The sequence below is a fragment of the Geodermatophilus sp. DSM 45219 genome, from assembly GCF_900104025.1.
Taxonomy (GTDB): Bacteria; Actinomycetota; Actinomycetes; order Mycobacteriales; family Geodermatophilaceae; genus Geodermatophilus.
On record NZ_FNIQ01000002.1, the window covers coordinates 57,672 to 168,861 of the forward strand.

General features: G+C 75.4%; 121 protein-coding genes (1 of these 121 running past the window's edge). 65 read left to right on the forward strand and 56 right to left on the reverse strand.

All coding sequences use genetic code 11. The annotated features are described in order from the left end of the window. From BLR12_RS05190 to BLR12_RS05200, 4 genes are all read right to left on the reverse strand, one after another. A protein-coding gene (locus BLR12_RS05190; RefSeq protein ID WP_091374518.1) for an enoyl-CoA hydratase/isomerase family protein crosses the window boundary here: on the reverse strand, window positions 1–345 show its beginning. 384 nt of this gene lie to the left of the window's left edge; the window shows 345 of its 729 coding nt (coding positions 1–345); its start codon is at window positions 343–345; the stop codon falls past the left edge of the window. A gap of 349 nt (window positions 346–694) precedes the next feature. After that, window positions 695–838, reverse strand: a complete 144-nt coding sequence (locus BLR12_RS24310; protein ID WP_176832365.1) for a hypothetical protein — start codon at window positions 836–838, stop codon at window positions 695–697. A 58-nt stretch (window positions 839–896) separates the two neighbouring features. Then, the gene (locus tag BLR12_RS05195) at window positions 897–1,529 is read right to left on the reverse strand and encodes an Asp23/Gls24 family envelope stress response protein (RefSeq protein ID WP_091374521.1); all 633 of its coding nucleotides are present in this window, start codon (window positions 1,527–1,529) and stop codon (window positions 897–899) included. Further along, window positions 1,526–2,101, reverse strand: a complete 576-nt coding sequence (locus BLR12_RS05200; RefSeq protein ID WP_176832366.1) for an RNA polymerase sigma factor — start codon at window positions 2,099–2,101, stop codon at window positions 1,526–1,528. The genes BLR12_RS05195 and BLR12_RS05200 overlap by 4 nt, the downstream gene beginning before the upstream one ends. Before the next feature lie 161 nt (window positions 2,102–2,262). On the opposite strand from BLR12_RS05200, the gene BLR12_RS05205 reads away from it, so the two are divergent. Genes BLR12_RS05205 through amaP form a run of 7 tightly spaced genes read left to right on the forward strand, consistent with a single transcriptional unit; the run spans window position 2,263 to window position 5,119 of the window. Continuing rightward, window positions 2,263–2,724, forward strand: coding sequence for an Asp23/Gls24 family envelope stress response protein (locus BLR12_RS05205; protein WP_091374528.1), 462 nt, complete (start codon window positions 2,263–2,265; stop codon window positions 2,722–2,724). Beyond that, entirely contained in the window at window positions 2,721–3,059 is a 339-nt protein-coding gene (locus BLR12_RS05210) for a hypothetical protein (protein WP_255363310.1), read from the forward strand. Before BLR12_RS05205 ends, BLR12_RS05210 begins: the two co-directional genes overlap by 4 nt. A gap of 19 nt (window positions 3,060–3,078) precedes the next feature. Further along, window positions 3,079–3,315, forward strand: coding sequence for a hypothetical protein (locus BLR12_RS05215; protein WP_091374531.1), 237 nt, complete (start codon window positions 3,079–3,081; stop codon window positions 3,313–3,315). A gap of 44 nt (window positions 3,316–3,359) precedes the next feature. Next, on the forward strand, window positions 3,360–3,545 hold the full coding sequence (locus tag BLR12_RS05220) for a hypothetical protein (RefSeq protein ID WP_091374534.1): 186 nt from the start codon (window positions 3,360–3,362) through the stop codon (window positions 3,543–3,545). Next, complete coding sequence (locus BLR12_RS05225; protein ID WP_091374537.1) at window positions 3,542–3,994, forward strand: Asp23/Gls24 family envelope stress response protein; 453 nt, start codon at window positions 3,542–3,544, stop codon at window positions 3,992–3,994. The genes BLR12_RS05220 and BLR12_RS05225 overlap by 4 nt, the downstream gene beginning before the upstream one ends. 25 nt (window positions 3,995–4,019) lie before the next feature. Then, window positions 4,020–4,550, forward strand: coding sequence for a DUF6286 domain-containing protein (locus tag BLR12_RS05230; protein ID WP_091374539.1), 531 nt, complete (start codon window positions 4,020–4,022; stop codon window positions 4,548–4,550). Further along, window positions 4,547–5,119 (forward strand): alkaline shock response membrane anchor protein AmaP, encoded by a 573-nt coding sequence (amaP, locus tag BLR12_RS05235; protein ID WP_091374541.1) that lies wholly within the window; start codon window positions 4,547–4,549, stop codon window positions 5,117–5,119. Before BLR12_RS05230 ends, amaP begins: the two co-directional genes overlap by 4 nt. Before the next feature lie 226 nt (window positions 5,120–5,345). Here amaP and BLR12_RS05240 read toward each other — a convergent pair whose 3' ends face one another. Beyond that, window positions 5,346–6,056, reverse strand: coding sequence for a hypothetical protein (locus tag BLR12_RS05240; protein WP_091374544.1), 711 nt, complete (start codon window positions 6,054–6,056; stop codon window positions 5,346–5,348). 107 nt (window positions 6,057–6,163) lie between these two features. Continuing rightward, window positions 6,164–6,742: a TetR/AcrR family transcriptional regulator gene (locus BLR12_RS05245; protein ID WP_091374547.1), complete on the reverse strand. Its 579-nt coding sequence runs from the start codon at window positions 6,740–6,742 to the stop codon at window positions 6,164–6,166. 101 nt (window positions 6,743–6,843) lie between these two features. Here BLR12_RS05245 and BLR12_RS05250 point away from each other — a divergent pair, with 101 nt between their 5' ends. From BLR12_RS05250 to BLR12_RS05265, 4 genes are all read left to right on the forward strand, one after another. Further along, a complete protein-coding gene (locus BLR12_RS05250) occupies window positions 6,844–7,032 on the forward strand; it encodes a hypothetical protein (protein ID WP_091374550.1) in 189 nt (62 codons plus the stop codon). A 41-nt stretch (window positions 7,033–7,073) separates the two neighbouring features. Next, window positions 7,074–7,553 carry a hypothetical protein gene (locus BLR12_RS05255; RefSeq protein WP_218120550.1) on the forward strand — a complete coding sequence of 160 codons (480 nt, stop codon included), beginning with the start codon at window positions 7,074–7,076 and terminating at the stop codon, window positions 7,551–7,553. A 4-nt stretch (window positions 7,554–7,557) separates the two neighbouring features. Continuing rightward, the gene (locus tag BLR12_RS05260; RefSeq protein ID WP_143018709.1) at window positions 7,558–7,983 is read left to right on the forward strand and encodes a DUF6153 family protein; all 426 of its coding nucleotides are present in this window, start codon (window positions 7,558–7,560) and stop codon (window positions 7,981–7,983) included. A gap of 85 nt (window positions 7,984–8,068) precedes the next feature. Beyond that, complete coding sequence (locus BLR12_RS05265) at window positions 8,069–8,701, forward strand: DUF305 domain-containing protein (RefSeq protein ID WP_091374557.1); 633 nt, start codon at window positions 8,069–8,071, stop codon at window positions 8,699–8,701. Between the two features lie 346 nt (window positions 8,702–9,047). Here BLR12_RS05265 and BLR12_RS05270 read toward each other — a convergent pair whose 3' ends face one another. Beyond that, window positions 9,048–9,956 (reverse strand): LysR substrate-binding domain-containing protein, encoded by a 909-nt coding sequence (locus BLR12_RS05270; RefSeq protein WP_091374560.1) that lies wholly within the window; start codon window positions 9,954–9,956, stop codon window positions 9,048–9,050. Window positions 9,957–10,134: 178 nt separating this feature from the next. Between BLR12_RS05270 and BLR12_RS05275 the strand changes: the two genes are divergently transcribed. The 7 genes from BLR12_RS05275 (at window position 10,135) to helR (ending at window position 19,127) form a co-directional block, all read left to right on the forward strand. Next, the gene (locus tag BLR12_RS05275) at window positions 10,135–11,343 is read left to right on the forward strand and encodes a PrpF domain-containing protein (protein ID WP_091374563.1); all 1,209 of its coding nucleotides are present in this window, start codon (window positions 10,135–10,137) and stop codon (window positions 11,341–11,343) included. After that, the gene (locus tag BLR12_RS24315) at window positions 11,340–12,506 is read left to right on the forward strand and encodes a Bug family tripartite tricarboxylate transporter substrate binding protein (RefSeq protein WP_091374567.1); all 1,167 of its coding nucleotides are present in this window, start codon (window positions 11,340–11,342) and stop codon (window positions 12,504–12,506) included. The genes BLR12_RS05275 and BLR12_RS24315 overlap by 4 nt, the downstream gene beginning before the upstream one ends. A 10-nt stretch (window positions 12,507–12,516) precedes the next feature. Continuing rightward, window positions 12,517–14,502 carry a tripartite tricarboxylate transporter permease gene (locus BLR12_RS05285; protein WP_091374570.1) on the forward strand — a complete coding sequence of 662 codons (1,986 nt, stop codon included), beginning with the start codon at window positions 12,517–12,519 and terminating at the stop codon, window positions 14,500–14,502. Then, window positions 14,499–14,873 carry a universal stress protein gene (locus BLR12_RS05290; protein WP_091374572.1) on the forward strand — a complete coding sequence of 125 codons (375 nt, stop codon included), beginning with the start codon at window positions 14,499–14,501 and terminating at the stop codon, window positions 14,871–14,873. Before BLR12_RS05285 ends, BLR12_RS05290 begins: the two co-directional genes overlap by 4 nt. Before the next feature lie 186 nt (window positions 14,874–15,059). Continuing rightward, entirely contained in the window at window positions 15,060–15,521 is a 462-nt protein-coding gene (locus BLR12_RS05295; protein ID WP_369803437.1) for an acyl-CoA thioesterase, read from the forward strand. Between the two features lie 91 nt (window positions 15,522–15,612). Further along, window positions 15,613–16,818, forward strand: a complete 1,206-nt coding sequence (gene serA, locus BLR12_RS05300) for a phosphoglycerate dehydrogenase (RefSeq protein WP_091374578.1) — start codon at window positions 15,613–15,615, stop codon at window positions 16,816–16,818. Window positions 16,819–16,988: 170 nt separating this feature from the next. Further along, window positions 16,989–19,127 carry an RNA polymerase recycling motor ATPase HelR gene (gene helR / locus BLR12_RS05305; RefSeq protein WP_255363311.1) on the forward strand — a complete coding sequence of 713 codons (2,139 nt, stop codon included), beginning with the start codon at window positions 16,989–16,991 and terminating at the stop codon, window positions 19,125–19,127. Between the two features lie 12 nt (window positions 19,128–19,139). On the opposite strand, the gene BLR12_RS05310 is transcribed toward helR, so the two are convergent. The 4 genes from BLR12_RS05310 to BLR12_RS05325 all read right to left on the reverse strand — a co-directional run bounded on the left by BLR12_RS05310 (window position 19,140) and on the right by BLR12_RS05325 (window position 23,277). Then, window positions 19,140–19,676, reverse strand: coding sequence for a hypothetical protein (locus BLR12_RS05310; protein WP_091374584.1), 537 nt, complete (start codon window positions 19,674–19,676; stop codon window positions 19,140–19,142). A gap of 105 nt (window positions 19,677–19,781) precedes the next feature. Continuing rightward, window positions 19,782–20,816 (reverse strand): uroporphyrinogen decarboxylase family protein, encoded by a 1,035-nt coding sequence (locus BLR12_RS05315; RefSeq protein WP_091374587.1) that lies wholly within the window; start codon window positions 20,814–20,816, stop codon window positions 19,782–19,784. 129 nt (window positions 20,817–20,945) lie between these two features. Continuing rightward, window positions 20,946–21,776 (reverse strand): IclR family transcriptional regulator domain-containing protein, encoded by an 831-nt coding sequence (locus tag BLR12_RS05320; RefSeq protein ID WP_091374591.1) that lies wholly within the window; start codon window positions 21,774–21,776, stop codon window positions 20,946–20,948. A 25-nt stretch (window positions 21,777–21,801) separates the two neighbouring features. Further along, complete coding sequence (locus BLR12_RS05325) at window positions 21,802–23,277, reverse strand: amidohydrolase family protein (RefSeq protein WP_255363312.1); 1,476 nt, start codon at window positions 23,275–23,277, stop codon at window positions 21,802–21,804. 224 nt (window positions 23,278–23,501) lie between these two features. Here BLR12_RS05325 and BLR12_RS05330 point away from each other — a divergent pair, with 224 nt between their 5' ends. Genes BLR12_RS05330 through BLR12_RS05355 form a run of 6 tightly spaced genes read left to right on the forward strand, consistent with a single transcriptional unit; the run spans window position 23,502 to window position 28,458 of the window. Continuing rightward, a complete protein-coding gene (locus tag BLR12_RS05330) occupies window positions 23,502–24,674 on the forward strand; it encodes a CaiB/BaiF CoA transferase family protein (RefSeq protein WP_091374593.1) in 1,173 nt (390 codons plus the stop codon). Further along, window positions 24,671–25,507, forward strand: a complete 837-nt coding sequence (locus BLR12_RS05335) for a citryl-CoA lyase (protein WP_091374596.1) — start codon at window positions 24,671–24,673, stop codon at window positions 25,505–25,507. The genes BLR12_RS05330 and BLR12_RS05335 overlap by 4 nt, the downstream gene beginning before the upstream one ends. Beyond that, complete coding sequence (locus BLR12_RS05340; RefSeq protein WP_091374599.1) at window positions 25,500–26,363, forward strand: DODA-type extradiol aromatic ring-opening family dioxygenase; 864 nt, start codon at window positions 25,500–25,502, stop codon at window positions 26,361–26,363. Before BLR12_RS05335 ends, BLR12_RS05340 begins: the two co-directional genes overlap by 8 nt. Next, window positions 26,360–26,719 (forward strand): hypothetical protein, encoded by a 360-nt coding sequence (locus BLR12_RS05345; protein WP_091374601.1) that lies wholly within the window; start codon window positions 26,360–26,362, stop codon window positions 26,717–26,719. The genes BLR12_RS05340 and BLR12_RS05345 overlap by 4 nt, the downstream gene beginning before the upstream one ends. 11 nt (window positions 26,720–26,730) lie before the next feature. After that, the gene (locus BLR12_RS05350; RefSeq protein ID WP_091374604.1) at window positions 26,731–27,702 is read left to right on the forward strand and encodes a quinone oxidoreductase family protein; all 972 of its coding nucleotides are present in this window, start codon (window positions 26,731–26,733) and stop codon (window positions 27,700–27,702) included. A gap of 39 nt (window positions 27,703–27,741) precedes the next feature. Then, window positions 27,742–28,458 carry a TVP38/TMEM64 family protein gene (locus BLR12_RS05355; protein ID WP_218120551.1) on the forward strand — a complete coding sequence of 239 codons (717 nt, stop codon included), beginning with the start codon at window positions 27,742–27,744 and terminating at the stop codon, window positions 28,456–28,458. Here BLR12_RS05355 and BLR12_RS05360 read toward each other — a convergent pair. Together BLR12_RS05360 and BLR12_RS05365 are read right to left on the reverse strand one after the other, a co-directional pair. Continuing rightward, window positions 28,418–29,305 (reverse strand): amidohydrolase family protein, encoded by an 888-nt coding sequence (locus BLR12_RS05360; protein WP_091374608.1) that lies wholly within the window; start codon window positions 29,303–29,305, stop codon window positions 28,418–28,420. The two genes, BLR12_RS05355 and BLR12_RS05360, sit on opposite strands and share 41 nt — an antisense overlap. Before the next feature lie 48 nt (window positions 29,306–29,353). Then, entirely contained in the window at window positions 29,354–30,841 is a 1,488-nt protein-coding gene (locus BLR12_RS05365) for an AAA-type ATPase lid domain-containing protein (protein ID WP_218120552.1), read from the reverse strand. Between the two features lie 221 nt (window positions 30,842–31,062). Between BLR12_RS05365 and BLR12_RS05370 the strand changes: the two genes are divergently transcribed. The 3 genes from BLR12_RS05370 to BLR12_RS05380 are packed head-to-tail and all read left to right on the forward strand — an operon-like array spanning window position 31,063 to window position 33,909. Continuing rightward, on the forward strand, window positions 31,063–32,106 hold the full coding sequence (locus BLR12_RS05370; RefSeq protein WP_091374611.1) for an amidohydrolase family protein: 1,044 nt from the start codon (window positions 31,063–31,065) through the stop codon (window positions 32,104–32,106). A 13-nt stretch (window positions 32,107–32,119) separates the two neighbouring features. Then, window positions 32,120–32,887, forward strand: a complete 768-nt coding sequence (locus BLR12_RS05375; RefSeq protein WP_091374614.1) for a metal-sulfur cluster assembly factor — start codon at window positions 32,120–32,122, stop codon at window positions 32,885–32,887. Continuing rightward, window positions 32,884–33,909: an NAD(P)-dependent alcohol dehydrogenase gene (locus BLR12_RS05380; RefSeq protein WP_091374615.1), complete on the forward strand. Its 1,026-nt coding sequence runs from the start codon at window positions 32,884–32,886 to the stop codon at window positions 33,907–33,909. The genes BLR12_RS05375 and BLR12_RS05380 overlap by 4 nt, the downstream gene beginning before the upstream one ends. Window positions 33,910–34,060: 151 nt before the next feature. On the opposite strand, the gene BLR12_RS05385 is transcribed toward BLR12_RS05380, so the two are convergent. Next, a complete protein-coding gene (locus BLR12_RS05385) occupies window positions 34,061–35,242 on the reverse strand; it encodes a hypothetical protein (protein ID WP_143018710.1) in 1,182 nt (393 codons plus the stop codon). Window positions 35,243–35,392: 150 nt separating this feature from the next. On the opposite strand from BLR12_RS05385, the gene BLR12_RS05395 reads away from it, so the two are divergent. Then, window positions 35,393–36,367, forward strand: a complete 975-nt coding sequence (locus BLR12_RS05395) for a site-specific integrase (protein WP_255363313.1) — start codon at window positions 35,393–35,395, stop codon at window positions 36,365–36,367. 28 nt (window positions 36,368–36,395) lie between these two features. Here the strand turns inward: BLR12_RS05395 and BLR12_RS05400 are convergent, their stop codons facing one another. Continuing rightward, entirely contained in the window at window positions 36,396–37,010 is a 615-nt protein-coding gene (locus BLR12_RS05400) for a maleylpyruvate isomerase N-terminal domain-containing protein (RefSeq protein ID WP_091374627.1), read from the reverse strand. Between the two features lie 160 nt (window positions 37,011–37,170). Here BLR12_RS05400 and BLR12_RS05405 point away from each other — a divergent pair, with 160 nt between their 5' ends. Genes BLR12_RS05405 through BLR12_RS05415 form a run of 3 tightly spaced genes read left to right on the forward strand, consistent with a single transcriptional unit; the run spans window position 37,171 to window position 38,977 of the window. Further along, window positions 37,171–37,650, forward strand: a complete 480-nt coding sequence (locus tag BLR12_RS05405) for a DUF2975 domain-containing protein (protein WP_091374630.1) — start codon at window positions 37,171–37,173, stop codon at window positions 37,648–37,650. Next, entirely contained in the window at window positions 37,650–37,856 is a 207-nt protein-coding gene (locus BLR12_RS05410) for a helix-turn-helix domain-containing protein (protein ID WP_091374634.1), read from the forward strand. The genes BLR12_RS05405 and BLR12_RS05410 overlap by 1 nt, the downstream gene beginning before the upstream one ends. Then, entirely contained in the window at window positions 37,853–38,977 is a 1,125-nt protein-coding gene (locus tag BLR12_RS05415) for an NAD(P)/FAD-dependent oxidoreductase (protein WP_218120553.1), read from the forward strand. The genes BLR12_RS05410 and BLR12_RS05415 overlap by 4 nt, the downstream gene beginning before the upstream one ends. A gap of 9 nt (window positions 38,978–38,986) precedes the next feature. Here BLR12_RS05415 and BLR12_RS05420 read toward each other — a convergent pair whose 3' ends face one another. The 6 genes from BLR12_RS05420 to BLR12_RS05445 form a co-directional block, all read right to left on the reverse strand. Next, window positions 38,987–39,475 carry a DUF5313 family protein gene (locus tag BLR12_RS05420; RefSeq protein WP_255363314.1) on the reverse strand — a complete coding sequence of 163 codons (489 nt, stop codon included), beginning with the start codon at window positions 39,473–39,475 and terminating at the stop codon, window positions 38,987–38,989. Between the two features lie 82 nt (window positions 39,476–39,557). Then, window positions 39,558–40,070: a MarR family winged helix-turn-helix transcriptional regulator gene (locus BLR12_RS05425; protein WP_091374640.1), complete on the reverse strand. Its 513-nt coding sequence runs from the start codon at window positions 40,068–40,070 to the stop codon at window positions 39,558–39,560. 74 nt (window positions 40,071–40,144) lie between these two features. Continuing rightward, on the reverse strand, window positions 40,145–41,134 hold the full coding sequence (locus BLR12_RS05430) for an NAD-dependent epimerase/dehydratase family protein (RefSeq protein ID WP_091374643.1): 990 nt from the start codon (window positions 41,132–41,134) through the stop codon (window positions 40,145–40,147). A 10-nt stretch (window positions 41,135–41,144) separates the two neighbouring features. Beyond that, the gene (locus tag BLR12_RS05435) at window positions 41,145–43,703 is read right to left on the reverse strand and encodes an alpha/beta fold hydrolase (protein ID WP_255363315.1); all 2,559 of its coding nucleotides are present in this window, start codon (window positions 43,701–43,703) and stop codon (window positions 41,145–41,147) included. Beyond that, on the reverse strand, window positions 43,700–44,725 hold the full coding sequence (locus tag BLR12_RS05440; RefSeq protein ID WP_091374646.1) for a 3-oxoacyl-ACP synthase III: 1,026 nt from the start codon (window positions 44,723–44,725) through the stop codon (window positions 43,700–43,702). The genes BLR12_RS05435 and BLR12_RS05440 overlap by 4 nt, the downstream gene beginning before the upstream one ends. 141 nt (window positions 44,726–44,866) lie before the next feature. Continuing rightward, a complete protein-coding gene (locus tag BLR12_RS05445; RefSeq protein WP_255363316.1) occupies window positions 44,867–45,328 on the reverse strand; it encodes an Lrp/AsnC family transcriptional regulator in 462 nt (153 codons plus the stop codon). A 153-nt stretch (window positions 45,329–45,481) separates the two neighbouring features. On the opposite strand from BLR12_RS05445, the gene rocD reads away from it, so the two are divergent. From rocD to BLR12_RS05465, 4 genes are all read left to right on the forward strand, one after another. Continuing rightward, window positions 45,482–46,720 carry an ornithine--oxo-acid transaminase gene (gene rocD, locus BLR12_RS05450; protein WP_255363317.1) on the forward strand — a complete coding sequence of 413 codons (1,239 nt, stop codon included), beginning with the start codon at window positions 45,482–45,484 and terminating at the stop codon, window positions 46,718–46,720. A gap of 155 nt (window positions 46,721–46,875) precedes the next feature. After that, window positions 46,876–48,405 (forward strand): aldehyde dehydrogenase family protein, encoded by a 1,530-nt coding sequence (locus BLR12_RS05455; RefSeq protein ID WP_091376431.1) that lies wholly within the window; start codon window positions 46,876–46,878, stop codon window positions 48,403–48,405. A gap of 291 nt (window positions 48,406–48,696) precedes the next feature. Further along, window positions 48,697–49,872, forward strand: a complete 1,176-nt coding sequence (locus tag BLR12_RS05460; RefSeq protein ID WP_091374652.1) for an NAD(P)/FAD-dependent oxidoreductase — start codon at window positions 48,697–48,699, stop codon at window positions 49,870–49,872. A gap of 28 nt (window positions 49,873–49,900) precedes the next feature. Further along, window positions 49,901–51,430 carry an L-piperidine-6-carboxylate dehydrogenase gene (locus BLR12_RS05465; RefSeq protein WP_091374655.1) on the forward strand — a complete coding sequence of 510 codons (1,530 nt, stop codon included), beginning with the start codon at window positions 49,901–49,903 and terminating at the stop codon, window positions 51,428–51,430. Between the two features lie 9 nt (window positions 51,431–51,439). Here the strand turns inward: BLR12_RS05465 and BLR12_RS05470 are convergent, their stop codons facing one another. The 3 genes from BLR12_RS05470 to BLR12_RS05480 form a co-directional block, all read right to left on the reverse strand. Next, complete coding sequence (locus BLR12_RS05470) at window positions 51,440–52,624, reverse strand: PP2C family protein-serine/threonine phosphatase (RefSeq protein WP_091374658.1); 1,185 nt, start codon at window positions 52,622–52,624, stop codon at window positions 51,440–51,442. A gap of 108 nt (window positions 52,625–52,732) precedes the next feature. Further along, complete coding sequence (locus BLR12_RS05475; protein WP_091374661.1) at window positions 52,733–53,890, reverse strand: acyl-CoA dehydrogenase family protein; 1,158 nt, start codon at window positions 53,888–53,890, stop codon at window positions 52,733–52,735. Beyond that, complete coding sequence (locus BLR12_RS05480) at window positions 53,890–54,630, reverse strand: VOC family protein (RefSeq protein ID WP_143018711.1); 741 nt, start codon at window positions 54,628–54,630, stop codon at window positions 53,890–53,892. Before BLR12_RS05480 ends, BLR12_RS05475 begins: the two co-directional genes overlap by 1 nt. 94 nt (window positions 54,631–54,724) lie before the next feature. On the opposite strand from BLR12_RS05480, the gene BLR12_RS05485 reads away from it, so the two are divergent. Then, window positions 54,725–56,047, forward strand: a complete 1,323-nt coding sequence (locus BLR12_RS05485; RefSeq protein WP_091374666.1) for an ATP-dependent 6-phosphofructokinase — start codon at window positions 54,725–54,727, stop codon at window positions 56,045–56,047. 142 nt (window positions 56,048–56,189) lie between these two features. After that, window positions 56,190–57,062: a GGDEF domain-containing protein gene (locus tag BLR12_RS05490; protein ID WP_091376434.1), complete on the forward strand. Its 873-nt coding sequence runs from the start codon at window positions 56,190–56,192 to the stop codon at window positions 57,060–57,062. A gap of 55 nt (window positions 57,063–57,117) precedes the next feature. On the opposite strand, the gene BLR12_RS25035 is transcribed toward BLR12_RS05490, so the two are convergent. The 11 genes from BLR12_RS25035 to BLR12_RS05530 form a co-directional block, all read right to left on the reverse strand. Then, window positions 57,118–57,240 (reverse strand): hypothetical protein, encoded by a 123-nt coding sequence (locus BLR12_RS25035; protein ID WP_255363318.1) that lies wholly within the window; start codon window positions 57,238–57,240, stop codon window positions 57,118–57,120. 186 nt (window positions 57,241–57,426) lie between these two features. Continuing rightward, on the reverse strand, window positions 57,427–58,164 hold the full coding sequence (locus BLR12_RS05495) for an ANTAR domain-containing protein (RefSeq protein ID WP_091374670.1): 738 nt from the start codon (window positions 58,162–58,164) through the stop codon (window positions 57,427–57,429). 122 nt (window positions 58,165–58,286) lie between these two features. Then, window positions 58,287–60,062 carry a SpoIIE family protein phosphatase gene (locus BLR12_RS05500; RefSeq protein WP_143018712.1) on the reverse strand — a complete coding sequence of 592 codons (1,776 nt, stop codon included), beginning with the start codon at window positions 60,060–60,062 and terminating at the stop codon, window positions 58,287–58,289. Between the two features lie 184 nt (window positions 60,063–60,246). Beyond that, on the reverse strand, window positions 60,247–60,423 hold the full coding sequence (locus BLR12_RS24320) for a hypothetical protein (RefSeq protein ID WP_176832367.1): 177 nt from the start codon (window positions 60,421–60,423) through the stop codon (window positions 60,247–60,249). A 43-nt stretch (window positions 60,424–60,466) separates the two neighbouring features. Further along, window positions 60,467–60,607 (reverse strand): hypothetical protein, encoded by a 141-nt coding sequence (locus BLR12_RS24325; protein WP_176832368.1) that lies wholly within the window; start codon window positions 60,605–60,607, stop codon window positions 60,467–60,469. Beyond that, window positions 60,604–61,797: a 3,4-dihydroxy-2-butanone-4-phosphate synthase gene (locus BLR12_RS05505; RefSeq protein ID WP_091374676.1), complete on the reverse strand. Its 1,194-nt coding sequence runs from the start codon at window positions 61,795–61,797 to the stop codon at window positions 60,604–60,606. Before BLR12_RS05505 ends, BLR12_RS24325 begins: the two co-directional genes overlap by 4 nt. Continuing rightward, on the reverse strand, window positions 61,794–63,257 hold the full coding sequence (locus BLR12_RS05510; protein ID WP_255363319.1) for an aldehyde dehydrogenase family protein: 1,464 nt from the start codon (window positions 63,255–63,257) through the stop codon (window positions 61,794–61,796). Before BLR12_RS05510 ends, BLR12_RS05505 begins: the two co-directional genes overlap by 4 nt. A gap of 78 nt (window positions 63,258–63,335) precedes the next feature. After that, window positions 63,336–64,010, reverse strand: coding sequence for a GntR family transcriptional regulator (locus tag BLR12_RS05515; RefSeq protein ID WP_091374680.1), 675 nt, complete (start codon window positions 64,008–64,010; stop codon window positions 63,336–63,338). A 30-nt stretch (window positions 64,011–64,040) separates the two neighbouring features. Beyond that, entirely contained in the window at window positions 64,041–64,544 is a 504-nt protein-coding gene (locus BLR12_RS05520; protein WP_091374684.1) for a flavin reductase family protein, read from the reverse strand. Window positions 64,545–64,572: 28 nt separating this feature from the next. Continuing rightward, window positions 64,573–65,004, reverse strand: coding sequence for an ester cyclase (locus BLR12_RS05525; RefSeq protein ID WP_091374687.1), 432 nt, complete (start codon window positions 65,002–65,004; stop codon window positions 64,573–64,575). A 32-nt stretch (window positions 65,005–65,036) separates the two neighbouring features. Next, on the reverse strand, window positions 65,037–66,749 hold the full coding sequence (locus tag BLR12_RS05530) for a BCCT family transporter (protein ID WP_091374690.1): 1,713 nt from the start codon (window positions 66,747–66,749) through the stop codon (window positions 65,037–65,039). Between the two features lie 329 nt (window positions 66,750–67,078). Here BLR12_RS05530 and BLR12_RS05535 point away from each other — a divergent pair, with 329 nt between their 5' ends. The 6 genes from BLR12_RS05535 to BLR12_RS05560 are packed head-to-tail and all read left to right on the forward strand — an operon-like array spanning window position 67,079 to window position 71,840. After that, window positions 67,079–67,765 carry an amino acid synthesis family protein gene (locus BLR12_RS05535; protein ID WP_218120554.1) on the forward strand — a complete coding sequence of 229 codons (687 nt, stop codon included), beginning with the start codon at window positions 67,079–67,081 and terminating at the stop codon, window positions 67,763–67,765. A gap of 1 nt (window position 67,766) precedes the next feature. Further along, a complete protein-coding gene (locus tag BLR12_RS05540) occupies window positions 67,767–68,318 on the forward strand; it encodes an amino acid synthesis family protein (protein ID WP_091374694.1) in 552 nt (183 codons plus the stop codon). 10 nt (window positions 68,319–68,328) lie between these two features. Then, window positions 68,329–69,060 (forward strand): alpha/beta fold hydrolase, encoded by a 732-nt coding sequence (locus BLR12_RS05545; protein ID WP_091374698.1) that lies wholly within the window; start codon window positions 68,329–68,331, stop codon window positions 69,058–69,060. Continuing rightward, window positions 69,053–70,540 carry an aldehyde dehydrogenase gene (locus BLR12_RS05550; RefSeq protein ID WP_091374702.1) on the forward strand — a complete coding sequence of 496 codons (1,488 nt, stop codon included), beginning with the start codon at window positions 69,053–69,055 and terminating at the stop codon, window positions 70,538–70,540. Before BLR12_RS05545 ends, BLR12_RS05550 begins: the two co-directional genes overlap by 8 nt. Before the next feature lie 2 nt (window positions 70,541–70,542). Continuing rightward, window positions 70,543–70,794, forward strand: a complete 252-nt coding sequence (locus tag BLR12_RS05555; RefSeq protein ID WP_091374705.1) for a 2-hydroxymuconate tautomerase — start codon at window positions 70,543–70,545, stop codon at window positions 70,792–70,794. Then, entirely contained in the window at window positions 70,791–71,840 is a 1,050-nt protein-coding gene (locus BLR12_RS05560; RefSeq protein ID WP_091374708.1) for an LLM class flavin-dependent oxidoreductase, read from the forward strand. Before BLR12_RS05555 ends, BLR12_RS05560 begins: the two co-directional genes overlap by 4 nt. Before the next feature lie 47 nt (window positions 71,841–71,887). Here BLR12_RS05560 and BLR12_RS05565 read toward each other — a convergent pair whose 3' ends face one another. The 7 genes from BLR12_RS05565 to BLR12_RS05595 form a co-directional block, all read right to left on the reverse strand. Next, window positions 71,888–72,577, reverse strand: a complete 690-nt coding sequence (locus tag BLR12_RS05565; protein WP_176832369.1) for an alpha/beta fold hydrolase — start codon at window positions 72,575–72,577, stop codon at window positions 71,888–71,890. Between the two features lie 8 nt (window positions 72,578–72,585). Further along, window positions 72,586–72,876: a putative quinol monooxygenase gene (locus BLR12_RS05570; RefSeq protein ID WP_091374712.1), complete on the reverse strand. Its 291-nt coding sequence runs from the start codon at window positions 72,874–72,876 to the stop codon at window positions 72,586–72,588. Between the two features lie 74 nt (window positions 72,877–72,950). Further along, on the reverse strand, window positions 72,951–74,405 hold the full coding sequence (locus tag BLR12_RS05575; RefSeq protein WP_091374715.1) for an amino acid permease: 1,455 nt from the start codon (window positions 74,403–74,405) through the stop codon (window positions 72,951–72,953). Window positions 74,406–74,507: 102 nt separating this feature from the next. Then, window positions 74,508–75,269 carry an MBL fold metallo-hydrolase gene (locus BLR12_RS05580; protein ID WP_091374718.1) on the reverse strand — a complete coding sequence of 254 codons (762 nt, stop codon included), beginning with the start codon at window positions 75,267–75,269 and terminating at the stop codon, window positions 74,508–74,510. Window positions 75,270–75,335: 66 nt separating this feature from the next. Continuing rightward, a complete protein-coding gene (locus BLR12_RS05585) occupies window positions 75,336–75,905 on the reverse strand; it encodes an Rv1733c family protein (RefSeq protein ID WP_091374721.1) in 570 nt (189 codons plus the stop codon). Window positions 75,906–75,972: 67 nt separating this feature from the next. Next, on the reverse strand, window positions 75,973–76,947 hold the full coding sequence (locus BLR12_RS05590; protein ID WP_091374725.1) for an NAD(P)-dependent alcohol dehydrogenase: 975 nt from the start codon (window positions 76,945–76,947) through the stop codon (window positions 75,973–75,975). Continuing rightward, window positions 76,944–77,561 (reverse strand): NAD(P)-dependent oxidoreductase, encoded by a 618-nt coding sequence (locus tag BLR12_RS05595; protein WP_176832370.1) that lies wholly within the window; start codon window positions 77,559–77,561, stop codon window positions 76,944–76,946. The genes BLR12_RS05590 and BLR12_RS05595 overlap by 4 nt, the downstream gene beginning before the upstream one ends. A gap of 59 nt (window positions 77,562–77,620) precedes the next feature. Between BLR12_RS05595 and BLR12_RS05600 the strand changes: the two genes are divergently transcribed. Further along, complete coding sequence (locus BLR12_RS05600) at window positions 77,621–78,106, forward strand: MarR family winged helix-turn-helix transcriptional regulator (protein ID WP_091374730.1); 486 nt, start codon at window positions 77,621–77,623, stop codon at window positions 78,104–78,106. Between the two features lie 252 nt (window positions 78,107–78,358). Here the strand turns inward: BLR12_RS05600 and BLR12_RS24330 are convergent, their stop codons facing one another. Then, a complete protein-coding gene (locus tag BLR12_RS24330) occupies window positions 78,359–78,526 on the reverse strand; it encodes a hypothetical protein (protein ID WP_176832371.1) in 168 nt (55 codons plus the stop codon). Between the two features lie 71 nt (window positions 78,527–78,597). Between BLR12_RS24330 and BLR12_RS05610 the strand changes: the two genes are divergently transcribed. Beyond that, window positions 78,598–78,993: a hypothetical protein gene (locus BLR12_RS05610; RefSeq protein ID WP_091374736.1), complete on the forward strand. Its 396-nt coding sequence runs from the start codon at window positions 78,598–78,600 to the stop codon at window positions 78,991–78,993. A gap of 200 nt (window positions 78,994–79,193) precedes the next feature. Here BLR12_RS05610 and BLR12_RS05615 read toward each other — a convergent pair whose 3' ends face one another. Continuing rightward, on the reverse strand, window positions 79,194–79,844 hold the full coding sequence (locus tag BLR12_RS05615) for an NADPH-dependent F420 reductase (RefSeq protein WP_091376442.1): 651 nt from the start codon (window positions 79,842–79,844) through the stop codon (window positions 79,194–79,196). 112 nt (window positions 79,845–79,956) lie between these two features. Between BLR12_RS05615 and BLR12_RS05620 the strand changes: the two genes are divergently transcribed. Together BLR12_RS05620 and BLR12_RS05625 are read left to right on the forward strand one after the other, a co-directional pair. Further along, window positions 79,957–80,469 carry a universal stress protein gene (locus BLR12_RS05620; RefSeq protein ID WP_091374739.1) on the forward strand — a complete coding sequence of 171 codons (513 nt, stop codon included), beginning with the start codon at window positions 79,957–79,959 and terminating at the stop codon, window positions 80,467–80,469. A gap of 99 nt (window positions 80,470–80,568) precedes the next feature. Then, on the forward strand, window positions 80,569–82,230 hold the full coding sequence (locus BLR12_RS05625) for a bifunctional 3'-5' exonuclease/DNA polymerase (RefSeq protein WP_091374742.1): 1,662 nt from the start codon (window positions 80,569–80,571) through the stop codon (window positions 82,228–82,230). 43 nt (window positions 82,231–82,273) lie between these two features. Here BLR12_RS05625 and BLR12_RS05630 read toward each other — a convergent pair whose 3' ends face one another. The 4 genes from BLR12_RS05630 to BLR12_RS05645 all read right to left on the reverse strand — a co-directional run bounded on the left by BLR12_RS05630 (window position 82,274) and on the right by BLR12_RS05645 (window position 86,461). Further along, window positions 82,274–84,379, reverse strand: coding sequence for a SpoIIE family protein phosphatase (locus BLR12_RS05630; RefSeq protein WP_091374746.1), 2,106 nt, complete (start codon window positions 84,377–84,379; stop codon window positions 82,274–82,276). Window positions 84,380–84,551: 172 nt separating this feature from the next. After that, window positions 84,552–84,917, reverse strand: coding sequence for a nuclear transport factor 2 family protein (locus BLR12_RS05635; protein ID WP_091374749.1), 366 nt, complete (start codon window positions 84,915–84,917; stop codon window positions 84,552–84,554). 101 nt (window positions 84,918–85,018) lie between these two features. Further along, on the reverse strand, window positions 85,019–85,960 hold the full coding sequence (locus BLR12_RS05640; protein ID WP_091374752.1) for a bifunctional helix-turn-helix transcriptional regulator/GNAT family N-acetyltransferase: 942 nt from the start codon (window positions 85,958–85,960) through the stop codon (window positions 85,019–85,021). A gap of 27 nt (window positions 85,961–85,987) precedes the next feature. Next, a complete protein-coding gene (locus BLR12_RS05645) occupies window positions 85,988–86,461 on the reverse strand; it encodes a DUF6194 family protein (protein ID WP_091374754.1) in 474 nt (157 codons plus the stop codon). Window positions 86,462–86,523: 62 nt separating this feature from the next. Here BLR12_RS05645 and BLR12_RS05650 point away from each other — a divergent pair, with 62 nt between their 5' ends. Further along, complete coding sequence (locus BLR12_RS05650) at window positions 86,524–87,249, forward strand: MerR family transcriptional regulator (RefSeq protein WP_091374758.1); 726 nt, start codon at window positions 86,524–86,526, stop codon at window positions 87,247–87,249. 77 nt (window positions 87,250–87,326) lie between these two features. On the opposite strand, the gene BLR12_RS05655 is transcribed toward BLR12_RS05650, so the two are convergent. Further along, window positions 87,327–87,716: a hypothetical protein gene (locus BLR12_RS05655; protein WP_091376445.1), complete on the reverse strand. Its 390-nt coding sequence runs from the start codon at window positions 87,714–87,716 to the stop codon at window positions 87,327–87,329. Between the two features lie 87 nt (window positions 87,717–87,803). Here BLR12_RS05655 and BLR12_RS05660 point away from each other — a divergent pair, with 87 nt between their 5' ends. Together BLR12_RS05660 and BLR12_RS05665 are read left to right on the forward strand one after the other, a co-directional pair. Beyond that, complete coding sequence (locus tag BLR12_RS05660) at window positions 87,804–88,577, forward strand: helix-turn-helix domain-containing protein (protein ID WP_218120555.1); 774 nt, start codon at window positions 87,804–87,806, stop codon at window positions 88,575–88,577. 47 nt (window positions 88,578–88,624) lie between these two features. Continuing rightward, window positions 88,625–89,425, forward strand: a complete 801-nt coding sequence (locus BLR12_RS05665) for a thioesterase family protein (RefSeq protein WP_091374761.1) — start codon at window positions 88,625–88,627, stop codon at window positions 89,423–89,425. Window positions 89,426–89,669: 244 nt separating this feature from the next. Here BLR12_RS05665 and BLR12_RS05670 read toward each other — a convergent pair whose 3' ends face one another. Further along, window positions 89,670–89,873 (reverse strand): hypothetical protein, encoded by a 204-nt coding sequence (locus BLR12_RS05670; protein ID WP_091376450.1) that lies wholly within the window; start codon window positions 89,871–89,873, stop codon window positions 89,670–89,672. A gap of 121 nt (window positions 89,874–89,994) precedes the next feature. On the opposite strand from BLR12_RS05670, the gene BLR12_RS05675 reads away from it, so the two are divergent. From BLR12_RS05675 to gcvP, 12 genes are all read left to right on the forward strand, one after another. Then, on the forward strand, window positions 89,995–90,195 hold the full coding sequence (locus BLR12_RS05675; RefSeq protein ID WP_091374765.1) for a DUF1918 domain-containing protein: 201 nt from the start codon (window positions 89,995–89,997) through the stop codon (window positions 90,193–90,195). A gap of 5 nt (window positions 90,196–90,200) precedes the next feature. Then, the gene (locus BLR12_RS05680) at window positions 90,201–92,276 is read left to right on the forward strand and encodes an elongation factor G-like protein EF-G2 (protein WP_091374768.1); all 2,076 of its coding nucleotides are present in this window, start codon (window positions 90,201–90,203) and stop codon (window positions 92,274–92,276) included. Between the two features lie 108 nt (window positions 92,277–92,384). Continuing rightward, window positions 92,385–93,035: a CDP-alcohol phosphatidyltransferase family protein gene (locus BLR12_RS05685; RefSeq protein ID WP_091374770.1), complete on the forward strand. Its 651-nt coding sequence runs from the start codon at window positions 92,385–92,387 to the stop codon at window positions 93,033–93,035. Further along, complete coding sequence (locus BLR12_RS05690; protein ID WP_091374773.1) at window positions 93,032–93,964, forward strand: DUF881 domain-containing protein; 933 nt, start codon at window positions 93,032–93,034, stop codon at window positions 93,962–93,964. Before BLR12_RS05685 ends, BLR12_RS05690 begins: the two co-directional genes overlap by 4 nt. A gap of 2 nt (window positions 93,965–93,966) precedes the next feature. Then, entirely contained in the window at window positions 93,967–94,299 is a 333-nt protein-coding gene (locus tag BLR12_RS05695) for a small basic family protein (protein WP_091374776.1), read from the forward strand. Next, a complete protein-coding gene (locus BLR12_RS05700; RefSeq protein WP_091374779.1) occupies window positions 94,296–95,198 on the forward strand; it encodes a DUF881 domain-containing protein in 903 nt (300 codons plus the stop codon). The genes BLR12_RS05695 and BLR12_RS05700 overlap by 4 nt, the downstream gene beginning before the upstream one ends. Before the next feature lie 42 nt (window positions 95,199–95,240). Then, complete coding sequence (gcvH, locus tag BLR12_RS05705) at window positions 95,241–95,669, forward strand: glycine cleavage system protein GcvH (protein WP_091374781.1); 429 nt, start codon at window positions 95,241–95,243, stop codon at window positions 95,667–95,669. Window positions 95,670–95,922: 253 nt separating this feature from the next. Then, the gene (locus BLR12_RS05710) at window positions 95,923–96,435 is read left to right on the forward strand and encodes an oxoglutarate dehydrogenase inhibitor Odhl (protein ID WP_012948792.1); all 513 of its coding nucleotides are present in this window, start codon (window positions 95,923–95,925) and stop codon (window positions 96,433–96,435) included. A gap of 31 nt (window positions 96,436–96,466) precedes the next feature. After that, window positions 96,467–97,183 carry a transcriptional regulator FtsR gene (locus BLR12_RS05715; RefSeq protein ID WP_091376453.1) on the forward strand — a complete coding sequence of 239 codons (717 nt, stop codon included), beginning with the start codon at window positions 96,467–96,469 and terminating at the stop codon, window positions 97,181–97,183. A gap of 121 nt (window positions 97,184–97,304) precedes the next feature. Next, entirely contained in the window at window positions 97,305–97,799 is a 495-nt protein-coding gene (locus tag BLR12_RS05720; RefSeq protein WP_091374785.1) for a bifunctional nuclease family protein, read from the forward strand. A 433-nt stretch (window positions 97,800–98,232) separates the two neighbouring features. After that, window positions 98,233–98,754 (forward strand): MerR family transcriptional regulator, encoded by a 522-nt coding sequence (locus BLR12_RS05725; RefSeq protein ID WP_255363385.1) that lies wholly within the window; start codon window positions 98,233–98,235, stop codon window positions 98,752–98,754. Window positions 98,755–98,889: 135 nt separating this feature from the next. Beyond that, entirely contained in the window at window positions 98,890–101,886 is a 2,997-nt protein-coding gene (gene gcvP, locus BLR12_RS05730; protein ID WP_091374791.1) for an aminomethyl-transferring glycine dehydrogenase, read from the forward strand. 192 nt (window positions 101,887–102,078) lie between these two features. Here the strand turns inward: gcvP and BLR12_RS05735 are convergent, their stop codons facing one another. Then, a complete protein-coding gene (locus BLR12_RS05735) occupies window positions 102,079–102,441 on the reverse strand; it encodes a cupin domain-containing protein (protein WP_091374794.1) in 363 nt (120 codons plus the stop codon). Window positions 102,442–102,885: 444 nt separating this feature from the next. Next, window positions 102,886–103,848, reverse strand: a complete 963-nt coding sequence (coaA, locus tag BLR12_RS05740; RefSeq protein WP_091374797.1) for a type I pantothenate kinase — start codon at window positions 103,846–103,848, stop codon at window positions 102,886–102,888. Between the two features lie 123 nt (window positions 103,849–103,971). On the opposite strand from coaA, the gene BLR12_RS05745 reads away from it, so the two are divergent. Beyond that, window positions 103,972–104,793, forward strand: a complete 822-nt coding sequence (locus BLR12_RS05745) for a GNAT family N-acetyltransferase (RefSeq protein WP_091374799.1) — start codon at window positions 103,972–103,974, stop codon at window positions 104,791–104,793. Here the strand turns inward: BLR12_RS05745 and BLR12_RS05750 are convergent. Continuing rightward, window positions 104,790–105,698, reverse strand: a complete 909-nt coding sequence (locus BLR12_RS05750) for a class A beta-lactamase-related serine hydrolase (protein WP_255363320.1) — start codon at window positions 105,696–105,698, stop codon at window positions 104,790–104,792. The two genes, BLR12_RS05745 and BLR12_RS05750, sit on opposite strands and share 4 nt — an antisense overlap. Window positions 105,699–105,827: 129 nt before the next feature. Next, the gene (locus BLR12_RS05755) at window positions 105,828–106,364 is read right to left on the reverse strand and encodes a YbhB/YbcL family Raf kinase inhibitor-like protein (RefSeq protein WP_091374801.1); all 537 of its coding nucleotides are present in this window, start codon (window positions 106,362–106,364) and stop codon (window positions 105,828–105,830) included. A gap of 170 nt (window positions 106,365–106,534) precedes the next feature. Here BLR12_RS05755 and BLR12_RS05760 point away from each other — a divergent pair, with 170 nt between their 5' ends. Then, window positions 106,535–107,269: an HAD family hydrolase gene (locus BLR12_RS05760; RefSeq protein WP_091374803.1), complete on the forward strand. Its 735-nt coding sequence runs from the start codon at window positions 106,535–106,537 to the stop codon at window positions 107,267–107,269. Further along, window positions 107,266–109,629: a glycoside hydrolase family 65 protein gene (locus tag BLR12_RS05765; protein WP_091374806.1), complete on the forward strand. Its 2,364-nt coding sequence runs from the start codon at window positions 107,266–107,268 to the stop codon at window positions 109,627–109,629. Before BLR12_RS05760 ends, BLR12_RS05765 begins: the two co-directional genes overlap by 4 nt. Window positions 109,630–109,701: 72 nt before the next feature. Here BLR12_RS05765 and BLR12_RS05770 read toward each other — a convergent pair whose 3' ends face one another. Both BLR12_RS05770 and BLR12_RS05775 read right to left on the reverse strand, forming a co-directional pair. Continuing rightward, entirely contained in the window at window positions 109,702–110,406 is a 705-nt protein-coding gene (locus BLR12_RS05770; RefSeq protein ID WP_091374808.1) for a M50 family metallopeptidase, read from the reverse strand. Window positions 110,407–110,586: 180 nt separating this feature from the next. Next, a complete protein-coding gene (locus tag BLR12_RS05775; RefSeq protein ID WP_255363321.1) occupies window positions 110,587–110,952 on the reverse strand; it encodes a VOC family protein in 366 nt (121 codons plus the stop codon). Between the last annotated feature and the right edge of the window lie 238 nt (window positions 110,953–111,190).

Sequence of the window (111,190 nt, forward strand, 5' to 3'; positions counted from 1 at the left end):
GCCCGACATCAGCCGGAGGTCGCAGGCGAGGGCCAGCACGCAGCCGCCGGCGATCGCGTGCCCGTTGACCGCCGCGACGGTCGGCCGCGGGTGGTCGAACACGACGCGGAACGTGCGGGACAGGGCCGCCAGGAGCTCCTCGGTGTACGGCCGGCCGCCGTCCAGGATCCGGCGCAGGTCCACCCCGGCGGAGAAGGACGAGCCGCTGCCGGTGATGACCACCGCCCGGTCGGATGCGGTCACGGCCTCGGTGAGGGCGTCCAGCAGCTCCACGTCGAGGGCGCCGACCCGGCCGTGCTCGATGCGCAGGACGGCAACGTCATCCCGGTCCTCGGTGGTCAGCACCGGGCCATCATGCACGCACCCGGGTGTGGCGCTGGACGACGGGAACTCGCGCGGGGACGGGCTGACGAGGGTCCGCCACCGCCGGCACCCGGGAGCTGCGACGCTGCGCTCGGTGCGGTCCTCCACGGTGTCCCACTCGACGAGCCGCCTGGGCGTCGATGTCGCGTCGCACAGCGGTGTGGCGCACGGCGGAGTCACCTCAACTTCGTCGCCGGGGTCACTGCCCGGTGTCCATCGGACCGGAGGCCCTCGGTGGCCCCACAGGAGGCCGACGATCCGCGGAAGCCGTCGAGGCGCTGGAGCACCTGGGCCAGTGGCCCGGGCCCGCCGACCGCTGCCGGACCAGCCGTCAGTCCTCCAGCACGGCGCCGGCCGCCCGCCACGGGCGCTCGGCGACCTCCTCGACGGCTTCGTGCGCCTCGTCGCTGGCGTGGTCCAGCGGCTTCGCCCACGGGGACCGCGTGGCCGGCACCGCCAGTTCGGCGGTCCTCACCGTCGGGTGGTGCCCGCCACGTCCCGTCCAGCCCCGGCCTCGTCGCCGCGTTCCGGTCTCATCCACCCCCGTGGGGCGTCCGGACGTCGACGACGGCGACGTTGACCTCGGTGGTGACCAGCCCGGTCTGCTGCGCGATGTGCGCGGCGATGCGCTCGCGCACCACCGCCGCGACGGCGTGGATCGGGACGCCGTGGTCGACGGCGATCTGGACGTCGACCACCACGCGGGAACCGGCCGTGCCCACCGCGGTGGCCGCCTCTCCGTCCGGCCCGGCGACTCGTGCGGGGTCGGCCGCGGTGTCCGGCGGGGTGGCCACCCGGCCCCCGCCGAGGGCGAGGGACACGTGCGGTACCGACTCGGCGGCCAGGCGGGCGACGGCTCCGACGACGCGCGCGGCGATGCGGGTCTGGCCGGCGGGGTCGTGGAGCACGGCGGACCAGTTGGCGCGGGACAGTTCGCGGACCTGCGCCATCACCGACTGGAGCAGGTCGGCCGGGGCGCGGACCCGCTCTGCTGCCAGCTCGCGGACGGGGGTCCAGAGCTCCTCGAACTCGGCCAGCGCCGCGCGGCAGTGGGGGCAGCTCCGCTGGTGGGCCGGGTCGCGCGGCGCGGTGCCCTCGGTGACCTGGGTGAGCAGGTCGGCCGGGACGGCGCCGCAGGGCAGGCGGTCGGCGGGCACGGCGGTCACCTCCACTCCTGCAGGACGTCGGCCAGTGCCCGCCGGGCGCGGTGGGCCCGGACCTTCGCGGCGCTCTCGCTGATCCCCAGGATGCGCCCGGTCTCGGCGTGTGTGTACCCACCGAACGTGGTGAGCACGAGCGGCGCCCGCTGGTCGAGGGGAAGCGCCCGCAGGGCGTGCCGGACGGCCTCGCGGCGGTGCGCGGCGACGGCGAGCGTCTCCGCAGCCGGCGTGCGGGGCATGTCTGCTGCCGTGTCGTCCTCCGGGAGGGGGCCGACGGGGCGGCGGGCGCGGTGGGCGTTGTGGCAGCGGTTGATCAGGATCCGGGTCGCCCAGGTGGAGAACCCGGCCTCGCCGCGGAAACCCGGCAGGTGGCGCCACGCCTGGATCAGGGTCTCCTGGAGGACGTCGCGGGCGTCGTCGCGATCGCCGGTCATGCGCAGGGCGACCGCGTACAGGCGGTCCTGGTGGCTGCGGACGAGAGCGGCGAACGCCTGCTCGTCACCTGCCCGGGCCAGGTCGACCCAGCGGGCCTCCAGCGGATCGGCCGGCCTGTCCGCGTCGACGGTCGACCCGCTCACCGCGGTGTTGTGCCGCGCACTACGAGATCTTTCCCCATCTGCTGTAACCCTTCCCGTCCCTGTGTGTCCAAGGAGGTGTGGCCCGTGAGGCGGACGAGCAACGGCCGCTCGCCTCGGAGCCACGGACGAGACTGCCCCTACCCACCGGAAGAGGTCCAACCATGACCCAGTCCACCAGCAGCAGCACCTCCACCTCGTCGAGCGCGATCGCGCAGGCGACCCCGTCGGCCCTGCAGAGCACGCAGGGGACGACGACCATCGCCAACGACGTCGTCCAGAAGATCGCCGGCCTGGCCGCGCGCGAGGTCGCCGGCGTCTACTCCCTCGGCGGCGGCGCGGCCCGCGCGCTCGGTGCACTGCGCGAGCGCATCCCCGGCGCCTCCCAGGCGGTCGGCCAGGGCGTGACGGTCGAGGTGGGCGAGCGGCAGGCCGCGGTGGACCTGGACCTGGTCACCGAGTACGGCGTCCCGATCGCCGACCTGTCGCGGTCGGTGCGGCGCAACGTCATCGCCTCGGTCGAGGGGATGACCGGCCTGCAGGTCACCGAGGTGAACATCTCGGTCAACGACATCCACCTGCCCACCGACGACGAGGGTCCGCAGGAGCCTGCGCGCGTCCGGTGAGCACTCCGCAGAGCGTCGCGGGAGCCGAGGTGCTCGTCGAGGCCGGGACGGCGGACGCGATCGTCGCGGCCGTCACGGCCTGCCCGGCCGTGGCGTCCCTGCACGGCGGCGGTCTGCGCCGCACCGCGACCTACCTCCCGGGCCGCCTGGTCGAGGGTGTGCACGTCGACGACGACCGGGTCCGGGTCTCCGTCGTCGCCGTGCAGGGGGTACCCGTGGCGCAGGTGGCGGAGCAGGTCCGCGCCGCCGTCGCGCCCCTCGTCCCCGGCCGGGCGGTCGACGTCCACGTGGCCGACGTGCAGGTGACCCACCCGCCGGCTCCGCCGCCGGCCTGACCGCTCCTCGGAGCCCGAGATGCCGTCGTCCCCCGATCCCGCCGAGCGCCGCCGGCGGCGTGCGCTCCTGCGGGCCACCCATCCCGACCTCGGTGGGGACCCCGAGGAGTTCATCCGCGTCCTCGCCGCGCTCGAGGCCGGGGGGACGGCGGCACCCGGTCCCGGACCCGAGGTGCGATTCGTGCGCCGGCCCCGGGGAGTCGCCCGGGTCACCGCGTGGTGGCGGCGCCGACGGCGCCCCCCGCGCGTCGTCTGAGGTCCGTCCCGCTCCCGCCCGTCCCATCCGTACGGAGGAACTCCATGCCCCCCACCGTCGTCGGTCTCTTCACCGGCCTCCTGCTCGGCCTGGCCTGGGTGATCGGCGGTCTCGACGCCTTCGTCGGCACCGCCGTGCTCGGTGTCATCGGCTTCGTCATCGGCAAGGTCGTCGCCGGCCAGCTCGACCTCACCCCGTACCTGGGCGGCGGCGGCCGCGGCTCCCGGTGAGCACCGTCGCCTCCGCGGTCGTCCCCGACGACGCGCCGGTCGGCACCCCGCTCGCCGCCGAGACCGGCAGCGCCCACCCCGAGCTGGGTGACCCGGCCGAGCGGGGCAGCCTCACCGTCGCCGACCGGGTCGTCGAACGCGTCGCCGGCCACGCCGTGACCCGGGTCGAGGGCGCCAGCGCCGCCCCGCGCCGCGTGCTGGGAGTCAGCGTCGGCGGCAGCCGGCCCGACCGTGAGGCTTCCGTCGACGCCCGCGTCGACGGCTCGACCGCCACCGTCGAGGCCACCGTGGCCGTCGCGTGGCCTGCATCGGTCCGCGAGGTGACGGCACGGCTGCGGGAGCAGGTGCGCGACGACGTCGGCCGCATCACCGGCGTGCGCGTGGCCCACGTCGACGTCGACGTCGTCAGCCTGACGGCGCCGGCGGCCCGTCCGCGCCGGGTCCAGTGACCGCATCCACGAGGAAGGAGCAGACGTGCACGTGGTGAACCGGGTCCTCGCGACCCTGCTGGCGCTCGCGCTGCTGCTCGGCGGGCTGCTGGCCGTCGTCGAGATCGTCCTGGCCCAGCTGGGCCGCCCGTCCTGGCTCGCGCCCCACGAGCGGTGGAGCAGCTGGCTGGCGGGCCAGACCTTCCTCAGCGGGGTGGTCCGCGCCGTCCTGATCGGCCTGGCGGTCCTCGGGCTCGTGCTGCTCGTGCTCGCGCTCCGGCGTGGGAGGCCCGGATCGGTGCAGCTGCCGTCCCGGACCGAGGGCGTCCGCGTGAGCGCTTCCCGCCGCGGCATCGAGCGCTCGCTGTCGACGGCCGCACGGCGGGCCGACGGCGTCCGGTCGGCCCGCGCCAGGGCCGGACGGCGTGCCGTGCGGGTGAAGGCCGTGTCGGCCCTGCGCTCGACCGGTGACCTGCAGCAGCCGGTCACGGCGGCCGTCACCGCCCGACTCGAGCAGCTCGGCCTCGGCGGGGTCCTGCGGCCCCGCGTCACCGTCACGAAGGAGTCCTCCCGGTGAGCGCACGCGTGAACGGCGTCAACCGCACGGTCCTGGCGCTCCTCGGCCTGGTGCTGCTCGCGGCCGGAGGGCTGGGCCTGGCGTACTCCTTCGGCGCCTTCGGTACCGGGCAGCGCCCGGTCCTGCCCCAGCCGGTGCGCGACTACGCCCGCGAGCAGGGCTGGTTCTGGTGGGCGGTGGCCGGCGTGTGCCTCCTGCTGGCGCTGGTGGGTCTGTGGTGGCTGCTGGCCCAGCTGCGGACCGACCGCGTCAGCCGCCTCGACCTCACCACCGACGACCGGGACGGCCTGACCACCGTGCACGCCGGGGCCGTGACCGACGCGGTCGAGACCGAGGTCGAGGGACTCCGCGGCGTGGCCGGCGCGTCGGCGTCCCTGATCGAGCGACGCGGGCGGCGCCTGACCCTGTCCGTCGACCTGGCGGAGTACGCCGACATCGCCGAGGTCCGGCAGGCCATCGAGGACCGCGTCGTCGCCCACGCGCGGCAGGCCCTCGACGACCCGGACCTGCTGGTGGACGTCGAGCTGCGCCCCGGACGCACCCGGTCGGCCGGGCACGGCGTGCGCTGACCGCCGCGCCCGGTCGAGCCGCTCCTGTGGAGGCGGCGCCGGTCACCGGCCCGGTCCCGGAGACCGACGCCGGGCCGTGGCCGGCGCTCGGTCGGCCCGACCCCGATCCGCCAGGACGCGCCCGCCCATGCCGGTCTGCGCGGTGAGCACGCCGGCCAAGCCGAGGACGGCGACGTCCCGGACGTCGAGGCGCGCGAGTGTCTCGCGGCCGGGATGACAGGACCCGTCAGCCGTGCCTTGAGCTGCCCGCGCCGCTGCGTGCCGCAGCGACGACGCCGGCGCCGAACACCAGCACGAGGACCTGGAAGGCCGGGGAGGCGACCTGCTGGAACCCGCTGTCCAGGCCGCTGTACCCGACGTCGACCCCCACGCTCAGCGACACGATCCCGGCCAGGACGGCGACCCACCCGGTCCAGCCGGCCAGCAGTCGCGCGACCAGGATCGTCACGCCGAACAGCAGCAGCGTCGCGCCCAGCAGCACGCGGAAGTAGCTCTGCGCACCCCACTCCGTCCACCGCACGGTCTCCGCGTCGGCGAAGCGGACCGCCTTCTCCGACCCCTCGGCGGCGACCCAGGCGTCGACGGCCTGCTTCAGGGTGATCCCGTCGACGGCCTGCAGCAGGGCCCACACGGCGGCCGTGGCCACGGCGAGCCCCGCGGCGGACGCCGACAGCACCGGCGCCCTGGACCGCAGTGCCAGGTGGAGGACGACCAGCCCGCCGAGGGCCAGCAGGACCCCGACGAACTGAGCGAGGTGGACCCACTCCCACGAGTCGCTCGCGGCGTACTCGGCGAAGATCGCCTCGTGGACGTCCTCGTCCCCGGACGGGTGGAACAGCATGGTCACCGCTGCGGTGAGGACGATCCCGGCGAGGAGCAGGATCCCGCTCCACCGCAGGAGGTGCCGCTCCGTCCGGAGCTCGGTTGCCGACGTCATGGCTGCCCCTTCCGCCGAACGGCGGCCTGTGGGTCAGGGTAGCGACGGGGCAGGTCGCACGGGGCCCGACCGCACCTGGGGTGCATGGGCCCGCCCGAACGCTCGGTTCAGGTCCCCGGGCGCAGCCCCGCGAGGGTCACGTCGACGAGTCGGTGCACCGCCGTCTCCGAGGGGAGGTCGCCGGCGGCGGCGAGAGCGTGCAGGCAGTAGGTCGCCAGCTCCCCGGCCGGGACGTCGCCGCGCAGCTCCCCGCTCCGCGCTCCGGCCTCGACGAGCTCCGCCACCATCCCGTGCACGTGCCCGGTCGCGCGGACGACGTCCTGACCGCCGTGCAGCCGGACGGCGAGCTCGCTCTCGCGGTGTCCCCGCGAGGCCCTCGAGAGCCGCGCGTAGCCGGCGAGCACGGCCCTCAGGCGCTCGCCGGCGCTGCCGGCGCCGGCCCGCAGGCTGGCCAGCTCGGCCAGGTGGGACGCGACCTGCCGTTCGTGCCAGGCGTGCAGCACCGACTCCAGGTCGGGGAAGTACCTGTACAGCGTCGCCCGGCCGATGCCCGCCTCCTCGGCGACGCGCGACATCGTCACCCCGCGGAGGCCGTGCCGGCCGACGAGCGCGGCGGCGGCGTCCAGGACGGCGTCCCGCACCTCTCGGCGGTGACCCTCGACGGTCGCGGTCCACAGCCTCGGCACGGAGCGATCGTACGAACACTGCCGCCGGGTGGACACCGTGTAGCGCGACGAGACACTGTGTCTCGTACGCTACGGGCGTCCCCATCTCGAGAGGAGAACCCATGTCCCCGCGTGCAGAGCCCGGACACCGCCGGCCCCGCTGGGTGACCGTGACCCTCGCAGCCGCGGTGTTCCTGGTGCTGCTGCTGGCCGTGCTCTGGGCGCTGGGCGTCGAGCACGGCCCCGGCCGGCACCTGTCGTCGTCCGCACCGCAGGCCGCGCCCGTCCTCCCGGTGCCGGTGGGCCGGTGACCCTGTCCCCACGCGTCCGGAGGATGGCCGTCACGGCGCACGTGACGGTGTCCGTGGGCTGGGTGGGCGCCGTCCTCACGTTCATCGCGATCGCGGCGGTCGGCCTGACCAGCGACGACGCGACCACGGTCCGCGGCAGCTACCTCGTCATGGACGCTGCCGCCCGCTTCGTCCTCGTGCCGCTGGCCCTGTTGTCCCTGGCGACCGGCGTGGTCCAGTCGCTCGGCACCCCGTGGGGTCTGCTGCGGCACCACTGGGTGGTGGTGAAGCTGCTCATCACCGTCCTGGCCACCGCGGTCCTGTTGCTCTACCTGCGGACCTTCGCCGCGATGGCCGGGACGGCGGCGGACCCGGCCGCCGGGCTCGACGCCGTCCGCAACCCCTCGCCGCTGGTGCACGCGGTGCTGGCGCTGGGGCTGCTGCTGGCCGCGACCGTGCTGGGGGTGGTCAAGCCGCGCGGGCTGACCCGGTTCGGTCGCCGGGCAGCCGAGAACTCCCGGAACGCCCACTACGGACCGTAGTACCGTGGCGGCGGACCGAGGGGGGATGGCCGTGCCGCTGGGACGGACCTGGATCCTCGTGCTGCTGGCCGCCGTGTTCCTCATGCACGGGATCCCGTCCACGGCGGTGGGGAACGGCGCCACCCCGGGCGCCCACGCCGAGACGGCGGCCGGTCCGGACATCGCCACGGCCTCGGCTGCGCACCCCGCGCCGGATTCCCGCGACGGGCGGACGGACCACGACTCCTCGTCGCACTCGACGGCCTCGCACGCGTGGAACGCCTGCCTCGCGGTCCTCCTCATGGGGATGGCCGTGCTGGTCCTGCTCGTGGTCCGGAGGTCATCTGCCCTCCCGGACCACCGTGCCCCACCGCGCCTGCCCGGCGCGGTCTCCTGGGTGAGTCCTCCCCGGCCGCCCGAACTGTCCGTCCTCTGCCTGCTCCGGACCTAGGCCGCCCGACCAGGCCCGCCCAGCACCTCGCTGAGCCGGGCCGCGTCCGCATGCCTCCCTCCCACCGAGCACCAGGAGACCCGCAGTGACCCGTTCCACCACCCGACTCGTCCGCCTGGCCGGCGGCCTCGTCGCCGGCGCCGTCGTCCTCGTCGGCTGCTCCGGTCCGAGCGACACCTCCGGCGCGCAGACCGGTGCTGCCGCCGAGACGTCCGCCGGGGAGTCGGCGGCCGTCGACGACGCCGACGTGACCTTCGTCCAGGGGATGATCCCGCACCACCGCGGCGCCCTCGAGATGGCGCAGCTCGCCGACGGCCGCGCCGAGGACCCGCGGGTGCTCGAGCTGGCGGACCGGATCGAGGCCGCCCAGCAGCCGGAGATCGAGACGATGACCGGCTGGCTCGAGCAGTGGGGCGAGCCGGTCCCCGAGCAGACCGACGCCGGCACGGACCACGGGTCCATGGGCCACGACAGCTCCGACATGGAGGGCATGTCCGCCGAGGACATGGCCGCCCTCGAGGCGGCGTCCGGGGCCGAGTTCGACCGCATGTGGCTCGAGATGATGATCGCGCACCACCGCGGTGCCGTGGAGATGGCGCAGACCGAGATCGCCGAGGGCAGCGACCCGGACGCCGTCGCGCTGGCCCGGGAGATCGCGGACTCGCAGGCCGCGGAGATCGAGGAGATGGAGACGCTGCTCGCCGGGCTCGGCGGCTGACGTCCTGCCGGAACGCCGCCGGCGTCAGCTCGCCGGCGGCGTTCCGGTGCGCGTCCCCCGGTCTGCCGGTGCTCACCAGATGTGCCCTCCCACGCCTGCGGAGTCGGCTCCGAAGGGGGCGGTGACCACGCCGCCTCGTTGTCCACCCGGACGACGGGAGCGGCCGGGCCGGGCCGGTCATGGCAGGAGGGATGCACCTCCGGCGCGCTCGCCGTCGGTCGCGCCGGGATCGTCGGCCGTGACGGTCCACCGCAGCGCGGTCCGGACGGCGAGGTCTGGACAGCTGCTGCAGATCCGGCTGTACGGTGCCGGACCGGTGTCGGTGCGAGGTGACGATCGATCGGCCTCAACCGCCTTGGTACTGGCGGGCCACGTCGGCGAAGACCCTGACCATGGCCGCCTCTGCGGGGGCCGGGACTCGCTCCTGCCGGCGGGCCAGCAGGATGCGGCGCGCCGGAGCCGTCGTCCCGAGCGAGACGACCCGGACGTCGGGGTGGGGGTTGGTCACCGCGGTGCGGGGTGCGAGTGCGATGCCGAGCCCGACGCTCACCATCGCCTGGGCCTCCTGGTAGTCGTTGGCGTGGAACGCGATCCGGGGCTGGAAGCCGGCGGCGCGGCAGCTGCGGTCGAGCACCTCGGCGACCGGGTGGTCGGGCTCGCGAACGACCCAGTCCTCGGCGGCGAGGGCGGCCATGTCGACCCGCGTGCGATCGGCCAGGGGGTGCTCGGCGGAGACGACGAGCATCGTGGGGTCGTCGAGCAGGTGGGTGAGAGCGTAGGCCTGCGGGTCCACGCGGTTCCAGGCGTAGTCCCACAGCAGTGACAGGTCGACCTCGCCGGTGTCGAGCATCTCGGTGAGGTGTTCCAGCCGGGCGGAGCGCACGGTCAGGCGCACCCCCGGGTGAGCGGCGCGGAAGCGGCTGACAGCGAGGGCCAGCAGTGATCCGCCGACCGTGGGGAAGGTGCCCACGGTCAGCCGGCCTCGGCGCAGTCCGGCGACCTGGGCCAGGTCGGCCTCTGCCGCGGCGAGCTGGCGGCTGACGCGTCGGGCGTGGTCGGCCAGGACCAGGCCGGCCTCGGTCGGCACGATGCCGCGCGGCTGCCGTTGCAGCAGTGGCTGCCCCACTTCCTGCTCGAGGCGACGGATCTGCTGGGAGACCGCTGACGTCGTGTAGTTCAGCGCCTCGGCCGCCGTGGTCATGGAGCCGCTGTCGATGACAGCGGCCAGCAGGGTCATGCGCCGGACGTCGAGCACGCTACCTCCTGGGTTAAGCGTTACTTGAGGGGTCTGCACTTTCTCGTGATTGTGCTGCACGGCTGACCGGCCGCACAGTCGTCGCCGAGCGGCTCCTCCAGAAGGGGAGCGCGGTCCTCCGGCCCGGACGACGACGGCTCGCCCCGGCCGGCTCCACGACAGGAAGTGAGGACTCGGCGTGCGTGAACTCGCGGCCACATGGATGCGCGGAGGGACCAGCAAGTGCTGGGTGTTCGACCGTGCGGACCTCGACGCCCTCGGTGCGGACACTGCTGCGGTGCTGCTGCGTGCCTTCGGCAGCCCGGACCCCAGGCAGGTCGACGGGGTCGGGGGAGGGACCTCGACGACGAGCAAGGCGGTGATCCTCACGCCGTCCGGCGCGGGGGACGCCGACGTGGACTACACGTTCGCCCAGGTCGGCATCCGCGACGCGGTCGTCGACTGGGGCAGCAACTGCGGCAACTGCTCAGCGGTGGTGGGGTTGTACGCCCTCCGGCGCGGCTGGGTGCGCCCCCAGGGGGAGCTGACGACCGTGCGGGTGCGCAACACCAACACCGGGCAGCTGATCGTGCAGCAGGTGCCGACCCCCCGCGGGGTGGTGGAGGAGGACGGCGCCGAGCACATCCCTGGTGTCCCGTTCCCCGGCGTGGGGGTGCGGATGTGGTTCCGCGACCCCGCCGGACGCACCACCGGGTCGCTGCTGCCCACCGGCTCGCCCCGCGACCGGCTGTGTGTCGACGGCCGCGCCGTGGACGCCACGCTGGTCGACGCCGGTGCTCCGGTCGTCGTCCTGGACGCGGCCGACGTCGGGCTGGCGGGTGACGAGAGCCCGGCCGAGATCACCGCCCGGCCGGGCCTGCTCGCCGCACTCGACGGGGTCCGGCGGCAGGCGGCGGTCCGCATGGGCCTGGCGGCCGACGAGGTGTCGGCCGAGCGGGCCGTGCCCAAGCTGGCCCTCGTCTCCAGACCTCCGGCGAGCGGGGAAGCCGACCTCACCGTGCGCATGCTCTCGATGGGGGAGGTCCACCCCGCACTGGCCATCACCGGCAGCGTCGCCCTGACCATGGCCGCGAACACCCCGGGCAGCCTCGTCGCCGACCACGCCTCGCCGGACGCCGATGGCCGGTTGCGGCTGTCCACCCCGTCCGGCGTGGTCGCGACCCACACCGGCGAGCTGGACGGCGCCCAGGCGGTGGCCGTCACGCGCACCGCGCGCCGCCTCGCGGATGCCGTCCTCGCGCTGCCCGAGGAGACCACACGCCGGGGATCCGCCCCGGAGCACTCAGTGGGGACAGCGTCACGGCTCTCCACCGAGGATCGAGCACCGTCCCCGCTGCCGGGACACCCCGTCCCGTCCGCCATCGTGCCCGCGGAGGTGCACCGATGAGCACGCAGACCCCCGAGCGCGAGGCCCCGGCTCCCGTGCCGGACACCGGCTGCTCGCGACGGGCCGGCCTGACGATCATGGCCGTGTTCGTCGTCCTCGCCGTGGTCGCGACCACCCTCGGATCGGACCTGCTGCGCAGGGCCGCGGCCACGACCGACGGCGACTTCGCGGGGGAGACCCTGGAGGTGCTCATCCCGCTCGCCGAGGGCGGTGGGACCGACACCTGGGCCCGCTACGTCGGCACCGAGCTCAGCCACGTGGTGCCCGGGCAGCCGGGCTTCGCCCCGGTCAACGAGCCCGGGGGGGAGGGCATCGCAGGAACCAACGCCTTCGTCGCCGAGGCCCGGGCCGACGGCACGGAGATCCTCGTGTCCACGGCCAGCAGCGTCGTCCCGTGGGTGCTGGGCCGCAGCGAGGTGCAGTACGACTTCGACCAGCTGACCCCGGTCCTGGCCAACGGCAGCGGCGGGGTCGTCTACGCGCGGACCGCCGCCGGCGTGTCCTCCGTCGAGGACCTGGTGGACCGGGACACCCCGCTGCGCTTCGGCGGCATCAGCGCCACCGGGCTGGACCTCACGACCCTCGTGGCCTTCGACCTGCTCGCTGCCGACGTGGAGTCCATCTTCGGCTTCGAGGGGCGTGGGCCGGTCAACCTGGCACTCCAGCGCGGCGAGGTGGACCTGGACTACCAGACCACGTCGGCGTACGGGCCTGCCGTCGCACCCCTGGTCGAGTCCGGCGCCGCCGTCCCCCTGATGTCCATGGGCCAGGTGGACGCGTCGGGCGAGATCGTGCGGGACCCCAACTTCCCGGACCTGCCCACCGTGGTCGAGGTCTACGAGCAGCTGCACGGGCAGGCCCCCAGCGGGCCGGCCTTCGAGGCCTACCGCTCGCTGCTGGCGCTGACCTACACCTGGCAGAAGGCCATGTGGGTGCCTCAGCAGACCCCCGACGCGGCGGTGCAGACCCTGCGCACCTCGGCCCACGAGCTGGCCCAGGACCCCGCGTTCACCGGCGCCGCCGCCGAGGTGCTGGGCGGCTACCCGATCATCGCCGACGACGACCTCCCCGCGCTCGTGCACGACGCCTACACCGTCGAGCCCGACGTCCGCGACCACGTCGTCGAGCTGCTGACCTCCGACTACGACGTCCAGCTGGACTGAGGAGCTCACCGTGCTCGACTCCGCACTGGCCGCCCTGGCCTCGCTCACCCAACCGTCGCTGCTGCTCATGCTGGCCGTCGGCGTGGTCGCCGGCCTGGTCATCGGCCTGATCCCCGGCCTCGGCGGCACCGGCGCCGTCGCCATCCTGCTCCCGGTCACGTTCGGCATGGAGGCCGAGCAGGCGCTCGCCCTGCTCATCGGGGCGCTGGCCGTGGTGCACACCTCCGACACCGTCGCCGCGGTGCTGCTGGGGGCACCCGGCTCGGCGTCGGCCAGCGTCACCATGCTCGACGGCTACGCCATGGCCAAGAAGGGCCAGGCCGCACGGGCGCTGTCCCTGGCGTTCCTCTCCTCCATGGCCGGCGGGATCATCGGCGCCATCGGCCTCACCCTGGCCATCCCGCTGGCCCGGCCGCTGGTGCTCTCCTTCGGCGCGCCCGAGCTGTTCATGCTCACGGTGCTCGGCGTCTCGCTGGCAGCGGTGCTGTCGCGGGGCAACGTGGCCAAGGGCCTGGTCGCCGGTTGCCTCGGCCTGCTGCTGGGCCTGGTCGGCATCGCGCCCTCCACGGCGGAGTACCGGTTCACCGGCGGCAGCCTCTTCCTCGCCGACGGGCTGTCCCTCGTCGCCGTCGCGCTCGGCGTGTTCGGTCTGGCCGAGATCGCCTCGCGGGTCGGGCAGCGGCAGCAGCCCGGTGCGGAGATCGCCCTGGGCCACGGCTGGCTGGCCGGCGTCCGGGAGTGGCTGGGCCACTGGACGCAGGTGGTCCGCGGCGCGCTGATCGGCATCTGGGCCGGCGTGCTGCCCGGCGTCGGCGCCACGGCCGGCACCTGGCTGGCCTACGGCCAGAGCGTGGCCACGGCCAAGGACAAGAGCGGGTTCGGCAAGGGCGACCCCCGCGGGATCATCGGCCCCGAGAGCGCGAACAACTCGGTGGAGGCCGGCGACCTCATCCCCACGTTGCTGTTCGGCATCCCCGGGGGCGTGCCCGCCGCGATGCTGCTGGGCACCCTGCTGACCTACGGCATCCAGCCCGGCCCGGCCATCGTCACCGACCACCTCGACCTCATGTACCTCATCGTGTGGTCCTTCGCGATCGCCAGCGTCGTGGGCGCCGCGCTGTGCTTCCTGGTGACCAGGCCGCTGGCCCGCATCACCAAGGTGCCCTTCGCCATCCTCGGCCCCGGCCTCGTGGTCGTGATGCTGCTCGGCGCGTTCCAGGAGAGCGGTCAGCTCGGCGACCTGTGGGTCATGATCGCGCTCGGACTGCTCGGCTGGCTGCTCAAGGACACCGGGTTCCCGCGGGCGCCGTTCCTCATCGGCTTCGTCCTGGCCATCCCCCTGGAGCGCTACTACTTCCTCACCGACGCCGTGTACGACGGCGCCGAGTGGCTGGTCCGCCCCTGGGTGCTCGTCTTCCTGGTCGTGCTGGTCGCACCGGCCGTCTTCGCGCTGATCCGGTACCTGCGCCGGCGCCGGGGCACCGACGCCGACGACCGGACGGTCGAGCCGGCCGGCGAGGACGAGGGCGAGCTGTCCGGCTCGGTGTGGTCGCTGCTGACCGCCGCGGGGATGCTCGTGGTCTTCGTGACCGCCTTCCTGGTGGCCGGCGGCTACAGCCCGGACGCCCGCCTGGTGCCGAGGCTGATCACGGGCGTCGGCGCGCTCGCCGCGCTGGTGCTGCTGCTCGTGGAGATCCGCCGGGTGCGGTCGGTCCCGCCCACCCCGGCCCAGGCGGAGCGACCCGCACGCCGGCGGTTCCCCGGCGTCGCCGTGGCCGCCCGCACCTTCGTCTGGATGGCGGCCTTCCTGGGCCTGGTCGCCCTCGGTGGCTACGTCGCCGCAGCCCTGGTCTTCGTCCCGGCCTTCTTGCTCTACGTGGCCCGGGCCCGCACCCGGACGGTGCTCGTCTACGGACTGGTCACCGCCGCCCTGCTGGTCCTCGCCCCGATCCTGCTGCCCGTCGAACTACCCCTGGGAGCTCTGATGACCCGATGACCGTCCTGACCGCCGTGGCCAACGCCGCCGAAGCAGCAGCCGTCCTCCCGGCAGCCGCCGCCGAGGCAGCCCGCCGCAACAGCGACCTGCACGTCCTGGACCTCACCAGCGGCAGGGACACGCAGGCCCTGGCTGCGGCACTGGAGGCAGCCCGGGCCGAACTGGGCCCGGACGGCCGAGCAGTGGTCGTCACCGAGCCCTCCATCCCGGACCACGCGACGGCGGCACTCGTCGCAGCCGACGAGACCAGTGCCGACGTCCTCGTGATCGGAGTCCGACGGCGCAGTCCGGTCGGCAAGCTGGTGATGGGATCGGTCGCCCAGTCGATCCTGCTCGACGCCGACTGCCCGGTCCTGGCCGTGCGGGTCTGATCACCCCCGCGTGGCAGCGTGGACAGGCAGGCCGTGGCCCGGCCACCCCAGGGGTGGCCGGGCCACGGCCTGCCTCGCGATGATCTGTCGACCCGATCCGAGGAGGCCGACGCGATGACCGTCCCCAGCGAGCCTCCGGGCGCCACCCCCGACGCAGGTCCCGACGAGGACCGCCACCGGCTGTCGATGACGATCCTGATGACGCCGGACATGTCCAACTTCGCGGGCAACGTCCACGGCGGGCTGCTGCTGAAGTACCTGGACCAGGTGGCCTACACCTGCGCGACCCGCTGGGCGCGGAACTACGCGGTCACGCTGTCGGTGGACCAGGTCGTGTTCCGGGAACCCGTGCACGTCGGTGAGCTGGTGACGTTCCGGGCCAGCGTCAACCGCACCGGCCGCACCTCCATGGAGATCGGGGTGCGGGTGACCACGCAGGACCTCGTGAGCCAGGTCGTCCGGCACACCAACAGCTGCTACTTCACGATGGTCGCGATCGGTCCGGACGGGCGGCCGGTCGAGGTCCCGACGTGGCAGCCGCGCACCGCCGAGGAGCGCCGCCGGCACGAGGCGGCCGGTCGACGGCGGGAGCTGCGCCAGGAGATCGAGCGCGCCACCTCGGAGATCCGGCAGGCGACGAGCACCTGACCACGACGGACCCGCCCCCGCCGACCGGGGTCGGCCGTGGGGACTGGGAGGATCCGCGGCGACGCGCCACTCGAGGGGGAATGGACCCGACATGCCCAGAGCACTGCTGCTGGAGAACATCGACCCGGTGGCGGTGGAGCTGCTCTCCTCGGCCGGCTACGAGGTGGAGGCGCTGCGGGGGGCGCTGGACGAGGCGGACCTCGCCGCTGCGCTCGACGGCGTCCACCTGCTGGGGATCCGGTCGAAGACGCAGCTGACCGGGGCCGTGCTGGAGCGGCATCCGGGGTTGGCGGCGGTGGGTGCCTTCTGCATCGGCACCAACCAGATCGACCTGGTCGCGGCGGCCGCGGCCGGGGTGGCGGTGTTCAACGCGCCGTACTCCAACACGCGCAGCGTCGTCGAGCTGGCGATCGCGGAGATCATCAGCCTGGCCCGGCGGCTGGTCGACCGGGACCGCGCGCTGCACGCCGGGGTCTGGGACAAGTCGGCGACCGGCAGCCACGAGATCCGGGGGCGGACCCTGGGCATCGTCGGCTACGGCAACATCGGCAGCCAGCTGTCGGTGCTGGCCGAGGCGCTGGGCATGCGGGTGCTGTTCTACGACCTGGAGGACAAGCTCGCGCTGGGCAACGCCGAGGCGTGCGGCAGCCTGGAGGAGCTGCTGGAGCGCGCGGAGACCGTGACGCTGCACGTCGACGGGCGCGCCGGGAACGCCGGGCTGTTCGGCGCCGAGCAGTTCGCCCGGATGCGCCGCCGCAGCCTGTTCCTCAACCTGTCCCGCGGGTTCGTCGTCGACCACGAGGCGCTGCGCGAGCACGTCCTCAGCGGCCACGTCGCCGGCGCCGCGGTCGACGTGTTCCCCGACGAGCCGAGGAGCCAGGGCGACGAGTTCACCTCCGTGCTGCGCGGCCTGCCCAACGTCATCCTCACCCCGCACGTCGGCGGGTCGACCCAGGAGGCGCAGTACGACATCGGGCGGTTCGTCGCCGGCAAGCTGGCCGACTACGCCCGCACCGGGACGACGACGCTCAGCGTCAACCTGCCCCCGGTGGCCCTGCACGGGTCCTCGGCGGCCCGGTTCGCGCTGCTGCACCACAACGTGCCCGGCGTCCTGGCCCGGGCCGACGCGCTGGTCGGCGAGCACGGTCTCAACGTGGACGGCCAGGTGCTGGCCACCCGCGGGCAGCTCGGCTACGTCGTGACCGACGTCAGTGGCGACCTGCCCCCGACCCTGCTGGCCTCGCTCGAGGCGCTGCCCGAGACCGTCCGCCTGACGACCTTCGCCCAGCGCCCCTGAACCGGGAGGCACCTCCCGGCGGGCGTCACCGGCGCGGACCTCCTGGCGCGCGACGCGGCCGCGAGGAACTCCCTCACCTCCAGTTGTAGCAGGTTTCGGCCGTCCTCATGAGCACGGATCCTTCGTTCTAAGGTCGCGGACCTCAGATCGGAGTCGATGCCGTGAACCCCGTGACCAGCAGCCCGTTCGACCTCCCCGACCACCTCGCCGCCAAGGCCGACCCGGCGCTCGTCGCCGGCGACGAGCAGCACTTCGCGGCCATGGCGCACAGCCTCCAGCAGTCGATCGCCGACCTGTCCGAGCGCCTCGACGCCGAGCGCAGGGCGCCCGGAGGCACGGGCCAGGCGGCGCTGGACCGCGACCTGGAGGTCCACCGGCTGACCGCCCGGCTGCGCACCCTGCGCCGGTACGGGCTGGACCTGTGCCTGGGACGCATCGTCGGCGCGGACGGGCCCGAGCCCGTGTACGTCGGGCGACTCGGCCTCACCGACGGCGCGGGGCGCCGGCTGCTCGTCGACTGGCGCTCCCCGGCCGCCGAGCCGTTCTTCGGCGCCACCCACGCCGACCCGATGGGCCTGGCCAGCCGCCGCCGGTACCGCTGGACCCGCGGCCGGATCACCGACTACTGGGACGAGGTGTTCACCCCCGACGGGTTCGAGGGGCACGCCGCGCTCGACGACCAGTCCGCCTTCATCGCCAGCCTGGGCAGCAACCGGTCGGCCCGGATGCGCGACGTGCTCGGCACCATCCAGGCCGACCAGGACGCCATCGTCCGGGCGGGGTCCGACGGCGTGCTCGTCGTCGACGGCGGTCCGGGTACCGGGAAGACCGTCGTCGCCCTGCACCGGACCGCCTACCTCCTCTACTCCGACCCCCGCCTCGGTCACCGCCGGGGCGGCGTGCTGTTCGTCGGTCCGCACGAGCCCTACCTGGCCTACGTCGGCGACGTCCTCCCGAGCCTGGGCGAGGAGGGCGTGCGGACGGCCACCCTGCGGGACCTGGTCCCCGAGGGCGCCGCGGCGGGGACCGAGGCCGACCCGGAGGTGGCCCGCCTCAAGGCGTCCATGGACGTGGGGACGGTGATCGAGGCGGCGGTCCGGTTCTACGAGGAGCCGCCCACGACGGGGACGACGGTCGAGACCGGCTCCGCCGACGTCCGGCTGGGCGCCGACGACTGGGCCGAAGCGTTCGAGTCGCCGGATCCCGGCACCCCGCACAACGAGGCGCGCGACCAGGTGTGGGAGGCGCTGCTCACGATCCTGGTGGACGCGCACGACGGCGACGAACCGGCTGACCTGGTCCGGACGTCGCTGCAGCGGAACAGGGAGCTGCTCGGCGCCCTCGACCGGGCGTGGCCGCTGCTGGAGGCGGCCGACCTCGTCGGGGACCTGTGGTCGGTGCCGGCCTACCTGCGCAGGTGCGCCCCCTGGCTCGGCCCCGACGACGTCCGCAGGCTGCAGCGTGCGGCCCCCCGGGCCTGGACGGTGTCCGACCTGCCGTTCCTGGACGCCGCACGGCAGCGGCTCGGCGACCCGGAGGTGTCCCGGCGCAGGCGCCGGCAGGCGGCGATCGCCGCCGCCGAGCGCGAGCGGATGGCCGGCGTCATCGAGGAGCTGATCGCGGCCGACGACTCCGAGCTGCTGCTGATGACGAGCCTGCGCCACCAGGACCTCCGGGACGCCCTGGTCGACCAGGCCGCGCTGCCCACCGCCGACCCGGACCTGCTCGCCGGCCCCTTCGCGCACGTCGTCGTGGACGAGGCCCAGGAGCTGACCGACGCGGAGTGGCAGATGCTGCTGCTCCGCTGCCCGTCCCGGAGCCTCACCGTCGTCGGGGACCGCGCCCAGGCCCGGCACGGCTTCGCCGGCTCGTGGGAGGAGCGGCTCCGGCGGATCGGCCTGGACCGGGTCACCGTGGCCTCGCTGACCGTCAACTACCGGACGCCGGCCGAGGTCATGACCGAGGCCGAGCCGGTCATCCGGGCCGTGCTCCCCGACGCCAACGTGCCGACGTCCGTCCGCAGCACCGGCGTCCCCGTCCTGCACGGGTCCGTCTCGGACCTGGACCGCGTCCTCGACACCTGGCTCGCCCAGCACGCCGAGGGGATCGCCTGCGTCATCGGCGACCCCACGTCCCGGGCGGGATCCCGCGTCCGGTCGCTGACCCCGGAGCTGGCGAAGGGGCTCGAGTTCGACCTGGTCGTCCTCGTCGACCCGGAGGGGTTCGGCGAGGGCGTCGAGGGAGCGGTCGACCGCTACGTCGCGATGACCCGGGCGACCCAGCGACTCGTCGTCCTCACCGGCTCCTGACGCCGGCCGGGGTCAGTGCAGCACCGTCTTGAGCACGACCAGCGCGCAACCGAAGGCCCCGCTGAGGACCACGTACAGCGCCAGCTCGGCCCCCCGCATCCGGCCGCGCCGGCCGGCGACCACCGCCCAGAGCACCAGCACGGCGGTCGTCGCCCACAGCCCGGCCAGCACGGCGGTGTTCGCCCGGAAGCCGAGCAGGTGCACGACGCCCACGACGACCAGCGGGCCGTAGGAGGCGGCGACCAGTGACCACTCGTCACGCAGCAGCTCACGGACGTCCGACCGGTGGGGACGGCGACCGGTGCGGATGCGCTGGCCGACCAGGTCGGCGTAGACGTGGGCCAGCCAGTACACCAGCTGGGTCACCAGGACCAGGGCGAGCACCCGGGGGACGTCGACGGAGTCGCGGGCTCCCTCGGTGGCGATGAGCGACCCGGCCAGCACGGTGCCGTACACGGCGCTGGCCGGGTTGCGGCTCGGGCCCGATCCCACGCCGGCCGGTGGGCCCTCCCGCAGTGCGGACGTGGACCCGGAACCGGGGGCAGTCATCCTGGCGCTCCTCCGCTGGTCGGTGTCGGTCGCCCCTCGGGGCTCGGTCCCGGACGGGACGGTCCGAGCGTGCCACCGTCCCACCCGGCGGCTCCCGGCGCCCGGCTACAGCTCGGCGCGCAGCATCGCGGCCGCCTCGGCGAGGGCGCGCATCTTGCCCGCCGCGGCGGCCCTCGGCAGGTACTTCAGGCCGCAGTCGCTGGAGAGCACCAGCCGGTCGACGTCGACGTCGTCGAGCGCCCGCCGCACCCGGCCGGCGATCGTCTCCGGCGTCTCGACCTCCGGCGTCGAGAGGTCCAGCACGCCGAGGGCGATCCCCTTGCCCCGCAGCGGGCGGAGGGTCGTGGGGTCCAGGTGCGACTGCGCCGTCTCGACCGAGATCGTGTCGGCCGGCACGTCGGCGAGCTCGGGCAGGAACGAGTAGCCCTCCGGGCGGTCGGCGACCATCGCGGCGTAGCCGAAGCAGAGGTGCACGTGCACCGGCCCCGCGACGCCGGCCACGGCGCGGGTCAGCGCCTCGGCGCCGTAGCGGCGGGCCACGTCCGGGCGCGCCTGCAGCCACGGCTCGTCGAGCTGGACGATGTCGGCACCCGCGGCGAACAGGTCGGCGATCTCCTCGCGGACGACGTCCGCGTACGCCAGGGCCAGGGCGCGGTCGTCGGGGTAGTGGTCGTCCTGCGCCTGCTGGGCCATGGTGAACGGCCCGGGCACGGTCATCTTGACCGCGCGGTCGGTGTGCTCCCGCAGGAAGCGGACGTCGCGGACCTGGACCGGCCCCGGACGGCGGATCTCCCCGGTCACCCGCGGCACCGGGATGTCCACACCCGAGCGGTTGCGCACGGTGCCCGGCCGGTCGAGGTCCACGCCGTCGAGCGCCGTCGCGAAGTGGTTGGAGTAGGACTCCCGGCGGATCTCCCCGTCGGTCAGCACGTCGAGCCCGGCCTCCTCCTGGGCGGCGATGGCGGCCAGCGTGGCGTCGTCCTGGGCCTCCTCGAGGAACCGCGGCGGGATGCGCCACAGCTCCCGCGCGCGGACCCGCGGCGGGAACTGGTGCCCCAGCCGGTCCCGGTCGATGAGCCAGTCGGGCTGGGGGAGGCTGCCGACGATCATCGTGGGCAGCGGCGGGAGCGCGAGGGGCATGGGTCCTCTCCTGTCGGGCGCGGGACGGCCCCCTGCAGGGGCCCGTCGCGAGTCGAAGGACCCCGTCCTCCCCACCCCTCGCGAGCTCGGGGCGGGCCTCGGGACGGGGCCGGGGGCGGGGGGCCGCTCTCAGCGCGGCCCGGTGCTGATGGTGGCCGGCCGGGTCACCTCGACGTGCGGGCGGCTCTGCCACAGCGCCCAGTCGGCGCTCACCTCGCCGGCGGTGCGCAGCAGCCGGGGGAGGTGCTCGCCCAGCAACCGCTCGGTGGAGGTCTCGGCGGCGTGCACGGTGACGTTCACGGCCGCGCGCACCGCGCCGGTGCCGTCCCGCACCGGCACCGCCACCGACCGGACGCCGGGGGCCAGCTCCTCGTCGGCCAGCGCCCACCCGCGGGCGCGGACCGCCGTGAGCTCCTCGCGCAGCTGCTCCGGCGTCCGGCCGATGTAGGTGGGCAGCCCCGCCCGGCTGGGCAGCGCCAGGGTCCGGTCCAGCTCGTCGAGCGGCAGGGCGGCGAGCAGGACCTTGCCCTGCGAGGTCTGCGCGGCGGGGAAGCGGGTGCCGATCTCCACCCGCAGCGTGATCAGCTTCGGCACCGAGACGCGGGCGACGTAGACGATGTCCGGGCCGTCGAGCTGCGCCATCGACGAGGACTCGCCGGTCTGCGCGACCAGGGCCTCCAGGTGCGGGCGGGCGACGTCCCACAGGCCCAGCGCCCCGACGTAGGCCATGCCGAGGGTGAGCACCCGCGGGGTCAGCTCGAAGCCGCCCCCGCCCTGCCGGACGAACCCGAGCTCCTCGAGGGTGAGCAGCAGCCGCCGGGCCGTGGGCCGGGCGAGGCCGGCGGCGGCCGCCACCTCCGACAGCGACATCGTGCGGTGACCGGCGTCGAAGACGGCCAGCACGTCGAGCCCGCGCGCCAGCGCCTCCACGAAGTCCGGCCCCGCCCCGCGTCCCGCCATCCGTCGTCCCTCCCGTCCGGCGCGCTCAGCGGCCGAGCACCCGCTCCTCGCCGCCGGCCCGCTTCGACTCGTCCTTGAAGTCGGAGTACTGGTACGGGTTGTCGAGGATCTCGGCCTCGGCCTCCGGCATCTGGGGGAACATCCCGGCCCGCCACGCCTCCTCGCCGATCTCGGCCTTGAGGTACTCGATGGTGTCCTCGATCTCCCGGCGGACCGGTGCGAGGTCGATGCCGACCAGCTTCCCGTCGTGCTTCACGACCCGGCCGTCCACGATCACCGTGTGCACGTCGCCGCGCTGCGCCTGGAAGACGACGTGGCCCAGGGGGTTGAGCAGCGGGAAGGACACCGGCGACGCGTCGTTCTTGACCAGCACGACGTCGGCCTTCTTGCCCGGCTGCAGGGTGCCCAGGTCGTCGCGGCCGATCGTGCGGGCACCGCCCCGGGTCGTCCACTCCAGGACCTGCTGGGCACGCAGCCGCAGGTGGGTGATCGTCTCGCCCTCCAGGTGGGCGGTCAGGTGCTCCGACATCCGGTCGGCGTTGAGGGTGGCGCGCATCGCGGAGAACATGTCGCCGCTCCACCACACGCTGGTGTCCATCGACAGCGACACCGGGATGCCGTACTGGAGCACCTGCTCGGTCGGGGCGTGCCCCTGGCCGGCGCTGCACTCGGACTCCGTGGCCACCGAGATGGAGCCGCCGGTCGCGGCGATGCGCTGGTAGCTGTCCCGGGTGAGCGTGGAGGCGTGCACGTAGGTGGTCTCCGGCGTCATGAAGCCGCCGTCGTACATCTGCTGGATGCCGGTGTCGCTCGTGGCGCCCCACACGCCGGCGTGGGTGGTGACCGGCAGCCCCAGCTCGCGCGCCACCTCGAAGGCCGCCTTCTCCGGGAAGGCCGGGTCGCCGGTGACGTCGAAGGCGATCTGCACGCCCATCATGTCGTCGCGCTCGTCGCGCAGCCGTTCCAGGAACGACCGGACGGCGGGGTCGGCGGTCCACTCCCAGGGGCCGGCCTGGATGTTGCCGTAGGCGAGGACGAACCGGCCGGGCACCGAGCGGAGGGCGTCGAGGGCGGCCTCGCCGTGCTCGACGGTGTGCAGGTTGTGCGACCAGTCGACCGTGGTCGTGACGCCGGCGTCGAGCGACTCGATGGCGGCCAGCCGGTTGCCCGCGGCGATGTCCTGCGGGCGGAACTTCTTCCCGTGCTCGAGGTAGTACCAGACGAAGTACTGGGTCAGCGTCCAGTCCGCGCCGTAGCCGCGCATGGCGGTCTGCCACATGTGCCGGTGGGTGTCGATCATCCCGGGCATGACGATGCCGCCGCGCGCGTCGATCTCCCGGGTGCCCGCGGGCACGTCGAGCGCCGTGCCGACGGCGGCGATGCGGTCGTCGACGACCAGCACGTCCGTGTCGGGCAGCACGGTGCCGGCGTCGTCCATGGTCAGCACCGTCCCCCCGCGCAGGACGACGGGCCGGTCGGCCTCGGTGCTCGGTTCGCTCACGGACTACTCCTCGGTTCCGGCGACGGGTTCGGACGTCCGTCCGTACTGCGGACAGCTCCGAGTGGCGACACCTTCGCGGTGACTGCGGTCACGTGTCAAGCGCGGCTGCAGTCCGAGCACCCGCGCTTGACACGCGTCGACATCGGTGCGGAGACTCCGCCGGACGGTCGTCCGCACAGCGGCACGACCAGGACTGCACCAGCGGTGGAAGGACATCCGGACCGATGACGACAGACGGCACCGGGCGCGGCCCGCTCTCCGGGCTGGTGGTGGCCGACTTCTCCCGCATCCTCGCCGGGCCGTACGCCACGATGCTGCTCGCCGACCTGGGCGCCGACGTGGTCAAGGTGGAGAGCCCCGGCGGGGACGACACCCGCACCTGGGCCCCGCCGGTCCGCGACGGCGTCTCCACCTACTACCTGGGCGTCAACCGCAACAAGCGCTCGGTCGCCCTGGACCTCACCGACCCCGACGACGTCGCCGCCGCCCGGGAGCTGGCCCGCCGCGCCGACGTGCTGGTCGAGAACTTCAAGCCCGGCGGGCTGGCCCGCTTCGGCCTGGACCACGCGACGGTGTCGACGACGAACCCGGGCATCGTCTACGCCTCGATCAGCGGCTTCGGCAGCGGCCCGGGCGGCCGCTCGCTGCCCGGCTACGACCTCATCGTGCAGGCGATCTCCGGGCTGATGAGCCTGACCGGCGACCCGGACGGCGATCCCTACCGCGCCGGGGTCGCCGTCTTCGACGTCATGGCGGGCCTGCACGCCACCATCGGCGTGCTGTCCGCGCTGAACCTGCGCCGGGAGACCGGCCGCGGCCAGCACGTCGAGGTCGACCTGCTGTCCTCGGCGCTGTCCGGGCTGGTCAACCAGACCAGTGCCTACGTCGCCGGCGACGTCGTCCCGTTCCGGATGGGCAACAGCCACCCGAGCCTGTTCCCCTACGAACCGCTGCCGTGCTCGGACGGCGACCTGATCGTCACCGCCGGCAACGACGGCCAGTTCCGCAAGCTGTGCGACGTGCTCGGGGTGCCGGAGCTGGCCGAGGACCCCCGCTTCCTCCACAACGAGGACCGCACCGCCAACCGGGACCGGCTGCGCCCACTGCTGGTCGAGCGGCTGCGCACCCGCACCAAGATGGAGTGGTTCCGCGACATCATCGGCGCGGGCGTGCCCTGCGGGCCGATCAACACGATCGACCAGGGCGTCGCCTTCGCCGAGGAGGTCGGGTTGGCGCCGGTGGTCACCGTGGGGGAGGGGGCCGCCGCCGTGCCGTCGGTCCGCAACCCGATCCGCTTCTCCGACACCGCGGCGCAGTACCGCCTGCCGCCGCCCCGGGTCGACGAGCACGGCGCGGAGATCCGCCGCTGGCTGGCCGAGGGGCCCGGGACGCGGTGACCGGGTACCCGACGGCGCTGGGCGCCTCCAGCCGCGAGTCCATCACCCTGCTGGGCACCGACCTGGCCCGCGACGTCATGGGCACGGTCGGCTTCGGCGAGCTGGCCTTCTGGCTGGCCACCCAGCGCCGGCCCACGCCGGGGGAGACCCGGGTCTTCGAGGCCGTGCTCGCCGCGCTGGCCGACCACGGGTTCACCCCGACGGCGATCGTCACCCGGCTGACCTACCTCTCGGCGCCGGACTCGGTGCAGGGCGCGCTGGCCGCGGGCCTGCTGGGCGGCGGTTCCCGCTTCCTCGGCGTGACCGAGGACTGCGGCCGGTTCCTGCACGACGTCCTCACCTCCGTCGAGGGCGGGCTGCCCACCGACGACGCCGGCTGGGACGCCCTGGCGCTGGAGACGGTGACCGCCCAGCGGGCCGCGCGCCGGTTCGTGCCGGGCCTGGGCCACCACGTGCACAAGGACGGCGACCCGCGCACCCCGCGGCTGTTCCAGATCGCCGCGGAGGAGGACCTGCTCGGCCCGCACCTGGCGCTGTTCGCCGCGATCGGGCGGGTCCACCCCCAGGTCCTCGGGAAGACCCTGCCGCTCAACGGCGCCGGCGTCTGCGGCGCCGCGCTGGCCGACCTCGGGCTGCCGCTGGAGCTGCTGCGCGGCTTCGCGCTGCTGGCCCGCACCGCCGGGCTGATCGGCCAGCTCGCCGAGGAGCTGCGCCACCCGGTGGCCAACGAGGTCTTCCTGTCGGTGGACCTCGCCAACCGGTCGGTCGCGCCCGACCCCTACGTGCCCGACCCGCTCCCGAACACCGATCCGACCGGAGGTCGTCGTGGCTGAAGTCGCCGCGGTCATCGCGTCCACCCACCACCCGTTCTACTACCGGGCCAGCACCGCGACCGGTGCGGACCGGCCGCCGTTCGCGGACGAGTGGGTGGCCAAGATCGAGCGCTTCCGGGAGACCCTGACCCGGGCCGAGCCCGACGTGCTGGTGATGGTCGGCAGCGACCACTTCCACCAGCTGTGGCTGGACAACATGCCGCAGTTCCTCGTGGGCAAGGCGCCGTTCTTCGACGCGAACTTCTACAACGAGGAGCGGGAGTTCGGCCTGCCGCGGATGACCCTGCGCGGCGAGGAGGACCTGGCCGCGCACCTGCTGCGCGACGGGCTGGACCGCGACTTCGACCTGGCCTTCAGCAACGAGCTGCGGATCGACCACAGCATCACCTGCCCGATCATCACGCTGCGCCCCCAGGCCGACCTGCCGATCGTGCCGGTCTACACCAACATCTTCGCCCCGCCGCTGCCGCAGCCGCGCCGGTTCGTCGCCCTGGGCAGGGCCATCCGGGAGATGGTCGAGTCCTGGGAGAGCGACAAGCGGGTGGCGGTCATCGGCACCGGCCACCTGTCGCTGGAGCTCGGCGGGCCGCGCCAGTTCGGCGAGCACGGCCCGGACCCGGAGTTCGACCGCAGGGCCGTGGAGTGGATCGCCTCGGGCGACGTCGAAGGCTGCCTGGCCGAGGTCTCGCTGGAGTCCCTGCACGCCCCGGGCAACGCCACCCACGGGTTCATGGACTTCATGCTGATGATGGGCGTCGCCGGCGCGGGGCAGAAGGCCGACCACGTCGACACCCTCGACCTGTTCCACACGATGGAGGCCTACTTCACCTGGTACCCGAACGGAGCCCCGGCGTGAGTCGCTACCTGCTGGACAAGTTCCTCTACACCGTCGACCGCGACCCCGAGCTGGTCGAGCGCTACCGCGAGGACCCGGCCGGCACCGTCGAGTGGTGGGAGGCGGAGATGGCCGACAGGATCCTCAACTGCACCGACGACGAGCGCTCGACCTGGCTCGAGTTCACCGAGGACGAGCGCCGCGCGCTGCGCGAGCACGACCACGTGACGCTCTTCCAGATGGGCGCCCACCCGTTCCTCACGCTGACGCTGTTCATCGCCCTGTTCGAGCGCGACCACGGGCCGCTGGAGTACCAGAAGGCCTACGGCGCGGCGATGGCCCACATCTCGCTGCCCTACCCCGACATCGCGACCTGAGCGGAGGGGACGTGCGCGCCGCCGTCCTGCACACCCCGGGCAGCCCGCCGTCCCACCGGGAGCACCCGACCCCGGAGCCGGCGCCGGGCCGGACGCTGGTCCGGGTCACCGCCGCGCCGGTCGTCCCGCTGGACCTGCTCTGCGCCTCCGGGACGTCGTACTTCGGCCGCCCGGCCGTCCCGTACGTGCCCGGGGTGCAGGGCGTCGGCGTGGTGGAGCGGTCCGACGCCCTGCCGCCCGGCGCCCGGGTGTGGTTCGCCACGTCGGCCGGGATGGCGCCCGGGGACGGCGCCCTCGCCGAGCGCTGCGCCGTGCCGGACGCCGACGTGGTGCCGGTGACCGCCGACCTGCCGGACACCGCGGTCGCCGCGCTGGGGCTCTCGGCGGTCGCGGCGTGGATGGCGCTGACCTGGCGCGGCCGGTTCACCGCGGGGGAGCGGGTGGTCGTCCTCGGCGGCGGCGGGGCGGTCGGGCAGGTCGCCGTCGGTGCGGCCCGGCTGCTGGGTGCCGCGCGGGTCGTCGCCGTCTGCCGCTCGGCCGCGGCCGCGGAGCGGGCCCGCGCCGCCGGCGCCGAGGAGGTGGTGGCGCCGGACGGCGATGCGGACGCGCTCGCCGAGCGGCTGCGCGGGGCCGCCGGCGGCGCGGTCGACGTCGTCGTCGACCCGGTGTTCGGCGTGGCGGCGGCGGCCGCGGCCCGCGTGCTCGCGCCCGGCGGCCGGCTGGTCAACCTGGGCAGTGCCGGCGGTGACGAGGCCGCCTTCTCCTCTGCGGTGCTGCGCAGCCGGTCGGCCGAGGTGCTCGGGTACACCAACAACGCGCTGACCCCCGGGCAGCGGGCCGGGGCGCTGGCCACGGTGCTCGGGCACGCCGCGGCGGGCCGGCTCGGCGTCGCGCACGAGGTGCTGCCGCTGACCGAGATCGAGCGGGCCTGGCGGCGGCAGGCCGCCGGCGACGCCGGCGTCCGGTCCGTGCTCACCCCCTGACCGGCGGGTGCCCCGACCCAGTGGGCCATCATCGCCCTGGTGACCACCGCGCGACCCGACCGCCTCGTGTGGGTGCGGCTCACCCTGCTGGTCCTCGTCGTCACGCTGGCGGCGGTGGTCGCCGCCGTGGTGGGGCTGCCGGACGTGGCGCAGCTGCGGGCGGACGTCGCCGGCCTCGGGCCGGCGGGCCCCGCCGTCTTCGTCCTGCTGTACGCCGCGGCCACCCTGGCTCCGCTGCCGAAGAACGTGCTCACCGCCGCGGCCGGTGTGCTGTTCGGGCTCGCCGAGGGGGTCGTGGTCGTCCTGGTGGCGGCGCTGCTGGGGGCGGTGGCCGCGTTCGCGCTGGGCCGGGCGCTGGGCCGCGACGCGGTCGAGCGGATCACCGGCACCCGGGTGGCCCGCGTCGACGCGCTGCTCCGCCGGCACGGGCTGCCGGCGGTCCTGGCGGTGCGGCTGGTGCCGGTGCTGCCGTTCACCGCCATCAACTACGCGGCCGGGCTGACCGCCGTCCGGTTCCGGGACTACCTGGGCGGCACCGCGCTCGGGATCGTCCCCGGCACCGTCGCCTTCGTCGCGCTCGGCGCCTACGGCACCTCGCCGGGGTCCTGGCCGTTCGTCGTGGCGGTCGCGGTCCTGGTGGCGCTGACCGCCGGGGGAGTGGTCGCCGCGCGTCGCTCCCGCCGCCGCGGGACGACCCCGGAGCCGGGCACGGCGGTCACCCGAGGCCCAGGGCGCGGACGGCGTTGGCCTTCATGACCAGCGGGCGGACGTCGTCCCTGATCTCCAGCTGCTCGAAGTCGCGGATCCACCGCTCGGGGCGCAGCAGCGGGTAGTCCGAGCCGAACAGCACCTTGGTCTTGAGCAGGGTGTTGGTGGCGCGCACCAGCTGGGGTGGGAAGTACTTCGGCGACCAGCCGGACAGGTCGATGTAGACGTTGGCCTTGTGCTGGGCGACGGCGATCGCGGCGTCCTGCCAGGGCACCGAGGGGTGGGCCATGATGATCGTCAGGCCGGGGAAGTCGGCCGCGACGTCGTCGAGCAGCATCGGGTCGGAGTAGCGCAGCTTGATGCCGCGCCCGCCGGGCAGCCCGGAGCCGATGCCGGTCTGCCCGGTGTGGAACAGCGCCGGCACGCCGAGGGACTCGAGCTCCGCGTACAGCGGGTAGTGCCGGCGGTCGTCGGGCCGGAAGCCCTGCAGGCTGGGGTGGAACTTGAACCCGCGGACGCCGTGGGACTCCACCAGGCGCCGGGCGGTGCGGACGCCGGCCGTCCCGCGGGCGGGGTCGACGGAGCCGAACGGGATGAGCACGTCGGGGTGCTCGGCGGCCGCTTCGGCGATCTCCTCGTTGGACAGCGCGCGCTGCCCGGTCGCGGCCTCGGCGTCGACGGTGAAGACCACCGCGGCCATGCGCAGGGCGCGGTAGTCGGCGGCGATCTGCGGCACCGTCGGGTGGTAGGGGTCGCCCTTGAAGTACTGCGTGGCGGCTGCCCGCAGCTCGTCGTCCAGCGCGAAGTGGCCGTGGTCGTCGGCCTCGACGTGCACGTGGACGTCGATGGCGACGAGCGCGTCGAGGTCCGGGCCGTGGGCGGTCGGCGGGGTCATGTCAGCGCCTCCGGGCGGTCGTCCAGCTGAGCTCGCCGGCCCGGCCGGTCAGTCCGTCGACCGGGGCAGCGTGATCTTGTACTGGGCGATCTTCCGGTACAGCGTGGCGCGGCCGATGCCGAGCGCCTCCGCCGCGCGGGTCACGGTGGTGCCCGGCTCGGTCAGGCACCGGACGATCTCGTCGCGCTCCAGGCGCTCGAGCCGGGTGAGCGTGCGGGTCCCGCTGTCGAGCACCTCGGGCGCCAGGTGCTGGACGTCCACGACGTCGGCACGGGACACCGCCTCGCGGACGACGCGGCGCAGCTGCCGGACGTTGCCCGGCCAGGAGTAGCCGGTCAGCGCCCGGGCCGCCCGCGGGGTGACGCCCACCGTGCGGCGGCGCTCGTGCAGGGCGAAGGCGTGCGCGAGCGGCAGGACGTCGTCGGTGCGGTGCCGCAGCGGCGGGGTCTCCACCACCGTGTCGACCAGGGCGGCCAGCGGGCCGGGGAGCACGGCGTACTCGGGGGCGCTGAGCACGAACCGCTGCGGCCCGGCGGGACGGCGGACCGCCCCGAGGATCCGCGCCAGCTCGTCGGCCGCCCAGGCCGGGAGCTCGGTCAGCCCGGAGACGATCACGCAGGTGTCGGCGTCGCGCAGCTCCGGCGTCCACAGCTCCAGCCAGGCGGCGACGTCGCCGCGGTCGGGAGCCCGGGCGTGCAGCAGCCGCTGGCGGCCGGTCAGCCGGCGGCGGGCCACGGCGGCGAGCGTGGCCTTGCCCGCGCCCGCCTCGCCCACGACCGCCACCACCCGCCCGGCGGCGACGGCGGTGGCGGCATCGGACACCGCGGCGCGCCAGCCGGGGGAGACGCACGGGTCGCCGTCCCCGGCCCCCAGGTGGCCGCCGACGACGTGGAAGACCTCGCCCCGGGGCGCCGGCCGCATGGTGCGCCCGCCGGAGCGGACCAGCATCAGCGCGCTCGTGGCGCTCGCCGCCGCCTGGGCCAGCCCGAGGAGCAGCTCGGAGCCGGTGGACGACCAGGTCGTCAGGTTGATGCTGCCGGCCAGTTCGCCGGTCACCGGCTCGATGACCGGCGCGGCCGCGCAGGTGTAGCCGCGCAGCTCGGCGACGTAGTGGTCCTCCGCCCGGACGAGCGAGGGGGTCCGGTCGGCGAGGGAGAGCCCCAGCCCGTTGGTGCCGGCGTTGCGCTCGTTGTAGGAGAACCCGGGCGCCAGGTGCACCCGGTCCAGGGCGCGCTGGATGGTCGGGTCGTCGCCGAGCCGCGCGAGGACCAGCCCCTCGGAGTCGGCCACCATGAGGCTGACCGGCTCGTTGGCGATCGTCGCCTGCAGGTCGGTGAGGACCCGGTGCGCGCACTCGTAGAGCAGCGAGTCGGTGTCGACCGTGCCGGTGAAGACCGGGATGACCTCGTCGGGGGTGACGCCGTAGTCGTGGCTGCGCCGCCAGGACGCCCGCAGTCGCGGTGCGGCCGCCCGCCCGGCCAGCTGGGGGTCGGGCAGGGGAGCGGGCGCCGCCGAGGGGTCGTCGTGCGTCTCCACGACCCACCTCCGAGGTCCACGGACGGCCGAGCGCCGTGCGCCGGCGGACGTCCGGCCCGTGTGCGTTGCGCCACACTGAATCTACGCTCGGGGCCGACGGCCCAGGTGGAACCGGCGTCCCAAAGTGAGACAGCGACCGCCTACTGGGACGCCGGGGGGCTGCCTAGCGTCGTCGGCCAGAGCGGTGACTGCCATCACACCGTGACCGAGGGAGGCCGGAGATGTACCGCAAGGACGGCGAGAGCTACTACGTCGTGGACGCCCACATCGCCCTGTGGGACGGACGCCCGGAGAACCAGCGCAACATCCACGGCAAGCAGTTCATCGACTGCTTCTACGACTACCACCGCAACCTCAGCCCCGAGTCCGAGGTCTGGAGCTACGAGGAGTACCTCTACCAGGGCGGCGAGCGGCTGATGCGCGACGTCTTCGTCGACGGCATCGTCGACCACGCGATCTTCCAGCCGGCCCGGCTCAAGGAGTTCTACCACCGGGGCTTCGGCCAGACCGAGGAGGCGTTCGCCCTCGCCCAGGCCCACCCGGACAAGCTGACCTACAACCACTACTGGGACCCCCGCGACGGGGAGAACGGCCTGGACGAGCTGCGCCGCAACGCCGAGCGCATGCAGCTCAAGGGCGTGAAGCTCTACACCGCCGACTGGCACGGGGAGTCCCGCGGCTGGAAGCTCACCGACCCGATGGCCTACCGCTACCTGGAGGCCTGCCGCGAGCTCGGCATCAAGAACATCCACATCCACAAGGGCCCGACCATCCGCCCGCTGGACCGCGACGCCTTCGACGTCGCCGACGTCGACCACGTGGCCACCGACTTCACCGACCTGAACTTCGTCGTGGAGCACTGCGGCCTGCCGCGGCTGGAGGACTTCTGCTGGATCGCCACCCAGGAGCCCAACGTGTACGCGGGCCTCGCGGTCGCCATCCCGTTCATCCACACCCGCCCGCGCTACTTCGCGCAGATCATGGGCGAGCTCACCTACTGGCTGGGGGAGGACCGGATCCTGTTCTCCAGCGACTACGCGCTGTGGACGCCGAAGTGGCTGGTCGAGAAGTTCGTGGACTTCCAGATCCCCGAGGACCTGACCGAGTACGCGCCGCTGAGCACTCCGCTGAAGAAGAAGGTGCTGGGTCTCAACGCCGCGAAGCTCTACGACCTGCCGGTGCCGGCCGAGCTGCAGCTGCCCGACGCCGACGAGACCGCCACCGGCCCGCGCGAGCCCGCCGCGGCCGACCTGGCCTCGGTCTGAGGAGGACCCTGCGATGACCGCCGTGCTGCCCGACCTCACCGTGACCGAGGCCGAGGTCAGGGCCGCGCTGGGCACCGTCGTCGACCCCGAGCTGGACGAGCCGATCACCGACGTCGGCTTCGTCCGCTCGGTGTCGGTCCAGGGAGGCGCCGTCGAGGTGCACCTGCGGCTGCCCACCTCCTTCTGCGCGCCGAACTTCGCCTGGCTGATGGTCTCCGACGCCCACGACGCGGTGTCCGCCGTCCCGGGGGTGGGATCCGTGGTGGTCGAGCTCGACGACCACCACGACTCCGACCTGATCAACCGTGGGATGGCGGCCGGGCTGGGCTACCGGGGCACCTTCGGCCACGAGGCGGAGGACTCGCTCGACGAGCTGCGGGCGACCTTCCAGCGCAAGGCGCACACCGCGGCGATGGAGCGGGCGATCACCGCCCTCGTCCGCACCGACCCGGCGGTGGACGTCGCGGCGCTCACCCTCGGCGACCTGCCGGCGGGGGAGCACACCACCGACGCGCTGCTGCGCCGGCGGGCGACCCTGGGCCTGCCCGTCGACGACGGGGCGCCGGTCCTCGTGCGCGACGACGGCACCCGCCCCGACCCCGCGCAGGCCGAGATGGTGCTGCGCCGGGCCCGCTCGGTGCGCATCTCCGTCGACGGCAACGCGCACTTCTGCCGGGGTCTGCTCACCACTCGCTACCCCGGGTCGGAGGCCGACCAGACCCCCCGTCCCGAGGACCGCCTCCTGCTCCCGCTCACCGTCTCGAAGGGAACCCACCCGTGAAGGCCGTCCGCGTGCACGAGTACCACGCCGACCCCACGATCGACGACATCCCCGAACCGCAGCTGCAGGGTCCCCTCGACGTCATCGTCAAGATCGGTGGCGCCGGGGTCTGCCGGACCGACCTGCACATCCTCGAGGGCCAGTGGGCCGACATCCAGAACCCGGAGCTGCCCTACGTCATCGGGCACGAGAACGCCGGCTGGGTGCACGCGGTCGGGGAGGGCGTCACCAACGTCGCCGTCGGTGACACCGTCATCCTGCACCCGCACCCGAGCTGCGGGCTGTGCATGCCCTGCCGCGCCGGCCGGGACATGCAGTGCGAGAACGCCTTCTTCCCCGGGCTGTCCAACAACGACGGGGGCATGGCCGAGTACCTGCGCACCACCGCCCGCGCCTGCGTGAAGCTCGACCCGTCCACCAACCCCGCCGACGTCGCCGCACTCGCGGACGCGGGCATCACCGCCTACCACGCCGTGCGCAAGGCCCTGCCGCTGCTGCACCCGGGCACGACGGCGGTCGTGCAGGGCGCCGGCGGTCTCGGCCACATCGGCGTCCAGTGCCTGGCCGCACTGTCGGGCACCCGGATCGTCGTCGTCGACCGCAACCCCGATGCCCTGGAGCTCGCCCGGCAGATCGGCGCCGACGAGACCGTGGTCGCCGACGGCAACCAGGTGCAGGCGGTCCAGGACCTGACCGGCGGGGGCGCGGACGTCGTCTTCGACTTCGTCGCCGAGCAGGGCGCGGAGATGGACGGCTGGCACATGACCGGCCCGGCCGGCTCGTACTACGTCATCGGGTACGGCGGCGAGCTCCGGATCCCGACGCTGGACTTCGTCGCCGGCGAGAAGAACATCGTCGGCAACATCGTCGGCACCTACACCGACCTGGCCGAGCTGATGGTGCTCGCGCAGGCCGGGAAGGTCACCCTGCACACCCAGCAGTACCCGCTCGACCGGGCCGTGGACGCGCTCCGCGACCTCGACGCCGGGAAGGTCCGGGGCCGGGCGATCCTCGTGCCCTAGAAGGACCACCCTTCTCCCCACGCTGCGCAGACTCAGCGCGGGCCCCTGAAGGGTGGCCGTTCCAGCACGTCGCCAGGGGCCGTTCCGGAGTGATCCGGAGCGGCCCCTCGGCGTTCCGCCCGGTCCCGCCTGCCCTCGGGTGGTGCGCCGGTCAGGGCTCGTGCGGCCCGGCCGAGGCCGGGCCCGGAGCCGCGGGTGGCGGCTGATCGGTGCCGGGCGCCGCGTCGGCCGGCCGCCCCGCGGCGGGCTCCGCCCGCCGGGCACGCAGCGCCTCCTCCAGCCGGGCCTGCGCGGCGACCGCCCGGTCCCGCGCCTCCTCGGCGGTGAGCCGGTCGCGCCGGCTCTCCTCGGCCCGGCGCTCCGCGCGCTCGGCACGGACCGCCTGCGCCTCCGCCCGCCCGGCCTCGGCCTCCGCCCGCGCGTCGGCGGCACGCGCGCGGCCGTCCGCGGCGGCGGCCTCCAGCCGGGCCGCCGCTGCCGCCTGCTCGGCGCGGTGCACCGCCTCCGCCGTCTCTGCCCGGACGCGTTCGAGCTGCTCGCGGGCGGCCCGCTCGGCCGCCAGTGCCTCGTCGCGCGCCGCGTCCGCGTGCGCCGCCCGCTCCCGTGCCGCCGCCGCGTCGGCGACCGCCCGGTCCCACCCCTGCTGCGCCCGGGCCTGCTCACCGCGCGCGCTCTCGGCGTCCCGCACCGCGGCGTCCCGCCGGCGCTCGGCGTCCCGTCGTCCCGCGTCGGCCTCCGCCCGGGCCGCCTCCGCCGCGCCGAGGTCGAGGCGCGCCCGGTCGGCCTCCGCGTGTGCGACCTCGGTCGCGGCCTGCGCGGTCGCGGCCTCGTCCCGGGCGACGGCCGCCTCCTCCCGCGCCCGGGCGGCACCGTCCTCGGCCCGGGCGGCGGCCTCGAGCGCCTCCCGCGTCGTCCGCTCGGCGACCGCCCGCAGCCGGTCGGCGGCCGACGCCCGCTGCTCGGCCTCGGCGACCTCCCGCCGCGCGTCGGTGCGGATCGCCGCCCGCTCTGCCTCCAGCAGCTCGGCGTCGGCGGCCCGGGTCAGCGCGTCGGTGGCTGAGTGCACCTGCTCCTCGATCGCGGCCAGCGTCTGGCGCAGCCGGTCGGCGACCCGGGTGAGCGTGTCCGCCGCGCGGGGCGCGGGCGGCGTCCCGGCGGGCGTCCCGCCGGGGGCGGGGGAGTCCTCGGCGGCCCGCGCCCGGCGGGCGGCGAAGGCGGTCGTGCGGTTGTGGTCGGGGCGGGCGCAGTAGGCCGACCTCCCGCCGGTGGGCGGGGGCGGGGCCACCGGCAGCTCACAGCCGGGGAAGGCGCACGCGGCCGATGGGGCGGTCATGCCGCCATCCTGCGCCCGTTCGTCCGTCAAAGCTCGCTCAACACACGAACGAACGGCGTCGGGTCGGGGAGACGAGACGCCATCCGCACTCCATAATCAACTCTTATGGAGTCCGCCCCGGAAGACCTCAGGACGTCGACACAGTCGGTCGTGCCGGCCGTCGCCGAGGGCGGGCTGCTCCTCCCCGGGGACGTCGCGTCCGTCGGCCGCTACCTCGGCGCGGCGCGCGCCGACTCGACCCGGAAGGCCTACGACGCGGACTTCCGCGCCTGGTCGGACTGGGCCCGGCGGCGCGGCTTCACCCCGCTGCCCGCGGCCGACAGCGCGGTGGCGACCTACCTCGCCGCGCTCGGCGACGCGGGGGCGAGCCCCCGCACCATCGCCCGGCGGCTGTCCGGCATCGGGCACGCCCACCGCGAGGCCGGTCACCCCAGTCCGTCGGAGCACCCGGGCACCCGCGAGGTGCTCCGGGGCATCCGCCGCACCGCGGCCCGCGACGGCCGCCGCCCGCGCAAGGCGCGTGCCCTCGACACCGCGACGATCCGGCTGCTCGTCGAGGAGCTGCCCGACGGCGTGGCCGGTCTGCGCGACCGGGCGCTGATCCTGACCTCGTTCGCCCTCGGGCTGCGGGCGTCGGACGCGTGCGGGCTGGACGTGGCCGACCTCGTGCCGGCCGGGCACGGCGGCCTGGACGTCACCATCGGCCGGTCGAAGACCGACCAGGAGGGCGCCGGCGAGGTGCTGGCGCTCGCGCCGGGGGTGCGGGCGCGGACCTGCCCGGTGCGCGCCCTGCAGGCGTGGGTCGACGCGGCGGGCATCGCGGGGGAGGACGGGCCGCTGTTCCGCAGCGTCGGGCGCGGCCCGACTCCCCGGATCGGGCGCACCCGGATGGCCCGGTCCTCGGTCCGGCTTGTCCTGCGCCGCGCCGCCGAGCGCGCCGGCGTCCCGCTCGACGGGCTCAGCCCGCACAGCCTCCGCCGGTCGTTCGCGACCGAGGGCTACAAGGCCGGCGTGACCGAGCGGGAGCTGGCCCGCACCGGGCGGTGGGCCTCGGTCACGACCATGCGCGGCTACGACGCCAGCAGCCGCTGGGCCGATCCGGCGTCCGCCCGGCTCGGCCTGTGAGGACGCCCGGCGGCCGGCGTCCCCGGGGTCAGAGCACCGACCAGCCCGCCGGGAGCTCCCGCCGGCCGGTGGCGGCCAGCAGGAGCGGCCCGGCCCGGCCGTCGGCGACGGCCAGGTCGGCGACCAGCCGCAGGGCCTGGGCCGCCACCGCGGCCGGGACCTCCAGCGGCAGACCCAGCGCCGTGGCGAGGTCCGCGGTGTGCACGGCCAGCTCGAAGGTGCGCGTCGGCAGGTAGTCGGCCAGGCGCATGCCCCCCGCCACCGTCGTGAGCAGCTCGGTGCCGTCCCGGGCGTCGACGAGCGGGACCACGCGGGCGGCGACCTGCGCCACGGCGGCCGCGGGATCCGGCCCCAGGGCGACCCCGGCCTGGCGTCCGCGGGCGGCGACCTCGGGGCCGGCGGCGATCGCCCGCGTGGCGCGGACGTAGTCGGCGGCGGACCGGATCCCGACGCTCCCGGCGGGGCGCTCGAGGTAGCCCTCGACCGTCAGCAGCGACCGGCTGGTGTGGCCCACGAGGGCGCGGACGTCCCACTCGCCCAGACCGGGCCGGCCCCACCGGTCCCCGACCAGGGCGCTGGTGCGGACGAACCACGCGGCGGCGTCGCCGAAGGCCCGGCGCGAGTCGTCCCACGCAGACGGCATGCCGGCCAGCCTGGCACGGCGCAGGGGGGGTCAGGCGCGCGCGGACCGCGGGCGGCCTCGGTCCCGACGACGTCGGAGCACTCCTCGCTGGTCGACCGGATGACGCGCCGCACCGGGCCACTCGATTGACATTCGATAGGTAGTGAACGATCGTCGATGGGTGCTCACGACGCGCCGGGTGGTCGGCCCGCTCCGGATCCTGCTCGCGCTGGCCTTCGCCGCCCTGCTGGTCGCCCAGGTCGCCGTCCTGCCCCCGCTGTGGGCGGAGATGGCGCAGGAGTCGCCGAACAGCCAGTTCTGGCGGTGGGGGACGCTCGTGGGGACGATCCTCGGGCTGGCCTGCGTCCAGGTCGTCATCGTGTGCACCTGGCAGCTGCTCACCCTGGTCCGCGACGACCGCATCTTCAGCGACGCGTCCCTGGTCTGGGTGAACGCGATCGTGGGTGCGATCGGCGCCGCCGAGCTGCTGCTCCTCGGCTGCTTCGCCTGGTCCGCCCTCACCTGGGAGCACCCCGGGCTGCCGGTCGCCCTCCTGGTGATGCTGGTGGCCGGGGCCGCGCTCGGGCTGCTCGTCGTGGTGCTGCGCGCGCTGCTGCGGCAGGCCACGACGCTGCGGGCGGACCTGGACGGGGTCATCTGATGCCGATCGTGGTGCGCATCGACGTCGAGCTGGCCAGGCGCAAGATGAGCGTCGGGGAGTTCGCCGAGCGGGTCGGGCTGACCCCGGCCAACGTGGCGGTGCTGAAGAACGGCCGCGCCAAGGCCGTCCGCTTCAGCACCCTGGAGGCGATGTGCCGGGTGCTGGACTGCCAGCCCGGCGACCTGCTCGAGTGGGTCGACGGGTGACCGGCGACGCCACCGCGGACGTGCTGGTCGTCGGCGCCGGGCTGGCCGGGTTGCACACGGCCACGGAGCTCGCCCGGCGCGGCCACGACGTGCTGCTGGCCGAGCGGCGGCCCACGCTCACCGGGGCCATCCGCACCACGGGGATCTTCGTCCGCAAGACCCTCGACGACTTCCCGCTGCCGCCGGAGTGCCTGGGGCCGCCCATCCGGCGGGTGGTGCTCTACCCGCCGGGGCTGCGCCGCCCGGTCGACCTGGTCAGCGACCGCGACGAGTACCGGGTCGGCGACATGGGGCCGCTGTACCTGTCCGCCGCCCGCGCCGCGGCCGACGCCGGCGTGCGGCTCGCGCTGGGCGTCCGCTACGCCGGCCGCCGGGACGACGGCTGCTGCCTGCTGGAGGGCCGCGACGGGCCGGTGCGCATGCGGGCGCGGTTCCTCGTCGGCGCCGACGGGGCCCGCTCGCGGGTGGCCCGCGACCTCGGCCTGGACCGCAACCGGCACCTCATCGTCGGCGCCGAGGAGGTCTTCGCCGTCCCCGGCGGCGACGGGCCGCCCACCTTCCACTGCGTGCTCGACCCCTCGCTGGCCCCCGGCTACCTCGCCTGGGTCGTCAACGACGGGCGGCACGCGCACGTCGGCGTGGCCGGCTACGCCGACCGCTACCCCGACGGCATGCGCCGGGCCCTGGCGCGCTTCGCCGGCTCGGCGCCGGGACTGCCCGGCGGCGACCGCCCGACGGAGGTGGAGCGGCGCGGCGGCCCGATCCCCGTCGGCGGCCTGCTGCGCCGGATCGGCGGCCCCGGGGGCCTCCTGGTGGGGGACGCGGCCGGTGCGGTCTCCCCGCTCACCGCCGGTGGCCTCGACCCGTGCCTGCGGTTGTCGCAGCTCGCGGCCGACGTCCTCGACGACGCCCTGCGGGCGGGGGTGCCGGACCCGCTGGCCGGTTACGACGGAGCCGCGCTGCGCGCCCGCTTCCGCGGGCGGCTCGCGCTGCGCCGGGGACTGGCCCAGGTGCGCACACCCGCCGTCGCGGCGGCGGTGTTCCCCCTGCTGCGGACGCCGGTCGGGCGGGCCGCGGCCCGCCGGGTCCTCTTCGGCGACCGGTCCTTCCCCGACGGCTGACCGGGTGGGTCAGCGCCCGTTGCGGCTGCGGTAGCGGGCGGCGCGCCGGGCCGCGGCGGCCCGCCGGCGCTCGCTGTCCCGCTGGTCGCGCAGGTGCGCGGCGTGCTCCCGGTGGGCGGTGGCGGTGCCGGCCGGGTAGCCGGCCTTGACCACCCGGTTCTCCGTGGTCTCGGGCATGTAGGCCAGCGAGTAGATCAGGCCGAGGAAGACCCCGCCGCCGGCCACGGCGGCGCGCAGCTCCCAGGACGCGGGCAGGAGGACCATGATCAGCACGATCGGGATCGACATCTGGACCAGCATGCGGGCGATGTGGCGCAGCCCCCAGGTGCCGGTCGTGGTGTCGTGCAGCACCCAGCCGCGGTGGCGCGCGGGCAGCCCGCCGCCGAGGGCGTACCACAGCCACCGGTGCGGAGCGGGCCGGACGACCGGCTCGGAGGTCGTGCCGGGCTCGTCGGGCTGTGCCATGACCGGTGTCCGCTCCCGTCCGGTGGTGTCCACGCCCCGATGGTCCCCGAGGATGATGGGCACGCCAAGCATTGGGGCACCAACTGTCGCCGATCGCACAGTGTGCCGGTCGCGCTCAGCCGTCGCCGGACGCCGCTCCGCCGGTCCGCGGAGCGGCGGACAGCGCCTGCTGCGAGGCGGCGATGACCTCGGTGAGCGCGCCGTGCAGGGAGACCAGCTCCTCCACCGGCATGCCCAGGCGCTCCACGATGCCGGCGGGGATCGATTCCGCCCGCGCGCGCAGGGCCTGGCCCTCCTCGGTCAGGGCCAGCGCCAGGTTGCGCTGGTCCCGCGGATCGCGCTCGCGGCGCAGCAGGCCGGCCGCCTCCAACCGCTTGAGCAGCGGCGACAGGGTGCCGGGGTCCAGCTGCAGCAGGCCGGAGAGCTCCTTGACCGACAGCCGGCCGTGCTGCCACAGCGCCAGCATCACCAGGTACTGCGGGTGGGTCAGCCCCAGCGGCTCGAGCACCGGCCGGTAGACGGCGACCACATTGCGGGCGGCCACCGAGAGGGCGAAGCACACCTGCCGCTCCAGGGCGAGCGCGTCGCCGGGGTCCAGGGCCGAGGGCGTCGTCCGGCTGGTCGTCACCGGCCCAGCCTAGGACCGTGGCCGGCCGGCGGTCGGGGCGCCGACGGCCGGAGCACCCCTTGCCGGAGGACGCCTCAGCGTGCCGCCGGACGCGGGCCCGCGGCGGCGTACCAGGCGGCCAGGCGGGCGAACCCCTCCTCCAGGGCGACGTGCGGGCGCCAGCCCAGCGCGGCCCGGGTCCGCCGCTGGTCGAACCAGTGCGCGGTCGCCAGCTGCTCGGCCAGGAAGCGGGTGAGCGGGGGGACCGTGCGGCGTCCCGTCGCCGCCCAGACCCCGTCGACCAGCGCGCCGGCCAGGAACGCCGCCCGGGAGGGCACCCGGCCGCGCGGGCCGCGCACCCCCGCTGCCCGGCACAGCCGGGTGAGCACCTCGGCGACCGGGCGCGGTTCGCCGTTGGACACGACCAGCGCCTCGCCGTGCACCGGCCCGCAGGCGTCCACCGCGGCGACCAGGGCCGCGGCGGCGTTGTCGACGTAGGTGGTGTCGACCAGGGCCGCGCCGGACCCGATGACCGGCAGCCGCCCGGCCCGGGCCCGCTCGACGATGCGGGCGACGAGCTGGGTGTCGCCGGGGCCCCACACCAGGTGCGGGCGGACGGCCAGGACGGCGAGCCCGGCGGAGTCCGCGGCCAGGGCGTCCAGCTCGGCCACCGCCTTGGAGCGCGAGTAGGGCCCCCGGGCGGACGCCGGGTCGGCCGGTCCGGCACCGACCCCGGTCAGCGCCGTCCCGGCGTGCGCCACCGACGGGGACGAGACGTGCACCAGCCGGCCGACGCCCTCGGCCCGGCAGGCGTCGACGACGGTGCGGGTGCCGGTGACGTTGGCCGCGGCGTACTCCGCCCACGGGCCGGTGACGTCGACCTTCGCGGCCAGGTGCAGCACGGCGTCCTGGCCGCGGGCGGCGCGCCGCACGACGTCGGGGTCGGCGACGTCCCCCAGCTCCTCGCGGCACGGCAGGCCGGCGGGACGGCGCTGCAGCACGGTGACCTCGTCGCCCCGTGCGAGCAGCGCCTCGGCCGTGGCCCGGCCGAGCATCCCGCTCGCGCCGGTGACCAGCACCCTCACGACCGCACCCTCACGACCGGCCGGCCAGCACCCGCGCGGCCCGGCGGGCGACCTCCCCGCGGTCCACCTTCGACTGGTGCCGGACGTCCACCGGCAGCCGGCCGGCGAGGAGCACCGCGGCGACGTCGACGCCGGCGACCGCCCGCACGGCGTCGGCCAGGTCGGTGCCGGCGAGCCGCAGCCGGCCGGCCCGGCCGGAGCGCGCCGGGTCGGTGCCGTCCGCCACGACGACCACGACGACGACCTGCGTCCCGGCCGGGCCGACGCCGACGGCCGCGGCCGCCGACACCCCGGGGAGCTGCTCCACGCGCTGCTCGACGCCGACGGGCGTGACCGGTCCGGCGGCGGTGGTGACCACGTGCGGGAGGCGGCCCTCGACCCACAGCCGGCCCTCGGCGTCCAGGTGCCCGACGTCGCCGGTGCGGTGCCAGCCGGGGTCGCGGGACGTCGTGCGCTCCAGCGCCCACAGCGCGTCGTAGCGGTCCTTGACGTGCGCGGCCCGCACGCAGACCTCACCCACCACGCCGGCGCGGTCGGTCAGCGGACCGTCGGCGGTGCCGTCCGGGGAGAGCGGGCTGACCCGCACGTCCACGCCGGGCAGCGGCGGCCCCACGCAGACGCCCTCCCCGTCGCCGGCGGCCTCGATCCCGGCCAGCGACACGTCGGTCACCGGCAGCACCTCGGTCATCCCGTAGGGGGTGTGCGCGTCGGCGGCCGGCAGGACCTCCCGCAGCGAGCGCAGCAGGGCCGCCGGGACCGGCGCGCCGGCCGACATCAGCAGCCGGATCCGGGCCAGCGCCGCGCGCTGGTCGCCCGCGAGGTCCGGCGCGGTGGCCGCGACGCGCCGCAGCGCCGCGGGTGAGGCGAAGACGACCGTGGCGTCGACGGCGGCCGCGGCGTCGGCCAGCGCCGCCGCGGTCAGCGACCCGGGCGCGGTCACGTCGACGTCGGGGACCGCCGACCCGATGCCCAGCGCCGGCCCGAGGATCGCGAACGGGGCGAACGCCGCGACCAGCCGGTCGGTGCCGGTGAGGCCGTAGGCGGCCCGCACCAGCTCCAGCTGCGCGGCGGCCTGGCGGTGGGTGTAGACGACGCCCTTGGCCGGGCCGGTGGCGCCGGAGGTGAACAGCACGGCGCAGTCGGCGTCCACCGGGGGAGCGGCGGGGGCGGGCGCCGTCCGGCCGAGCGTCTCCAGGTCCTCCAGCGTCGAGGGAGCCCCGAGCGCGCGCAGCGCGGCCGCAGGGACCCGGCCGGCGGCGATCCGGGAGCCGGGCAGGCCCATCAGGCGCGCCGCGGCCAGCCCCGTCGCGCTGCCGACGACGGCGTCGACCCCGGCGCTGCGCAGCGCCCGCCGCATCCCGGCGAAGCCGAGCCCCTTGTCCGCGACCACGACCACCGCACCCGCGCGCCAGACGGCGTAGACCGCGGCGGTGAGGTCGGCCGATGGCTCCACGAGGAGCGCGACGCGGTGTCCCGGGCGGACGCCGGACGACGCCAGGCCGGCGGCCAGGTCCGCGACCCGCCGGGCCAGCCCGGACCAGGTCACCGTCGCGCCGCCGACCTCCACGACCGCGGGCGTGTCGTCGTCCGACCGCTCGTCCAGCGCCGACCACAGCCGGCGCCGGGCCCCGCCGGGCGGAGCCGGCCGTGCCGCCGCGGGGTCGTGCCCGGCGTCGAGGTCGGCCACCCACCGCACGACGGCGTCGGCGTACTGCGGGGCGTCCTCGGGCAGCAGGTGCGAGGCGCTCTCGTAGCGGTGCAGCCGGGCCCGGGGCAGCCGGCTGCGCAGGTCGGTCAGGTACCGCTCGCCGAAGACCGGGTCGCGCGGGCCCCACAGCAGCAGCGCCGGGACGTCGAGGGTGCGGATGCCCTCGGCGATCGCCTCCTGCACCGGGCGGGACGGGTGGCCGGGGGAGAACGGGATGTCGGCGACGAAGTCCCCGACGGCGCGTCGTCGCGCCGCCGACCGGTAGGGGGCGGCGAAGGCGTCCCGGACGTCGGCGGGCAGCGCCGGCCGGGACAGCGCCGTCGTCGCCCGGACGAACACCGGGGTGCCGACGGTGACCGCCGAGCGCACACCGGGGGCGTGGGCCAGCCGGATCAGCGCCGGGCCGAGGTCCCCCTCCGGCATGGCGACGGCGGTGTTGGCCAGGACGACGCCGCGCAGCTGCTCGCGGTGCTCCAGGGCCCAGCCGAGGGAGATGACCCCGCCCCAGTCGTGGCCGACGGTGACCACCGGGCCGGTGACCCCCAGCGCCGCCGTGAGGTCGCCGAGGTCGGTCACCCGCTGGCGCAGCGACCGCGGCCCGGGCAGCCGGTCGGAGAAGCCCATGCCGAGGTGGTCGGGGGCGACGACCCGCCAGCCGGGCGGCGCGGCGGCCACCAGCCGGCGCCACAGGTAGGACCAGGTCGGGTTGCCGTGGACGCACAGCAGCGTGCCGACCGGGTCGGGGACGCCGTTGTCGAGGACGTGCCAGCAGTGCTCCGCGCCGGTGTCGTCGGCGACGGTCACCGAGCGGGACCAGGCGGGGTCCAGACCGGGGAGGGCGGCCGGGGAGTCGGGCCTCACCAGGCGATCTCGAGGCAGGAGGCGTTCAGGCCCGACCCGATGCCCATGAGCAGCACCCGGTCGCCGTCGACGAGGGAGTCCTGCCGGTCGGCGAGGGTGAAGGGGACCGAGGCCGGGCCCAGGTTGCCGCGGGTCGGGAAGGTCGTGGGCACCAGCGCGGGGTCGATGGAGAACCGGTCGCACATCGCCTGGGTGTGCACCTTGGAGACCTGGTGGACGATGTAGCGGTCCATGCCGCCGGCCCAGTCGAAGTCGGCGGCGGCGTCCACCCACAGGTCCGCTGACAGGGCGAGCCCGGCGTCGAGCAGCCCCTTGAGGTCGGTCCGCATGAGGTCGTTGTCGCCGACGCACAGCTCGTGGTGCTCGCTGCCCGCCCGGCTGGCCGACCCGACGAGGCGGTGCCCCTCGGGGTGCTCGTCGGCGCGGCCCAGCACCATGGCGGCGGCGCCCGAGCCGAGGGTGAGCGTGGCGAACTGCGCCAGCACGTCCTTGGAGACGGTGCCCGGGCCGTTGAGCCGCTCGATGGTGCGCTCCTGGACCGGCCGCGAGTCCTCGCCGTTGACGACGAGGGCGTACTCGACCATCCCGGAGTCGATCATGGCGGCGGCCAGCTCCATGCCGTTGACGAACCCCAGGCAGGCGTTGGTCACGTCGAAGTTCTGGCAGGAGCGCGGCAGGCCCAGCGCGTGGTGCACCGCGACCGCGGTCGAGGGCTCCAGGTGCTTGCGGCTCACCGAGGTGTTCACCATCAGCCCGATGGCCGCCGGGTCGACGCCGCTCTCGCTGACGGCCTTGGCGCCGGCCGTCGCGGCGCCGTCGACGAAGGTGACGCCGTCGGCCCACCAGCGGCGCTCCCGGATGCCCGCGAGGCGCTCGAGCAGACCGGGCCGCAGCCCCACCCGCCGGTAGGTGTCGGCGAGTGCCTCGTCGAACGCGTCGGAGCTGATCACCTGGGAGGCGTCGGCGGTCTGCACGGCCAGGACGGCCGTGTTGGTGAACCGGTGTGTGGCGTTACCGCTCATCTGCTCGTATCAGTCCTCGATGGGGGAGTCGCTGGTCTGCGGCGGTCGGGTCGGGTCCGGACGTCCGGGAGCCGATACCCGGCCGACGCCCTGTGTACCCGGCGGGACGGGGGTGCCGGTCGCCACGGCACGGGGGCGCGCTCAGGGGCGGGCGCGGTCGATCAGCCGGGAGAGCACGACCTCGCTGCGGGTCTGGTGCACGTTGGGCTGCTGCCGGAGCCGCTCGATGGCCTCCTCCAGGTGCGGGATGTCGGCGGCCAGGATGTGCACCAGCGCGTCGGCGGAGCCGGTGACGCTCCACGCGCCGACGACCTCGGGCACCTTCTCCAGGCTGCGGCGCAGCTCCAGCGGGGACGGCGTCCCCTCCCAGTAGACCTCCACGTAGGCCTCGGTCGCCCAGCCGAGCACCTCGGGGTCGACCAGCGCGGTGAACCCGCGGATCACCCCCTCGGCGAGCAGCCGGTCGACGCGGCGCTTGACCGCCGGCGCCGACAGCCCGACCTCCGCGCCGACGACCGCGTAGGTGGCCCGCGCGTCGCGGGTCAGGCAGCCGATGATCTGCCGGTCGAGGGAGTCCAGCCGGTCCGCGGTCCTCTGCAACACACCGTGCACCGTAGCCGCACACGCGCAACGGATCGATGGCCGGAGCGCAACGGAGGTGCATTGATCGCGCCTCCCGGCGTCCCTAACCTCTGCCTTACACGGTCCCGGCCGGCCCGGCCGCGGTCCGAGGTCCGATCCGCGAGGAGGCCCCCCATGGTCACGGCGCAGCGCAGCGAGGGCCGGTTGTCCTCGAGCGGGCACACGGCGCTCACCAGCGCGGTCACCGCCCCCAACTACGCGCCGCTGCCGGTGGTCGTCGCCGAGGCCCGCGGGGCGTGGGTGACCGACGTCGAGGGACGGCGCTACCTCGACTGCCTGGCCGGGTACTCGGCGCTGAACTTCGGCCACGGGCACCCGGTGCTGCTGCGGGCGGCGCGCGAGCAGCTGGAGCGGGTGACGCTGACCAGCCGGGCCTTCTACAACGACCGCCTCGGGCCCTTCGCCCGCGACCTGGCCGCCCTCGCCGGGATGGACCAGGTGCTCCCGATGAACACCGGCGCCGAGGCGGTGGAGACGGCGATCAAGCTCAGCCGGCGCTGGGGCTACCAGGTGAAGGGCGTCCCGGCGGACCGGGCGCAGATCGTGGTCGCGGCGGGCAACTTCCACGGCCGGACCACCACGATCGTCAGCTTCTCCACCGACGACTCCGCGCGCGAGGGCTTCGGCCCGTTCACGCCGGGCTTCACCGTCGTCCCCTACGGCGACGCCGAGGCGCTGCGGGCCGCGCTCACCCCGGAGACGGTCGCGGTGCTCATCGAGCCGATCCAGGGCGAGGCCGGCGTCATCGTGCCGCCGCCGGGCTACCTGGCCGCGGTGCGGCAGGCCTGCACCGACGCCGGGGTGCTGCTCGTCGCCGACGAGGTGCAGTCCGGGCTCGGCCGGACCGGGGCCACCTTCGCCTGCGAGCTGGAGGGCGTCGTCCCCGACGTGTACCTGCTCGGCAAGGCCCTCGGCGGCGGCATCGTGCCGGTCTCGGCGGTGGTCTCCACCCGCGAGGTGCTGGGCGTCTTCACCCCCGGCAGCCACGGGTCGACGTTCGGCGGCAACCCGCTGGCGGCCGCGGTCGGGCACGCGGTGGTGGGCCTGCTGGAGACCGGCGAGTACCAGGAGCGGGCGGCCAAGCTCGGGGTGCACCTGCGGGACCGGCTCGAGGGCCTGGTCGGGCACGGCGTGCAGGCGGTGCGCAGCCGCGGTCTGTGGGCCGGCGTCGACATCGACCCCGGCCTGATGACCGGACGGGCGGCCTGCGAGGGGCTGGCCGGGCGCGGCGTGCTGGTCAAGGACACGCACGGGTCCACCATCCGGCTGGCGCCGCCGCTGGTGATCGAGCCCGAGGACGTCGACCGGGCGGTGGACGCCCTCGCCGCGGTCCTCGCCGGCGGAGGCCGCTGACCCGTCGCCGGCCGCGACCCCGGTCGAAAGGCGCACCCGAGCCCTCCGGCGGCGTCGTCCCCGGGGTCGCGTTCGGCACCGGTGGCGACGAGGGTGTGTCCGTGGGCTACGACCTGCGGTCCCCGGCCGGACACACACCCGCACAGGAGCAGACCATGACCGAGCACAGCGTCCTGAGCCCCCCCGCCGGCGAGTCGTCCCCGCCCACCCGGCTGATGCTCATCGGCGGGGACTGGGTGGCGGCCGCCGACGGCGGGTGGCGGGAGATCACCAGCCCCGCCCGGCGGGGCTCCGTCATCGCCCGCGTCCCGCGCGGCAACGCGACGGACGTCGACCGCGCCGTCGCCGCCGCCCGGGAGGCGTTCCCCGCCTGGCGCGACCTGCACTTCAAGGAGCGCCAGCGGGTGCTGCTGCGCATCGCCGACGCGCTCGAGGGCCGCGCCGAGGAGCTCGCCCGGGTCACCGCCGAGGACACCGGCAACGCGCTGCGCACCCAGGCGCGGCCGGAGGCGTCTCTGCTGGTGGACCTGTTCCGCTACTTCGGCGGGGTCGCCGGGGAGGTCAAGGGCACCACCCTGCCGGCCGGGGCGACCCAGCTGCAGTACACCCGGCAGGAGCCGCTCGGTGTGGTCGGCGCGATCCTGCCCTGGAACTCGCCGCTGATGATCGCCGGCTTCAAGGTCCCGGCCGCCCTGGCCGCGGGGAACACCATCGTGCTCAAGGCCGCCGAGGACGCGCCGCTGTCGATCCTGCTGATGGCGGAGATCTGCGAGGAGTCCCTGCCACCGGGCGTGCTCAACGTGGTCACCGGGACCGGCCGGGCCGCGGGCAACGCCCTGGTCGAGCACCCCGGCGTCGACAAGATCTCCTTCACCGGCTCCACCGAGGTCGGCCGCGGCATCGCCGGCAAGGCGGGGGAGCGGCTGGCCCACCTGTCCCTGGAGCTGGGCGGCAAGAACCCGTCGATCGTGTTCCCCGGTGCGGTGACCGACGAGCTCATCGAGGGGCTGGTGCTGTCCTCGCGGATCAGCCGGCAGGGCCAGAGCTGCACCGCCGGGTCCCGGCTGTTCCTGCACAGGGACGTCCACGACGAGGTGCTCGCCCGGCTGAGCGACCGGCTGGGGTCGATGCGGGTCGGGGACCCGCTGGACGAGGCCAGCGACATCGGCGCGGTGATCAACGAGACCCAGTTCGGCTCCATCCGCGAGTACCTGGAGGACGGGCTGGCCGACCCCGCGCTGCACGTCGAGACCGGTGGGTTGCCGCCGACCAGCGGGCCCCTCGCCGAGGGGTTCTACCACGTGCCCACGCTGTTCTCCGGGGGCGACAACAGCTTCCGCCTCGCCCGCGAGGAGATCTTCGGGCCCGTGGTCGTCGCCATCGCCTGGGACGACGTCGACGACGTCGTCGGCATGGCCAACGACACCGCCTACGGGCTGGGTGCCTACGTCTGGTGCCATGACATCGACCTGGCGATCACCACCGCGCACCGGCTCGAGGCGGGGTGGGTGCAGGTCAACCAGGGTGGCGGGCAGGTCGTCGGCCAGTCCTACGGCGGCTACAAGCAGAGCGGCATCGGCCGGGAGGTGTCCCTCGAGGGCATGATCGCCGGTTTCACCCAGACCAAGCAGGTCAACGTGCGCCTCGGCTCCACCGTCACCCCCGCCCCCAGGACGGGGCCCTGAGCACGCACCCGTCGCCGTGACGGCGGCGGACACCAGGCACCCGGGACGGGGACGTCGTCGACGACGCCGTCGCCCTGGCCACCGCCGCCCGGCGGCTGGCCCAGGACCGCGTCCTCGCCGCCATGCGGCTGCGCGGGCAGCTCCCGACGGACGCCCACCCGGAGCCGCTGCCGTGAGCCGGGTCCGGACAGGAGCTGGAGTGGAGGAGCGACGTAGCAGAGGTGGTCCCGTACCGCTGTCGACCACGACGATGACCGCACGCTGCAGCGTCCCCGTCCTCCGAGGACTGCGATGACCGATCCCCGCCGCCTTCCGGCGTCCGCCTCCGTCGTCGTCATCGGTGGCGGCGTGATGGGGCTCAGCACGGCCCACCACCTGGCGCGGGCGGGGGTGCGCGACGTCGTCCTGCTGGACAAGGGCGGGCTGGGCTCCGGGTCGACCTGCAAGGCGGCCGGCGGCGTCCGGGCGCAGTTCTCCGACCCGGTGAACATCGCGCTGAGAGCCCGCAGCCTGGAGACCTTCCGGGAGTTCCCCCGCCTGTTCGGCCAGGAGATCGACTTCCACGAGGTCGGCTACCTCTTCCTGCTCGACAGCCGGCCGGCCGTCACGGCCTTCGAGGCCAACGTCGCCCTGCAGAACGACCTCGGCGTCCCGAGCCGGGTGATCGGCGTCGACGAGGCCTGCCGCCTGTCGCCGCTGGTCTCGACCGACGGGCTGCTCGCCGCGGCCTACTCGCCGACCGACGGCCACTGCACCCCGGAGTCGGTGGTGCTCGGCTACGCGTCGGCGGCCCGCCGGGCGGGGGCCACGCTGCTGCCGCACTGCGCGGCCACCGGCATCGACGTCCGGGACGGGCAGGTCGTGGGTGTGCGGACCGAGGCGGGGACGATCCGCACCGACGCCGTGGTGTGTGCCGCCGGCGCGTGGTCGGCCGAGGTCGGCTCCTGGGCGGGGGTGGACCTCCCGGTCAGCCCGCTGCGCCGTCAGGTCCTGGTGACCGGGCCGGTGCCCGGCCTCGATCCCCGCACGCCGTTCACCGTCGACTTCGGCACCAGCCTCTACTTCCACGGCGAGGGCCACGGAGCGGGCCGGGGACTGCTCCTCGGCATGTCCGACCCCGACGAGACCCCCGGTTTCGCGCTCACCCGGTCCGACGGCTGGCTGCCCCGCCTGGGTGCGGCGATCGAACGTCGCGCGCCCGCGCTGGCGGAGGTCGGGATCGCCGGCGGGTGGGCGGGCCTGTACGAGACGACACCGGACCACAACGCCCTCATCGGCCGCGCCGACGCGGTCGAGGGCTTCCTCTACGCCACGGGCTTCTCCGGGCACGGTTTCCTCATGGGGCCGGCGGTGGGGGAGGTCGTGCGCGACCTGTACCTCGGCGCGGAGCCCTTCGTCGACGTCGGCGGCCTGAGCGCTGCGCGTTTCGCCGGCGTGGACGTCCGCCCCGAACTCACCATCGTCTGAGCACCACACCGAACCGAGGGAGCACTCCATGACGACCCTGCCCACCGCCGACGACCTCGGCCGTCTGGCCCGGGAGGCCGCCTCCCGGTGCGGCGTGGACCTCGACGCGTACGCCGGCGACCGGCCGGTGACCTCGCCGGTCAACGGCCGGCCGATCGCCTCGCTCCGCTGGCAGGACGCGGCCGACGTGGACGCCGCGGTCACCCGCGCGGGCCGGGCGTTCCGCGAGTGGCGGACCGTCCCCGCCCCGGTCCGGGGCCGGCTGGTGCGCCGCCTCGGTGAGCTGCTCCGGGAGCACCAGGAGGACCTCGGGACGCTGGTCAGCCTGGAGGTCGGCAAGATCACCTCCGAGGCCCGCGGGGAGGTCCAGGAGATGGTGGACATCTGCGAGTTCGCCGTCGGGCTCTCCCGCCAGCTCTACGGGCGGACGATCAGCTCCGAGCGCCCCGGCCACCGGCTGGCGGAGACCTGGCACCCGCTCGGCGTCGTGGGCGTGATCAGCGCGTTCAACTTCCCGGTGGCCGTCTGGTCGTGGAACACCGCGCTCGCCCTGGTCTGCGGTGACCCGGTGGTCTGGAAGCCCTCGGAGCTCGCGCCGCTGTCCGCGCTGGCCGCCGCTGCCCTGCTCGACCGGGCGATCGCGGAGGAGGGCGCGCCGGAGGGGCTCAGCCAGGTGGTCGTCGGCGGCCACGACGTCGGCGAGGCCCTCGTCGGCTCCCGCGGCGTCGCGCTGCTCAGCGCCACCGGTTCGACCCGCATGGGCCGGGCGGTCGGGCCGCGGGTCGCCGACCGGTTCGGCCGCTCGCTGCTGGAGCTCGGCGGCAACAACGCCGCCGTCGTGACGCCCTCCGCCGACCTGGACCTGACCACCCGGGGCGTCGTCTTCTCGGCGGCCGGCACGGCCGGGCAGCGCTGCACCACCCTGCGCCGGGTGATCGCCCACGTCGACGTCATCGACGAGCTGACCGACCGCGTCGCCGCCGCCTACCGGCGACTGCCCATCGGCTCGCCGCTCGCCGCGGGGACGCTCGTCGGCCCGCTCGTGCACGACGCGGCCCACAAGGCGATGCAGGACGCCCTCGAGGCCGCGCAGCAGCAGGGCGGCGAGCTCGTCGTCGGCGGGGGACGGCGCCTCGCCGACGAGGCGCCGGACGCGTACTACGTGGAGCCGGCGCTGGTGCGGATGCCCGGGCAGACCGACATCGTGCGCCAGGAGACCTTCGCGCCGGTCCTCTACGTGATGCCGTACCGGACGCTGGAGGAGGCGATCGCCCTGAACAACGACGTCCCGCAGGGGCTGTCGTCGAGCATCTTCACCGGCGACCAGGCCGAGGCCGAGCGGTTCCTCGCCGCCGACGGCTCCGACTGCGGCATCGTCAACGTCAACATCGGCACCTCCGGCGCCGAGATCGGCGGGGCCTTCGGCGGGGAGAAGGAGACCGGCGGTGGCCGCGAGTCCGGCTCGGACGCGTGGCGCGGCTACATGCGCCGCGCGACCAACACGGTCAACTACTCGGGCGAGCTGCCCCTGGCCCAGGGGGTGCAGTTCACGGTCTGACCGCGGCGGTCAGGAGGGCACCACCCGGTGGCCGCCGCCGGTGAGCCACTCCAGGACGACGATGCTGGCGTCGTCCTGGAGCCGGCCGGCCTGGTGGTCGAGGACCTGGTGCATCAGCCGCCGGACCGTCTCCGGCGCGGGCTGGCCGGCGGCCACGGCCGCGCTGACGAGGTCGGCCAGCCGCTGCTCCCCGAAGAACTCCCCGCCCGGGGAGCGGGCCTCGGTGATGCCGTCGGTGTACAGCAGCAGCCGGTCGCCGGGCTCCAGCCGGGTCTCGCAGCCGGCCGGCCTGCCCTCCTGCAGACCCAGCGGCCGGGACGGCGGGCAGGCCGGGAGCCGCACCAGCGACGTGCCGCGCAGGATGAGCGGCTCGGGGTGGCCGGCGTTGATCCACCGCAGCCGGCCGGTGCCGAGGTCCAGGCGGGCGAGCACGGCGGTGGCGAACCGGCTGGCGCCGAGCTGGCCGGCGATGGCCGCGTCGACCGCGACGGCGATGTCGGGCAGGTCGAGGCCGTGGCGGCGGGCGTGCCGGTAGGCGCTGATCGCGACGCCGGCCAGCACCGCGGCCGGCAGCCCGTGCCCGACGGAGTCGACGACCAGCAGCTCCGCGGTGTCGCCGTTGACCGCGTAGTCGAAGGAGTCACCGCCGATGTCGTAGGCCGGCTCCAGCCCGCCGGTGATGACGACCCGGTCGGTGCCGAAGGACAGCGGCGGCAGCAGCTCCCACTGCATCTCCGCGGCCAGCGACAGGGCCCGCCGGCGGCGCAGCCGGGAGAACACGTCGCTGTAGGCGTCGCGCACCACGAGCAGCTCGGCGGTGAGGGTGACGAACGCCCAGAGGGAGTCCCGCAGGTCGTCGGTCGGCTCCTCGGGCAGCAGCAGTTCGGCGACGCCGAGGCGCTCCACGCCGTCCAGCAGCGGCATCCACAGCCGGTGGCCGTGCTCCCCGGCGCTGCCGAGCACCTCGACCCGCTGGAAGGCCCGCCCGGCCAGCGTGCCCTCGATCGACAGCTCGGGTCGCTCGGGCACGCCGGCGCCGGGCACGGGGAGCAGCGTGGCCTGCTCGTAGTCGGCCAGGTAGAGCACCGTCTCCCGGACACCGAGCCGGGCGGCCTCGGCGGCCACGGTCGCGGCGAGCTCGTCGGGCGCCAGCAGGTGGCACGCCAGCAGCAGCGACCTCAGCGCATCCGGCACCGCGACCGTCCTCCCGCTCGGCCCGTCGTGACGCGCAGGACGCTACCGACCCCCACCGGGGACGAGCCGGTCCGCCGTCGCAGGGCCGGGTGGTCGTCCGACCCCGGCTCAGTACGAGCGCGGGAGCCCGAGCACCCGGGTGGCGACGAAGGCCTTGACCATGTTGTTGCCGACCGGGGCCACCCGGTAGAGCCGGGTCTCGCGGAACTTGCGCTCGACGTCGTACTCGTCGACGAAGCCGTTGCCGCCGTGCGTGTCGAGGGCGGCGTTCGCGGCGGCCCAGCTCGCTTCCGCGGCGAGGTGCTTGGCCATGTTGGCCTCGGCGCCGCACGGCTCGCCCGCGTCGAACAGCCGGGCGGCCTCGTACCGCATCAGGTCCGCCGCCCGCACCTGCATGTAGGCGTCGGCCAGCGGGAACGCGACGCCCTGGTTCGCGCCGATCGGGCGGCCGAACACCTCGCGCGTGCTCGCGTAGGCGACGGCCCGCTCGACGAACCAGTAGCCGTCGCCGATCGCCTCGGCGGCGAGCAGGACGCGCTCGGCGTTCCAGCCGTCGACGACGTGGCGGAAGCCGGCGTCGACCTCGCCGACGACGTGGTCGGCGGGCACCCGCAGGCCGCGGTAGGTCACCTGGTTGGTGGCGTAGTTGAACATCGTGCGCACCGGCACGACCTCGAGGGCCTCCGGCTGCTCGGCGCGCACGCGGCGCAGGTCGACGAGGAACAAGGTGAGCCCGCGGGTCCGGTCCGCGGCCCGCTCGGCGGTGCGGGCGAGGACGAGCGCGAGGTCGGACTCGGCGATCCGGCTGGTCCAGTTCTTGTGCCCGTCGAGCACGTAGTCGGCGCCGTCCCGGGTCGCGGTGGTGGCGATGGCGGTGGTGTCCGAGCCGGCGGCGGCCTCGGTGATCGAGAAGGCCTGCAGCCGCAGCTCGCCCCGGGCGATCGGCGGCAGGTACGCGTCCTTGAGCCGGTCGCTGCCGTGCCGCAGGAGCGCGCCCATCGTGTACAGCTGCGCGTGGCACGCGGCGGAGTGCCCGCCGGAGCGGTTGATCTCCTCCACGACCACCGACGCCTCGGTCACGCCCAGCCCGCCGCCGCCGTACTCCGTCGGGACGAGCACCGACAGCAGGCCGGCCGCGGTGAGGGTGTCGACGAACTCCTGCGGATAGCGGCGGTCGCGGTCGGTCTCCCGCCAGTACTCGTCGGGGAACCCGGCGCACAGCGCACGCGTGCGCTCCCGCAGGGCGTCGAGGCCGGGCCGGTCCATCAGCGGTCCGGGTCGTTCCGGGTCACGCAGAACGGCAGGCCCACCGGGTCCGCCAGCGCCACGAACCCCTCGCCCGGCCACAGCACCCGGGCACCCAGCGCCTGCACCCGGGCGACCTCGGCACCGAGGTCGTCGGTACCCAGGTCCAGGTGGGCGCGCGCCCGCGTGCCCCCGTCGTCGGGGCCGAGCCGCTGGACCAGCAGCTGCAGCGCGCTCTCCGCCCGGTGCACCAGCCGGGAGGACCCGGGCGCGTCGGCCGGTTCGTCGGCCCACCCCGTGGCGGCCCGCCAGAAGTCCCGCTCGCCGTCGTGCTGCCGCGCGGGGACGTCGACGCACAGCTGCACCGGCCGGCTGCGGTGCCCGCCGGGCCAGACCGCGGCGCCGGGACGCCGGTGCGGCCGGGACTCGTCGCACACGCAGAACGGCAGGCCGGCCGGCGAGGTCATCGCCTGCCACCCGTCGCCGCGGTACCCGCGGACCGCGCCCAGCCGCTCCAGGCGGGCGACGTCGGCGGCCGGGTCGCCGAGCAGGTCCAGGTGCACCCGCGGCACGTGATCGACGGTCTGCACGTGCAGGTACGGCGCCCCGGACGGCGGGGTGAGCGACACGAACTCCGGGTGCCCGGGCCACGGGTCCCCGGGCGGCCAGCCGGTCACGGCGGACCAGAACGCCCGCGCCGTCCCGGCGTGTTCGGCCGGCACGTCGACGAAGGCGTGCACCCACGCGGTCGGACCCGGCACGCCGACGAGGCTGGCACACCCGCCGCCGGTCCGCCGGGCGGCGGGCCCGCGGGTGGTCGCGGGGGCGCCGCCGGGGTGTGGCAGCGTTCCGGGCATGGTCGGACACGAGGACCTCGCCGTGCGCACGCTCGGACCCTGCCGGATCGACTCCCCGCTCGCCTCCCGGCTCAGCGCGCGGGAGACGACCCAGCACTCGGTCGTGGAGGAGGACCGGATCCTCTTCGACGACACCCTCTCCATGGCCGGTGCCCGCGGCCTGCCCGTCGAGCAGCTGCCGAGCCTGGAGCCCGGCGGCCCCCGGAAGAAGATCTACTTCGACCCGGCCAAGACCCGCGTCGGGATCGTCACCTGCGGTGGCCTGTGCCCCGGCCTGAACGACGTCATCCGCGGGCTGGTGCTCGAGCTCTCCCGGCACTACGGGGTGCGGCGCATCGTCGGCTTCCGCAACGGCTACCGCGGCTTCGTCCCGCGGTACGGCGAGGACGTCGTCGACCTCACCCCGGAGGTCGTCATGCACATCGACGACGAGGGCGGCACGATCCTCGGCACCTCCCGCGGGCAGCAGGACCCCGAGGAGGTCGTCGACGCCCTCGAGCGGCTCAACATCAACATCCTGTTCGTCATCGGCGGGGACGGCACGATCCGCGGGGCGATGGACGTCGTCCGCGTGGTGGGGGAGCGGGGGCTGAAGGTCGCCGTGGTCGGAGTCCCGAAGACCATCGACAACGACATCCCCTACATCGACCAGAGCTTCGGCTTCCAGACCGCGATGGCCGAGGCGACCAAGTCCATCCACGCGGCCAGCGTCGAGGCCCGCTCCGCGCCCGGCGGGATCGGCCTGGTCAAGCTCATGGGCCGGCACTCGGGTTTCATCGCCTGCTACTCGACCCTGGCCAAGGACGACGCCGACTACGTCCTCATCCCCGAGGTGCCCTTCGCCCTGGACGGCGAGCGGGGCTTCCTGGAGCACCTGCGCCGCCGGGTGGCCGAGCGCGGGCACGCCGTGGTGGTCGTGGCCGAGGGCGCCGGGCAGGAGCACGTCGAGGCGGAGGAGCCGGGCACCGACGCGTCGGGCAACGTCCGCCTCGGCGACATCGGCCGGCTGCTGCGCAAGAAGGTGATCGAGCACCTGGACGCCGCCGGGGTGGAGAACAACGTCCGGTACTTCGACCCCAGCTACGCGATCCGCAGCGTGCCGGCCAACCCCTACGACAGCGCCTACTGCCTGCGCCTCGCCCACGCCGCCGTGCACGCCGCGATGGCCGGGCGCACGGAGGTCATCGTCGCGCGCCGGCGGCGGCGGTTCGTGCACATGCCCATGCCGCTGGCGGTCAGCCGGCGCAACCACGTCGACCCGCTGGGCGACCTGTGGATGTCGGTGCTGGAGGCCACCGGGCAGCCGGTGCGCTTCGAGTGACCCCGCCGGCGGGGCCGTTCCGTGGTCACCCTCCAGTACGGTCACGGCCCCGGTCTCGCCGGGGATCGTCGTACGGGGGAGGGGCATGGGTGGTCGGTCGCCGGGGAACCAGCAGGTGGTGTCCCAGTCGGGTGACGTCACGATGACCACCGCGCAGGCCGGTTTCCTGCACGCGGCCTTCGTGCACGCGCCCATGGGCATGGCCGTCACGACGGTCGACGGCGTCCTGGTCGAGGTCAACCTGGCCCTCGGTCAGCTGCTGGGCCAGGAGCCCCGCCGTCTGCCCGGCCGGTCGCTGTTCGACCTGACGCACCCGGACGACGTCGACGGTGCGCGCCGGTCCTGCGACGCCCTGCAGGTCCACCGCAGCTCCCGCTGGCGCCACGAGTGCCGGTTCCTGCGCCTGGACGGCGGGCACGTGCCGGTGCAGGTCACGACGTCGTGGGTGGACGCCCGGGATGGCCAGCCGGACCACCTGGTCATGGTCATCGAGGACATCGGGGACCGGAAGGCCGTCGAGGCGGGGTTGCGCCACCAGGCGGTGCACGACCCGCTGACCGGGCTGCCCAACCGGCTGCTGTTCCGTGACCGCCTGCAGCACGCGCTGGAACGGGGGCACCGGGAGGGCACCGAGACCTGCGTGCTCATGATCGACCTGGACGACTTCAAGGCGGTCAACGACCGGTTCGGGCACCAGGTGGGCGACCAGGTGCTGGCCGCGTTCGCCGACCGGCTCACCGCTGCGCTGCGCGCCAGCGACACCGCGGCGCGCCTCGGCGGTGACGAGTTCGCCGTCATCTGCGAGCGGAGCGCCCCGCACGACGCGGAGGCCCTCGTCGACCGGCTGCACGCGCTGCTGGAGCAGCCCCTGGACCTGGACGGCACGCCGGTGACGGTCCGCTGCTCCATCGGGCTGGGTCACGTGCGCGGCGGGATGGACCCGTCCGTGGGGGCGCAGCTGATCGGGGACGCCGACCGGCGGATGTACGCCAACAAGCGCCGCCGCCGCGCCTGACACCGGCCGCGACGGACGCCTGGCGCCGGCCGGCGTCCCCGGACGGCTCAGGCGCTCAGGCCGGAGGAGGCGGGTCCCCGCCTCGCCGTCCCCGGTGGTGCGGAACGCGAAAGGCCTCCTCCAGCGCGGCCCGGTACTGCTCGGCCTCCTCCTCGGTGATCTCCCCGGTGGCGAGCACGGTGTCGATCGCGGGGAGGTGCGGCCCGCGAGCTGCGGCGCCGTGCCGTCCTGACCGCCCGCCCGGGACCCGAGGCGGTGATCAGCTGAGCTGATCACCGCAGGTCCTGGCTCGCCACTGGTCGTGAGCCAGGACCCTCGACAGTGAGCTCAGCTGATCATCGCAGGACCGGGCGGGCCGCCCTGGTCAGCGGTCGCTGCCCTCGCCGGCGCTCAGCCGCTCGGGCTCGAGGCGTCGCTCGACCAGGTCGGCGGCGACGTCGTCGGCGGTCCGATCCGCGGCGTAGGCGTGGCCGCGCAGCAGCGCGAGGGCGTCCTCGGCGGGCACCTCGAGGGCGACCACGAGCATGCCCACGGCCCGCCACAGCCGGCCACGCCGCTGCGCGTCCGGGGTGTCCACCCAGTCGGGCGTCTCGGTCGGGGTCCACGCCGACCAGTCGGCCGCCGCGGCGAGGTGGTCGGCGACGAGCTCGGCGACGCACCGGGCGTCCAGGGCGTTGACGGCGGTCGCGCCACCGGGGTCGGCGCAGTAGAGGTCCATGCCGCCGACGCCCCGGAGCCGGCCGCGCAGCGAGAGGGCCAGCACGCTGCGCAGCGGCGTGCGGGTGACCAGCAGGTCGTGGAAGACCGGCCACCGGCGCGCCAGGAGCTCCTCGGTGGCGAACACCGGCAGCCCGGACTCCGCCGCGAGCAGGCACGGCCCGCTGCCGGCGGTGAACTGCAGCCGCTCGGCGGTGCTGGCGACGTCGCTGCTGGCCGCCAGCGGCGTCCGCAGCCCCGGCTCGCCGTGGATGCTCAGCCCGACCCCCTCGACCGGGAGCACCGCCGCGGCAGCGGTGGCCAGCCGCACGGCGAGCAGGTCGGGGTCGTCGGGACCGCTGCAGCGGCTGTCCAGCGCCTCGGCGAAGCGGATGGCGATGTCCACGGGGTGCCTCTCGACGTCCCGCGGTGCGGACGGGCGACCGCGAGCGGGCTCGGAGGGGACCTGCCCGCGCCGCTCCGCCCGAAACCCGCCGGCCGCCGCGGTGGGTCCGGGAGCGGCGCGGCTCAGCCGCCGGCCGTGCGGTCCGGCCGGTCCTGCGGGTGGGCGCGCACGGCGATGAGCGCGACGTCGTCGGCGGCTCCGTCCGGTGGGAGCAGCCGGGCGAGCAGGTGGTCGCACAGCTCGTCCAGGGACAGGCCGGCCGCGTCCCGCAGTGCGCTCGTCAGGGCGGCGAGGCCGGCGTCCAGGTCGCGGTCCCGCCGTTCGATGAGCCCGTCGGTGAACAGCAGCAGCGTGCCGGACGCCGGCAGGACGACGTCGTGCTCCGGGCGGTCCCGGTCGTGGCCGACGCCGAGGGGGAGGCCGGGCGCCCCGGTCAGGGACCGCACCTCCCCGCCGGCGGTGAGCAGCACCGGCGGCGGGTGCCCGGCGCTGGCCCAGCGCACGCGGTGGGTGCGGGCGGGCCGGCCGGGATCGGCGTGCCCGACCTGCGCGACGAGGGCGGTGGCGAACACCTGCCGGTCCATGGTGTGCACGGCGTCGTCGACCAGGCGCAGGACGGCCGCCGGGCCGTTGCTGCCGTCGTGACCGGCCATCCGGACCATGGTGCGCAGGCGGCCCATGGTGGCGGCGGCGCGGACGTCGTGGCCGGCCACGTCGCCGATGACCAGGTTCGTGGTGCCGCTGCCGTCGACGTAGGCGTCGTACCAGTCACCGCCGACCAGCTGGCTGGGGCCGGCCGGCCGGTAGCGGGCGGCGAGCTGGAGGGAGTCGGGCTGGGGGAGCGCCTCGGGGAGCAGGGCCTGCTGCAGGTGCAGGGAGACGGTGCGCTGCCGGGCGTGCGCGAGCGCGTTGTCCAGGGCCAGCGCGGCGCGGTCGGCGATCGCCTCCACCAGGACCAGGTCCTCGGCGTCGTAGGGCGTCGCCCCCAGCAGCCGGACGACGGTGAGGACGGCGATCAGCTCGCCCCGCGCGCGGAGCGGCACGGTGATGCTGCTGTCCCCGCCGGTCTGCTCCACCACGAGCCGCCGCTCGGGGGTGAGCTCCGGTTGGGCCGAGAGGGAGCGCACGATCTGCGACCTGCCGGTCAGCGCGACCTGGCCGGGACCGTCGCCGCTGCCGGCGTGCCGGTCCACGGACCTGACGGCCGTGTCCAGACGGCCCTGCAGCGCAGGGTCGCGGTGCAGCGTCACGGCCGGGACCAGGACGCCGCCGCGGCCGACGGTGTGGATGTGCGTGTAGTCGCCCAGCGCCGGGACCGCCAGGTGGGCGATCGCGGCCCAGACGGCGTCCAGCTCCAGCCCGGCCGTGAGCAGCTCGCCGATCCGGGCGAAGAACCGGGCCCGCTCCCGCTCCTGCCGGGCCACCTGCAGCGCGTCGTCGGCGCGGACGACGGCGGCGCGCAGGGCGACCTCGCGGCTGGCGACCGCCGCCAGGTCCTCCAGGATCCGCACGTCGTCCTCGCTCCAGACGTGCACCTCGGTGTCGACCACGCACAGGGTGCCCATCACCTGGTCGTCGGGGGTGCGCACCGGGAAGCCGGCCCACGCCACCACGCCCATCGACCCGATGGACGGGTTGTGCCGGGTGCGCTCGTCGGTCCGCACGTCGCTGAGCACCAGCGGCTCCCCGCGGTCGACGACGTACTGGCAGAACGACTCCTGCAGCGTGTTCTGGCGGGGGCCGCCCTCGGCGATGCCCAGGCGGCTCTTCCAGAACGACCGCTCGTCGTCGACGACGGTGAGGAACGCGAACGGCGTCCCGAGCAGCCGGCGGGCGAGCCCGGTCAGCCGGTCGAAGGACTCCTCGGCCGCCGTGTCCAGCAGGCCCGTGGCGCGCACGGCGTCGAGCCGCTGCCGCGAGTGCGCTCCGTGGCCGGTGCCGGGGGTCCCGTCGTTGCGCAGTGTCCGTCCTCCCGACGCGTGGCCGTGGACCCGAGGTCGCCGGCGCAGCCTGTGCCGCCTCACGGTAACGCCGTTCCGGCGCGTGCAGACGGTGCGCGTCAGGGTGCGGGCGGGGAGGCGGTCACTGCGTGGGCGGGGGGACCGGCTCCTCCAGCCGGTCCCAGCTGTGGTGGCTGAACACGGTCTTGCTGCCGGCGGCGTCGTACACGACGAGGTGACCCGTGGCGGTGAAGCTGAAGCGGGCGTCGTCGCCGTAGCGGATCACTTCACCGTCGGATCGGTGCAGGTCGAAGGCCATCCCCGAAGCGTGGCACGAGGAGCGGTCCGCGGCGGCCCGCGGCTCAGCCGACCCGGTACCCGGCGTCGTCCACCGCGGCGGCGGTCTCCTCGGCCGCGCCGCCCCCGCAGGCGGGGAGGGCGAGGGCGGCGACCAGGGGCCGGAGCAGTCGGGATCGGTGGGAGCGGGACGAGGGCGCGCTCACCCGGACCGGTCGGCCGCCTCCACCGGCCGGTGCCACGACGCCGTCGCACCGCACGCGTCCGGACGGCCGCGCACCGACCGCCGGCTGCGGACACCGAGGTCGCGCAGGATCTGCCCGCCGACGCCGTCGTCGGGCCGCGCCGCGGCGCACGACGGGTCGTCCGCGCCCCGGTGCGGACGGGGGAGGACCCCGCGGGGGAGTCCGGCTCCCGGCTCGCCCCGGACGTAGACGACGACCCCGCGGCCGGCCTCGGCGATCCCGGCCAGCGCCGCCTGCAGCCGACCGCCGCAGCCGCACCGGGCCGAGCCGAGGACGTCGCCCGCGAGGCACTCGTGGTGGACGTGCACCGGGACGTCGTCGCCGTCGCCGATCTCCCCGTGGACGAGCGCCAGGTGCTCCCGGCCGTCGAGGCGGCCGCGGTAGCCCACGGCGGTGAACCGGCCGGCGCCCAGGGGCAGCGAGGTCTCCGCGCCCCGCTCGACGAGCGTCTCGACCTGCGTGCGGTGGGCCACCAGGTCGCCGACGCCGACGAGCGCCAGGCCGTGCTCACGGGCGAAGGCGGCGAGCTCGGCGCCGCTGGCCGTCCTCCGCGGGTCGGCCGGGCTGACCAGGTCGCAGAGGGCACCGGCCGGGTGCAGCCCGGCGAGGACGGCGAGGTCCACCGCCGCCTCCGCCCGGCCCCGGCGGGCCAGCACACCCCCGGGCCGCGCGCGCAGGGGGACGACGTGTCCCGGCCGCACCAGGTCGGCGGCGTCGGTGTCCGGCGCGGCCAGCAGCCGGATCGTCCGGGCCCGGTCCGCGGCCGAGATGCCGGTGCCGACCCCGTCGCGGGCGTCGACAGCCACGCACTGCGCCGCGGCGGGGCGGTCCCCGTCGCGGCCGGCCAGCAGCGGCAGGTCGAGCCGGTCGGCGTCGTCCCCTGTCACGGCCACGCAGAGGAAGCCGGAGGTGTGCCGGACGACGAACGCGACCGCCTCCGGGGTGGCCAGGCCCGCGGCGAGGACGAGGGCGCCGCCGTCCTCGTCGTCGACCAGCGCGACCGGCCGGCCGGCCGCGAGGTCGGCCAGCGCCGCCCGGACCCGCTCGCCGCCGGCCGGCGCCGGCCACGGGGTCGCGTGCCGCAGCGCGGCCACCGTCGCGTCGCGGCGGCGGGCCGGCAGGACGGCGGCCGCGTGCGGCTCGGCGGTCACAGGGCCACCCCGGAGAGGACCAGGACCCGCGGTTCGGTGTAGTCCTCCATGGCCGAGCGCACGCCCTCGCGTCCGATGCCGGACTCCTTCACCCCGCCGTAGGGCATCTGCTCGGCGCGGAAGGTGGGCACGTCGCCGACCACCACGCCGCCGACCTCCAGCTCCCGGTGGGCACGGAAGGCCACGGCGATGTCGCGGGTGAACACGCCGGCCTGCAGGCCGAACCGGGAGTCGTCGACGCGGGCGAGGCCGTCGTCCACGCCGTCGACGGGGGTGACCGCCAGCACCGGGCCGAAGACCTCCTGGCAGGACACCGCCGACCCCGGCGCGACGTCGGCGAGGACGGTCGGCGTCACGACGCTGCCGGTCCGGGAGCCGCCGACCAGCACCCGGGCGCCCTCGCGCACGGCCTCCTCGACCCACGACGCGACCCGGTGCGCGGCGGCCTCGTCGATGAGCGGGCCGACGTCGGTGGCCTCGTCCCACGGGTCGCCGACCGCCAGCTCGCCGACGGCCGCCACGAGCAGCTCGACGAACCGCGGGTACAGCGCCCGGTCGACGAACACCCGCTGCACCGCGATGCAGGACTGCCCGCCCTGGTAGTTGGCGCACAGGGCCACCCGCCGCGCGGCGAGGGCCAGGTCGGCCTCGCCCGCCCAGTCGGGGCAGACCAGCACCGCGGCGTTGCCGCCGAGCTCCAGCGCGACGTGCTTGCGGGGCACGGCGTCGCGGATGCGCCAGCCCACCGGCCCCGACCCGGTGAAGGACACGACCGGGAGCCGGGGGTCGGCGACGAGCCGGGCGGCCTCCTCGTTCGGGACGGTGACGACCGCGAAGGCCCCCGCCGGCAGGTCGCACTCGGCGACGAGCTCGGCGAGCAGCAGCGCGCTCAGCGGCGTCTTCGGCGCCGGCTTGAGGACGACGGGGGCGCCGACCGCCAGCGCGGGCGCGACCTTGTGCGCCACCAGGTTCAGCGGGAAGTTGAACGGGGTGATGCCCAGCACCGGCCCGCGGGGGGCGCGGCGGACCAGGGCGAGGCGTCCGGTCGAGCCGGGGTCGGTGTCCAGCCGCTGCAGCTCACCGGACCAGCGCAGCGCCTCCTCGGCGGCCCACCGGAAGGTCACGGCCGCCCGCTCCACCTCGGCGCGGGCCCACCGGATCGGCTTGCCGCTCTCGCGGGTGATCGTGGCGGCGAACTCGTCGAGGCGCTCGAGCAGGCGGGTGGCGACGTGCCGGAGGGCGTCGGCACGCCGGTGCGCGGGCAGCGCGGCGAGCTCCCGGCGCACCGCCCACGCCGCGGCCACGGCCCGTTCGACGTCGTCCGGGCCGGTGTGCGAGACGGTGGCGACCACCTCGCCGGTCCAGGGGTCGTGCACCGGGAACGGGTCGACCCCGCCGACCGGCTCGCCGCACACCCACGAGCCGGGGGTCACCGCGGTCACCTCGGCCTGCGCGGTCACGGCGCCCACTCCTGCGGGGCGCCGGCGGGGCGGGGGTCGTGCATGTCTGTCTCCTCCTGGAGGGGGTGCGGGGACGGCTCAGCGGGGGAGCGGCAGGCGGGCGAGCACGGCCTGCCGGCTGGCGCGGACGTGCTCGCGCATGACCCGCTCCGCGCTGTCGCCGTCCTTGGCGGCGATCAGCTCGACCACCCGGTGGTGCTCCTGGTCGGACTGGGCCGGCCGGCCGGGCTGGCTGAGGGAGGTGGTGACCAGCCGCGGGTAGGCGAGCTGGTTCATGAGGGTGCGGTAGTGCGCCTCGAGCTTGCGGTTGTCCGAGCCGACGATGAGCAGGTCGTGGAACTCCTGCACCAGCTCGGCGTAGCGGGCGGTGTCGTCCCGCTGGACCGCGGCGTCGGCCTCGCGGAGGTTCTCCTCCAGCCGGTCGAGCTCCGGGACGCGGCCGCGCTGCGCCAGCAGCCGCGCGGCCGCGCCCTCGAGCAGTTCCTTCATCTCGAACAGCTCGGTGATCTCGCGGCGCGAGGGGGTGGTGACGAAGGTGCCCACCCGCGGGCGGATCTCGACCAGGCCTTCGGTCTGCAGCTGCTTGAACGCCTCGCGGACGGGGGTGCGGCTGACGCCGAACTCCTCGGCCAGCGCGAGCTCGGAGAGGTTGACGTCGGGCGGGAGGTCCCCGCTGATGATGCGGCGGCGCATCTCGGCGATGACCCGGGCCTGGATGCTCCCGTTGCCCGCCCCGTCCATGACCTGGCTCATCTGTCTCCCCCCGTCGGTGGACCGGCCGCGTCAGGCCAGCTCGGTCAGCTCGCCGCCGTCGAAGAACCGGCCGGCGCTGTAGATCATCGGTGGGGTGTCGGTGACCCGGGCGTCCACCACGCGGCAGATGAACACCGTGTGCGTGCTCGCCTGCAGCCGCTCGCGGATCTCCACCTCCATCTGCGCGCTGCTGCGCGCCAGCAGCGGGCTGCCGAAGGGGCCCGGCGCCCAGTCCAGGCCGGCGAACTTGTCCGGGGACTTGCCCGCGAACCGGGTGACGACGTCGAGCTGGTCGGTGGAGAGGATGTTGACCGCCAGGTGACCGGCCCGGAACAGGCAGTCGTGGGTGCCCGACGTGCGCTGCACGCACACCATCACCGTCGGCGGCTCCAGCGAGACGCTGGCGAACGCGTTCACCGCCAGGCCCCGGGGGACCCCGCCGTCCATCGTGGTCACCACGGTGACGCCGGTGACGAAGCGCCGGTTGACCTGCTTGACCAGGTCGCTGTCGAGGGTGCTGGTCGGAGTGGTCACGAGACCTCCTGTGCCGGTGGGCGGGACCTCATCGGTCCTGCCCGACGCTGATGATGCCGAGCGCGGTGAGCAGGGCGCGGGGGTCCCAGGTGACCTGCTCCTCGACGATCCGGTCCCCCTCGAAGCGGGCGAAGGTCGCCCCGCCGACCTCGACCTGCCGGTGCGTGGGCGGCACGCCGAGGAACGGGCCGTCGTGCCGGCCGGTGGTGTGCCAGCGCACCGCGGCGCGGTCGCCCTCGACGACGACCTCGTCGATCGTCGTCACCAGGTCGGGGAAGGCCTGGCGGGTGGTGACGATCGAGGCCTTGAAGGTGGCGAGGTCCTGACCGGCGTCGCTCCCACCGCCGTGGCGCCGGTAGTCCGGGCTCAGCAGCGTGTCCAGCGCGTCGACGTCGCCGTGGTCCCAGGCGGCGGCCCAGGTCTCGGTGATCGCCTTCCGGCGGGCGTCGGGGTCGCTCACGGTGTCCTCCTCTGCTCGGGTCCTGCGGTGGGTCAGGTGGTGGACCGGTCGGCCGGGGCCGGGACGGCGGGGTCCCGCTCCGCCGCCCCGTCGTGGGCCGCCGCGGCCGGCGCCGCGAGGGGAGCCGGTGCGGAGGCGGCGGCCATGGCCGCGGCCGCCGCGCGCCGGTCGGCGGTGAGGTCCTTCCAGAAGGCGACGGTCAGCCCCGCGATGATGAGCAGGAACGGCGCCGAGGTGACGATCACCGTGTTCTGCAGGGCGCTGAGGCCGCCGGCCAGCATGAGGACGATCGCGGTGACGCCGGTGAGCACGCCCCACAGCACCAGCACCGGGCGGCGCGGGTTCAGCGAGCCGTCGGACGTCAGCATGCCCAGGACGTAGGTGTTCGCGTCCGCGCCGGAGACGAAGAACATGACCACCAGGACGATCGCGATCACCGAGGTCACCTCGGCGAGCGGGAAGGCCTCCAGCGTCGCGAAGAACGCGCTGTTGAGGTCGGCCGCGGTCTGCTCGGCGATGGTGCCGCCCTGGAACATGTCGATGTGGATGGCGGACCCGCCGAACACGGTGAACCAGGTGAAGAAGACGATGCTGGGGACGACGAGGACGCCGGTGACGAAGCCGCGGATCGTGCGGCCGCGGGAGATGCGGGCCAGGAAGATCCCGACGAAGGCCCCCCAGGAGACCCACCAGGCCATCATGAAGTAGGTCCACCACTGCATCCACTGCAGGTCGCCGAAGGCCGTGCCCTGCAGGCTCATCCGGAAGAAGTCGGTGGCCCACAGGCCGATCGACTCGGCGTAGAGGTTGAACAGGAACACCGTCGGGCCGGCCACCAGCACGAAGAGGAACAGCAGCACCGCCAGCACCGCGCTGCCCTGGCTGAGGTACTTGATGCCCCGGCTCACGCCGGTCACCGCCGACATCGTGAACAGCGCGGTGATCGCCGCGATGATCAGCACCTGGCTCACCGAGTTCACCGGGACGCCGAACAGCGTGGCCAGGCCGTTGTTCACCTGCAGCGCCCCGAGCCCCAGCGAGGTCGTGGTGCCGAAGAGGGTCGCGAAGACCGCCAGGATGTCGATCGCCTTGCCGATCGGGCCGTCGACCCGGTCGCCCAGCAGCGGGCGGAACAGCTGGGCGACCGTCGTCCGCCGGCCCTTGCGGTAGGTGGAGTAGGCGATGGCCAGGCCGAAGACGGCGAAGATCGCCCAGGCGTGCAGGCCCCAGTCGAAGTAGGCGTACTGCAGCGCCCGCACCGCGGCCTCCGGTGAGCCGGCCTCCGCGAGGCCGTGCGGCGGGGTGGCGAAGTGCGAGATCGGCTCGGCGACGCCGTAGGAGACCAGGCCGATCCCCATGACCGCGGCGCAGATCATCGCGAACCAGGTCGGCGTGGAGAACTCGGGGCGGTCGGTGTCCCGGCCCAGCCGGATGTCACCGGCCGGGCTGAAGGCCAGGAACACGAGGAAGACCAGGATCGCCAGCGTCACGACCAGGTAGGTCCACCCGAAGGACTCGGTGAGCCAGTTCAGCGACGTCGTGGTGACGGTCGTGAGGTTCTCCGTGAGCAGGACCCCCCACGCGACGAACACCGCGGAGATGGCCACCGAGGTCCAGAAGACCGATCCCAGCCGGCCGCTGTCCGCGGTGTCGGGGACGGCGTCGGCCGGCAGCGTGGCGAGGTCCGGAGCCGGCGCGGGGGCCGCCGGCTGCTGGGGCACGCGCGCTCCGAGGTCACTGGACATGAGGCTCCTCGAGGGGTGGTACGGCGCGATCTACGCCGTCTCTGGTATGCCACAGGACGTTAGGAGCGACACACTCCGGCTGTCAATAGGCAGCCTCCGGTTCGTCGCCGCACGACCCTGCCGGTCAGCCCCCGCCGTGCGTGCAGAAGGCGGTACGCCGACGTATCGACGCAGCTCAACGCCGATCAAGTGATCAAGGAGCCGCGCGTCCGACATGGCGGCCCGTCGCTCGCTACCAGCACTTCGCGGCCCGGCGTTGACGGCCCGGCGATGACGGCGCTACCGTCCTGTGCCATGCAACAAGCTCCCACCAGGCAGTGGAGGTGCGCGTGACCGCCATCGAGATCGCCCAGGCCCGGCACGCCACCCCGGCAGGCGTGACCCGGGGGGCGGGACCGGCCGTGCACGAGGGCGCGGCCCACGCGGCGGTCGGCGTCCGGAAGGTCGTGCTCTACCGCGAGACGGTGCTCGGCGAGAACGGCAGCGCCCCCGCCGTCCCGGTGCAGCGGGCCACCGCCGCCGCGGTGCTCGCCAACCCCTGGGCCGGCACCGGCCCGGCGACCGACCTGTCCGCGGAGGTGGCGGTCCTCGCCCCGGTGCTGGCCCGGCTGCTGACCGACCGGCTGATCGCCGCCCTGGGCGGCGTGGACCGCATCGAGGCCTTCGGCAAGGCGGCCGTCGTCGGGACCGCCGGGGAGCTCGAGCACGCGGCCGCGCTGATCCACACGCCGTACTTCGGCAACCTGGTGCGCGACTTCCTGGACGGCGAGTCGATCATCTGCTTCGCCGACACACGGGCCGACGCGGGCGAGGCGTTGGTCGTGCCCATGTGGCACAAGACCCAGGCAGCCACCCGCAGCCACTACCAGACGGTGACCGCGCGGGTGTCCGACGCGCCCCGTGCCGACGAGATCGTCGTCATCGCCGCAGCTTCCACCGGTCCCCGCCCGCACCCGCGCATCGGGGACCGCACCACCGACCCCGTCGTGACCGCCGAGAGCCTGGGAGTTTCCTGACATGAAGGTGCGCAAGATCGTGACCATCGTCGAGGAGACCTGCGCGGAGGGCGGCCGTGAGGTCAGCCCCGCCGCGCGGGTCGCCGTCGTCGCCGCCGTGATCGAGAACCCCTGGGCGGGGCAGGGCTTCGTCGAGGACCTCCAGCCCGGCATCGAGCAGAACGCCTCGCCCCTGGGCGCCCTCATCGCCCCTCAGGTGCTGGAGGCGCTCGGCGCACCGGCCGAGGCCTACGGCAAGGCCGCCGTCGTCGGGCTGGACGGCGAGGTCGAGCACGGGTCCGCGCTGATCCACACGCTCAAGTTCGGCGACCACTTCCGGAAGGCCGCCGGCGCGACGACCCTCCTGCCGGCCGTGGAGAAGCGCGGTCCCGCCGGCGTCGTCTTCGACATCCCGCTCAAGCACGTCACCGACGCGACCATCCGGTCGCACCACCAGACGATCGAGGTCCGCCTCGCCGACGCGCCCCACCCGGGCGAGCTGGTCATCGCCCTGGCGGCGGCTGCGCAGGGGCGGCCCCAGCAGCGGCTGGCCCCGCTCTCGACCGAGCGCTGAGCTGACGGCCATGGCGAGGTCCCCGTTGGTCCTGCTGCACGGGGTGGGCCTGGACTCCACCATGTGGGAGCCCGTCACGGCCCTGCTCGAGGACGACGTCGACGTGCGGGCCCTGGACCTGCCCGGGCACGGCCGGCGCGAGCCCGCTCCGGACGGCGTCACGCTCGCCGACCTGGCCGCCGGCGTCGCCGGGGAGGTCCCGCCCGGCTCGCACCTCGTCGGGTTCTCCCTGGGCGCGCTCGTCGCGCAGCACCTGGCCCGGCACCGTCCCGACCTGGTGGCGACGCTGACCTCGGTCAGCTCGGTGTGCCGGCGCACCGAGGCGGAGCGGGCGGCGGTGCTGGCCCGGCTGGACTCGGCCGCCGCCGACTTCCCCGGCAGCGTCGCCGCGTCGCTGCAGCGCTGGTACGACGGCACCGGCACCGCCCCCGAGGTGGTGCGCCGGACGGAGGCCACGCTGCTGGCCAACGACGTCCCGTCGTACCTGAACTGCTACCGGGTCTTCGCCACCGCGGACGCCGAGATCGCCCCCGAGCTGCCACGGATAGCCGTCCCGTCGCTGGCGGTCACCGGCGAGCTCGACCCGGGCTCCACGCCGGGGATGACCCACCGGCTGGCCGACGCGATCCCGGACTGCCGGGCCGTCGTCGTCCCCGGCGCGCGGCACATGCTGCCGGTCCAGCGCCCGCAGGACCTCGTCACCTGTCTGACCACCTTCATCGGAGAGAGGGCCCATGTCTGACCTCGGGCAGTTCGAGCACCACATCGGCGGCGAGTGGGTGGCGCCGGCGGCCGGCGAGTACTTCGAGAGCACCAACCCGGCGACGGGTGCCGCGCTCTACACCGCGGCGCGCGGCGACGCGGCCGACGTGTCGCGCGCCGTGCGTGCCGCCCGGACCGCCTTCGAGGACCCGCGCTGGCGGGACCTCAGCCAGACCCGCCGGGGTCACCTGCTGCGCCGGCTCGGCGACCTCGTCGGCGAGCACGCCGAGGAGCTGGCCCGGATGGAGACGCAGGACAACGGCAAGCTGCTGCGCGAGATGCGCGGGCAGCTGACCACCCTGCCCGAGTACTACTGGTACTACGCCGGGCTGGCCGACAAGATCCAGGGCGACGTCATCCCGACCTCGGACCGCCGGGTGCTGAACTACACCACCCGCGAGCCGCTCGGGGTCGTCGGCGCGATCACCCCGTGGAACTCCCCGCTGACCCTGACCACCAGCAAGCTCGCCCCGGCGCTGTGCGCCGGCAACACGGTGGTCATCAAGCCGTCGGAGTACACCTCGGCGACGGTGCTGAAGCTCGCCGAGCTGGTGCTGGAGGCGGGCTTCCCGCCCGGCGCGGTCAACGTGGTGACCGGCTTCGGGCCGGAGGCCGGGCAGGCGCTGGTCGACCACCCGGACCTGGCGAAGATCTCCTTCACCGGCAGCACCGGCACCGGGGCCCGGATCGCCGCGAGCACGGCGGCCCGGTTCATCGGCTCGACGCTCGAGCTCGGCGGGAAGTCGCCCAACATCGTCTTCGAGGACGCGGACGTCGCCAACGCCTCGATGGGCGTCGTGGCCGGCATCTTCGCCGCCGCCGGGCAGACCTGCATCGCCGGCAGCCGGGTGTTCGCGCACCGGTCGGTCTACGACGAGCTGCTGGAGCGGGTGACCGAGCGGGCCCGCAGCATCCGGATCGGCGACCCGCTGCAGGACAGCACCGAGCTGGGTCCGCTGGCCTTCGCCGACCAGCGGGACAAGGTCGCCGGGTACGTCGACATCGGCCGCAGCGAGGGCGCCCGGGTGCTCACCGGCGGGCGGCCCACCGACGGCGGGCTGGGCGGCTTCTTCTACGAGCCGACCGTGCTGGTCGACGTGGACAACTCCATGCGCGTCGTCCGGGAGGAGATCTTCGGTCCGGTGGCGGCGGTCATGCCGTTCGACTCCGAGGAGGAGGTCGTGCGGCTGGCCAACGACACCGAGTACGGGCTGGCTGCCGGCGTCTGGACCTCGGACCTGTCCCGGGCGCACCGGATGGCTTCGCGGCTGGAGGCCGGGACCATCTGGGTCAACACCTACCGGGCCATGTCGCCGATGTCGCCGCGGCAGGGCTTCAAGAACAGCGGGGTGGGCGTCGAGCACGGCACGGAGACGATCCGCGAGTACACGCGGCTCAAGAGCGTGTGGATCAACACCAGCCAGGAGCCGGTGGCCGACCCGTTCGTCATGCGGAGCTGAGCGTGCCCCTCGTCGAGGTGACCCTCGGTGCCGGGCGCACCGACCAGCAGGTCCGCGAGCTGATCCACGAGGTGCACGCGGCCGTGACCCGGACGACCGGCGCCCGGTCCGAGCACGTCCGGGTCATCGTCCGCGAGGTCCCGCGGGCCCACTGGGCCACCGGGGACGTGACCCTGAGCGAGATGGACGCCGCCGCGCCGCCGTCCGCCCCTTCCACCACCACCACCACCACCGTCAGTCAGGAGCCGACGTGAAGTTCTCACTGTTCGTCCACATGGAGCGCTGGGACGACTCGGTCAGCCACCGCCAGCTGTTCGAGGACCTGACCGAGCTGACCCTCATGGCCGAGGCCGGTGGCTTCAGCACCGTGTGGATCGGCGAGCACCACTCGATGGAGTACACGATCTCCCCGAGCCCGATGCCGCAGCTGGCCTACCTGGCGGCCCGCACGGAGCGGATCCGGCTGGGCGCGGGCACCATCATCGCCCCGTTCTGGAACCCGATCCGGGTCGCCGGCGAGTGCGCGCTGCTCGACGTGATCAGCGACGGCCGGATGGAGGTGGGCCTCGCGCGCGGCGCCTACCAGTTCGAGTTCGACCGGCTGGCCGGGGGGATCCCCGCCTCCAGCGGGGGCACGCACCTGCGCGAGATGGTCCCGGCCGTCCAGGCGCTGTGGCAGGGCGACTACGCGCACGAGGGGGAGATCTGGCAGTTCCCCACCTCGACCAGCGTGCCCAAGCCGGTCCAGCGGCCCGGACCGCCCGTGTGGATCGCGGCGCGCGACCCCGACTCGCACGACTTCGCGGTCAGGTCCGGGTGCAACGTCATGGTCACCCCGCTGATGAAGGGCGACGAGGAGGTGCTCGACCTGACCCGCAAGTTCGAGACCGCCGTGGCCGCCCACCCGGAGGTGTCCCGCCCCCAGCTCATGGTGCTGCGGCACACCCACGTGCACTCCCCGGACGACCCGGACGGCTGGCGACCCGCGGCCGAGGCGGTCTCCCGGTTCTACCGGACCTTCGACGCGTGGTTCGGCAACGAGGCCACGCCGGTGGACGGGTTCCTGGAGCCCAGCCCGGAGTCGAAGTTCGAGGGCCGCCCGGAGTTCGAGCCGGAGAGCCTGCACAAGACCGCGATGATCGGGACGCCGGAGGAGGTCGTCGAGCGGATCCGCTACTACCAGGAGCTCGGCGTCGACGAGTTCAGCTTCTGGTGCGACAACAGCCTGCCGCACGAGGAGAAGCGGAAGTCGCTGGCCCTGTTCATCGAGCACGTGGTGCCGGCCTTCGCGCAGGCCTGACCGCGCGGCCCGGCCGTGACGCACGGACGCCACGGCCCGGGCCGCCGTCAGCCCTGGGCGCGCACCCGGTCGGCGATCAGCCCGGCGACGAGCCCGGGCCGGCTGAGCAGCGGGCTGTGGCCGCACGACCACGGCACGCTGCGGGTCGCGCGGCCGGCCATGGCCCGCTGCAGGTCCGGGTGGACGACCTCGTCGGCGGTGCAGACGGCGTAGGTGGAGGGGACCGACCGCCAGGCGACCGCCTCCGGCACGCCGCGGAAGACGGCGCGGCGGACCGGGCGCAGCCGGGCCGCCGCCGCGGCCGCCAGGTCGGCCGGGGCGTCGCGGTAGAGCAGCTGCAGGCCCAGGACGGGGTCCAGGGCGACCTCGTCCCCGGACACCCGCAGCGCCTCGCCCAGCCGGGTGTCGGGCAGGTCCGCGAAGCGCGTCCGGCCGACCGACTCGCCCTCGTCGAGCTGGAAGGCCGCCAGGTAGACCAGCTCGCGCACGAGCGGGTGGACGCCGGCGGCGGTGACGACCGCGCCGCCGTAGGAGTGCCCGACGAGCACCGCCGGACGGCCGAAGGCGTCCAGGGCGTCCCGTGCCGCGCGGGTGTCGGCGGCCAGGTCGGTCAGCGGCAGCTCGACGGCGGCGCTGTGCACGCCGTCCTCGGCCAGCGCCGCGCGGACGGCGTCCCAGCACCACGCGCCGTGCCACAGCCCGTGCACCAGCACGGCTCCCGGCGCCGAGTCGTCCACCGGGGGCCTCAGAGGTCGAGGGTCTCGGAGAAGGCGCGCTCCCGGCTGGCCAGCAGCGGGAGCGTGGGGACGGCGATCCGCCGGAAGTGCTCGGACTCCCCGTGCGCCCGGTAGGCCGCCTCGTCGTCGTAGACCTCGAAGAGCTCGAAGACCAGCGGCCGGTCCGGCTCCTGGTGGGCCAGCCACAGCCGGCAGCCCGGTTCCTGCCGGGACAGCGGCCCGAGCCGGGCCAGCGCGTCGCGGACGGCGTCCACCGACGCCTCGGTCGCCGTCCACGTGGCCCGCACGACGTAGCCCACCGCTGCCCCTCTCCCCGGCGCCCCCGTGGCGCCGTCCCGGGCCGCAGTCTCGCCGACGCCGGGGCGGCATCCGGTCAGGGGGTCGGGGTCGGCCGTCGCCGGTGGTGCGGGCTGTCCGGGTTGAGCAGCGAGTGCCGGCGGCCGTAGGCGAAGTAGATGACGAACCCGATGACCAGCCACACGCCGAAGCGGGCCCAGGTCTCCCAGGGCAGCTGGTAGATCAGGAACAGCGACGACAGGACCCCGAACGCCGGGACGAAGGGCATGAACGGCAGCCGGAACGAGCGGGGCGTGTCGGGCCGGGTGTAGCGGAACAGGATGACCGCGGCGCACACCACGATGAACGCCGACAGGATCCCGATGTTGGTCAGGTCCGCGACGGCGCGGATCGGGAAGACCCCGGCGAGCAGGGCCGAGCCGATGCCGGCGATCCAGGTCACCCGCTGCGGGGTGCCGTGGCGGTCCACTCCGGCGAACCACGGGGGCAGCAGCCCGTCGCGGCTCATGGAGAACCACACCCGGGTGACGCCGAGCAGGAAGGTCAGCATCACGGTCAGGATGGACAGCACGGCGAACACCGAGATGATGCCGGCGATCACCGGCAGGCCGACGCTGGTGAAGGCCGAGGCGAAGCCGGCCGTCGGGTCGATGTCCTGGTAGTCCTGCATCCCGGTGAGCACCAGCGTGGCCGCCACGTACAGCACCATCGCGATGACCAGCGACAGGATGATCGCCCGGGGCATGTGCTTCTTGCCGTCCTCGGCCTCCTCGGCGGCGGTGCTCATGGCGTCGTAGCCGAAGACGGCGAAGAAGACGGTGGCCGCGCCGGTGAGCACCGGGCCGAACCCGGCCGGCAGGAACGGGTCGTAGTTCCCGGCGTCTATGTAGAAGACGCCCAGCCCGATGATGAACAGGATCAGCAGGATCTTGATCGCCACGGCGACGAGCTCGAACCGGCCGAAGGTCCTGGTGCCACGGCTGAGGATGAAGGTCACGAGCAGGCAGATCAGGACGGCCGGGACGTTGACGACACCGCCCTCCTCGGCCGACGCGGTGAGCGACACCGGCAGGCCGACCCCGAAGCCGTCGAGGAACGCCTCCAGGTAGCCCGAGATGCCGATCGCCACGACCGCGACGATGGCGATGTACTCCAGCAGCAGGTCCCAGCCGATGAACCACCCGATGACCTCGCCCAGGGCCACGTAGCCGTAGGTGTAGGCCGAGCCCGCCCGCGGGATCATCCCGGCGAACTCGGCGTAGGACATCGCCGCGGCCGCCGACGCCAGCCCGGCGATGAGGAAGGCGATCAGCACGGCCGGGCCCACGCCGGGGTTGTCCTCGTCGCCGGCCGCCACCAGCCCGGCGAGGGAGAAGATCCCGACGCCGATGATGCCGCCGACCCCGATCGCGGTCAGCTGCCAGAGCCCCAGGCTCTTGGTCAGCGCGCCGGCTCCGCTGTCCTGCTCGATCTCGTCCATCCGGTCGACCGGCATCCGCCGCCAGATCGACCGCTCCGCTCGCGTGCTCATGGGTCCCCCTCGGGCCCCGGGGGGGCCGTGGCAGTGCTCGGCGAGGCCGCGACAGGTGGATGGTGGGTGCCGCCCGGCCCGGCCGTCAACGCAGCGGGGAGTTCACCCGAGCTGCAGGCGGTCGGCGATCCCGGCCGCGGTGAAGGCGGCCACCAGGTCGTCCCTGCTCTCGCTGAAGTGCGCCCAGCTGTCGCAGTGGGCGGGGACGACCCGGCGGGCGCCGAGGACCGTCGCGGCCTCGGCGGCCAGCGCACCGTCGATCGTGAGCAGCGCGCCGTCGAACAGGGCGGTGCGGGCGGCGCCGGCGAACAGCACCGCGGTGTCCACCAGCCCGACGCGGTCGGCGATCTCGCGGACGACGTCCAACGACGCGTTGTCCCCGCTGACGTGCACGGTCGGCAGGTCCGGGGCGGTGAGCACGAAGCCGACGACCTCGCCGGTCACCGGCTCGCAACCCTCGGGCCCGTGCCGGGCGGGCGTCGCGGTCACCGTGACGGTGCCGCCGTCCGGGCGGGTCAGCTCGACGGCCTCCCAGGGGGCGAGCCCGCGGGTCGTCCCGCCGAGGCGCCCGGCGGCGCTGCGGGTGGTGAGCACGACCGGGACGTCGGCGAGCAGCGCGCGGCCCGACGCGTCGAGGTTGTCGGGGTGCTGGTCGTGGGACAGCAGCACCACGTCGACCGGCCCGAGGTCGGCCGGGTCGGCGGCGGACGGTGCGGTCTTGGTGAGCACCCGACCACCGCCGAGCGGGTAGTCGCCCGGAGCGTCGAAGGTCGGGTCGGTGAGGAGGCGGAGCCCGCCGTAGCCGATGAGCGTCGTCGGTCCGCCCAGGACGCGGACGGGGACCTGCTCGGGGGTGTCGGGCACGGGGCACCTCTCGGGATCGGCGGCAGCGGCACGCCGACGCTAGGCCCGGGCCGCGACCGGCGCAGGTCAGGGGACCCGGCGGCTCCAGGTGGGCTCGACGCGGGCCCACCCGCGGGTCCACCGCCGGTCCCGCTGCCGCTCCAGCACCCGGCACAGCCCGACGTGGGCGAGGACGGCGGCGCCGACCCCGCCGGCCCAGCCCACCCCGACCAGGACCAGGGTGCTGCGCCGCACCTCCGCCGCGGTCATCGGCTCGTCGACGCGCCGCCCGTCGGACGCCGTCCACACCGTCAGGGTGTCCCCGGCCCGGGTGGTGGGGCGCACGGGGACCTCGCCGGTGACCACGGTCCCGCCGGGGGAGACCCACTGCGCCGCGACGGGGACGCGGGTCCGCGGCGAGGTGTCGCCGGGCACCTCGGGATCGGCGGTCACCACGGCGGTGACCGGCGTGCGCTCCGCGGCCTGCTGACGGGCGAGGTCGGCCAGGTCGGACCGGACGACGCCCCCGACGGTGAGCGCGACCGGGACCGACAGCAGCACCAGCAACAGCACGACGACCCGGGACACGGCCTCGACGCGGTCGCTGCCGCGCTTGAGCGGGCCCGAGCCCAGGGTGAACCGGCGGACCAGAGCCACGGCGCCCCCTCCCGTCGACCGACCTGACCGGTCACTGTCCCAGCTGGAGGCTCCGGGCGGGGACGGGTCAGCCGGGCCGGTCGGCGAGCGACACCACCACCTTGCCGCGCAGCCGCCCGGAGCCCGCGTGACCAAGGGCCGACGCCACGTCCTCCAGGGGCACGACGCGGTCGAGCGGGACGCGCAGGCGGCCGGTGTCGACGAGGTGGGCGAGGTAGGCCAGGTCGACCGGTGACCGGCGGGTCGCGACCGCGGTCGCACGCGGCCCACCGCCCGGGCGGAGTGCGCGCAGCCTGTCGGGGGACAGCGGCCGGGTCGACACCAGGACGCCGTCGTCGGTCAGCGCGGGCCGCACCGCGGCGAACCGCAGCGCGCCGGGCGCGTCGAGCACGACGTCCCACCGCCGGCCGGCGGCGAGCACGTCGTCCCGGTGCCGGTCGAGGACGTCGTCGGCGCCCAGGTCGTGGAGCAGGTCGGCCCGGGCGGGGTCGGCGAGCGCGGTGACGGAGGCGCCGGCGAGCCGGGCGAGCTGCACGGCGTACGCGCCGATCCCCCCGGCCGCCCCGACGACCAGGACCCGCGGGGCGGTGCGAACGTGCAGGGCGCCCCGGCCGTGCAGGGCCTGCAGGGCGGTCAGCCCGGCCAGCGGGATCGCGGCCGCCTGCTCGAGGTCGACAGTGCGGGGAGCGCGGGCGGTGCGGTGCTGGGGCAGCAGGACCAGCTCGGCCATCGCGCCCCCGGTGTGGCCGATGAGGGCCATCACCCGGTCGCCGACCGCGAAGCCGGTGACGGCCGGCCCGCACGCCACGACCTGGCCCGCCAGGTCGAACCCCGGGGCGACGCGGCCGCCGCCGAGGGCCCGGAACGACCGCCCGCCACGGAGCAGCCCGAGGTCGGTGCCGTTGACGCTGGACGCGGCCACCCGCACGAGCACCTGGCTGCCCGTCGGGGGTGCGGGTGCAGGCACCTCGACGACCCGCGGTACGACCGACCCGCCGCTGCGGACGAGCCGCACGGCGCGCATCGGGGAGGCGCCGGTCACCGGCCGGCGACCAGCGGTGCCTGCCGGAGGTAGTCGGGCCGGCCCGCCAGGTCGGCGAGGAAGGCCGCGAGGTCGGCCCGCGGGATCGACGTGCGGCGCGGGGAGCACCCGGCGGAGTGCTCGACCCGCCCCGTCGGCGGTCCGTCGACCAGGCGCGGGGCCCGCACGAGCGTCCAGTCCAGGTCGCTGGCCGCCCACGTCTCCCGCTCCAGCGCCTTGTCCCGCACGGTCTGCCCGCCCAGCCGCTGCAGGAGTGCGGAGACGACGCGGTCGCGCCGCGACTTGCGGTCGCCGGGGACGTCCACCCCCGCGCCGCTCACCCCGACGAAGCGGCGCACGCCCGCCTCCCGCAAGGCGGTCACCAGCAGCGGCGCGACCTCCCGGTGCAGCGTGCCGTCGCCGCGGCGCGGACCGAGCGCGGACACCACCGCGTCGGCGCCGTCCACCAGGGCGCTCAGGGCGCCTGGGTCGCGGGCGTCCCCCGCCACCCAGGTCACCGCCTCCGGCCCGGCCGGATCCGGCGCCCTGGTCAGGGCGACGACGGTGTGGCCGCGCCGCACCAGCTCGTCGACCAGCAGCCGGCCGGTCGCCCCCGTCGCGCCGAGTACCGCCACCCGCACAGCCACCACTCCCTCTCGACCGGGGCCGACCCGGTCATGTGTACGGTACACACGTGACGGAGCCGGCGTCGGTCGACCTGCAGCTGCTCGACGAGGCGCTGGTCCGGCTCCGCCGGCTGTGGACGGCGTCGCGGGCCTCCGTCGTCGACGAGCTCGGCCGGCGGGTGGAGATGTCCAGCGTGCTGGTGGTGGAGGCCTGCGCCCGTGCGGGGTCGCACGGCGCCGAGGTCACCGTGGGTGACGTGGCCGCCTTCCTCGACGTCGAGCCGTCCACCGCGAGCCGGATGGTGGACCGGGCGGAGACCGCGGGGCTGGTCCGGCGCACGGCCTCCACCGTGGACGGACGCCGGGCCGCGCTGCGTCCCACCGACGCCGGCCGCGCCCTGCGCGCCCGGGCGACCGCCGCCCGGCTCGGCTGGCTGGGCGGGGTGGTCGCGGACTGGCGCCCGGAGGACGTGCACGCCCTGGCCGCGGCGCTCGCCTCGTTCGCCGACGCGGTCGCCGCGGCCCCACCGCCGGGACCGGCCGCACGCGGCTGAGCGAGGCGGGGGCCGGGCCGGCGTCCGGCAGCCTGCGCGGGCACACCCACCGTGCCGCACGAGAGGACGTCCGGGAGCACGGCGACCGACCCCTCGCACCGCGCCGGTCGAGCGAGCCACCGACCGGTCGTGGGACGAGTGGCTGCGGTCCATGGCGGCCATCGGCGCCGAGCACCTCGACCACGGTCGGGCGGCACCCGTGGCCGTGGCGCTGTGCCCGGCGATCCGGCCACCGGCGGGGGAGTCGGGTGCTCAGGGGGACGGCGCGGGAGGGCGAGGGGCCTCGAGCAGCAGTTCGAGGAAGTGCTCCACGGCCGCGAGCTCGGGATCCCCCAGCTCGGCGGTGGCCCGCTGGATCGCCTGGGCGAGCGGCCGGAGGTGCTGCGCGCCGAAGCCGGAGGCCGTCGGGGTCAGCGTCACGATGACCTTGCGCCGGTCGCCGGGATCCCGGTTCCGCTGCTGAGGCGACCTCACCCGTCGACCGGTGGACGGTGCGGGTCCCGCTGGGGCTGTTCACCGGCTGGGTGACCCTGGCGACCGCGGCCGGCACCACCGAGGCCCTGATCGCCGCCGGCGCCGGCGACCTGTGGCCCGGCCGGCAGTCCTGGGCGGTCGCCGTGCTCGGCGTCGCCGGCGGCGTGGCCGCCGTCGTCACCCGCGCGGTGCCGGTCTCGCTGGCCTGTCCCGCCGCCGTCGTGTGGGGGCTGGTCGGGACCGTCGCCCGGTCCCTGCCCGAGCGCCCCGTCCCCGGCATCGCCGCGGCCGCGGCGGCCGCGGCGGTGCTCGGTGCCGCGGCCTCCCCACGCCGCGCGGGCCGCGGGCGGGCAGGGCGGCGTCGGACGCCGGAGCCGCGCCGCGCGCCCGGGCGGATCTCGGGTCGCCCGTGAGCGTGCCGGACCGACCCCTGGACGTACCGCTCCGGAGACGTCGGACGACCACGTGGGCACGCAGCCCGTGGCGGCACCCAGGCCGTCCGCCGTCGCCGGCCCCACGGCAGCCGCCGGCTCTCGGCTCCTGCACCTCCGCGGGGTGGGCGGCCCTCACCCGTCGGTCGGCAGGTGGCCGGTCGGGCGGACCGGGCCCGCGCTCAGGCCGTGTCGCGGGAGCGGTGCGCCTCGGCGGCCGCGCGGCGGAGCCCCTCGGCGTCGAGCTCGGGGCCGTAGCCGGGGGTGCCGGGCTGGACCCGCCACCCCTCGGCGAGCGGGCCGAGGTCGACCACGTCGAAGCCGAACCCCTCGACGAGGGCGGCGACGACGGCCCTGGCCTCGTCGTCGTCCCCGGCGACGGCCAGGGCACGACGGCCGGGCGTGCCCGCCGGCGTGCCGTGGTCGGCGAGGTGGCCGGCCTGGATGTGGTTGAAGGCCTTGACCACCCTGGACTCCGGCAGGTGCGCCTGCAGCAGCTCCGACGACGTGGTGGTCCCGTCGTCCAGCTCGGCGATCCGCCCGTCCCGCTGCGGGTAGTAGTTGTTCGTGTCGACGACGACCTTGCCGCGCAGGGGCTCCACCGGCACCTGGCGGTAGTTCCCCAGCGGGATCGTCACGACCACGACGTCGCCCGCCGCCGCCGCGCCCTCGGCGGTGTCCGCGCGTGCGTCCGGCCCGAGCTCGGCGACCAGGTCGCCCAGCGTCCCGGGTCCGCGCGAGTTGGACAGCACGACCCGGTGGCCGTGGTCCACCGCCAGGCGGGCCAGGGTGCCGCCGATGGTGCCGCTGCCGATCAGTCCGATGGTGGCCATGCCCGTCGACAGCACCGCGGCGGGACCGGGTGTTCCACCGGCCGGCAGGGGGCTGACGGCCACGGTGGCGCGCGGCGCCCCCGTGCTCGTCCGGCTCTCGTAGGGTCCGCCCATGACTCAGGGGATGGACGTGGAGGAGCAGGACGACGGCGTCGCGCGGACGGCCGACGTCCCCGGCGGCGTGCTGGTCGCGCACGACGGGTCGGACTGCGCCCGGGAGGCGCTGCAGTGGGCCGCGGGCCTCGCGGTCCGGGCCGGTTACCCGCTGCACGTGCTGCGCGCCTGGAAGATCACCACCGCGCCGCAGCCGGCCACCTGGGAGCCGGGGTACGTGCCCCCGCTCGAGGACTTCGAGAAGGCGGTGCGGGACGAGCTGGAGGCCTCCGTGGCCGCCGCGGAGCTGGACCCGGCCCTGTCGGTCACCTGCCACGTGGCGCACGGGGCGGCCGCGCGCCGGATCATCGAGTCAGCCGCCCGCGCCGACCTGCTGGTGGTCGGCGCGCGCGGCCTCGGTGGCTTCGCCGGCCTGGTGCTCGGCTCGGTCAGCGACCAGCTCGTCCGGCACGCACCGTGCCCGGTCACGGTGGTGCGGACCGGCACGACGCTCCACGACGCGGGGGACTGAGCAGCCCGCCGGCTCGGTTCGGCGAGGGGTGACCGACACCCGCCCGGCGCGCGCCCGGCGCGCGCACGACCTGTCGGACGGGGCGGCGAGACTGCCGGGGTGGACCGGATCCTCCTCGTGCGCCGGCCCGAGGGCGCCGTGGAGGCGCACGAGCCGGGCGACGACGGGACGGCGTCCCGCCTCACCCGGCTCCCCGCCGCCGAGCTCGCCCGGTTCGTGCGGGACCGGGAGCGGTCGCCGGTGCGCTGGGTGTGGGACGACACCACGCGCTGGTACCCGGCGCTGCTGGACGCCGGCGTGCGGGTGGCGCGGTGCACCGACCTGCGGCTCACCCACGCGGTGCTGCGGCGCTCGCCCCTCGTCGACCGGTCGCTGCTCGCCGCCGCCGAGACACCCGGCTGGGACGCGCTGCAGCCGGTGACCGCGTCCGACCCGGCCCTCTTCCCGCTCGCGGACCCCGCCGACGGCCTCGACCCGGTCGCCGAGGACGCCCGCCAGCAGGCGGCGCTGGCCGCGTCGGCGGAACGGGGCCGCCTGGCCCTGCTGCTGGCCGCCGAGTCCTCCGGGGCGCTGGTGGCCGCGGAGATGACGCACACCGGCCTGCCGTGGCGGGCCGACGTCCACGAGCGGCTGCTCACCGACCTGCTGGGCCCTCGGCCCGCGCACGGCGCCCGCCCCGCGACGCTGGAGGCGCTGGCCGGGGAGGTGCGCGGAGCGCTGCGGGCGCCGGACCTGAACCCGGACTCGCCCGGCGCCCTGCTGGCGGCGTTGCAGGCGGCCGGGCTGGCCGTGGCGGACACCCGCTCCTGGAGCCTGGAGCAGCTGGACCACCCCGTCGTCGCCCCGCTGCTGGAGTACAAGCGGCTCGCCCGGCTGATGACCGCCAACGGGTGGGCCTGGCTGGACGCCTGGGTCCGCGACGGCCGGTTCCGGTCGTGGTTCGTGCCCGGCGGGGTGGTGACCGGACGGTGGGCGAGCAACGGCGGGGGAGCGCTGTCGGTGCCGACCCAGGTGCGCCCCGCGGCCGTGGCGGACGACGGCTGGCGGCTCGTGGTCGCCGACGTCGCCCAGCTGGAGCCCCGCGTGCTGGCCGGCATGAGCGGGGACGACGCCATGGCCGAGGCGGCCCGCGCCGCCGACCTCTACGCGGGCATGGTGGCCGCCGGCACCGTGGAGACCCGGGCGCAGGCCAAGCTCGCCCTCCTCGGCGCGATGTACGGCGCCACCCGCGGCGAGAGCGGCCGCATCATGCCGCGGCTGGCCCGCCGGTACCCCCGGGCGATCGCGCTGGTGGAGGAGGCGGCCCGGGCCGGGGAGCGCGGCGAGGTGGTGCACACCCTGCTGGGCCGCGGCTCCCCGCGCCCCACCGGCGCGTGGGCGGAGCGCTCCGTCGGGCTGGGCGAGCCGGTCGAGGCCGCCGGGTCCCGGGAGGAGCGCGACCGGCAGCGCCGGGCCTGGGGGCGGTTCACCCGCAACTTCGTCGTCCAGGGCACCGGTGCGGAGTGGGCGCTGTGCTGGCTGGCCGACCTGCGCAACCGGCTGTGGCGCCTCGGCGGCCCCGGGCCGCTGGGGGAGCGGCCGCACCTGGCCTTCTTCCTGCACGACGAGGTCGTCGTCCACGCTCCCGAGCACCTGGCCGACGCCGTCGCCGGGGAGGTGCGGGCGGCCGCCGCCACGGCCGGCCGCCTGCTGTTCGGCGACTTCCCGGTCGACTTCCCGCTCGACGTGTCGGTCGTGCGGTCCTGGGCCGACGCCGGCTGAGCCCGGACGGGTGCCCCGGAGCCCTGTGCGCGGTCCCCGGCCCTCAGCGGCCGGGAGGTGCCGGGGCGGGCACCACGTCGGGTCCGGCCACCGGTGGCCGGGGGCGGTCCTGGCGGTGCAGCCGGACGGCGACCAGGACGACGTCGTCGTCGGGCCGGCCGTGCACCATGCGCTCCAGCACGCCGTCGCAGAGGACGTCGAGGTCCGAGCCGGCGAGCTCCGCCACCACGGACACCAGCCGGTCGATGCCCTCGTCGAGGGTCGCGTCGCGCCGCTCGATGAGCCCGTCGGTGTACAGCAGCACCGTCGCGTCCCGCCCCAGGGTGGCGACGTGCTCCTCGCGCCGCGTGCCGGGGTCGACCCCGAGCAGCAGGTCAACGCGGCGAGCGGTCTGGACGGCGACGGTGCCGTCGGACGACAGCACCAGCGGCGGCGGGTGCCCGGCGTTGGACCACACCATGCGGGTCAGCCCCTGCGCGTGCTCCTCGTCGCTCTGCTCGAAGCGCGCGATCGCCGCGGTGGCCAGCGTGCGCAGCATCAGCGACTCCATCGCGGCGTCCAGCCCGCGCAGGACCTCGGCCGGCCCGGCGCCGCTGTACACGGCGATGCCGCGCAGCAGCCCGCGCAGCTGGCCCATGGCCGCCGCGGCGGCGGTGTCGTGCCCGGCGACGTCCCCGATCACCAGCATGGTGGCCCCACCGGGCTGGAGGAACGCGTCGTACCAGTCGCCGCCGACCTGGGCGGCCTCGGCGGCCGGGAGGTACCGGACGACGACCTGCGCGTGGTCGGGCTCGGGTGGGTCGGTGAGCAGGCTGCGCTGCAGTCCCTCGGCCAGTTGCGCCTGGGCGTTGGTGAGCCGGGCGTTGTCCAGCGCCAGGCCGACGCGGTCGGCGATGTCCTGGGCGGTCGACTCGTCGTCCGCTGCGCGCACCCGCCCGGCGGAGCCGACCAGGGTGAGCACACCCAGCACCCGGCCGCGCCCGCGGATGGGCAGCTGGACCGTCCACCCCGCCCCGGGCGGGACGCCGGTCAGCTGCTGCGGGACCCCGGTGTCCGGCACCCGGGTCACCGCTTCCTCCACCGGCGTCCCGTCGTCCACGGCCCCTGGCCGGCCGACGTCGCCGGCGCGGCCGACCCCGTCGGCGAGGGTGACGGTGCAGCCGTCCGCCAGGAGCGGGACCAGCAGGGCCGGCAGGCCGGCCACCGTGCCGAGGACGTCGGGGGCGGCGACGAGGTCGGCGTTGACCCGGGCCAGCAGCGCCAGCCGGGCCGTGGAGCGCTCGGCCTGCTCGGCGCTGCGCCGGCGGGCGGTGACGTCGGCGAAGTACAGCGACAGCCCGTCGGGGTTGGGCCAGCAGAGCACCTCGAACCACGTGTCCAGCGGCGCCGGGTAGTAGGCCTCCAGCGTCTGCGCGACGCCGGTGTCGACCGCGGCCCGGTAGGCGGCCTCGAACTCGTTGCCGACCGTGTCGGGGAAGGCGTCCCAGATCCGGCGGCCGATCAGCTCGCCGCGGGGGCGGCCGAGCAGCTGCTCGGCCGCGGGGTTGAGCAGGATGAACCGCCACTCGGTGTCCAGCGACAGGAACCCCGAGGGCATCGCCTCGAGCACGCGCGCGGTCCGCTGCTCGGCCTCGCGGGCGGCCTGGATCTCGGTGGAGCGGGCGTAGAGCTCTGCCTCCACCTCCTCCGCCCGCGACCGCCACTGCCGTCCGGTCGCGTCCTCCAGCTGGGCCGCCTGCCGCTCGTGGACGTAGGCGGTCACCTCGTCCACCCGCTGGACGAGCAGCTCGACCCCGCCGTCCGCTCCCGCGACGGGGACCACGACGTGGGACCACCAGCGCTCGGCCGTGCGCCCGGACGCCGGGTCCACGACGTCGTACCGCTCCACGAACGAGGGATCCGGCTTCCCGGTCTGCAGCACGCGGCGGAAGGACCGCACCAGCCGCGGCTCACCGGCCTCGTCGACGGCATCCGAGGTCGGGGGGAACACCTCGAAGACCGGGCGGCCCACCAGCTCCTGGCGCGTCCGGCCGACCATGCCCAGGTACGCGCCGTTGGCGTCGACGACGACCAGATCGGGGGTCACCACGAGATGTGGCGACGGCAGCGCCGCGAACAGTCGTTCGTAGTCCCGGTCCTGTCGGTCCACGGTGTCCTCTCGTCGGCGCCCTGCCGCAGAGGGGACGGGTACCAGGATCCTCCTCCCACCGTCCGGTCACGTCACCGCAACGGCCCGTGTCGCCGCTCACGCAGCGGCGCCCGCGGTCAGCTCCCGGGCCGCAGGTGTCCGTGGGCGTGCCGGGCCATCCGCTGCCGCGGCGTCACGCCGGAGGCCGGCCCTCCACGTCCATGCGCTGCACCAGGTCGCCCGCGAAGGTGTAGACGTGCCGGACCGAGCTCCGGGCGAGCACGGCGCCGGAGCCGTCGCGGACGACCTGGCGGACGACGACCTCGACCGTGCCGTCGGAGCGCTCGCGGATGCCGGTCGGCTGGACGGCGGTGCGGATCTCCGCCCACTGGCGCTCCCAGTAGCGGCGGACGGCGTCCTGCCCGACGACCCGGCCGCCCTCCCAGCCGTTGGGCCAGTCGACGTCCGGGGTCATGGCGGCCAGGACGGCGTCGACGTCCCGGGCGTTGAAGGCCCGGTACAGCGCTCGCAGCAGCTCCTCGTGGCCTGGTGCGGTCATGGGCGGGCGTCCTCCCGGCTCGGCGGTGTGGGGGAGGACGCTCGCACGGCGACGGCGGCACGTCATCGACCAGCTCTACCGTCATCCCCAGCAGGGGCCGTCTACCGGGGCCTCCCGGTCGGCGAGTGCCCTCGCGACGGCACACCGGTGCCCTGCTGAGCGTCGAGGTGCTTCTCGAACCAGTGGTCGGCGAACGGCTCGTCGTTGAAGGCCGGGACCTCGCGGTACCCGGCCGACCGGTAGAAGGTGATCGCCTCGGCGAGGGACCGGTTGGTCTCCAGCCGCAGCGTCCGGACGCCGGCGGCCCGCGCGTGCTCCTCGACCGCGCCGAGCAGCCGCCGTCCCACCCCGAGGCCGCGCACGGAGTCGGCCACCCACATCCGCTTGACCTCCGCCGGCTCGCGCCCGTGGGACTTCAGCGCGGCGCAGCCCACCGGCTCGCCGTGCAGCCGGGCCAGCAGGAGCAGTCCCGCGGGCGGGACCAGCTCGTCGTCGGCGGCGGGGAGGCTGCGGCCGGGGTCGAAGCCGTCCGGGAAGCGGCGGGCGAGCTCGGCGAAGTACGCGGCGATGCAGGCCCGCGCGTCCGGGTCGCGGGGGTCGGCCGGGCGGACGTCGACCATCGAGGCCTGCAGCAGCCGTTCCACCTCGGCCATCGCGGCGACCAGCCGGCTCCGCTGCGCTGCGCCGAGCCCGGCCAGCACCGCGGCGGCCGCCTCGTCGGAGCGGGCGTCCAGTTCGCCGCGCTCGCGGACGCCGGACGGGGTGAGCCGGGCGACGCGGACCCGCCCGTCCGCCGGGCTGGCCGCCACCGAGACGAGCCCCTCGGCCTCCAGCGCCCGCAGCACGCGGCTCAGGTACCCGGAGTCCAGGTCGAGCCGGGAGCGCAGCGTCCGGACATCGGTGCCGTCCGCGCCGACCTCCCACAGCACGCGGGAGTGCCCGAGCGGCCGGCCACGGGCGAGGAAGGCGTCCTCGAGGGCGCCGATGCGCTGGGTGACCGTGCGGTTGAACCGGCGGACCTGCGCCACCGCCTCCTCGTCCATCCTCTGACCTTAGTCAGAGGATGCTGCTCAGTGCGGTGCCGCCGCGGTGCGGCGCTCGTACCGCGCCCGGGCGAGCGCGTGGGCCGTCCGGAGCAGGTCACGGAGGGGCTCTCCCGTGCGCGGGCCCGGGTCCACGACGGCGAGCCAGCCGAGGTGGCCGTAGACGGGGTGGGCGACGAGCACGTCCGGCGTGCTCGGGTCCACGTCGTCGGTGTCCGGGTCGCGCGGGTGGCGACCGGCCCACCGCCGGAACCCGTCGGTCCCGGCGGCGACGTTGACGCGGAAGGCGCCGGGGCGGTCCAGCCGGGAGCCCTCGTCGCCGGGGTGGTCCTGGGTGACGATGGTGGCAAAGGGCTGGGTGCGCGGGACGACGCCGTCCGGGGCGTAGTAGCAGAACGCGTCGCCCCAGCTGACCTCCGGTGACCCGTCGCCCGGCCGCGGCCGCAGCGTCAGCACGCCGCCCAGGCTCTCGGTGAACGCGATGACCTCGTCCATGTCCATGGGTTCGAGTGTTTCGCTCAGGTGCTGGTGGAGACTTCCGGGGTCTCGACCGAGAGGATCGCATGAGAAGTCTCCAGTCGGGCCTGCGGACGGTCGACGTCGCCCGGCGGGCCGGGTACTCGGTCCAGCAGGTCCGCGACCTGGAGCGCGACGGCGTGCTGCCGCCCGTGCCCCGCACCGCGTCCGGCCACCGCAGCCACAGCGAGGCGCACGTCCGGGCGGCGCTGGCCTACCGCGCCCTCGCCGCCGGCGTGGGCCCGGTCGACGCCAAGGCGATCATGCGCGCGGCGCACCGCGACCCGTCCCGGCTGCTGGCGCTCCTCGACGAGGGGCACGCCCGGCTGCACGCCGAACGGCGGGACGTCGCGCGGGCCAGGGAGGCGGCCGCGGCCATCGCCGCCGAGCCGATCGACCAGCCGCGTCCGTCCGACGCGATGGGCGTCTCCGAGCTCGCCGGCGCGCTCGGCGTCCGGCCGTCGACGCTGCGGCACTGGGACGCCGAGGGGCTCGTGGTGCCCCGACGATCGCCGGGTGGTCGGGCCCGCAGCTACTCGCCGGGCGACGTCCGGGACGCGCGGATCGTCCACCAGCTGCGTCGCGCCGGGTACGGCATCGAGGCGCTCCGGGCGCTGGTGCCCGAGCTGCGCCGCGCCGGGCGGTGGGCGGAGGTCGAGGCCGCGCTGGCCGCCCGGGACGCCGCCCTCACCGCCCGCTCGCGGTCCCTCCTGCGCGGCGCCGCCGCCCTGGAGGCGGTGCTCACCGGAGGACACCTCCCTCCTCCGGGCTGAGCACGGTGGCCCGGTCGTCGTCGCCCGTGACGCCGCACCGCACGTCACAGGCGACGATGCGGCTGCCGCCGGTCACCTCACGCGCGGCGCAGCCCGGCGACCTGGAGGGCGGCGAAGCCCGCGACGACGACGCCCTGCAGCACGATCCACACCGTGCCGACGGTCGTGGGACCGCCGGTGCCGGCCGCGGCGACGGCGAGGCTGCCGGTCGCCCAGAGCGCGTTGGCCGCGACGACGGGGACGACGGCGGACGGCGCGGGCCGCGCAGCGACCGCCCAGACACCGGCGCCGAAGAGCAGCAGGAAGGCGCCGACGCCGCGCAGCCACCCCGCGGGCAGCCCGAGCAGGTCGGCGAGCAGCGGCGCGGCCAGCAGGTACGCGGCACCGTTGGCCGCGGTGACGACGGCGTCCAGCCGCAGCGCGAGCCGCAGCAGCGAGGAGCGGGCGGGAGCAGTGGTGGTGGTCATGGCGACCACGCTGCCGCCGGCGGGGGAGCGGGTCGATTACCTGCGGGGTAGGCGACGGCGCCCCCGCCCGTCGCTAGCGTCGCCGGGGTGACCGCCGCCCGGACCGGACCCTCCGTGGGGGACCTGCTGCGCACCTGGCGGCAGCGCCGCCGGCTGTCCCAGCTCGACCTGTCCACCGAGGCCGGGGTCTCCGCGCGGCACCTGAGCTTCGTGGAGACCGGCCGGGCCCGGCCCAGCCGGGAGATGGTGCTGCACCTGGCCGAGCAGCTGGAGGTCCCGCTGCGCGAGCGCAACGAGCTGCTGCTCGCGGCCGGATTCGCCCCCGTGTACGGACGGCGGGGCCTCGACGCGCCCGACATGGCCGCCGTCCGCACCGCCGTGGACCTGGTGCTCACGGCCCACGAGCCCTTCCCGGTGGCCGTCGTCGACCGGTCGTGGGAGCTGGTGGCCGGCAACCGCGGCCTCGCGCTGCTCACCGCCGGCGTCGACCCCGACCTGCTCGAGCCCCCGGTCAACGTGCTGCGACTGGGCCTGCACCCCCGCGGGCTGGCGCGGCGGGTCCTCAACCTGCCGCAGTGGCGCACCCACCTGCTCACCCGCCTGGCCCGAGAGGCGCACCTCACCGCCGACCCCGGTCTCGCCGCGCTGCACCGCGAGCTCGCGGCGCTGCCGGGCGGCACCGACCGGCGGCTCCCCGACGGCATCGCCGTCCCGCTGCGCCTCCGGCACGGGGACGGCGTGCTGTCCCTCCTCAGCACGGTGACCACCTTCGGCACCGCCGTCGACCTCACCGCCGCGGAGCTCTCCATCGAGGCGTTCCTGCCCGCCGACGCCGCCACCGCCGAGGCGCTGCGCAGCTGAGGGTGCGGCCCGGTGTCGGGCCCCCCGGCCCTGGTAGGGAGTCGGGCATGCCCGACGCCCCGGTCTACTTCGAGCGCACCGGCCCGTCCCGCTTCCGCGCGACCGAGCGCACCGGCGGCGCGTGGTCGGTCACCGAGCAGCACGTCAGCCCGCTGAACGGGCTGCTCGTGCACGCGATCGACCGGGCCGTCGCCGAGCGGGCGGCCGGGAGCGCGCCGAACCCCCTGGCCACCGCGCGCATCACCTTCGACATCCTCGGCGTCGTCCCGATCGGCGAGGTCGAGGTGCACGTCGAGGTGGTCCGCCCGGGGCGGACCATCGAGCTGCTCGAGGCCGTCGCCGTCTCCGGCGGCCGGCCCGTCCTGCGGGCCCGCGCGTGGCGGCTGGCCCGGCACGACACCGCGGCGGTCGCCGGTGGAGCGCCCGACGCCCTGACCCCACCGGACGGGCTGGCGCCGGCCGACCTCGCCGCCGTGTGGCCCGGGGGCTACATCGCCTCGCTCGACGTGCGCCCGCTGCGGGCACCGGAGCCGGGGCGGGCCACGGTCTGGCTCACCACCCCGGTCGCGCTGGTCGCCGGCGAGCCGGTCAGCGACCTGGCCCGCTTCGCCGGCCTCGTCGACACCGCCAACGGCATCGGCGTGCGCGAGTCGCCGGCAGCGTGGATGTTCCCCAACGTCGACCTGACCGTCCACCTGCACCGGCAGCCCTCGGGGCCCTGGGTGGGCCTGGACACCACCGTCGTCTTCGGGCCCGAGGGGCACGGCCTCACCACGACCGTGCTGCACGACCTCGCCGGCCCGGTCGGCCGGGCCGAGCAGCTGCTGACCGTGCGCCCGCTGGCCTGACGCGACGGGCGGTCGGCCGGTCAGGACCGCCCAGTTGTACGCGCCCAGCAGCCGCTCGCCGTCCCCGGTGACGGCGTGGGTGACCTGCTCGTCGGCGACGTGCACCTGCCCGGGGGGTTAGCGTCCGACTCGTCACGTCCTCGACCGTTATCCCCAACTGAACCGCCGTACGAGCGACAGCCGAGCCAGCAACGACGCAGGAACGCCTCGTCGCCGACGGACTGGACCGGCTCCGACCGGGGGTTCAGGCCTGCGCGAGTCGCGCGCACTCCGGACAGGGGTGCGCCGAGCCGAGCCCGCGCCGCCCGGCCCAGCTGCCCTGGACGACGGCGACCGGGGTGCCACAGGCGGCGACCCACGGCGGCGGGCCGTCCGCGGCCTCCCGGGGGACGGCGTGGGCCAGCTCGCTCTCCTGGTCGCGGCCGGCCGCGTGCGAGGGGCTCGTCATGCTCTCCAGCATGGGCCCGGGCCGCGGCCAGGACGGGCGCCGGGTCCCTTGATCGGTCCCCGTCCCAGGGGCAGGCTGTGACGCACAGCACACAGACGGGGCCAGCCGCCGGGAGGTCGTCGTGGAAGCACGCGTGGGGGACCGGATCGTCGTCCGGTCCACGCACCAGGGGGAGGCCGAGCGCACCGGCCGGGTGCTCGAGGTCAGGGGAGCGGGCGGCGGGCCGCCCTACGTCGTCCGGTGGGACCCCGACGGGCACACCGGCGTCTTCCACCCGGCCGCGGGCACCTGCGCCGTCGTCCCCGAGCCGGCGAACGGCTGAGCGGCGTGGGCAAGGAGACCGTCGCCGCACCGAGCCCGCGGCCGGCCCGGAAGGTGCGCAACGTGGCCCTGGTGGGCCACGCGGCCGCGGGCAAGACCACCCTCGCCGAGGCGCTGCTGGTCGCCACCGGCGCGCTGACCCGCGCCGGCCGGGTCGAGGACGGCACCACCTGCCTGGACAGCGAGGAGGTGGAGGTCCGCCAGCAGCGCTCGGTGTCGCTCGGCGTGGCCACCGTCGAGCACGCCGGGCACCGCATCACCCTGCTCGACACCCCCGGCTCGCCGGACTTCGTCGGCGAGCTGCGCGCCGGCCTGCGCGCGGCCGACGCCGCGCTGTTCGTCGTCTCCGCCGTCGGCGGCGTCGACGCCACCACCGTGCAGCTGTGGGAGGAGTGCGCGGCCGTGGGCATGCCGCGCGCCGTCGTGGTCACCCAGCTGGACCGCCCGCGCGCCGACGTCGACGACGCCGTCCGCTCCTGCCGCACGATGCTGGGGGACGGCGTCCTGCCGATGCACCTGCTGCGGCGCGGCCCGGACGGCGCGGTCACCGGGCTGTGCTCCCTGCTCGAACCGCACCCGGACGCCGACGACCCGGACGCCGACCGCCTCCGCGCCGAGCTCATCGAGGGGATCATCGGGGAGAGCGAGGACGAGACCCTGATGGACCGCTACCTCGGCGGCGAGGAGCTCTCCGTCGCCGACCTGGTCGCGGACCTGGAGACCGCGGTCGCCCGCGGCCACTTCCACCCGGTGCTGTGCGCGTCCCCGCTGACCGGCGTCGGCGTGCCCGAGCTGCTCGACCTGCTGGTCTCGGCGTTCCCGTGCCCCGTGGAGCACGGCTGCCCGCCGGCCACCCGCCCCGACGGGAGGCCGGCGCCCGCGCTGTCCTGCGACCCCGACGGCCCGCTGGTCGCCGAGGTGGTCAAGACCACGACCGACCCCTACCTCGGCCGGGTCTCGCTGGTGCGGGTCTTCTCCGGCACCCTGCGCCCGGACACCCCGGTGCACGTCTCCGGCCACGGCCTCGCCGACCGCGGCCACCCCGACCACGACACCGACGAGCGGATCGGCGCGGTCTCCTCCCCGCTGGGCCCGACGTTGCGCCCGGTCGCGGCCTGTCCCGCCGGGGACGTCTGCGCCGTCGCCCGGCTCACCACCGCCGAGACCGGCGACACCCTCTCCTCGCCCGAGGACCCCCGCCTGGTCGCGCCGTGGGACCTGCCCACCCCGCAGCTGCCGGTCGCGGTCGAGGCGGCGTCCCGGGCCGACGAGGACCGGCTGGCCACCGCGCTGTCCCGGCTGGTCGCCGAGGACCCGACCGTCCGGCTGGAGCGCCGTCCCGACACCGGGCAGCTGCTGCTGTGGTGCGTCGGGGAGGCGCACGCCGAGGTGCTGCTCGAGCGGCTGCGCACCCGGCACGGCGTGGCGGTGGCCACGGTGCCGGTGCGGGTACCGATGGTGGAGACCCTCGCCGGGCCGGCGCGGGTCACCGGCCGGCACGTCAAGCAGTCCGGCGGGCACGGCCAGTACGCCATCGTCGTGGTCGAGGCCGAGCCCGGCCCGCCGGGCTCGGGGATCGTGTTCGAGCAGCGGATCGTCGGCGGCACCGTGCCCAGCCAGTTCCACTCCAGCGTGGAGAAGGGCATCCGCGCCCAGGCCGAGCGCGGGGTCAGCGGCGACCGGCCGATCGTCGACGTCCGCGTGACCCTGGTCGACGGCAAGGCGCACTCGGTGGACTCCTCCGACGCCGCCTTCCAGGCCGCCGGCGCCCTCGCGCTGCGCGAGGCCGCCGCCGCGGCCGGCACCCGGGTGCTCGAGCCGTGGTGCGAGGTGGCGGTGGTGGTGCCGGGGGAGTACGTCGGTGCGGTGATGAGCGACCTGTCGGGACGGCGGGCGCGGGTGACCGGCAGCGACGCCGACCCCGAGCGCGACCGGACGACGGTGCGCGCCGAGGTGCCGGAGGTCGAGCTGCTCGGCTACGCCGGGGCGCTGCGCTCGGTGTCGCACGGCACCGGGCACTTCAGCCGCCGGCCGCTGGGCCACGAGCCGGCACCGGCGTCGCTGACCGCCGTCCCGGCCTAGCGGACCGCCCGGTACCGCAACCGGGTGGACCCGGGAGTGTCGGCGGAGCCCGCCGTCGGCACGGGACACTAGCCTCAGGAGCCGGTGTCCAGCGGGTGCGGAGGTGTCGTGACGTCGTCCAACGGGCCGTCGGCCGCGGCCTCGGCCCGGCCGGGGGCGGGCGGATACACCGTCGCCGACCGCAACGAGCTGCCCGACCGCGTCTGGACGCTGCCCAACGCCCTGTCGGTGCTGCGGCTGCTCGGCGTCCCGCTGTTCCTGTGGCTGCTGCTCGGGCCGCAGGCCGACGGGTGGGCCGTGGTGGTGCTCATGGTCTCCGGGGCCACCGACTGGCTCGACGGCAAGCTGGCCCGCTCGCTGGGGCAGGCCAGCCGGCTGGGGGCGCTGCTCGACCCGGCCGCGGACCGGCTCTACATCGTCGCCACGCTGGTCGCGTTCGTGCTGCGCGACGTCGTCCCGCTGTGGGTGGTCGCCGTGCTGGTCGGCCGCGAGGTGGTGCTCGGGGTGGCGCTGCTGGTGCTGCGCGCCCACGGCTGGCCGCCGCTGCAGGTGCACTACCTGGGCAAGGCCGCGACGTTCATCCTGCTCTACGCCTTCCCGCTGCTGCTGCTGGCCGAGGGTGACGGGTCTCTCGCCGCGGTCGTGCAGCCGGTCGCCTACGCGCTGACCGCCTGGGGTGTGGCGCTCTACCTGCTCGCCGCGGTGCTCTACGTCGTCCAGGCCGCCGGACTGGTCCGAGCCGCCCGGTCCGCGCCGTGACCACCCTCCAGCGCGGGGGAGGACCACGGTCCCTGGGCGCCTCGCTGCTCGACCAGGTGCTCGCCGAGACCCTCGACCCCGCGTACGCCCAGGCCGCCCGGGCCCGTGCGGAGCGCGCCGCGGCCGGCGACCCGCCGCCGCCCCGGCGCCGCGGCCGGCTCGCGGTCGCCGCGGTGCTGGCCGTCGCCGGCGTGCTGGCCGCGGTCACCTACGACCAGGCCGCCGAGGGCGCGCAGGGCCGCGAGCAGGTGCGCGCGGCGCTGGTCGGGGAGGTGCAGGCCGAGTCGGAGGTCACCGACGGGCTGGCCGCCGAGCTGGAGACGGTCCGCGGCCAGGTCTCCGCCGCCCGGGACGCCGAGCTCGCCGCCACCGCCGTCGGCCAGCGGGCGCTGGACCGGGTGGAGGACGCCGAGCTCGCCGCCGGGGCGGTCCCGGTCGGCGGCCCCGGCCTGCTGGTCACCCTCGCCGACGCCGAGCCCGACGCCGACGCCGACCCGGTCGGGGGCACGGCGGAGGTCGACCCGCGCGGCCAGGTGCGCGACGGCGACCTGCAGCTGGTGGTCAACGCACTCTGGGCGGCCGGGGCCGAGGCGGTCAGCATCAACGACCAGCGGCTGGGCCCGACGACGGCCATCCGCTTCGCCGGCGAGGCGGTGCTGGTGGACTTCCGGCCGGTCACCAACCCCTACCTGGTCAGCGCGGTCGGCGACCCCCAGACGCTGCGCGAGCGCTTCCTGGCCAGCCCCGAGGTCGGCGCCCTCGCCGCCATCTCCGAGTCCTTCGGACTGCGTTTCGAGTTCGCCCAGGAGGACGAGCTGTCCCTTCCCGCCGGGAGCCCGCCCGAGCTCCGTTCCGCCGTCCCGGTGTCCGAGGTGCCGCCCGCCGTGCCCGCCGACGACGGGGCACCCGCGCCCGCCCCGGGGGGCTGACCGTGATCCCGATCCTCGGCCTGGCCGCCGGCATCCTGCTGGGCCTGGTCTTCGACCCCACCGTCCCGCTGTGGCTGCAGCCCTACCTGCCGATCGCCGTGGTGGCGGCCCTCGACGCCGTCTTCGGCGGCTTCCGCGCCCGGCTCGACGGGATCTTCGACGCGAAGGTGTTCGTCATCTCGTTCGTGTCCAACGTGGTGGTCGCCGGCCTGGTCGTGTTCCTCGGCGACCAGCTCGGCGTGGGCGCCCAGCTGTCCACCGCCGTGGTCGTCGTCCTCGGCATCCGCATCTTCGGCAACGCCGCCGCCATCCGGCGGCACGTGTTCCGGGCATGACCGGGCCGCAGCGCCCCGTGCCGGGGCCCGACGAGCCGCCGGTGGACGACGTCCACCCCGGGGACGACGCCCCGGACCTGGACGCCGCCGCCGAGCCCGACCGCCCCGCGGACCCGGACGTCCCCGCGGGCCCGGACCGCGCCGCCGACCCGGTCGTCCCGCCCGACGGTGAGCAGTCGGCGGCCGCGTCCCCCGCCCGCCCGCGACGCCGCCGCGACCCGCTCGCCGCCGCGCTCATCGGCGTCCTCACCCTGCTGCTCGGCTTCGCCTTCGCCGTCCAGGTGCGCACCACCGGGACCGGGGAGGACTACGCGAGCCTCCGCGAGGAGGACCTGGTGCGCATCCTCGACGAGCTCGACGCCCGCGAGGACCGGCTGCGCGAGCAGCTCGCCGACCAGCGCGCGGTGCTGCGCGACCTCAACAGCTCCGACAGCCAGTCCGAGGCCGCCGTGCAGGACGCCCGCGAGCGCGCCGAGGCCCTCGGGATCCTCAACGGCACCGTCGCCGCGCAGGGGCCCGGCCTGGTGATGACCGTCCGCGACCCGGAGGGCCGGCTGCGGGTGGCCGACCTGCTCGACGCGGTCCAGGAACTGCGCGGGGCCGGCGCGGAGACGATGCAGATCGACGGGGTCCGCGTCGGGGTGTCGACGGCGGTCACCGGCGGGCCCGGGCAGCTGCAGGTCGACGGCACCGCGATCGACAGCCCCTACGAGATCCGGGTCATCGGCTCCCCGCAGGACCTCGCGACCGCGATGAACATCCCCGGCGGCGTCGTCGACCAGATCGGCCGGCAGGGCGGCACCGTCGACATCGAGCAGTCCGACGCCGTCGTGGTCGACGCGTTGCGGCCGCTGGACCGCCCTCAATACGCTCAGCCCGACCCGGGCGACGGCGACTGACGCCGTGCCACCTTCCCTGCCTTCCCGCCGAGGAGCCGCCGCATGACCACCCCCGACGACCGCCGCTACACCGAGCAGCACGAGTGGGCCCTGCTGCTGGGCGCCGGGGGCCAGGGCGGCGGGCTGCAGGGCGGCGAGGGCACCGTCGTCCGGGTGGGCATCACCGACCACGCGCAGGACGCCCTCGGCGACATCGTCTTCGTGCAGCTGCCCGAGGTCGGCGCCCAGGTCACACCCGGCAACCCCATCGGCGAGGTCGAGTCGACCAAGTCGGTGTCCGACGTCTACTCGCCGGTCCCCGGCACGGTGACGGCGGTCAACGAGGCGCTCACCGACGCGCCGGAGACCATCAACGCCGACCCGTACGGGGCCGGCTGGCTGGTCGAGATCGCCGTCGCCGGCGACGGCGGGGACCCCACCGGGGAGCTGCTGGACGCCGCCGCCTACGAGGCGCTGGTCGCCGGCGGCTGACCGGCACCGTCCGCGAGGTCGCGGTCACTATGCTCCCCGTGAGGCGCCGTCGAGCCCGCTCAGCGGGCGCAGAGCCTCACCCTGTACGTTCGGTTGACCCTCGGGTCGGCCGCTGGTTCCATGACCCACGGCCCGCCGTGCCCGGCGCGGCGGCCGACCTTCGACGGGCCGCCCGGCCCGTCGTCCGCCGGCCGCCCGCGGCCAGACCCCAGGTCCGCGGCGGTGCCACCCCCCTGCACCGGAGGAGACAGACGTGCACTGCACTCGTTGTGGCCACAACAACCCCGAGGGCAGTCGCTTCTGCGCGCAGTGCGGCGCGGCGCTGTCCCAGGAGCGGATCGGGGAGTCCACCAGCGTCATCCCCAAGGTGGGTGGCGAGGACTCCGCCGAGACCCCCGAGGTCACCGAGGCCGACGCCCACGCCGGCGCGGTCGAGTCGCTGCCCGCGGGCTCGGCGCTGCTGGTCGTCAAGCGCGGCCCCAACGCCGGCAGCCGGTTCCTGCTCGACCAGGACGTCACCACCGCCGGCCGGCACCCCGACAGCGACATCTTCCTCGACGACGTCACCGTCAGCCGCCGGCACGTGGAGTTCCACCGCGAGGGCGGCGGGTTCTCGGTGCACGACGTGGGCAGCCTCAACGGCACCTACGTCAACCGCGAGCCGGTCGACGTCGCGACGCTGGCCGGTGGCGACGAGGTCCAGATCGGCAAGTTCCGCCTCGTCTACCTGACCGGTCCGCGCACGGGCGAGCCCGCCGGCGCGTGATCCGGCGCGCAGCCAGGAGGACGGGGTGAGCATGCCCTCCCGCGCGGACGCGTCCGGGGGGCCCGACGAGCGGCACGCGCCCCGGCTCACCATCGGCGAGGTGCTCACCGTGCTGCGCGAGGACTTCCCGGACGTCTCGATCAGCAAGATCCGCTACCTGGAGTCCGAGGACCTCGTCCACCCGCAGCGCACGCCGTCGGGGTACCGGAAGTTCTCCTCGGCCGACGTGGCCCGGCTGCGGTACGTGCTGGCCGCCCAGCGCGACCAGTACCTGCCGCTGCGGGTCATCAAGGAGCACCTCGAGGCGCTCGACCGGGGCGAGCCGCTGCCCGGCAGCACGCCGCCGGCGGCCCCGCCGCCGGAGGAGGAGCCCGACACCGGCAGCCTGACGGCCGAGCAGTTCGCCCGGGCGTCGGGGCTGGAGGCCGGGCAGCTCGCCGACTGCGTGCAGTTCGGCCTGCTCGCGACCGACGCCGACGGGCGCCACCCGGTGGCCGACCTGCCGATCGCCCGGGCCGCGGCCGGCCTGGCCCGGCACGGCATCGAGCCGCGGCACCTGCGCGTCTACCAGAACGGCGCCGAGCGGGAGGCCGGGCTGGTCGAGCAGCTGGTCGCGCCGGTGCTGCGGGCCCGCTCGGAGGAGGCCCGCAACCGGGCCACGGAGAAGCTGCGGGAGCTCGCCGGCCTGTCCGCGCAGCTGCACGGGGCCCTGCTCGAAGCGCGGCTCCGGGATCTCCTGCGCCCCTGACTCGGGCGTACCGTGGTCGCAGCCGGGTCCGAGTCCGGGGCCCGGCTGCGACCCCCGTCCACCAGCCGCCCGTACCGTTCCACCGCCCGATCCCCCGGGCCGCAGCTGAGGGAGCCCCACCGTGCAGGAACTCAGAGTCGTCGGTGTCCGGGTCGAGCTGCCCGGGAACCAGCCGATCCTGCTGCTCAAGGAGACGCAGGGGGAGCGGTACCTGCCCATCTGGATCGGCGCGGTGGAGGCGGCGGCGATCGCCTTCGAGCAGCAGGGCGTGCGCCCGGCCCGGCCGATGACCCACGACCTGCTGCGTGAGGTCGTCCGGGCCCTGGGCGCCACGCTCGAGGCGGTCAACATCACCGAGATGCGCGACGGCATCTACATCGCCGAGCTGGTCTTCGGCGACGAGCGCGTGGTGAGCGCCCGGCCCTCGGACGCCGTCGCCCTCGCCGTCCGCACCGGCGCCCCCATCTACGGCGCCGAGGACCTGCTCGACGAGGTCGGCATCGAGATCCCCGACGAGCAGGAGGACGAGGTCGAGAAGTTCCGCGAGTTCCTCGACCAGATCTCCCCGGAGGACTTCGGCGCCGGCTCCGGCTCCGGCGGTGGCGGCCCCGCCTGAAGAAGGACCACCGTTCCCCCCCACGCCTCACAGGTTCGGCGCGGGTCCCTGGACGGTGGCCGTTCCAGTCCGTCACCTGGGCCGCCGCGCGGGGCGCGTGTGACTGCTGTGACGGCAGGTGCGGGAGCGGCGTCGTGGGCCGGTTCGCGGCCCGCTCCGGGTCAAGCCGGGCGCGCGGCGCGCCGATACCCCTCCGATGGGTGAGTGCCGCGACACGCCGCCCTCCTCAGTTGACCCACCCCAGGGCCCGGCTTACGGTCGGCGAACAACAGCGGTGGAAGTCCTGGGACGCGACGCGGCAGCCCGCCTGCGGCGACACGACCTCCGGGCCCCACCGCGGGGGACCGCGGCGACCGCTGCGGGAGCAGAGGAGGACGCTGACGTGAGCGACCAGAGCAACGGCTCCCAGGGTCAGCTCTTCAGCGACGCTGCCGTGGGCGCGCCGTCCTATGACGAGGTCGACAGCGACCTCGTCGGGTACCGCGGCCCGACGGCGTGTGCCGCTGCCGGCATCACCTACAGGCAGCTCGACTACTGGGCCCGTACCGGTCTGGTCGCCCCGTCGGTGCGCAGCGCCACCGGCTCGGGCACCCAGCGGCTGTACTCCTTCCGCGACATCCTGGTGCTCAAGGTGGTCAAGCGGCTGCTGGACACCGGGGTCTCGCTGCAGAACATCCGCAAGGCGGTCGACCACCTGCGCAACCGCGGCATCAAGGACCTCGCCAACGTCACGCTCTTCTCCGACGGCGCCACGGTGTACGAGTGCACCTCCGCCGAGGAGGTCGTCGACCTGCTCGCCGGCGGGCAGGGCGTGTTCGGCATCGCCGTCTCCGGTGCGCTGCGCGAGCTGTCCGGCGAGCTGGCCGAACTGCCGGCCGAGCGCATCGACGGTGCCCCGCTGCACGCCGCGGACGACGAGCTCGCCCTGCGCCGCCGCCGCCGCGCCGCGGTGTGATCCGTCGTCCTACCGGACGACACCGAGATCCCCAGAGGTCCCGACGAGGAGCGGACGCAGCGGCTCACCGTAGCCGGGAACGGCACCCGGTCGCGGTGTCGGCCGGCAGGCCGACGTTGAGGTAGCGTCGTCGTAATGGCGGACCGAGCCCCCGAGCCCCTGCCCTCACTCGCCTCGCTGGACCCCGCGGGGTCCTTCGTCGCCCGGCACATCGGCCCGCGGCCCGAGGAGACCGAGGCCATGCTGGCCGCCGTCGGCCATCCGACGCTGGAGTCCCTGGTCGACGCGTGCGTGCCCGAGGGTGTCCGCGAGCGCGCGCCGCTGGACCTGCCGCCGGCCGCCGACGAGTCGACCGTGCTGCGGCTGCTGCGCGAGCGCGCCGAGGCCAACGAGGTCTTCACCTCGATGATCGGGCTGGGCTACTCCGGCACGGTCACCCCCGCGGTCATCCAGCGCACCATCCTGGAGAACCCCGCCTGGTACACCGCCTACACGCCCTACCAGCCCGAGATCAGCCAGGGCCGCCTCGAGGCGCTGATCAACTTCCAGACGATGGTCGCCGACCTCACCGGCCTGCCGGTGGCCGGCGCCTCCATGCTCGACGAGGCCACCGCGGCCGCCGAGGCGATGACCCTGGTCCGCCGCGCCGGCCGCAGCACGTCGGACGCGGTGTTCGTCGTCGACGAGGACACGCTGCCGCAGACCCTCGCCGTCCTGCGCACCCGCGCCGAGCCGCTCGGCATCGGCCTGCACGTCGCCGACCTCTCCGCCGGCTGGCCCACCGACCTGCCCGAGGCCGGGGCGTTCGGCGTGCTGCTGTCCTACCCGGGGGCCAGCGGCGTGGTCCGTGACCACCGCACCCTGGCCGCCGCCGCGCACGAGGCCGGCGCCGCGGTCGTCGTCGCCGCCGACCTGCTCGCCCTCACCCTGCTCGAGGCGCCGGGGGAGTGGGGCGCCGACGTCGCCTGCGGCAGCTCGCAGCGGTTCGGCGTCCCCATGGGCTACGGCGGGCCGCACGCCGGTTACCTGTCGGTGCGCGAGGGCCTGGCCCGGCAGCTGCCCGGCCGGCTGGTCGGTGTCTCGGTCGACGCCGACGGCGACGTCGCCTACCGGCTGGCGCTGCAGACCCGCGAGCAGCACATCCGCCGCGAGAAGGCGACCAGCAACATCTGCACCGCCCAGGTGCTGCTCGCCGTGATGGCCGGGGCCTACGCCGTCTACCACGGCGCGGAGGGGCTCACCGCCATCGCCGCCCGGGTGCACCGCAGCGCGCAGACCCTCGCCGGCTGGTTGCGCGCCGGGGGAGTGGACGTCGTCCACGACCGGTTCTTCGACACCGTGCAGGCCCGTGTGCCCGGCCGCGCCGCCGGGGTGGTCGCCGCCGCGGCCGACCGGCGGATCAACCTGCGGCTGGTGGACGCCGACACCGTCGCGGTCGCCTGCGACGAGACGACGACGGTCGACACCCTGCGCCTGGTCGCCGGGGCCTTCGGGGTGACCGCGGACGACGCGACCCTGGACGACGCCGCTGCTGACGCGCTGCCGGCCGGACTGCGCCGCCGCACCCCGTTCCTCACCCACCCGGTGTTCTCCGCGCACCGCTCGGAGACCGCGCTGCTGCGCTACCTGCGCTCGCTGGCCGACAAGGACCTCGCGCTGGACCGCACGATGATCCCGCTCGGCTCCTGCACGATGAAGCTGAACTCCGCGGTCGAGATGGCCGCCATCACCTGGCCGGAGTTCTCGGACCTGCACCCCTTCGCCCCGGCCGAGCAGGCCCGCGGCTATCGGCAGCTGATCGACGAGCTGTGCACCGCGCTGGCCGAGGTGACCGGGTACGCCGCGGTCAGCGTCCAGCCCAACGCCGGATCGCAGGGCGAGTTCGCCGGGTTGCTGGCGATCCGCGGCTACCACCGCTCCCGCGGGGAGGCACACCGCGACGTGTGCCTCATCCCGTCCTCGGCGCACGGCACCAACGCCGCGAGCGCGGTCATGGCCGGGATGCGGGTCGTCGTCGTGGCGTGCGACGAGGCGGGCAACGTCGACGTCACCGACCTGCACGCCAAGGTCGACCAGCACGCCGACCGGCTGGCCGCGATCATGATCACCTACCCGTCGACGCACGGGGTCTTCGAGACCGAGGTGCAGGAGATCTGCGCGGCGGTGCACGACGCCGGTGGGCAGGTCTACGTCGACGGTGCCAACCTCAACGCGATGGTGGGCCTGGCCCGGCCCGGCCGCTTCGGCTCCGACGTCAGCCACCTCAACCTGCACAAGACCTTCTGCATCCCGCACGGCGGCGGCGGCCCCGGCGTCGGCCCGATCGGCGTCCGCGAGCACCTGGTGCCGTTCCTGCCCGGCCACCCACTGGTCGACACCGGCGGGCAGGGCCCGGCGGTCTCGGCCGCGCCGTGGGGGTCGGCCGGCATCCTGCCGATCTCCTGGGCCTACGTGCGGCTGATGGGCCCCGACGGGCTGACCCGGGCCACCGAGCAGGCGATCCTGGCGGCCAACTACGTCGCCGCCCGGCTGCGCGAGCACTACCCGGTGCTCTACACCGGCGCGGACGGGCTCGTCGCCCACGAGTGCATCCTCGACATCCGGCCGCTGACCAAGGCCACCGGGATCACCAACGACGACATCGCCAAGCGGCTGGTCGACTTCGGCTTCCACGCCCCGACGATGAGCTTCCCGGTCGCCGGCACGCTGATGGTCGAGCCCACCGAGAGCGAGGACAAGGGCGAGCTCGACCGCTTCGTCGACGCCATGGTCGCCATCCGCGGGGAGATCGAGAAGGTCGCCACCGGCGAGTACGACCGCACCGACAACCCGCTGCGCAACGCGCCGCACACCCTGGCCATGGTGGCGGGGGAGTGGGGCCGGCCGTACCCCCGCGAGGTCGCCGTGTACCCGGTGCCCGCGCTGCGCGGGCGGGGCTACCTGGCGCCGGTGCGCCGGATCGACCAGGCCTACGGCGACCGCAACCTGGTCTGCTCCTGCCCACCGCTCGAGGCGTTCGCCGAGCCGGACCCTGCCCCCGGCCCGGCGGCGCACGTCCCGGACCGCGCCGAGGGCGCGCCGGACGACCTCGGGACGGCAGCCGACGCCGTCCCCGCGGGCGCCCGGGCCTGACGAGCCCGAGGGGCTGCGGCGCCGGTCCACCGACCGGCGCCGCCGCGCGCGGCCGCCCTCCCTTCGACCGTTATCCCCAACTGACGGTCCATGGGCGATCCCCGGGCGGGCCGTCGTCCGGGGAAGGAGCACTCCGCCCCGACCGGCCGGCGTCCCTGCGGTGACCACCGGCGTCGGACCGGACCGGTCGGTTCAGCCCTTGGCGTACGTCTCCGCCGTCTTGCTCTCGAACTCCAGCGCCACGAACGGTTCGTCGCCCACGACCCAGGCGTCGTGGCCGGGTTCCAGCCGGTAGGCGTCACCGGCGCGGATGTCGGCTTCCGCGCCGTCGGTCGCGGCGATGTGGATCGTGCCGGAGACGACGTACCCGAGGTGCGCCGCCTGGCAGGTGTCCGTCCCGGCCACCGGCTTGATGCAGTCCGACCACCGCCAACCCGGCTGGAGGGTGAAGCGACCCACGGTGGCGTCGCCCAGGTGCACGACGCCCATGACCGTCTTGTCCGGGGTCCGCGACTCGTCCGGGTGGTCCATGCTCTTCGTCTCGATGCTGGCCATCGCTGGTCGCCTCCTGCTCGTCGGGAGGAGTGGAGATGACCGGGCAGCGCCCCGCACGGCGCGACCGAACGGGATGCCCCTGCCGCGTCGGGCGAGGATGTCCGGTCCCGTGAACTGTCCGCGCTCCGCCTACGACGGTCAACGGGTGGAGTCGTGCGAGCGGCCCATCGCGCCGACGCCTGCGGGGGGCCGGCCGGGATCCGTGCCGGTGCGGCGCGCACTCGTGCACGTGGTCGACGACCTCTCCGCCACAGGGCCTCTCCGCCACAGGGCCTCGCCGGAATCGCCGGGGAGGGGGCGCGAGCACGGTGTGCTGCCGCAGCGGTGGCGGCGGAGTGGTCACCGACGGGCGCCCGGAGGACGCCTCAGCACATACTACCGTTATGCCCAACAAACCGGCAGATCACTGCAAGGGAAGAACTCCATCGATCGGGGAGCGGGCCCTCAGATCTTCCGGAGCAGGACCCGGCGGACCTCGTGGTCGGCGGCCTTCTGCAGCACCAGCCGCGCCCGGGAGCGGGTCGGGGCGATGTTGTCGCGCAGGTTGGGGCCGTTGACCGCCGCCCAGATGCCGAGAGCGGTCTCCCGCGCCTGCTCGTCGGTCAGGTCGGCGAAGCGGTGGAAGTAGGCGCTGGTATCGGCGAACGCCGTCCGGCGCAGGGCGAGGAAGCGCTCGACGTACCAGCGCTGCAGGTCGGACTCGGCGGCGTCGACGTAGACGGAGAAGTCGAAGAAGTCGGAGAGGAACACCTCGGGCCCGCTGCCGTCGGCCCGCCGGCCGGCCTGCAGGACGTTGAGCCCCTCCAGCACGAGGATGTCGGGCCGGTCGACGACCTGCCGTGCACCCGGCACGACGTCGTAGGCCTGGTGGTCGTAGAGCGGTGCGCTGACCTGGCCGCGACCGGACTTCACGTCGGCCAGGAAGCGCACCAGCGCCCGCCGGTCGTAGCTCTCCGGGAAGCCCTTGCGGCCGAGCAGCCCGCGGGCCTCCAGCTCGCCGTTGGGCAACAGGAACCCGTCGGTGGTCACCAGGTCGACCCGCGGGCTGCCCGGTCCGGCGGTCAGCAGGGTCTGCAGCAGCCGGGAGGTGGTGCTCTTGCCGACAGCGACGCTGCCGGCCACCGCGATGACGTAGGGCACCTTCGCCGTGGAGTCGCCCAGGAACTCGCTCTGCGCCGCCCACAGCCGCCGGCTGGCCTCGACGTGCAGCCGCAGGAGGCCGGCCAGCGGCAGGTAGACCGTCGCGACCTCGTCCAGGTCGATGCGGTCGCCGAGGCTGGCCAGCGACTCCAGCTGCGCGGCGTCCAGGGGCAGCGTGCTGCCCGCGGCGAGCGCCCGCCACGAGTCGCGGTCGAAGACCGCGTACGGCGACACCTGGGGCCGCGCCGCTGCCGTCACGCCGACCATCCCGCTCGCGTCACGTGTCCATCGTGCCGTCACGGCCCGGAGCCTCACCCGCCCGGGTGGGTGGGCGGCGCCCGGACGCCCGGGAGGGCGGACGCCGTCCCGCGGCCCGTCTAGGGTGCCGGTGTGTCCCTGCCCTCCGGGCTGCTCGAGCGCATCGAGCAGTACTTCGCCGCGGCGCCGCTGCCGGATGCACGCGTGCAGACCGCCGGCGGGCTCGACGTCCCGGTCGGCAGCCCCGCCTGGCCCTACCCGGCGCGGCCGCGCCCGGGGGCGCCGGTGACCGCCGACGACGTCCGCGCTGCCGTGGCGCTGCAGGAGGCCGCGGGCCTGCCCGTGGCGCTGGAGTGGATCTGCGAGACCGCGCCCACGGTGGAGGCCGCCGCCCGGGCCGTGGGCCTGACCGTCGACTCCTCGCCGCTGCTGGTCGTCGCCGATCCGGTCGACCTGCTGCTGCCCCACGGCGTGCGGCTGTACCTCGTCGGCGCCGACGACCCCGAGCTGCCCCGCTACGAGCGGCTGGTGTCCATCGCCTTCGCCAACCCCGGGCCGCGCTCGCAGGCCGGCGGTGCCGGCGTCGGCGTGGCGCTGGGCTCCCCGCGCACCGCGGTGCTGCGCGAGCGGATCGCGACCGGGCGCACCGTCATGATGGTCGCCGTCGAGGACGGCGAGCCGGTCGCGGTCGGCACCCACCACCCGGTGGACGTCGACGGTGCGGAGATCACCGAGATCGCCGGCGTCGCGACGCTGCCTCGGCTGCGCGGCCGCGGCCTGGGCGCGGGGCTCGCCTCGGCGCTCACCGCGCACGCCCGCGAGACCGCCGACCTGGTGTTCCTGGTGGCCGGGGACGACGACGTGGCCCGGGTCTACGAGCGCACCGGTTTCGCGTGGCTGGCCACCGTGGGCGTGGCCGACCTGCCCGGTGGCGTGGTGCCGGACGCCGGTTAGGCCGGGACGGCCGCGGCGGCCGCGTCCAGCGCCGTCCTCGCGCCGCCCCAGCCGACCGACGACGGCACCTCGCTGAGCAGCACGACCACCCGCTCACCGACCAGACCGACCGAGTGCAGGTGCCGCTGCCCGCCGAGGCAGCACATCCAGCCCTGCTTGACCGCGGCGCCGGGCAACGTGCCGAAGGCGCCGAACTGCTGGTCGAAGCCGTCGGCCGCGATCGGGGTGGCGGTCCGCATCCAGTCCTGCAGGAGCGCGGCGTCCTCCGGGTGGGCCACCACCGGCAGCCGGACCAGGAACCAGGCCAGGTCGGCGGCGGTCGTCATGGTCTCGCCCCACTGACCCCAGCGCGCCGGCGGTGAGGTGGCGGACAGGCCGTACCGGGTGGCGACGTCGCGCACCATCCGGGCGCCGTCGAAGCGCACCCAGAAGTCCGAGGCGGCGGGGTCGTCGGAGCTGCGGATCATCACCTCCAGCTGCGCCCGGTCGTCCGGGGTGAGGGTGATCGCGCCGGTGCGGGCGCGGTGCAGCAGGTCCTCGGCGAGGAAGAGCTTGACCATGGAGGCGGTCGGGAACGGGCGGTCGGCGAGCTCGTTGCCCGCGGTGTGTCCCAGCACCCGCGCGCTCCGGGCCTCCGCGGCGCGGATGGACACGTCGGTCAGGCGCTGCTCCTGGTGGGCGACCACGACCGCCAGCGTGCCGGCGTCGCCGTAGGCGGCGGTCACCGCCGGGACGATCTCGGCGGGGGCGATCTCGGCGGGGGCGACGTCCACGTCGGCGACCGCCGGCCGGGGTGCCACGACCCCGGCCAGCAGCAGCACGAGCAGCAGGACGACCGGCGCGGCCGGGGACCCAGTCCTGCGGGGATGCGCCGGGCCGACCCGGTGCACCCCCGACGTCGCCATGAGGTCATCGTCCGCCCGGCAGGTGACGGGTGCGCAAACGCTCAAGCACCTGCTGGGTGTCGTGCGCGAAGCGCAGCGGCGCGGTGGCCGACCGTCGCGAAACGGCCCGGGGCCGTTCCCCCGTTCGGGTCAGGCCTGCTCGTAGGTGCCGACCAGCACGGCCCGGGCGAGGGTGTGGCTGAACAGGTTGAAGCCGAGGAAGGCGGGGGTGGCGTCGGCGGTGACGTCGAGCCGCTCGACGTCGACGGCGTGCACCGCGACGAAGTAGCGGTGCGGACCGTGACCGGCCGGGGGAGCGGCCCCGACGTAGCCGGCGATGCCGGCGTCGTTGCGCAGCTGCACCGCGCCCTCGGGGAGGCCGCCGTCGGAGGCGCCGCTGGGCAACTCGGTGACCGACACCGGGATGTTGGCCACCGCCCAGTGCCAGAAGCCGCTGTGGGTGGGGGCGTCGGGGTCGTAGACGGTGACCGCGAAGCTCCGCGTGCCCTCCGGGAAACCCGACCAGGACAGCTGGGGCGAACGGTCCTCACCGCCGGCGCCCATGACACCGCTCACCTGCGGGGCGGGCAGCGGCGCACCGTCGGTGACGTCGGTGCTGGTCAGCTCGAAGCCCGGCACCTGCGGCAGGAAGTCGTAGGGGCTGGGCGGCGTCGGGCGGTCGGCCATGGACGTGGTCTCCTCGGGATCGCGGGCGGAGCGGGGCGGGCTGCCCCCGGGCTGACCCTAGGAGGACCCCGTCCTCCCCGCCCTCCGTGGGCCCGGGGCGGGGCCGCGCCACGGTGAGCAGCGGGTTTCCGACGACGCGGGCACCGGCGGACGCCGGTACCGTCGCAGCCGTGCTCGGTCTCCCCGGCTCGATCCGGGCCTGCCTGTTCGACCTCGACGGCGTCCTCACCCGGACCGCGACGGTCCACATGGCGGCGTGGAAGCGCACCTTCGACGAGTTCCTGCGCCGCACCGACCCCGGGGCCGGCGAGTTCACGCAGGCGGACTACAACCGGTTCGTCGACGGCAAGCCGCGGCTCGACGGGGTGCGCGACTTCCTCGCCAGCCGCGGGATCACCCTGCCCGAGGGGACGCCGGACGACCCGCCCGAGGCCGCCACCGTGCACGGGCTCGGGCTGCGCAAGAACCAGCTGGTGCACGCCGAGCTCGCCGAGCACGGCGTCGAGGTGTACCCCGGCTCGGTCCGCTACCTGCGGGCGGCCAAGGAGGCGGGCCTCGCGACGGCGGTGGTCACCGCGTCGCGCAACGGCGCCCAGGTCATCGAGGCCGGCGGCTTCGCCGACCTGATCGACACCCGCGTGGACGGGGAGGTCGCCGCGGCGCAGGGACTGCGCGGCAAGCCCGCCCCCGACACCTTCCTCGCCGGTGCCCGGGCGCTCGGGGTGCCGCCGGCGGCGGCGGTGGTGTTCGAGGACGCGCTGGCCGGGGTGGCCGCGGGCCGGGCCGGCGACTTCGGCTACGTCGTCGGCGTCGACCGGGTCGGGCAGGCCGACGCGCTGGCGGCCTCGGGGGCGGACGTCGTCGTGCAGGACCTGGCCGAACTGCTCGACGGGGAGGCGTCGTGACGGAGGGGCGGCCGCACTTCCCGATCGAGCCGTGGTCGCTCACCGAGACCGGCCTGGACCACGCCTCCCTCGCCGTCCACGAGTCGGTGTTCGCGCTGTCCAACGGACACATCGGCATGCGCGGGTCGTTCGAGGAGGGCGAGCCGGTCGTCGTCCCGGGCACGTACCTCAACGGCTTCTTCGAGGAGCGGCCGCTGCCCTACGCCGAGGTCGGCTACGGCTTCCCCGAGCAGGGGCAGACCGTGGTCAACGTGACCGACGGCAAGCTGGTGCGGCTGCTGGTCGGCGACACCCCGCTGGACCTCGACTACGGCGAGATCATCGAGCACCGGCGCACGCTGGACCTGCGCCGCGGGCTGCTGCGGCGGACCACCGAGTGGCGCTCGCCGAACGGGCGCGAGGTGACGGTGACGAGCACGCGGCTGGTCTCGCTGCGCCGCCGGTCGATCGCCGCCATCGAGTACACCGTCGAGTGCAACGACGGGCAGGGCGACCTCTACATCGCGCTGCAGTCGGACCTGCTGGCCAACGAGCCCAGCGACAGCGGCTCGGAGAGCGACGACCCGCGCGCGGCCGCAGCGCTGGCCCGGCCGCTGGCCAACGAGATGGCCGTCGCGCGCGGCCAGCGGGCGGTGCTGGTGCACCGCACCAAGCGCTCCCGGCTGCGGATGGCCGCCGGGATGGACCACGTCGTCGAGGTGCCCGACAGCTCCACCACCGACATCGAGGCCACCGACGACCTCGCCCGGTTCACCCTGGCCGCCCGGCTGCCGCAGGGCCGCTCGGTGCGGCTGGTCAAGTACCTGTCCTACGGCTGGTCCTCCCGCAGGTCGGCGGCGGCCCTGCGCGACCAGGTGGAAGGTGCGCTGGCCACCGCCAAGCTGGCCGGGTTCGAGCGGCTGCTGCGCGAGCAGCGGGAGGTGCTCGACGAACACTGGCAGCACGCCGACGTGGAGATCGAGGGGGACGACGAGCTGCAGCAGGCGGTGCGGGTCGGCGTCTTCCACCTGCTGCAGGCCGGCCTGCGCGCCGAGCGCCAGCCGATCCCCGCCAAGGGGCTGACCGGCCCGGGCTACGACGGGCACACCTTCTGGGACACCGAGACCTACGTGCTCCCGGTGCTGACCTACATCGCCCCGGCGGCTGCCCGTGACGCGCTGCGCTGGCGGCACTCGACCCTCGACCTCGCCCGCGACCGGGCCCGGGAGCTGGGCCGCAGGGGTGCGGCCTTCCCCTGGCGCACCATCCGGGGTGAGGAGACGTCGGGCTACTGGCCCGCGGGCACGGCCGCCTTCCACATCAACGCCGACATCGCCGACGCCGTCGTCCGCTACTACAACGCCACCGGGGACGAGGAGTTCGACCGCGACCACGGCGCCGAGCTGCTCATCGAGACCGCCCGGCTGTGGGCCTCGCTCGGCCACTTCGACGACGAGCACGGGTTCCGCATCGACGGCGTCACCGGGCCCGACGAGTACACCGCCGTCGTGGACAACAACGTCTACACGAACCTCATGGCGCAGCGGAACCTGCGCGAGGCGGTCGCGGCGGCGGAGCGCCAGCCGGAGGTGGCCGGCCGGCTCGACGTGACCGGGGAGGAGACCGCGCTCTGGGAGCGGGCGGCGGCGCTCATGGCGGTGCCCTACGACACCCGGCACGGCGTGCACATGCAGTCCGACGCCTTCACCCACCACGAGGAGTGGGACTTCGAGGCCACCCCGCCGGACTGCTACCCGCTGCTGATGCACTACCCGTACTTCGAGATCTACCGCAAGCAGGTGGTCAAGCAGGCCGACCTGGTGATGGCGCTGCACCTGCGCGGGGACGCCTTCACCCACGAGGAGAAGGTCGCCGACTTCGCGTACTACGAGGCGCGGACGGTGCGGGACTCCTCCCTGTCGGCCACCCAGCAGGCGGTGGTGGCCGCCGAGACCGGCCACCTGGCGCTGGCGTACGACTACTGGGGCGAGGCCACCCTGACCGACCTGCAGAACCTGCACGGCAACTCCGGGCACGGGCTGCACATCGCCTCGCTGGCCGGCGGCTGGACGGTCGCGGTGGCCGGGTTCGGCGGGATGCGCGACCACGACGGGCGGCTGGCGTTCGCGCCGCGGCTGCCCGAGCGGATCACCCGGCTGCGCTTCCGGCTCAACTACCAGGGCCGGCTGCTGGTGGTCACCGTGGAGCCGGACCGGGCGACCTACCGGCTGACCGAGGGCGACCCGCTCGACGTCCACCACCACGGCCGGCGGCTCACCGTGACCGAGGAGGAGGTCTGCGCCGACATCCCGCCGGCGCCGCACGTCGAGCCGGTGCGCCAGCCGCACGGAGCGGCCCCGCGGCGTCGCGGCCGCGGCTGAGAAGAGGACCCCCTCGCCCCCCACCGCTCGCGAGCTCGCGGCGGGACCCTGCGAGGGGGCCGTTCCAGCACGTCACCAGAGCAGCCACCAGCCGCCGAGCAGCAGCGCGCCGACGTCGACCAGCAGGAAGACCCCGACCCACAGCACTGCGGGCAGCCCGGTCAGCCGGGCCAGCTGGTCGGCGTCGGAGTCCGGCGCGGCCCGGCGGCGGCGGGCCCGCTGCAGCTCGAGCACGGTCCTGGGCGCGGCCAGCAGCAGGAACCACGTCCCGGCGGCGGCGAAGGCCGCCTGCCCGGCCGGGGGCAGCCAGCCGGTGACGGCCAGGACGACGGCGCCGGTGGCCAGCACCGCCCACAGCCCGTACCAGTTGCGGATCTGCACGAGCAGCAGCGCCAGCAGGCCCAGCAGGGCCCACAGCAGCCCGACGGCGTGCCCGGCGGCCAGCAGCGCCGCGGCACCCAGCCCGAACAGCGCCGGGCCGGTGTAGCCCGCGGCGCAGGTGAGCACCATGCCCGGGCCCGTCGGTCGCCCCGCGGACACGGTGAGCCCCGAAGTGTCCGAGTGCAGCCGGATGCCCGCCAGCCGCCGCCCCGCGGCCAGGGCCACCAGCCCGTGCGCGCCCTCGTGGGCGATGGTCACCACCGTGCGGGCCGGCCCCCAGAGCGCGGGGGACAGGACGACGGCGGCCGCCACGACCAGCGCGCTCAGCAGGACCGCCGTGGGCAGCTGGGGGAGGGGAGTGCTCACGCGGCCCCAGAAGCCCTCGACGACGTCCACGACGGGGAGTCAACCGCACGCAGCTGTGAGCGGGCCGCGTGACGCGGCCGGTCACGGGGACGGCGGACCGCGCCGATGTCCAGGGTGCCGACTCCGACGTCACAGCGGCCAATGATCCGTTATCCCCAACATACAACAAACAGATGTTTGAGGAAAAAGAACCACATCAAAGACGCCGCACTAGCCCGACGTCGTCGTCAGGTTGAGCGGGTTGCCGTCGGGGTCCTTCACGTGCGCGACCCGCTGGCCCCAGGGCATGTCGTTGGCCGGAGCCGGGGCCTCACCGCCCAGCGACTCGACCCGCGCGAGGGCGGCGTCCACGTCGGGCACCTCCAGGCTCAGCAGGATCCGCCCGGCGGGGGAGCCCTCGACCGACCCGTCGGCGACGACGCCGAGCTCGGAATCGCCGATCCGCAGGCCCAGGTAGAAGGTCGGGCCGTCCTCGGGGGTCCGGGTGTCCTCGGTGGCGCCGGCGACGCCGGTGTAGAAGCGCGCCAGGCGCTCCAGGTCGTGCGTGACGATCATCGGGATGACGCTGCTGGGCACGGCTCTCCTTCCGGTGGGGACGTCGAGGAGCAGACCCGGCCCAGACGCCGGACTCATCGGTCGCCGCTCACGGCGGGCCGGCGTCGTGCTGCTGGCGACGGTGCTCGCCGCCAGCCGTGCCGGCCCTGCTGGGCGTCCCCGCCGCGCTGGTCGCCGCGACGCTCGCGACGCCGATCGCCGGCGGGGTCGCTGGAGGCGGGCACATCGGTCGCGTCGTGAGGACTGGTGCCGGTGGCGC

Coding starts and splice junctions, on each gene's coding strand:
- gcvH (WP_091374781.1), top strand. CDS start 95,241: ATGACCACCCCCGACGACCGCCGCTACACCGAGCAGCACGAGTGGGCC.
- BLR12_RS05515 (WP_091374680.1), bottom strand. CDS start 64,010: ATGAGCCAGGTCATGGACGGGGCGGGCAACGGGAGCATCCAGGCCCGG.
- rocD (WP_255363317.1), top strand. CDS start 45,482: ATGGTCACGGCGCAGCGCAGCGAGGGCCGGTTGTCCTCGAGCGGGCAC.
- BLR12_RS05540 (WP_091374694.1), top strand. CDS start 67,767: ATGAAGGTGCGCAAGATCGTGACCATCGTCGAGGAGACCTGCGCGGAG.
- BLR12_RS05440 (WP_091374646.1), bottom strand. CDS start 44,725: ATGAGCGGTAACGCCACACACCGGTTCACCAACACGGCCGTCCTGGCC.
- BLR12_RS05465 (WP_091374655.1), top strand. CDS start 49,901: ATGACGACCCTGCCCACCGCCGACGACCTCGGCCGTCTGGCCCGGGAG.
- BLR12_RS05655 (WP_091376445.1), bottom strand. CDS start 87,716: ATGACCACCACCACTGCTCCCGCCCGCTCCTCGCTGCTGCGGCTCGCG.
- BLR12_RS05330 (WP_091374593.1), top strand. CDS start 23,502: ATGACGACAGACGGCACCGGGCGCGGCCCGCTCTCCGGGCTGGTGGTG.
- BLR12_RS05645 (WP_091374754.1), bottom strand. CDS start 86,461: ATGGACATGGACGAGGTCATCGCGTTCACCGAGAGCCTGGGCGGCGTG.
- BLR12_RS24315 (WP_091374567.1), top strand. CDS start 11,340: ATGAGCACGCAGACCCCCGAGCGCGAGGCCCCGGCTCCCGTGCCGGAC.
- BLR12_RS05490 (WP_091376434.1), top strand. CDS start 56,190: ATGACCACCGCGCAGGCCGGTTTCCTGCACGCGGCCTTCGTGCACGCG.
- BLR12_RS05620 (WP_091374739.1), top strand. CDS start 79,957: ATGACTCAGGGGATGGACGTGGAGGAGCAGGACGACGGCGTCGCGCGG.
- BLR12_RS05650 (WP_091374758.1), top strand. CDS start 86,524: ATGAGAAGTCTCCAGTCGGGCCTGCGGACGGTCGACGTCGCCCGGCGG.
- serA (WP_091374578.1), top strand. CDS start 15,613: ATGCCCAGAGCACTGCTGCTGGAGAACATCGACCCGGTGGCGGTGGAG.
- BLR12_RS05670 (WP_091376450.1), bottom strand. CDS start 89,873: ATGACGAGCCCCTCGCACGCGGCCGGCCGCGACCAGGAGAGCGAGCTG.
- BLR12_RS05310 (WP_091374584.1), bottom strand. CDS start 19,676: ATGACTGCCCCCGGTTCCGGGTCCACGTCCGCACTGCGGGAGGGCCCA.
- BLR12_RS05665 (WP_091374761.1), top strand. CDS start 88,625: ATGCCCGACGCCCCGGTCTACTTCGAGCGCACCGGCCCGTCCCGCTTC.
- gcvP (WP_091374791.1), top strand. CDS start 98,890: ATGGCGGACCGAGCCCCCGAGCCCCTGCCCTCACTCGCCTCGCTGGAC.
- BLR12_RS05205 (WP_091374528.1), top strand. CDS start 2,263: ATGACCCAGTCCACCAGCAGCAGCACCTCCACCTCGTCGAGCGCGATC.
- BLR12_RS05715 (WP_091376453.1), top strand. CDS start 96,467: ATGCCCTCCCGCGCGGACGCGTCCGGGGGGCCCGACGAGCGGCACGCG.
- BLR12_RS05750 (WP_255363320.1), bottom strand. CDS start 105,698: ATGGCGACGTCGGGGGTGCACCGGGTCGGCCCGGCGCATCCCCGCAGG.
- BLR12_RS05400 (WP_091374627.1), bottom strand. CDS start 37,010: ATGCCGTCTGCGTGGGACGACTCGCGCCGGGCCTTCGGCGACGCCGCC.
- BLR12_RS05755 (WP_091374801.1), bottom strand. CDS start 106,364: ATGGCCGACCGCCCGACGCCGCCCAGCCCCTACGACTTCCTGCCGCAG.
- BLR12_RS05640 (WP_091374752.1), bottom strand. CDS start 85,960: ATGGACGAGGAGGCGGTGGCGCAGGTCCGCCGGTTCAACCGCACGGTC.
- BLR12_RS05215 (WP_091374531.1), top strand. CDS start 3,079: ATGCCGTCGTCCCCCGATCCCGCCGAGCGCCGCCGGCGGCGTGCGCTC.
- BLR12_RS05735 (WP_091374794.1), bottom strand. CDS start 102,441: ATGGCCAGCATCGAGACGAAGAGCATGGACCACCCGGACGAGTCGCGG.
- BLR12_RS05410 (WP_091374634.1), top strand. CDS start 37,650: ATGCCGATCGTGGTGCGCATCGACGTCGAGCTGGCCAGGCGCAAGATG.
- BLR12_RS05530 (WP_091374690.1), bottom strand. CDS start 66,749: ATGTCCAGTGACCTCGGAGCGCGCGTGCCCCAGCAGCCGGCGGCCCCC.
- BLR12_RS05460 (WP_091374652.1), top strand. CDS start 48,697: ATGACCGATCCCCGCCGCCTTCCGGCGTCCGCCTCCGTCGTCGTCATC.
- BLR12_RS05385 (WP_143018710.1), bottom strand. CDS start 35,242: ATGACCGCCCCATCGGCCGCGTGCGCCTTCCCCGGCTGTGAGCTGCCG.
- BLR12_RS05635 (WP_091374749.1), bottom strand. CDS start 84,917: ATGACCGCACCAGGCCACGAGGAGCTGCTGCGAGCGCTGTACCGGGCC.
- BLR12_RS05220 (WP_091374534.1), top strand. CDS start 3,360: ATGCCCCCCACCGTCGTCGGTCTCTTCACCGGCCTCCTGCTCGGCCTG.
- BLR12_RS05370 (WP_091374611.1), top strand. CDS start 31,063: ATGTACCGCAAGGACGGCGAGAGCTACTACGTCGTGGACGCCCACATC.
- BLR12_RS05545 (WP_091374698.1), top strand. CDS start 68,329: ATGGCGAGGTCCCCGTTGGTCCTGCTGCACGGGGTGGGCCTGGACTCC.
- BLR12_RS05485 (WP_091374666.1), top strand. CDS start 54,725: ATGGTCGGACACGAGGACCTCGCCGTGCGCACGCTCGGACCCTGCCGG.
- BLR12_RS05375 (WP_091374614.1), top strand. CDS start 32,120: ATGACCGCCGTGCTGCCCGACCTCACCGTGACCGAGGCCGAGGTCAGG.
- BLR12_RS05320 (WP_091374591.1), bottom strand. CDS start 21,776: ATGGCGGGACGCGGGGCGGGGCCGGACTTCGTGGAGGCGCTGGCGCGC.
- BLR12_RS05360 (WP_091374608.1), bottom strand. CDS start 29,305: ATGACCCCGCCGACCGCCCACGGCCCGGACCTCGACGCGCTCGTCGCC.
- BLR12_RS05290 (WP_091374572.1), top strand. CDS start 14,499: ATGACCGTCCTGACCGCCGTGGCCAACGCCGCCGAAGCAGCAGCCGTC.
- BLR12_RS05250 (WP_091374550.1), top strand. CDS start 6,844: ATGTCCCCGCGTGCAGAGCCCGGACACCGCCGGCCCCGCTGGGTGACC.
- BLR12_RS05295 (WP_369803437.1), top strand. CDS start 15,060: ATGACGATCCTGATGACGCCGGACATGTCCAACTTCGCGGGCAACGTC.
- BLR12_RS05615 (WP_091376442.1), bottom strand. CDS start 79,844: ATGGCCACCATCGGACTGATCGGCAGCGGCACCATCGGCGGCACCCTG.
- coaA (WP_091374797.1), bottom strand. CDS start 103,848: ATGGTCGGCGTGACGGCAGCGGCGCGGCCCCAGGTGTCGCCGTACGCG.
- BLR12_RS24320 (WP_176832367.1), bottom strand. CDS start 60,423: ATGGCCTTCGACCTGCACCGATCCGACGGTGAAGTGATCCGCTACGGC.
- BLR12_RS05575 (WP_091374715.1), bottom strand. CDS start 74,405: ATGAGCACGCGAGCGGAGCGGTCGATCTGGCGGCGGATGCCGGTCGAC.
- BLR12_RS05700 (WP_091374779.1), top strand. CDS start 94,296: ATGACCGGGCCGCAGCGCCCCGTGCCGGGGCCCGACGAGCCGCCGGTG.
- BLR12_RS05475 (WP_091374661.1), bottom strand. CDS start 53,890: ATGGACCGGCCCGGCCTCGACGCCCTGCGGGAGCGCACGCGTGCGCTG.
- BLR12_RS05240 (WP_091374544.1), bottom strand. CDS start 6,056: ATGACGTCGGCAACCGAGCTCCGGACGGAGCGGCACCTCCTGCGGTGG.
- BLR12_RS05315 (WP_091374587.1), bottom strand. CDS start 20,816: ATGCCCCTCGCGCTCCCGCCGCTGCCCACGATGATCGTCGGCAGCCTC.
- BLR12_RS05550 (WP_091374702.1), top strand. CDS start 69,053: ATGTCTGACCTCGGGCAGTTCGAGCACCACATCGGCGGCGAGTGGGTG.
- BLR12_RS05455 (WP_091376431.1), top strand. CDS start 46,876: ATGACCGAGCACAGCGTCCTGAGCCCCCCCGCCGGCGAGTCGTCCCCG.